At 65.6% G+C, this 114,337-nt stretch carries 102 protein-coding genes, 1 tRNA gene, 1 other RNA gene and 1 riboswitch (2 of these 105 cut by a window edge); of the genes, 62 read left to right on the top strand and 42 right to left on the bottom strand.

Annotation, left to right across the window (positions count from 1 at the left end; all coding sequences use genetic code 11):
* From MJ606_RS03125 to MJ606_RS03115, 3 genes are all read right to left on the bottom strand, one after another.
* A protein-coding gene (locus tag MJ606_RS03125; protein WP_243047948.1) for a M20/M25/M40 family metallo-hydrolase crosses the window boundary here: on the bottom strand, positions 1–742 show its 5' portion. 698 nt of this gene lie to the left of the window's left edge; the window shows 742 of its 1,440 coding nt (coding positions 1–742); it begins with the start codon at positions 740–742; its stop codon lies off the left edge, out of view.
* Between the two features lie 120 nt (positions 743–862).
* On the bottom strand, positions 863–1,273 hold the full coding sequence (gene mscL / locus MJ606_RS03120) for a large-conductance mechanosensitive channel protein MscL (RefSeq protein ID WP_243047947.1): 411 nt from the start codon (positions 1,271–1,273) through the stop codon (positions 863–865).
* Between the two features lie 91 nt (positions 1,274–1,364).
* Positions 1,365–2,051: a fumarylacetoacetate hydrolase family protein gene (locus tag MJ606_RS03115; protein ID WP_243047946.1), complete on the bottom strand. Its 687-nt coding sequence runs from the start codon at positions 2,049–2,051 to the stop codon at positions 1,365–1,367.
* 225 nt (positions 2,052–2,276) lie between these two features.
* Between MJ606_RS03115 and MJ606_RS03110 the strand changes: the two genes are divergently transcribed.
* The 4 genes from MJ606_RS03110 to MJ606_RS03095 all read left to right on the top strand — a co-directional run bounded on the left by MJ606_RS03110 (position 2,277) and on the right by MJ606_RS03095 (position 6,793).
* On the top strand, positions 2,277–3,524 hold the full coding sequence (locus MJ606_RS03110) for an efflux RND transporter periplasmic adaptor subunit (protein WP_243047945.1): 1,248 nt from the start codon (positions 2,277–2,279) through the stop codon (positions 3,522–3,524).
* Between the two features lie 78 nt (positions 3,525–3,602).
* Positions 3,603–4,289 (top strand): ABC transporter ATP-binding protein, encoded by a 687-nt coding sequence (locus tag MJ606_RS03105; RefSeq protein WP_243047944.1) that lies wholly within the window; start codon positions 3,603–3,605, stop codon positions 4,287–4,289.
* Positions 4,290–4,299: 10 nt separating this feature from the next.
* Entirely contained in the window at positions 4,300–5,466 is a 1,167-nt protein-coding gene (locus MJ606_RS03100) for an FtsX-like permease family protein (RefSeq protein WP_243047943.1), read from the top strand.
* 10 nt (positions 5,467–5,476) lie between these two features.
* Positions 5,477–6,793: an ABC transporter permease gene (locus MJ606_RS03095; RefSeq protein ID WP_243047942.1), complete on the top strand. Its 1,317-nt coding sequence runs from the start codon at positions 5,477–5,479 to the stop codon at positions 6,791–6,793.
* 25 nt (positions 6,794–6,818) lie between these two features.
* Here the strand turns inward: MJ606_RS03095 and yedA are convergent, their stop codons facing one another.
* The 3 genes from yedA to MJ606_RS03080 form a co-directional block, all read right to left on the bottom strand.
* Positions 6,819–7,751 (bottom strand): drug/metabolite exporter YedA, encoded by a 933-nt coding sequence (yedA, locus tag MJ606_RS03090; protein ID WP_243047941.1) that lies wholly within the window; start codon positions 7,749–7,751, stop codon positions 6,819–6,821.
* 137 nt (positions 7,752–7,888) lie between these two features.
* Positions 7,889–8,770, bottom strand: a complete 882-nt coding sequence (locus MJ606_RS03085; RefSeq protein ID WP_243047940.1) for a methylated-DNA--[protein]-cysteine S-methyltransferase — start codon at positions 8,768–8,770, stop codon at positions 7,889–7,891.
* A 93-nt stretch (positions 8,771–8,863) separates the two neighbouring features.
* Positions 8,864–9,136 carry a hypothetical protein gene (locus MJ606_RS03080; RefSeq protein WP_243047939.1) on the bottom strand — a complete coding sequence of 91 codons (273 nt, stop codon included), beginning with the start codon at positions 9,134–9,136 and terminating at the stop codon, positions 8,864–8,866.
* A gap of 78 nt (positions 9,137–9,214) precedes the next feature.
* On the opposite strand from MJ606_RS03080, the gene MJ606_RS03075 reads away from it, so the two are divergent.
* Positions 9,215–9,577 (top strand): Rieske (2Fe-2S) protein, encoded by a 363-nt coding sequence (locus MJ606_RS03075; RefSeq protein ID WP_243047938.1) that lies wholly within the window; start codon positions 9,215–9,217, stop codon positions 9,575–9,577.
* Here the strand turns inward: MJ606_RS03075 and MJ606_RS03070 are convergent.
* The 5 genes from MJ606_RS03070 to MJ606_RS03050 form a co-directional block, all read right to left on the bottom strand.
* Complete coding sequence (locus MJ606_RS03070; RefSeq protein ID WP_243047937.1) at positions 9,567–11,708, bottom strand: YjbH domain-containing protein; 2,142 nt, start codon at positions 11,706–11,708, stop codon at positions 9,567–9,569. The two genes, MJ606_RS03075 and MJ606_RS03070, sit on opposite strands and share 11 nt — an antisense overlap.
* A complete protein-coding gene (locus tag MJ606_RS03065) occupies positions 11,705–12,493 on the bottom strand; it encodes a capsule biosynthesis GfcC family protein (RefSeq protein WP_243047936.1) in 789 nt (262 codons plus the stop codon). Before MJ606_RS03065 ends, MJ606_RS03070 begins: the two co-directional genes overlap by 4 nt.
* The gene (locus MJ606_RS03060) at positions 12,490–13,164 is read right to left on the bottom strand and encodes a YjbF family lipoprotein (protein WP_243047935.1); all 675 of its coding nucleotides are present in this window, start codon (positions 13,162–13,164) and stop codon (positions 12,490–12,492) included. Before MJ606_RS03060 ends, MJ606_RS03065 begins: the two co-directional genes overlap by 4 nt.
* 52 nt (positions 13,165–13,216) lie before the next feature.
* The gene (locus tag MJ606_RS03055; RefSeq protein ID WP_243047934.1) at positions 13,217–14,317 is read right to left on the bottom strand and encodes a polysaccharide biosynthesis/export family protein; all 1,101 of its coding nucleotides are present in this window, start codon (positions 14,315–14,317) and stop codon (positions 13,217–13,219) included.
* A gap of 83 nt (positions 14,318–14,400) precedes the next feature.
* Positions 14,401–14,700, bottom strand: coding sequence for a hypothetical protein (locus MJ606_RS03050; RefSeq protein ID WP_243047933.1), 300 nt, complete (start codon positions 14,698–14,700; stop codon positions 14,401–14,403).
* Positions 14,701–14,936: 236 nt separating this feature from the next.
* Between MJ606_RS03050 and MJ606_RS03045 the strand changes: the two genes are divergently transcribed.
* From MJ606_RS03045 to MJ606_RS03005, 9 genes are all read left to right on the top strand, one after another.
* The gene (locus tag MJ606_RS03045) at positions 14,937–15,440 is read left to right on the top strand and encodes a low molecular weight protein-tyrosine-phosphatase (protein ID WP_243047932.1); all 504 of its coding nucleotides are present in this window, start codon (positions 14,937–14,939) and stop codon (positions 15,438–15,440) included.
* 101 nt (positions 15,441–15,541) lie between these two features.
* Positions 15,542–17,743: a polysaccharide biosynthesis tyrosine autokinase gene (locus MJ606_RS03040; protein ID WP_243047931.1), complete on the top strand. Its 2,202-nt coding sequence runs from the start codon at positions 15,542–15,544 to the stop codon at positions 17,741–17,743.
* A 77-nt stretch (positions 17,744–17,820) separates the two neighbouring features.
* The gene (locus tag MJ606_RS03035; protein WP_243047930.1) at positions 17,821–19,305 is read left to right on the top strand and encodes an undecaprenyl-phosphate glucose phosphotransferase; all 1,485 of its coding nucleotides are present in this window, start codon (positions 17,821–17,823) and stop codon (positions 19,303–19,305) included.
* Positions 19,230–19,799 (top strand): adenylyltransferase/cytidyltransferase family protein, encoded by a 570-nt coding sequence (locus MJ606_RS03030; RefSeq protein ID WP_343214787.1) that lies wholly within the window; start codon positions 19,230–19,232, stop codon positions 19,797–19,799. Before MJ606_RS03035 ends, MJ606_RS03030 begins: the two co-directional genes overlap by 76 nt.
* A 43-nt stretch (positions 19,800–19,842) precedes the next feature.
* Positions 19,843–21,081: a hypothetical protein gene (locus MJ606_RS03025; RefSeq protein ID WP_243047928.1), complete on the top strand. Its 1,239-nt coding sequence runs from the start codon at positions 19,843–19,845 to the stop codon at positions 21,079–21,081.
* Entirely contained in the window at positions 21,056–22,297 is a 1,242-nt protein-coding gene (locus MJ606_RS03020; protein WP_243047927.1) for a CDP-glycerol glycerophosphotransferase family protein, read from the top strand. Before MJ606_RS03025 ends, MJ606_RS03020 begins: the two co-directional genes overlap by 26 nt.
* An 82-nt stretch (positions 22,298–22,379) precedes the next feature.
* Positions 22,380–23,522 (top strand): glycosyltransferase family 4 protein, encoded by a 1,143-nt coding sequence (locus MJ606_RS03015; RefSeq protein WP_243047926.1) that lies wholly within the window; start codon positions 22,380–22,382, stop codon positions 23,520–23,522.
* A gap of 5 nt (positions 23,523–23,527) precedes the next feature.
* Positions 23,528–24,655 (top strand): hypothetical protein, encoded by a 1,128-nt coding sequence (locus tag MJ606_RS03010; RefSeq protein ID WP_243047925.1) that lies wholly within the window; start codon positions 23,528–23,530, stop codon positions 24,653–24,655.
* Positions 24,652–25,278, top strand: coding sequence for a phosphatase PAP2 family protein (locus MJ606_RS03005; RefSeq protein ID WP_243047924.1), 627 nt, complete (start codon positions 24,652–24,654; stop codon positions 25,276–25,278). Before MJ606_RS03010 ends, MJ606_RS03005 begins: the two co-directional genes overlap by 4 nt.
* 22 nt (positions 25,279–25,300) lie before the next feature.
* Here the strand turns inward: MJ606_RS03005 and MJ606_RS03000 are convergent, their stop codons facing one another.
* From MJ606_RS03000 to MJ606_RS02980, 5 genes are all read right to left on the bottom strand, one after another.
* Positions 25,301–27,118 carry an SLC13 family permease gene (locus MJ606_RS03000; protein ID WP_243048573.1) on the bottom strand — a complete coding sequence of 606 codons (1,818 nt, stop codon included), beginning with the start codon at positions 27,116–27,118 and terminating at the stop codon, positions 25,301–25,303.
* 216 nt (positions 27,119–27,334) lie between these two features.
* Positions 27,335–28,039 (bottom strand): tRNA (guanosine(46)-N7)-methyltransferase TrmB, encoded by a 705-nt coding sequence (trmB, locus tag MJ606_RS02995; protein WP_243047923.1) that lies wholly within the window; start codon positions 28,037–28,039, stop codon positions 27,335–27,337.
* A 145-nt stretch (positions 28,040–28,184) separates the two neighbouring features.
* On the bottom strand, positions 28,185–28,991 hold the full coding sequence (locus MJ606_RS02990) for a thiazole synthase (protein ID WP_243047922.1): 807 nt from the start codon (positions 28,989–28,991) through the stop codon (positions 28,185–28,187).
* A gap of 57 nt (positions 28,992–29,048) precedes the next feature.
* Positions 29,049–29,249 (bottom strand): sulfur carrier protein ThiS, encoded by a 201-nt coding sequence (gene thiS, locus MJ606_RS02985; RefSeq protein ID WP_243047921.1) that lies wholly within the window; start codon positions 29,247–29,249, stop codon positions 29,049–29,051.
* 97 nt (positions 29,250–29,346) lie between these two features.
* On the bottom strand, positions 29,347–31,455 hold the full coding sequence (locus MJ606_RS02980; protein ID WP_243047920.1) for a DUF6600 domain-containing protein: 2,109 nt from the start codon (positions 31,453–31,455) through the stop codon (positions 29,347–29,349).
* 242 nt (positions 31,456–31,697) lie between these two features.
* On the opposite strand from MJ606_RS02980, the gene MJ606_RS02975 reads away from it, so the two are divergent.
* The 6 genes from MJ606_RS02975 (at position 31,698) to MJ606_RS02950 (ending at position 36,038) form a co-directional block, all read left to right on the top strand.
* Positions 31,698–31,771, top strand: a tRNA-Gly gene (locus tag MJ606_RS02975).
* 58 nt (positions 31,772–31,829) lie between these two features.
* On the top strand, positions 31,830–32,285 hold the full coding sequence (locus MJ606_RS02970; RefSeq protein ID WP_243047919.1) for a RimK/LysX family protein: 456 nt from the start codon (positions 31,830–31,832) through the stop codon (positions 32,283–32,285).
* A complete protein-coding gene (gene rimK, locus MJ606_RS02965; RefSeq protein ID WP_243047918.1) occupies positions 32,282–33,202 on the top strand; it encodes a 30S ribosomal protein S6--L-glutamate ligase in 921 nt (306 codons plus the stop codon). Before MJ606_RS02970 ends, rimK begins: the two co-directional genes overlap by 4 nt.
* A 101-nt stretch (positions 33,203–33,303) precedes the next feature.
* Positions 33,304–33,792, top strand: a complete 489-nt coding sequence (locus tag MJ606_RS02960) for a hypothetical protein (RefSeq protein ID WP_243047917.1) — start codon at positions 33,304–33,306, stop codon at positions 33,790–33,792.
* Between the two features lie 292 nt (positions 33,793–34,084).
* Positions 34,085–34,771, top strand: a complete 687-nt coding sequence (locus MJ606_RS02955; protein ID WP_114238871.1) for a response regulator transcription factor — start codon at positions 34,085–34,087, stop codon at positions 34,769–34,771.
* Positions 34,755–36,038, top strand: coding sequence for a HAMP domain-containing sensor histidine kinase (locus MJ606_RS02950; protein WP_243047916.1), 1,284 nt, complete (start codon positions 34,755–34,757; stop codon positions 36,036–36,038). Before MJ606_RS02955 ends, MJ606_RS02950 begins: the two co-directional genes overlap by 17 nt.
* A gap of 49 nt (positions 36,039–36,087) precedes the next feature.
* Here the strand turns inward: MJ606_RS02950 and MJ606_RS02945 are convergent, their stop codons facing one another.
* The 3 genes from MJ606_RS02945 to metF form a co-directional block, all read right to left on the bottom strand.
* The gene (locus MJ606_RS02945) at positions 36,088–37,005 is read right to left on the bottom strand and encodes a branched-chain amino acid transaminase (protein ID WP_243047915.1); all 918 of its coding nucleotides are present in this window, start codon (positions 37,003–37,005) and stop codon (positions 36,088–36,090) included.
* Between the two features lie 94 nt (positions 37,006–37,099).
* Entirely contained in the window at positions 37,100–37,696 is a 597-nt protein-coding gene (locus MJ606_RS02940) for a DUF4124 domain-containing protein (protein ID WP_243047914.1), read from the bottom strand.
* Between the two features lie 28 nt (positions 37,697–37,724).
* A complete protein-coding gene (gene metF / locus MJ606_RS02935) occupies positions 37,725–38,552 on the bottom strand; it encodes a methylenetetrahydrofolate reductase [NAD(P)H] (RefSeq protein ID WP_243047913.1) in 828 nt (275 codons plus the stop codon).
* A 215-nt stretch (positions 38,553–38,767) separates the two neighbouring features.
* On the opposite strand from metF, the gene ccoN reads away from it, so the two are divergent.
* From ccoN to MJ606_RS02885, 10 genes are read left to right on the top strand one after another with little or no spacing between them, the layout of a single operon-like run.
* On the top strand, positions 38,768–40,213 hold the full coding sequence (gene ccoN, locus MJ606_RS02930) for a cytochrome-c oxidase, cbb3-type subunit I (protein ID WP_243047912.1): 1,446 nt from the start codon (positions 38,768–38,770) through the stop codon (positions 40,211–40,213).
* A gap of 10 nt (positions 40,214–40,223) precedes the next feature.
* Entirely contained in the window at positions 40,224–40,865 is a 642-nt protein-coding gene (gene ccoO / locus MJ606_RS02925; protein WP_243047911.1) for a cytochrome-c oxidase, cbb3-type subunit II, read from the top strand.
* A 1-nt stretch (position 40,866) separates the two neighbouring features.
* Positions 40,867–41,007: a cbb3-type cytochrome c oxidase subunit 3 gene (locus tag MJ606_RS02920; protein ID WP_243047910.1), complete on the top strand. Its 141-nt coding sequence runs from the start codon at positions 40,867–40,869 to the stop codon at positions 41,005–41,007.
* Positions 41,004–41,939 (top strand): cytochrome-c oxidase, cbb3-type subunit III, encoded by a 936-nt coding sequence (ccoP, locus tag MJ606_RS02915; RefSeq protein ID WP_243047909.1) that lies wholly within the window; start codon positions 41,004–41,006, stop codon positions 41,937–41,939. The genes MJ606_RS02920 and ccoP overlap by 4 nt, the downstream gene beginning before the upstream one ends.
* Complete coding sequence (locus MJ606_RS02910; RefSeq protein ID WP_243047908.1) at positions 41,939–42,247, top strand: hypothetical protein; 309 nt, start codon at positions 41,939–41,941, stop codon at positions 42,245–42,247. Before ccoP ends, MJ606_RS02910 begins: the two co-directional genes overlap by 1 nt.
* Positions 42,244–43,797: a 4Fe-4S dicluster domain-containing protein gene (locus MJ606_RS02905; RefSeq protein WP_243047907.1), complete on the top strand. Its 1,554-nt coding sequence runs from the start codon at positions 42,244–42,246 to the stop codon at positions 43,795–43,797. The genes MJ606_RS02910 and MJ606_RS02905 overlap by 4 nt, the downstream gene beginning before the upstream one ends.
* Entirely contained in the window at positions 43,794–44,279 is a 486-nt protein-coding gene (locus MJ606_RS02900; RefSeq protein WP_243047906.1) for a hypothetical protein, read from the top strand. Before MJ606_RS02905 ends, MJ606_RS02900 begins: the two co-directional genes overlap by 4 nt.
* The gene (locus MJ606_RS02895) at positions 44,280–46,685 is read left to right on the top strand and encodes a heavy metal translocating P-type ATPase (RefSeq protein ID WP_243047905.1); all 2,406 of its coding nucleotides are present in this window, start codon (positions 44,280–44,282) and stop codon (positions 46,683–46,685) included.
* Entirely contained in the window at positions 46,682–46,879 is a 198-nt protein-coding gene (gene ccoS, locus MJ606_RS02890; RefSeq protein ID WP_243047904.1) for a cbb3-type cytochrome oxidase assembly protein CcoS, read from the top strand. The genes MJ606_RS02895 and ccoS overlap by 4 nt, the downstream gene beginning before the upstream one ends.
* Positions 46,869–47,594 (top strand): sulfite exporter TauE/SafE family protein, encoded by a 726-nt coding sequence (locus MJ606_RS02885; protein ID WP_243047903.1) that lies wholly within the window; start codon positions 46,869–46,871, stop codon positions 47,592–47,594. The genes ccoS and MJ606_RS02885 overlap by 11 nt, the downstream gene beginning before the upstream one ends.
* A gap of 96 nt (positions 47,595–47,690) precedes the next feature.
* Here the strand turns inward: MJ606_RS02885 and ahcY are convergent, their stop codons facing one another.
* Positions 47,691–49,124, bottom strand: coding sequence for an adenosylhomocysteinase (gene ahcY, locus MJ606_RS02880; protein ID WP_243047902.1), 1,434 nt, complete (start codon positions 49,122–49,124; stop codon positions 47,691–47,693).
* Positions 49,125–49,161: 37 nt separating this feature from the next.
* Positions 49,162–49,265: riboswitch (S-adenosyl-L-homocysteine riboswitch) on the bottom strand.
* Between the two features lie 259 nt (positions 49,266–49,524).
* Here ahcY and ppc point away from each other — a divergent pair.
* From ppc to MJ606_RS02850, 6 genes are all read left to right on the top strand, one after another.
* Positions 49,525–52,230: a phosphoenolpyruvate carboxylase gene (gene ppc, locus MJ606_RS02875; protein WP_243047901.1), complete on the top strand. Its 2,706-nt coding sequence runs from the start codon at positions 49,525–49,527 to the stop codon at positions 52,228–52,230.
* 130 nt (positions 52,231–52,360) lie between these two features.
* Complete coding sequence (locus MJ606_RS02870; RefSeq protein ID WP_243047900.1) at positions 52,361–53,614, top strand: HlyD family efflux transporter periplasmic adaptor subunit; 1,254 nt, start codon at positions 52,361–52,363, stop codon at positions 53,612–53,614.
* A gap of 20 nt (positions 53,615–53,634) precedes the next feature.
* Positions 53,635–54,399 (top strand): ABC transporter ATP-binding protein, encoded by a 765-nt coding sequence (locus MJ606_RS02865; protein WP_243047899.1) that lies wholly within the window; start codon positions 53,635–53,637, stop codon positions 54,397–54,399.
* Between the two features lie 79 nt (positions 54,400–54,478).
* Positions 54,479–56,902 (top strand): ADOP family duplicated permease, encoded by a 2,424-nt coding sequence (locus tag MJ606_RS02860; RefSeq protein ID WP_243047898.1) that lies wholly within the window; start codon positions 54,479–54,481, stop codon positions 56,900–56,902.
* Between the two features lie 28 nt (positions 56,903–56,930).
* Positions 56,931–58,325 (top strand): sigma-54 dependent transcriptional regulator, encoded by a 1,395-nt coding sequence (locus MJ606_RS02855; RefSeq protein ID WP_243047897.1) that lies wholly within the window; start codon positions 56,931–56,933, stop codon positions 58,323–58,325.
* The gene (locus MJ606_RS02850; protein WP_243047896.1) at positions 58,285–59,676 is read left to right on the top strand and encodes an ATP-binding protein; all 1,392 of its coding nucleotides are present in this window, start codon (positions 58,285–58,287) and stop codon (positions 59,674–59,676) included. Before MJ606_RS02855 ends, MJ606_RS02850 begins: the two co-directional genes overlap by 41 nt.
* Here MJ606_RS02850 and MJ606_RS02845 read toward each other — a convergent pair.
* On the bottom strand, positions 59,646–61,508 hold the full coding sequence (locus MJ606_RS02845; protein WP_243047895.1) for an ATP-binding cassette domain-containing protein: 1,863 nt from the start codon (positions 61,506–61,508) through the stop codon (positions 59,646–59,648). The two genes, MJ606_RS02850 and MJ606_RS02845, sit on opposite strands and share 31 nt — an antisense overlap.
* Positions 61,509–61,934: 426 nt before the next feature.
* On the opposite strand from MJ606_RS02845, the gene MJ606_RS02840 reads away from it, so the two are divergent.
* Positions 61,935–62,993, top strand: a complete 1,059-nt coding sequence (locus MJ606_RS02840) for a D-alanyl-D-alanine carboxypeptidase family protein (protein WP_243047894.1) — start codon at positions 61,935–61,937, stop codon at positions 62,991–62,993.
* A 129-nt stretch (positions 62,994–63,122) separates the two neighbouring features.
* Here the strand turns inward: MJ606_RS02840 and metK are convergent, their stop codons facing one another.
* Together metK and MJ606_RS02830 are read right to left on the bottom strand one after the other, a co-directional pair.
* Positions 63,123–64,322: a methionine adenosyltransferase gene (gene metK / locus MJ606_RS02835; protein WP_243047893.1), complete on the bottom strand. Its 1,200-nt coding sequence runs from the start codon at positions 64,320–64,322 to the stop codon at positions 63,123–63,125.
* 259 nt (positions 64,323–64,581) lie between these two features.
* A complete protein-coding gene (locus MJ606_RS02830; RefSeq protein WP_243047892.1) occupies positions 64,582–66,405 on the bottom strand; it encodes an FAD-binding oxidoreductase in 1,824 nt (607 codons plus the stop codon).
* A 189-nt stretch (positions 66,406–66,594) separates the two neighbouring features.
* On the opposite strand from MJ606_RS02830, the gene MJ606_RS02825 reads away from it, so the two are divergent.
* Together MJ606_RS02825 and MJ606_RS02820 are read left to right on the top strand one after the other, a co-directional pair.
* Positions 66,595–67,293: an SGNH/GDSL hydrolase family protein gene (locus MJ606_RS02825; protein ID WP_243047891.1), complete on the top strand. Its 699-nt coding sequence runs from the start codon at positions 66,595–66,597 to the stop codon at positions 67,291–67,293.
* 130 nt (positions 67,294–67,423) lie between these two features.
* A complete protein-coding gene (locus MJ606_RS02820) occupies positions 67,424–68,155 on the top strand; it encodes a hypothetical protein (RefSeq protein WP_243047890.1) in 732 nt (243 codons plus the stop codon).
* Positions 68,156–68,209: 54 nt separating this feature from the next.
* On the opposite strand, the gene MJ606_RS02815 is transcribed toward MJ606_RS02820, so the two are convergent.
* The 3 genes from MJ606_RS02815 to dusB form a co-directional block, all read right to left on the bottom strand.
* Positions 68,210–69,031, bottom strand: a complete 822-nt coding sequence (locus MJ606_RS02815) for a class I SAM-dependent methyltransferase (protein ID WP_243048572.1) — start codon at positions 69,029–69,031, stop codon at positions 68,210–68,212.
* Between the two features lie 47 nt (positions 69,032–69,078).
* A complete protein-coding gene (locus MJ606_RS02810) occupies positions 69,079–70,029 on the bottom strand; it encodes an alpha/beta hydrolase (protein WP_243047889.1) in 951 nt (316 codons plus the stop codon).
* Between the two features lie 100 nt (positions 70,030–70,129).
* On the bottom strand, positions 70,130–71,116 hold the full coding sequence (gene dusB / locus MJ606_RS02805) for a tRNA dihydrouridine synthase DusB (RefSeq protein ID WP_243047888.1): 987 nt from the start codon (positions 71,114–71,116) through the stop codon (positions 70,130–70,132).
* Between the two features lie 110 nt (positions 71,117–71,226).
* Between dusB and MJ606_RS02800 the strand changes: the two genes are divergently transcribed.
* A complete protein-coding gene (locus MJ606_RS02800) occupies positions 71,227–71,829 on the top strand; it encodes a flagellar basal body-associated protein FliL (protein ID WP_243047887.1) in 603 nt (200 codons plus the stop codon).
* Between the two features lie 6 nt (positions 71,830–71,835).
* Here the strand turns inward: MJ606_RS02800 and MJ606_RS02795 are convergent, their stop codons facing one another.
* Positions 71,836–73,107 (bottom strand): nucleoside permease, encoded by a 1,272-nt coding sequence (locus MJ606_RS02795; protein ID WP_243047886.1) that lies wholly within the window; start codon positions 73,105–73,107, stop codon positions 71,836–71,838.
* Between the two features lie 226 nt (positions 73,108–73,333).
* Between MJ606_RS02795 and rhtC the strand changes: the two genes are divergently transcribed.
* Complete coding sequence (rhtC, locus tag MJ606_RS02790) at positions 73,334–73,960, top strand: threonine export protein RhtC (protein ID WP_243047885.1); 627 nt, start codon at positions 73,334–73,336, stop codon at positions 73,958–73,960.
* 6 nt (positions 73,961–73,966) lie between these two features.
* Here rhtC and MJ606_RS02785 read toward each other — a convergent pair whose 3' ends face one another.
* From MJ606_RS02785 to MJ606_RS02765, 5 genes are all read right to left on the bottom strand, one after another.
* Entirely contained in the window at positions 73,967–74,800 is an 834-nt protein-coding gene (locus MJ606_RS02785) for a hypothetical protein (RefSeq protein WP_243047884.1), read from the bottom strand.
* Between the two features lie 93 nt (positions 74,801–74,893).
* Entirely contained in the window at positions 74,894–76,270 is a 1,377-nt protein-coding gene (locus tag MJ606_RS02780; RefSeq protein WP_243047883.1) for an FAD-linked oxidase C-terminal domain-containing protein, read from the bottom strand.
* Between the two features lie 51 nt (positions 76,271–76,321).
* Positions 76,322–77,797 carry an alpha/beta hydrolase gene (locus tag MJ606_RS02775; protein WP_243047882.1) on the bottom strand — a complete coding sequence of 492 codons (1,476 nt, stop codon included), beginning with the start codon at positions 77,795–77,797 and terminating at the stop codon, positions 76,322–76,324.
* 108 nt (positions 77,798–77,905) lie between these two features.
* The gene (locus MJ606_RS02770; RefSeq protein ID WP_243047881.1) at positions 77,906–78,262 is read right to left on the bottom strand and encodes a YraN family protein; all 357 of its coding nucleotides are present in this window, start codon (positions 78,260–78,262) and stop codon (positions 77,906–77,908) included.
* Positions 78,262–80,130 (bottom strand): penicillin-binding protein activator, encoded by a 1,869-nt coding sequence (locus MJ606_RS02765; RefSeq protein WP_243047880.1) that lies wholly within the window; start codon positions 80,128–80,130, stop codon positions 78,262–78,264. Before MJ606_RS02765 ends, MJ606_RS02770 begins: the two co-directional genes overlap by 1 nt.
* 93 nt (positions 80,131–80,223) lie before the next feature.
* Here MJ606_RS02765 and rsmI point away from each other — a divergent pair, with 93 nt between their 5' ends.
* From rsmI to lpxC, 17 genes are all read left to right on the top strand, one after another.
* Positions 80,224–81,051, top strand: coding sequence for a 16S rRNA (cytidine(1402)-2'-O)-methyltransferase (rsmI, locus tag MJ606_RS02760; protein ID WP_243047879.1), 828 nt, complete (start codon positions 80,224–80,226; stop codon positions 81,049–81,051).
* A gap of 167 nt (positions 81,052–81,218) precedes the next feature.
* An RNA gene (rnpB, locus tag MJ606_RS02755) (RNase P RNA component class A) lies at positions 81,219–81,585 on the top strand.
* Between the two features lie 311 nt (positions 81,586–81,896).
* Complete coding sequence (gene mraZ, locus MJ606_RS02750) at positions 81,897–82,343, top strand: division/cell wall cluster transcriptional repressor MraZ (RefSeq protein WP_243047878.1); 447 nt, start codon at positions 81,897–81,899, stop codon at positions 82,341–82,343.
* A gap of 53 nt (positions 82,344–82,396) precedes the next feature.
* On the top strand, positions 82,397–83,320 hold the full coding sequence (gene rsmH / locus MJ606_RS02745; protein ID WP_243047877.1) for a 16S rRNA (cytosine(1402)-N(4))-methyltransferase RsmH: 924 nt from the start codon (positions 82,397–82,399) through the stop codon (positions 83,318–83,320).
* Positions 83,321–83,325: 5 nt separating this feature from the next.
* Entirely contained in the window at positions 83,326–83,589 is a 264-nt protein-coding gene (gene ftsL, locus MJ606_RS02740) for a cell division protein FtsL (protein ID WP_243048571.1), read from the top strand.
* The gene (locus MJ606_RS02735) at positions 83,586–85,400 is read left to right on the top strand and encodes a penicillin-binding protein 2 (protein ID WP_243047876.1); all 1,815 of its coding nucleotides are present in this window, start codon (positions 83,586–83,588) and stop codon (positions 85,398–85,400) included. Before ftsL ends, MJ606_RS02735 begins: the two co-directional genes overlap by 4 nt.
* Positions 85,397–86,869 (top strand): UDP-N-acetylmuramoyl-L-alanyl-D-glutamate--2,6-diaminopimelate ligase, encoded by a 1,473-nt coding sequence (locus MJ606_RS02730; RefSeq protein WP_243047875.1) that lies wholly within the window; start codon positions 85,397–85,399, stop codon positions 86,867–86,869. The genes MJ606_RS02735 and MJ606_RS02730 overlap by 4 nt, the downstream gene beginning before the upstream one ends.
* Complete coding sequence (gene murF / locus MJ606_RS02725; protein WP_243047874.1) at positions 86,866–88,236, top strand: UDP-N-acetylmuramoyl-tripeptide--D-alanyl-D-alanine ligase; 1,371 nt, start codon at positions 86,866–86,868, stop codon at positions 88,234–88,236. The genes MJ606_RS02730 and murF overlap by 4 nt, the downstream gene beginning before the upstream one ends.
* Positions 88,226–89,326, top strand: coding sequence for a phospho-N-acetylmuramoyl-pentapeptide-transferase (gene mraY, locus MJ606_RS02720; RefSeq protein ID WP_243047873.1), 1,101 nt, complete (start codon positions 88,226–88,228; stop codon positions 89,324–89,326). Before murF ends, mraY begins: the two co-directional genes overlap by 11 nt.
* A 2-nt stretch (positions 89,327–89,328) precedes the next feature.
* Positions 89,329–90,570, top strand: a complete 1,242-nt coding sequence (gene ftsW / locus MJ606_RS02715; protein WP_243047872.1) for a putative lipid II flippase FtsW — start codon at positions 89,329–89,331, stop codon at positions 90,568–90,570.
* Positions 90,567–91,634 carry an undecaprenyldiphospho-muramoylpentapeptide beta-N-acetylglucosaminyltransferase gene (murG, locus tag MJ606_RS02710; protein WP_243047871.1) on the top strand — a complete coding sequence of 356 codons (1,068 nt, stop codon included), beginning with the start codon at positions 90,567–90,569 and terminating at the stop codon, positions 91,632–91,634. Before ftsW ends, murG begins: the two co-directional genes overlap by 4 nt.
* Complete coding sequence (gene murC / locus MJ606_RS02705) at positions 91,631–93,070, top strand: UDP-N-acetylmuramate--L-alanine ligase (protein ID WP_243047870.1); 1,440 nt, start codon at positions 91,631–91,633, stop codon at positions 93,068–93,070. The genes murG and murC overlap by 4 nt, the downstream gene beginning before the upstream one ends.
* The gene (locus MJ606_RS02700) at positions 93,067–94,002 is read left to right on the top strand and encodes a D-alanine--D-alanine ligase (protein WP_243047869.1); all 936 of its coding nucleotides are present in this window, start codon (positions 93,067–93,069) and stop codon (positions 94,000–94,002) included. The genes murC and MJ606_RS02700 overlap by 4 nt, the downstream gene beginning before the upstream one ends.
* Positions 93,999–94,736 carry a cell division protein FtsQ/DivIB gene (locus MJ606_RS02695; RefSeq protein ID WP_243047868.1) on the top strand — a complete coding sequence of 246 codons (738 nt, stop codon included), beginning with the start codon at positions 93,999–94,001 and terminating at the stop codon, positions 94,734–94,736. Before MJ606_RS02700 ends, MJ606_RS02695 begins: the two co-directional genes overlap by 4 nt.
* Positions 94,733–95,965, top strand: coding sequence for a cell division protein FtsA (ftsA, locus tag MJ606_RS02690; protein WP_243047867.1), 1,233 nt, complete (start codon positions 94,733–94,735; stop codon positions 95,963–95,965). The genes MJ606_RS02695 and ftsA overlap by 4 nt, the downstream gene beginning before the upstream one ends.
* Before the next feature lie 118 nt (positions 95,966–96,083).
* On the top strand, positions 96,084–97,265 hold the full coding sequence (gene ftsZ / locus MJ606_RS02685) for a cell division protein FtsZ (RefSeq protein WP_243047866.1): 1,182 nt from the start codon (positions 96,084–96,086) through the stop codon (positions 97,263–97,265).
* Between the two features lie 464 nt (positions 97,266–97,729).
* On the top strand, positions 97,730–98,644 hold the full coding sequence (lpxC, locus tag MJ606_RS02680) for a UDP-3-O-acyl-N-acetylglucosamine deacetylase (RefSeq protein WP_243047865.1): 915 nt from the start codon (positions 97,730–97,732) through the stop codon (positions 98,642–98,644).
* 232 nt (positions 98,645–98,876) lie between these two features.
* Here the strand turns inward: lpxC and MJ606_RS02675 are convergent, their stop codons facing one another.
* Positions 98,877–99,359 carry a DUF721 domain-containing protein gene (locus MJ606_RS02675; RefSeq protein WP_243047864.1) on the bottom strand — a complete coding sequence of 161 codons (483 nt, stop codon included), beginning with the start codon at positions 99,357–99,359 and terminating at the stop codon, positions 98,877–98,879.
* A 30-nt stretch (positions 99,360–99,389) separates the two neighbouring features.
* Here MJ606_RS02675 and MJ606_RS02670 point away from each other — a divergent pair, with 30 nt between their 5' ends.
* Both MJ606_RS02670 and secA read left to right on the top strand, forming a co-directional pair.
* Entirely contained in the window at positions 99,390–100,319 is a 930-nt protein-coding gene (locus MJ606_RS02670) for a M23 family metallopeptidase (protein WP_243047863.1), read from the top strand.
* A gap of 214 nt (positions 100,320–100,533) precedes the next feature.
* A complete protein-coding gene (gene secA / locus MJ606_RS02665; RefSeq protein WP_243047862.1) occupies positions 100,534–103,266 on the top strand; it encodes a preprotein translocase subunit SecA in 2,733 nt (910 codons plus the stop codon).
* Positions 103,267–103,314: 48 nt separating this feature from the next.
* Here the strand turns inward: secA and MJ606_RS02660 are convergent, their stop codons facing one another.
* The 9 genes from MJ606_RS02660 to MJ606_RS02620 form a co-directional block, all read right to left on the bottom strand.
* Positions 103,315–104,166: a symmetrical bis(5'-nucleosyl)-tetraphosphatase gene (locus tag MJ606_RS02660; RefSeq protein ID WP_243047861.1), complete on the bottom strand. Its 852-nt coding sequence runs from the start codon at positions 104,164–104,166 to the stop codon at positions 103,315–103,317.
* On the bottom strand, positions 104,166–104,549 hold the full coding sequence (apaG, locus tag MJ606_RS02655) for a Co2+/Mg2+ efflux protein ApaG (RefSeq protein WP_243048570.1): 384 nt from the start codon (positions 104,547–104,549) through the stop codon (positions 104,166–104,168). Before apaG ends, MJ606_RS02660 begins: the two co-directional genes overlap by 1 nt.
* Positions 104,550–104,641: 92 nt before the next feature.
* On the bottom strand, positions 104,642–105,427 hold the full coding sequence (gene rsmA / locus MJ606_RS02650) for a 16S rRNA (adenine(1518)-N(6)/adenine(1519)-N(6))-dimethyltransferase RsmA (RefSeq protein ID WP_243047860.1): 786 nt from the start codon (positions 105,425–105,427) through the stop codon (positions 104,642–104,644).
* Positions 105,424–106,476 (bottom strand): 4-hydroxythreonine-4-phosphate dehydrogenase PdxA, encoded by a 1,053-nt coding sequence (gene pdxA, locus MJ606_RS02645; protein WP_243047859.1) that lies wholly within the window; start codon positions 106,474–106,476, stop codon positions 105,424–105,426. The genes rsmA and pdxA overlap by 4 nt, the downstream gene beginning before the upstream one ends.
* Positions 106,477–106,483: 7 nt before the next feature.
* Positions 106,484–107,833, bottom strand: a complete 1,350-nt coding sequence (locus MJ606_RS02640) for a peptidylprolyl isomerase (protein ID WP_243047858.1) — start codon at positions 107,831–107,833, stop codon at positions 106,484–106,486.
* Positions 107,834–107,871: 38 nt separating this feature from the next.
* Positions 107,872–110,343, bottom strand: coding sequence for an LPS assembly protein LptD (gene lptD / locus MJ606_RS02635; RefSeq protein ID WP_243047857.1), 2,472 nt, complete (start codon positions 110,341–110,343; stop codon positions 107,872–107,874).
* A 129-nt stretch (positions 110,344–110,472) separates the two neighbouring features.
* Positions 110,473–111,390: a histone deacetylase family protein gene (locus tag MJ606_RS02630; protein ID WP_243048569.1), complete on the bottom strand. Its 918-nt coding sequence runs from the start codon at positions 111,388–111,390 to the stop codon at positions 110,473–110,475.
* A gap of 11 nt (positions 111,391–111,401) precedes the next feature.
* Positions 111,402–111,965 carry a cob(I)yrinic acid a,c-diamide adenosyltransferase gene (locus MJ606_RS02625; protein ID WP_243047856.1) on the bottom strand — a complete coding sequence of 188 codons (564 nt, stop codon included), beginning with the start codon at positions 111,963–111,965 and terminating at the stop codon, positions 111,402–111,404.
* Between the two features lie 8 nt (positions 111,966–111,973).
* Positions 111,974–112,579, bottom strand: a complete 606-nt coding sequence (locus MJ606_RS02620; protein WP_243047855.1) for a hypothetical protein — start codon at positions 112,577–112,579, stop codon at positions 111,974–111,976.
* A gap of 114 nt (positions 112,580–112,693) precedes the next feature.
* Between MJ606_RS02620 and ubiH the strand changes: the two genes are divergently transcribed.
* Together ubiH and MJ606_RS02610 are read left to right on the top strand one after the other, a co-directional pair.
* Positions 112,694–113,953 (top strand): 2-octaprenyl-6-methoxyphenyl hydroxylase, encoded by a 1,260-nt coding sequence (ubiH, locus tag MJ606_RS02615; protein ID WP_243047854.1) that lies wholly within the window; start codon positions 112,694–112,696, stop codon positions 113,951–113,953.
* A protein-coding gene (locus MJ606_RS02610) for an FAD-dependent oxidoreductase (protein ID WP_243047853.1) crosses the window boundary here: on the top strand, positions 113,950–114,337 show its 5' portion. Its footprint extends 836 nt past the window's final position; only the first 388 of its 1,224 coding nucleotides appear in the window; it begins with the start codon at positions 113,950–113,952; its stop codon lies beyond the right edge, outside the window. The genes ubiH and MJ606_RS02610 overlap by 4 nt, the downstream gene beginning before the upstream one ends.

Below are 114,337 nucleotides of genomic sequence, written 5' to 3'. Positions count from 1 at the left end.
TGCTCACCGGCTTGCCATAAGCCAGCACGCGCGACAGCTGGTCGGCATCCGGGTTGGACAGGGCAGCCGCCGGGATGGCCTCCTTCGGGTCCTTGAAGCCGGTGACACCGGTATGCGGCGTGCGGCTGTTGGCGTCGGTGCCGGCCGAGCGCAGCAGGAAGGCCGCCGCGCCCAGCTTGGCGGCGATCACCGGGCCGCCCATGCGAATGGCCGAGCCCATGCCGTAGTCATGGCCGTCCTTGTGGCGCTGCATGCGTGCGTCGATATAGACGATCTTGCCCTTGACGCTGGCCGGGTCAGCCTTCTTCAACGCCTCCAGGCTGTCGAACTTCACTACCTGGGCGGTGAGGCCGCCCTTGGGCGTACCGGCCGAGTAGCCCAGCGCGATCAGGTCCAGCGGCTGCGGGAACGGCGCGACGATCTCGGCGTGCTCGCTGCGGCGTTCCCACAGCGGATAACTCACCTGTTCGGTATAGACCTTGTCGAAGCCCAGTGCCTTGAACTTGGCGATGGCCCATTCGCGGCCGCGCTGGTCCGCCGGGCTGCCGGCCAGGCGCGGGCCCACTTCCGTCGTCAGCGATTCGACGATCTGGTAGCCGGTGTCGTCATTCATCGCCTTGTCGCGCAACTGTTCGGCCGTCTTTACGGCCGCCGCGGGAATGCTGGTCTGGCTGGTGGCTTGTGCGGTGCCGATGGCGAGCATCAGGCTCGCGGTGAGCAGGGAAAGCGGCAGGCGGCGCATGGAAGACTCCTTGGGCGGAAACCGCGATTATCGCGTGCCCAGGGGAATGCGCTTAGGTCAGAAGTCACGGGAGGGGAGATACGAGGGCGCCACGCGCGCGGCGCACTCGTGGATGGCGGATTACGGCTTGGACTTGAGCAGGTCGCGGATCTCGGTGAGCAGCACCACGTCAGCCGGCGGCGGTGCGGGCGCGGCCTCCTGGCGACGGGTGAGCTTGTTGATCGCCTTGACCACCAGGAAGATGGCGAACGCGATGATGAGGAACTGGATCAACGTGTTGATGAAGGTGCCATAGCCAATCGCCACCTCGGCCACCTTGTGCGCCGGGTCGCTGTTGTCGGCCGCCTTGAGCACCCACTTCTTCTGCGAGAAATCGATGCCGCCGGTGAGCAGGCCGATGGGCGGCATGATGATCTGGTCCACCAGCGAAGTGACGATCTTGCCGAATGCGCCGCCGATGACCACACCGACGGCCAGATCGATCACGTTGCCACGCATGGCAAATTCTTTGAACTCTTTGAGGATGCTCACGCTTCTCTCCCTTAGGCTGGATGGCGGTGGAACTCTAACGCAGCTTGGCCCGAACGCGACAGGCGGACGTGTCCGCAAGGTCTTCGCGGGATCAGGCGACGCGGCCGTCCAGCGTCGCCACCCCGGCCAGTTCGGCATGGAAGCGGTCGCCGCGGTGCAGCGCCGAAACACCTGCCGGCGTACCGGTGAAGATCAGGTCGCCCGCCTTCAGCTCGAACAGGGTGGAGAGGATCGCGATGACCTCGGCCACGCCATGCACCATGTCGCCCAGCCGGCCCTGCTGGCGCAGCTCGCCGTTGATGCTTAGCGTCAGGGCGGTGCCGGCATCGAGCTTGGCCTGGCTGGCGGGGCGCAGGGCGGACACCGGTGCGGAGTGGTCGAAGGCCTTGGCGACATCCCATGGGTGGCTCTTGGCCTTGGCCACCGCCTGCAGGTCGCGGCGGGTAAGGTCCAGGCCGACGCCGTAGCCCCAGATGAGCCCGGCCGCCTGCTCCACGCTTACATCGCGGCCACCGGAGCCCAGCGCCACCACCATTTCCACCTCGTGATGGAGATCGCTGGTGGCCTGCGGATAGGGCACGTCGGCACCATCGGTAACGACGGCATCGGCGGGCTTGCAGAAGAACAGCGGCGTGTCCTTGTCCACCGTGGCGCCCATTTCGCGGGCGTGTTCGGCGTAGTTGCGGCCGATGCAGAAGATGCGACGGACCGGAAAGCGCTGCTCGCTGCCGATGATCGGCAGGCTCGGGATAGTGGGGGGTGTGATGGCGTATGACATGGGGCGAAAGATTAGCACCCGGGGCCAAGCGCGCCAGTCACTTGCCGCGTCAGCTTTTTTCCGCCGGAGCGTGCGAGTACAACCGGCCGGGCTGCAGACCTGTGCTGGGGAGGCCAGGTGACAGCTGTCACTGCCAATGGCTGATGGGGCGCTCTGGCCGCAGGATGGCCCCGCCTTCATCGTGTGATGCATCGTGCAACCGGCTGGGGCCGGCAGGGAGTGAGTGTGGCGAATGCGGACCTACTGAAGGAACTGCGCATCGAGAAGCACCAGCGCGAAGATCATGGCCAGGGCACCGGCCGTTGGCCATGGATCGTCGGCGGCATCCTGGGGCTGCTGGTGCTGGCGGGCCTGGGCGGCTGGCTGCTGCTGGGCAAGCGCGCGGTCGAGGTGCAGACCGCGCAGGCGCAGTCGGCAGCATCGAGCGCGGCCGCGGGCGCGGTGTTGCAGGCCACCGGCTATGTGACCGCGCGGCGACAGGCCACGGTGTCGGCGCAGATCACCGGCACCCTGACCGAGGTGCTGATCGAGGAAGGCGACCACGTCAAGAAGGGCCAGATCGTGGCTCGTCTCGACGATGCGCAATACAAGGCCGCGCTGGATGCGGCGCGTACCCAGGCCGCTGCGGCGCACGCGCTGGTGGCGCAGTACCAGGCCCAGCTGGCGCAGAACCAGCGCGACGCCGTGCGCGAGGAAACGCTGGCTGCCAAGGGTCTGGTGCCGCAGCAGGATGCCGAACAGGCACGCACCCTGGTCGACACCACCCGCGCGCAGCTGGTCTCGCAGCAACGCACCGCGGCATCGGACGACGCCCAGGTGGTGGAGGCCCAGGTGAACTTCGACTACTGCGTGATCCGCGCGCCATTCGATGGCGTCATCACCACCAAGGACGCACAGATCGGCGAAATCATCTCGCCGTTCTCGGCCGGCGGCGGTTTCACCCGTACCGGCGTGGGCACCATCGTCGACATGGATTCGCTGGAAGTGGACGTGGACGTCAACGAGGCCTATATCGGTCGCGTGAAGCCGGACATGCCCGCCGAGGCGATCCTGGACGCTTACCCGGACTGGAAGATTCCCGCGCATGTCATCGCCATCGTGCCGGCGGCCGACCGTGGCAAGGCCACGGTGAAGGTACGCGTGGCGCTGGAGCACAAGGACGCACGCATCGTGCCGGACATGGGCGTGCGCGTGTCGTTCCTGGAGCAGAAGCAGGCGCAGCCGTCGGTGCAGGCACCGCAAGGCGTGCTGGTGCCGGCGTCCGCCATCGCGCAGCGCGATGGACATGCGGTGGTGTTCGTGCTGCGTGACGACACGGTGCAGCAACGCACGGTGGCGCCGGCCGGATCGGGCCAGGGCGAACTGCGCCTGCTGCCTGCGGGCGTGGAAGCGGGCGATACGGTGGTGGTGTCGCCACCGGCGGAACTGAAGGACGGCATGCGCGTGGCGCTGCCAGCCAAGCCAAAGGAATGAGCGGGTGGTCCAACCGCAGCGCGTGATCGGGCGCATCGCCATGGGCGATGCCAGGCCAAACAACTCGGGAGCACAAGCATGGGCACGTTGATCGAAACCCGCGACCTCTCCAAGGTGTACGAACGCGGCAAGCAGAAAGTGGAAGTGCTGCACCACATCAACCTGGACATCGCCGAGGGCGATTTCCTCGCTCTGATGGGCCCCTCGGGCTCGGGCAAGACCACCCTGCTCAACCTTATCGGCGGACTGGACACGCCCACCGGCGGCAGCATCACCGTGGCCGGCCAGCGGCTCGACCAGCTCAGCGGCGGCGCGCTGGCGAAATGGCGCGCGTCGCATGTGGGTTTCGTGTTCCAGTTCTACAACCTGATGCCGATGCTGTCGGCGCAGCGCAACGTCGAGTTGCCATTGCTGCTGACCAAGCTCTCGGCCGCGCAGCGGCGCAAGAATGCAGGCATCGCGCTGCAGCTGGTGGGACTGGCCGATCGCGCCTCGCACAAGCCGAGCGAGCTTTCCGGCGGGCAGCAGCAGCGTGTGGCGATTGCCCGCGCGATCGTTTCCGACCCGACCCTGCTGGTGTGCGACGAGCCCACCGGCGACCTGGATCGCCAGTCCGCCGAAGACGTGCTGGGCCTGTTGCGCGTGCTCAATCGCGAACACGGCAAGACCATCGTGATGGTCACGCACGATCCCAAGGCGGCCGAGTACGCCAACCACACCCTGCATCTGGACAAGGGCACCCTGGTCGAACAGGCGCTGGCGTGAGGATGCGACGATGAAATATCTCCATCTCATCTGGGCCGCGCTGTTCCGGCGCAAGGCCCGCACGATACTCACCCTGATATCGATCATCGCCGCGTTCCTGCTGTTTGGCATGCTCGATGCCGTGCGCACCTCGTTCAACCAGGCGGGGCAGAGCGCCAATGGTGCGCAACGCCTGCAGACCGGCTCCAGGCTCTCCTTCATCCAGACCCTGCCGCAATCGCTGGAAGCGCAGATCGCCCAGGTGCCGGGCGTGAAGATGGTGACGTATGCCAACTGGTTCGGCGGCGCCTATCAGGATCCGCACAACCAGGTCTTCAGCTTTGCGGTGGAGCCGAACTACATCGACCTGTATCCGGAGATCGAAGTGAGTGCCGCCGAGCGCAAGGCCTTCGACGACACGCGCACCGGCATCCTGGTCGGCGAGGCGTTGGCCAAGCGCTTCAACTGGAAAGTGGGCGACAAGATTCCCCTGCAGTCGACCATTTTCCCCAATCACCAGGGCAGCAAGAACTGGACCTTCGACGTCGTCGGCATCATGCATTCCAAGGACAAGAAGACCAGCGGCTTCTATGACCAGCTGTTGCTGCTGCACTGGAAGTATTTCGACGAAACCACGCCGTTCAACCGTGGCACCGTGGGCTGGTATGTAACGCGAGTGGCCGATGTGAACCAGGCCGACCGGGTGGCCAAGGCCATCGACGCCATCTCGGCCAACTCCGATCACGAGACACGCACGCAGACCGAGCAAGCCGCCACCGCCAACTGGATGAAGCAGCTGGCCGACATCGGCCTGATCGTGGGCTCGATCATGGGCGCGGTGTTCTTCACCCTGCTGCTGCTTTCGGGCAACACCATGATGCAGGCCGTGCGCGAGCGCACCAGCGAGCTGGCGGTGCTCAAGACCATCGGTTTCTCCAATCATGCCGTGCTGGCCATCGTGCTCGCCGAGTCCGTGTTGCTGCTGTTGATCGGTGGCGTGATCGGGCTGGGGCTGGCGACCTTGATCATTCCCGTCGTGAGCGCGGGCAGCGGCGGCATGCTGAACCTGCCCAGCGTGGGGGCCAACAGCTGGTTGCTGGGCGTGGTGCTGATGATCGCCATCGGTTTGCTGGTGGGCACCTTGCCGGCGCTGCGCGCGATGCGCCTGAACATCGTCGATGCATTGGCGGGACGCTGAGGAGAGCGACATGAAGGTACTGACCAATATCCTGCTGCTGCTCCTGATTGCCGCCGTGCTCGCGGTGTGGATCGTGCTGCCATGGTACGGAGTGGTGGCCTTGCTGGTGGTCTTTGCCGCCTGGATGGCGTTCACGCGTCGCGGTCGGCAGGCCGCTTCGGTGACCACTGTCGGCATCAGCACGCTGGGGCAACGCCTTGGCTCATCGGCGGTGATCGTGATCGGCATTGCCGGCGTGGTCGGCGTGCTGGTGGCGCTGCTGGCCATGGGCGACGGTTATGCCGAAACCCTGCGCAAGACCGGCAGCGCCGACACCGCCATCGTGATGCGCGGCTCATCGGCATCGGAGGTGATGTCCGTGCTCGATCACGACAGCGTCGTGCTGATTCCGCAGGCGCCGGGCGTTGCCCGTGATGCCAAGGACCAGCCGATCGCTTCGCCCGAAATCGTCGTCGCGGCCAATCTTCCGCTCAAGGGCGGCAGTGCGGACGATGAAGGCAGCGTGCAGTTGCGCGGCGTCAGCGAGCAGGCGTGGGCGGTGCGTCCCAACGTCAAGATCGTGGAAGGGCGCAACTTCCAGCCGGGCATGCGCGAGCTGATTGTCGGCAAGGGCGCGGCCAGGGAGTTCGCCGGGCTGGTGCCGGGCCATACGATAAGGCTGGGCAACCAGCAATGGACCGTAGTGGGCGTGTTCTCTTCGGGCGATGCGATGGATTCGGAAGTGTGGGGCGACGCCAGCGTCGTGGCCGATACGTATCGTCGCGGCAGCAGTCGCACGTCGGTGATGGTGCGACTCACCAATGCGCAGGCCTACGACGGTTTCAAGGCCGCACTGGAAGCCAATCCCCAGCTCAAGATCGACGTGAGCACCACGCTCGATTACTTCAGCAAGCAGTCCGAGGGCATGACCAAGGTGATCCGCGTCATCGGTATCACGGTGGGATTGATCATGGCCATCGGCGCGATGTTCGGCGCGCTCAACACCATGTTTGCCGCGGTGGCGGCGCGCGCCCGGGAAATCGCCACGCTGCGCGCGATCGGTTTCCCGGGGCTGCCGGTGGTCGTGGCGGTGATGCTGGAAACCATGCTGCTGGCGCTGATCGGCGGCGTGCTGGGCGGCGTGCTGGCCTGGTTGCTGTTCAACGGCTACAGCGCATCGACGCTGGCTGCGGGCACCGTCGGCAAGCTGAGTTTCGAACTGAAGGTGTCGCCCGAATTGATGTGGACGGGGCTGAAGTGGGCGCTGGCCATTGGCTTCATCGGCGGCCTGTTTCCCGCCATGCGCGCCGCGCGACTGCCAGTCACCACAGCACTGCGGGAGTTGTGATGCCGACTGCGCTCCCGCTTGCGACTCAACGGCCGCCGGCGGGCTGGCGCTTCATGCGGGCCAGGGTGATCGCTCCCACGCCGATCAGAATGATCGCCATGCCGGCGATGTCATACGGGCCGACGCTTTCGCCCGCCAGCATCACGCCGAACAGCACCGCCACCGGCGGGTTCACATAGGCATAGCTGGTCGCCAGTGCGGGGCGCGCGTGCTTGAGCACATACAGGTACGCGCTGAACGCGATGATCGAGCCGAACACCGCCAGATAGACCACGGCGGCGGTGGCGCGTGCCGTGGGATGCGCGGGCAGGTGCTCGCCGCTGCCATAGCCGATGAGCAGCAACGCCACGCTGGCGCACAGCATTTGCGCGGCGGTATTCATCGGGCCGGCCGGCATGTCCTGGCGGCGGCTCCAGGCCGAGCCGAAGGCCCAGCTCATCGCGGCCACCAGCAAGGCGATGGCGCCCAGGCGCGAGCCGGAAAGGCCGCTACCGAGGTTCAGCACGATCACGCCGACAAAGCCGATCACGAGGCCCACGGTTTCGCGACGCGTCGGCCATTCGCCATACATGCCCGAGAACAGCGCGGCAAACAGCGGCATGCTGGCCACTGCCACCGCGGCGATGCCCGAGCTGACATGTTGTTCGGCAAAACACACCAGCCCGTTGCCAAAGCCCAGCAGCAGCACGCCGGTGACTGCCGCGTTGCGCCACTGGCGCGCGGTCGGCAGCGCTACGCCGCGCAAACGCAGGAACGCAAACAGCGCAATGCCCGCGCCGAGAAAGCGGATACCTGCCAGCAGAAAGGGCGGGTAGCTTTCCAGCGCATAGCGGATGCCCAGATAGGTCGAGCCCCAGATGATGTACAGCGCGAACAGGGCCAATGGCACCATCACATGCGTGTTGGCAACAGGGGTTGGCGCCGCGGCAACGGCGGTTGGGCTGGTCGTGTCGGTCATGGACTGCGCGGGGGAAGACATCGCGGGGCGGATGCTCGGCATAGTTTACAGACAGCCTGACGATAATCCGGCCGTGCCGCAGGCAGAAGCGAGGCTTGTGCAAGGCAGTGTTGAGGCGCGCTCAAGTCGCCATGCGCTCAGGCGGCAGCGGTGCGCCTCGACTCCGCGATGTCGCCCGTGTGTTCGCTGGCCAGCAGTTCGCGCTTGCGTTCCACGCCCCAGCGCCAGCCGCCCAGCGAACCATCCTCGCGCACGATGCGATGACACGGCACGATCAGTGCCAGCCGGTTGCTGCCACAGGCGCGGCCCACCGCGCGCGCGGCCTTGGGCACACCCAGCTCGGCAGCCAGTTCGCCATAGCTCTTGGTAACGCCATGGGGTATGCGCGTGAGCGCTTCCCACACACGCCACTGGAAGGCCGTGGCCGCCACGTCGAGCGGGGGCAGTGCGGGCGCATCCGCATCACGCCAGCCCAGTTCGCTGGCAATGCGCGCGATCACGGCGTCGAGCCATTCCTCGCGGCCGGCATCCACACGTTGGCGGGTCGCCTTCGGAAACTCGTCCGCCAGGCGTGCCTCCAATTGCTTGTCCGTATCACCCAGCGTCACCGAGCAGATGCCGCGTGTGGTGGTGGCCACCAGCAGGCGGCCGAGTGGCGTGCCGGTGGTGGTGTAGCGAATATCCGCGCCCGCGCCGCCTGCGCGATAGCTGGCGGGGGTCATGCCGAGCAGGCGATCACTGTGCTCATAGACACGGCTGCCAGAGCCGAAGCCGGCGTCGTATACCGCATCGGTCACGGCGGCTCCCTGGCGCAATGCCGTCTTCAGCTGGCCGAAGCGCCGTGCACGGTGGTACTCGGCCGGACTCATGCCATAGCGACGCCGAAAGGCGCGTTGCAAATGACTGGGGCTCAGCTGGGCCGCTTCGGCCAATGCCTGCAGGGTAGGTGGCTCGTCAGCGCGCTCGACCAGCGAGCGGACGTGTTCCAGGGCGAGTTCGGTAGGCTGTCGGGTATGCATGGGACGACATCCGGAATGCGATGAGGCCAGCCTAGTACCGGCCCCAACTCACGACTATCCGGATATTGTGCTACGCGGCAGCGCAGGCGGCACTCAGCGAGCGGCGTGACGCGTCTGGTGTAGCACCACAAACTCGCCTTCGATCACTTCCGGCTGATGCGCGCGGCGACCGGCGGAAGACATCGTGGCGCGCTTACGCGACCATTGGCGCACGGCAAACACCAGGCCGCCACCGACCAGCAGTACGCTGGCCACCACCAGACCGAACACCATCAGCACGCCCACCAGGGCCAGCCCGATGACGAGCGACAGCGCACGGATGAGCGGATGGCGGGAACGACGCGGCATGGGTAGCGAAAAACGCATGTGTTAAAAATCCGTGTGGTAAAATCAAGGACTTACAAGCGTAACGATGGGGCCTTAGGGCCGAAGAGGCAAGTGCCGATGGATACAACTGCTCCCGACCAGGCGCTTTGCCGACTGGATGACATTCCCGAAGGCGGTGCGATCGCCGTCGATGCCGTGCTGCGCGATGGCGAGGAAAACCTGATCGTGCTTCGTCGCCTCGACGGCGTGCGGGCCTACATGAATATCTGCCCGCATGCCGGCCGCCGGCTCGACTGGGCGCCGGGCAAATTCCTGATCAAGGACAACCTGCTGGTGTGCGCCGCCCACGGCGCCTCGTTCAACGACGACGATGGCCTGTGCGTCGGCGGCCCTTGCCGCGGCGAGCACCTGCGCGCGGTGCCGTTGCGGCTGGATGGCGAGCACGTCTATCTGGCGCAGGGCGACGGCCTCACTGCATGATCTGGTCGAGATTGCCGCTGAAATTGTCGAAGTCGCGGTCGCTGGTGAGCGAATACAGGCTGTAGCGCCTGCTGAGGCGGGCGCCGCCATCGCGGATCAGCGGGTCCCACACGAAGGTGGCGCGACTGATGGTGGAGCGGGGCAGCATCAGGTCGAATGGAATCGACACATAGATGCCCTTGTCGAAACTGCCCTCACCAAACTGTTGCGCCGAGACGTTGGTGCGCGTGGCATAGGCGCCCATGCGCACGCCGTTGCGGAACTCGCGCGACACGTCGAGCGTGGCGCCCCAGTCGCCTGCGAGGAAGCGGCCCGCGCTCAGGGCGACCGTCACGTCCTTGTAGCCCAGGTCGAAATAGCCGGTGACGTGGCCGGTGACCACGTGATAGCCACGGAACGAGAAATCCTGGTCGTAGCCGCGCTGCCTGACCCAGTTGACGTCGGTACCGATGGCCCAGCGTTCGCCGAACGGGCGATACAGCACTTCGCCACCCATGCCGCCGAACATGCTTTCGAGCATGCCGGCATAGGCAAGGCCATACAGGTCGTTGCCCAGCTGGCGCGTGCCGGTGAGCTGGAAGATCGGCAGGGTGAGGTCGGAGCGGGTGATGTACCTGCGCACATCCGTGCGTACGCGCGGCAAGCGGCTGGGCGCGTCGTACTTGAACTTCTCGTAGTTGTCGATCAGATCCACGCTGGCCACGCCGCTCCACCACAGGTTAGGCGTGAAGTGATAGTCGATGTTGTAGGTGGCGGCGATCTGGTACAGCAGGAACGCATCAGGTCCGCCCACGTTTTGGCCATAGCTCAGGGCGAACGATTGGTCGACCCGTTCGATGGGGGCGCGATACAGCACGCTCTCATGGCGTGGCATCGGCGCGTTGTGTTCCACGCTGCGACTGAACTCGGCGAGATCGATGTCGTGATCGATTAGTTGCCCGAAGCGCTGGCGATGCACGCTGGTCTCAGCCGTCGACAAGCCCTCCTGCTGCGACACCACGGTAAACCAGTCGATGCCGGGACCAAGCTGGTTGTCGAGCACGCGCGCTGCCCGACCCATCGCCTTGGCCGAATAGTAGTAACGCTCTTGTTCGCCAGTGACGATCACCTCGCTGCCGCGGCGCGTGATGGTGGATACCTGGATGCCTGCGTTGTCGCGCAGGTTGCGTGCCACTTCGGCCCAGTCGACCTGTTCGGGAGCAGGCGCAGCGGCCTCGGTGTTGCGCGCGGGCCGGGGCGGATCGAGCAGCTTCACCGGGCCGGTGCCGGTGGCCGCGTTGGCATGCAGCGTGAACCCGAACATCACCGTATTGCCGCGCTCGAGCGCGAGACTGAGGTCGAGGTTGCGAGCCGGGCGGAGCACTGCGCCAAAGTTGATCGGCGAACTCTGTTTCTGGTTATTGCGTTGCGACTCGTGCTGGTAATTGTTGCCGTCGTACTCGGCCTTCAGCACCAGCCAGTTCCACGGCGTCTGGTAGGCGATGCCACCAAACAGCGCCACCGGGCCACGGAAATAATGGTTGCTGCTGAAGTCGCCCGTGCCGGAGCTGCCCGGACGATGGTCGAACCTGTCACTGAAGAGGGATAGCGGATTCCGGATATTGCCCCGTCCACCCACATAGCCCCAACCCATGCCGAGGCTCGCATCGATCGGTCCCAAGCGTTTGTTGGCGACCACGTACTCGCCGGAAAAAAGCCCGGTGCCGCCGATGTCGCGCGCGCCGATGCTGATGTCCGGCAGACAACGACTCTCGGTCCATATGCGCAGCTTCACGTCGATGGACTTGTCCTTGTAGCTCTGGTGGCCACTGAGCGCCTGGGGCCCATAGAGGCGGTTGCCAATCGCGGTATAACGAAAAATGCCTTCCAGCCAGGGTAGCGGCTGCAACGAGACGTTGTAGCGGTCATAGGGGTGCACATTGCTGACAGTGAACGCCAGCTCACCTTCCTCCGCCATGCGTGCGGTAGGTGTCTGCCATAGGCCCGCGCCGCCGAAGTCGCTTTGCGTCGGGGCGCTGTCCGCATGGGCCAACCCGATCAACAGGCAGCCGAGCAGCGGTGCCAGGCGAGGGTGCTGGTTGGGCGTTTGGGTCGACCTTGCGCCAGGACGTCCTGTCCGGTGATGCGTCATGGGTGCGCTTCCGGATCGGCGAGCGGCTGCGTTGCCAGGAAGGTGGCGATTTCGCGATTCAGGTCCGGGGCCACGTCACGCACGAGCCGGTCGCCCAGCGGCACGTAGACCACGGCGCCCGGTGCCAGCGGCAAGGGCGTGCTGCGGTTCCACAGGCCGATACCCTGCCGAAAGACTTGCCCGTCCGGCTGGATGACGAAGATCCAGTCGGCGTCGGCCAGCGGCAGGGCGGGGCAGGCATCGAGGTAGCGACGGGCATCCTGCAGCGCCACCTGCGGCAGTTCGCAGGTGCGCGATACCGCACCGACGATACGGATGGTGCTGGGGCGTGTCGGGTAATACAGGACGTCGCCCTGCGCTACCGGACGGTTCGCCGATGGCATGACATCGACCACGCGAGGATCGAGCGGAGCCGCCTGTCGCCCTGTACTTGGCATGGACCCCAACCACGCGCTCAGCGATGCGCAAAATTCGGCCAGTGCGATGCGATCGGACGCCAGCGCCTGCCGCCGCACGTGGTCCAGGTCGAACAGGATGCCGGCCTGCTGCCGTTGCTGCTCCATGCGCAGGCCCGGGCGCAGCCAGGCGGCGCCCAGTACGTAGGCATCCTCCCGCACGCCAGCGGCGAGCGCCGCGTCGCTCAACCGGGCAGGTCGAGCAAGCTCATGCACGCCGGCATGTTCCACCGCGCCGCTCGCGAAAAACTGCGTGGCCGCTGCGGCGGGCGGCCACAACACAAGCGATGGCAGCAAGGCGCCGGCAGCGAGCAGGAGCAGATGCCTCACGACGCTCCCCCGCGATAGGGGCGCAATTGCACGAGCTTCATCGTCAAACCCGGCATGACGTGCTGCTCGCTCATCCACACGAAGCCATCCGACGGGTCCACCCAGTAGCGATTGGTGACGTGGTAGCCGGCACTTGTGGCTGTTATTTCCTCGGTTATCAGCAACGTGTGGCGACTCGCTCCAAGAATGTCGATCTCGGCGCTGCCTGTCGGCCTCAGCACGGCATGTACGGGAACGCCATAGCGGTAACCGGGCGACCAGTCGTCGACACGTTCATAGGCGAGACGCGTGCCGAGCCGGTGCAGGCCGGTCGCGAAGGGGTCACCTGGAGACGACAGCCGGTTGCCGTCGAGATTGCGATCGAGTCCCGCCGTCATGACGACGCGGCCATGCTGTAGAACCACCAGCACGCCCTGGGTGCCGTACCAGAATTCGCGTGGCCCATCGACGTTGCCAAGGATCAGCACGGCATCGCCAGCCGCCGTGGTGGCGCGCATTTGGTAAAAGGGCCTGGCGGCCACTTGTTCCGCCGTGGGAGCCAGCGTCGGCTTTCCACGCCATAACAGGCGTACGGATTCGAGGCTGCCACGCGACACCTCGGTACAGCCGGCGATGCCCAACAGCGCACAACCGACCATGGCGCCGGCGATTCGTGCATGCAGGCGATTCATGCGCGGCATGCCATCGGCAGGACCCGAAACGGAAAAAGCTTGTACGGGCTCATCAGCGGTCGAAGTTGTACTGGGCACTCGCTGCGTTGCTGATGATGCTGGTCAGCGGCAGCAACTGGGACAGGAAGCGGTTCCAGCGTGTCACGCCTGCCGGGCCCACGAAAACCACGTCGCCAGGCTTCACCTTGAATTGCCCTGCGAGGATGAAGGCATCGGGCGAACGCGCATCCAGCCGATACACGGTGCCCTTGCTCTTTTCGAGATCCGCGATGCCACGTATCACATAGACGGCCTTGCCCTTGGAGGTGGTCTGGTTCAGGCCGCCGGCGCGGCCGAGCGCCTGGGAAAGGGTGATGTCGGTGGTCTTGAAGCTGAGTGCGAGCGGACGATTCACCTCACCCACCACATAGGCTTCCTGGCGGTCGTTGTACGGCAGGTACAGGCGGTCCCGAGGCTTCAGGTAGATGTCCTTCGCCATGGCCGCGCCGTTGCTCAGGGCATCGAGATCGATCGGGTAGTCACGGCCGTCGCGGGTCAGCACCAGGCCGGAGAGATTGGCCTGTTCCGTGTTGATGGTGGCGGCACCAAGTGCTTGGGCCAGCGTCACCGGCGTCGTGGTGACGGGCTGTGGATCGGTCTTGGTGAAGGCGCCCTGCACGGTGATGCGCTGGCTGCCGTAACCGATCACGTTCACATCGACCTGGGGCGACTCCACGTAACGGGCCAGCTTGTCGCTGATGGCCTTGCGCAGGTCTTCCACGGTCATGCTGGATACTTTCAGCTCGCCCACGTAGGGATAGAACAGCGTGCCGTCCGGGCGCACGAGGCGACCGTTGGCCAGCGACTGCTGTTGCGGCCCGGCGGGGGAGGTCAGCTCGGGGTGTTCCCAGACGGTGATGTACAGCGTGTCGCCCGCGCCAATGCGGTAAGACTCGGGCCGGTAGGAGAGTAGCTCCGGCGGGATCGCCGCGGTTGTAGCCGCTGCCTTGTCCATGGCGATCAGCTTGGGCGTGATGGGAACGAGCTCGACGCGGCTGCCTTGGTCTTCTTCATGCAGCAGGCGGCTGGTCGACATGTGTTGACCTGGCGACCAGATGCAGCCTTGCAGCAGCGAGATCGCCGCGACCAGGGCTAGGGTCTGGCGTACATTCATGAGATGGGCTTTGTGTGCTTCGGGCAAAAACCGTCCGTGCCGGATAAATCCAGCACGGATCAGGCAAACGCGTTGGGAGAAACTCAGTGCGTGCCGGTGGTGCCGGTGGTGCCACCGGTACCGCCGTTGCCGCCACCACCCGTGCCCGGGGACGTGTTCGAGTTGCCATGGTTGCTGCCGCCACCGGACACGCCCGCGCTGATGACCGCCGCGCCGACCAGGCTTGCGCCAATGTAGAGCGGGGTCAGGCTGCCCATGGAGGCCTCGGCGGCGGCGGTGGAGCCAGCGGCCTTCGGGGCGTTGGCATCCGTCATGGTGGAGGATTGGGCGAGGGCCGATCCAGCCAGGCCCGTCATCATGATTGCGGCGAGCAACTTCTTCATATGAGCTCCATTCAATGAGAATTCGTCCGTGTCGCGACGCTGCGTTGCCTGGCGTTGAGAAGGCGGGGTTCGCGGCTAGGCGCTGCGCCGTCGGCGACTCGTTGATCGGGCGATTGTAGGCTGGCGAGGCGAATTGCGACGCGTCAAATCGCTGGCGCGGCGAAGGACGACAGAAAAACGGGATAAGTGCGCAGACCGGATTTTCCTGATCCATCGCCGTAGCGGATATCGTTTGGATGGATCGCCAGCGCGCCTTGGCGAGTTTCTATGGCGAAAAAACATGGAGCGCCGTGTTCAAAAGGATTTTGACCGTCTGCATTGGAAACATTTGCCGCAGTCCGACGGCGGAGTATCTGTTTCATCATCACCTGGCCAGTCGCGGTATTTGCGTTCACAGCGCGGGCCTGGGTGCGCTCGTGGGCAAACCGATGGATGCCATGGCGCGAACGCTGCTCGCCGAGCATGGCATCGATGGCGGTGCGCATCGGGCGCGCCAACTGAGCGGTGCCATGCTCCGTGAAGCCGATCTGGTGTTGGCGATGGAACACGATCACGTCGCCTGCGTCAGGCGGCTGGCGCCGGAGGCCAGCGGCAAGGTGATGTTGCTCGATCACTGGGGGGCTGGCGCGGATATCGCTGATCCCTTTGGGCAAAGCCGGGAAGCGTTCGAGCATGTTTATGGCGTGATCGATCGAAGCGTAGCCAGCTGGTTGCCCTACTTAACGCGTTCCGCTTCCTGATTGCTTCATAAGGGAAGGCTTACGCGAGTGGGCAACGCTCGCCGATGCTGCATTAGAAGACATTTGGTCAACATGGCGGGCTTGCATTTGGCACTCCCGGCATGACCGCTACAAAAGACAACGCGCCACAGGACAAGGAAATCGACCTGCGGGAGCTGCTTGGTACCTTGGTCGACCACCGCTGGTTGATCGGTATCGTCACCGGCGTGTGCTTTGTGCTCGGGGTCGGCTACGCCGTGCTGGCAACGCCGGTCTATCGCGCTGACGCTGTCGTCCAGGTAGAGCAGAAAGTCCCCAATCTGCCTGGCCTGAGCGCCATCTCGCAAACCCTTGGCGCTTCCAGCTCCGAGGCGACGACGGAGATTGCGCTGATCACCTCGCGCGCTGTCATCGGCAAGGCGGTGGATGAGCTGAATTTGCAGGTCGAAGTGGAGCCGTTGCGCTTTCCCCTGTTCGGAGGTTTTGCAGCGCGTCGCTTCACGCCCGACGAGCCCACCGACGTGGCGACGCCGGTGCTGGGATTGGGCCGGTACGACTGGGGCGGCTCGCGCCTGGACATCTATAGGATGAGCGTGCCCGCCTCGCTGGAGGGGGAGCCGCTGACGCTCGTAGCCGGCGAACATGGCGCATTCACCTTGTACGACGGCAGCAATCGCCTGCTGGCGGGGGCGGTGGGTGAAGCGGTCGCCGGCAATGGCGTGACCCTGCAGGTGCGTGCTTTAAGGGCCAATCCGGGCACGCGATTCCGCGTGGTCCATCGCAGTGCACTTGCGGTCATCAGCGAGCTGCAGCGCGACATCAACGCGGCGGAACAGGGCAAGGATTCGGGCATCATCCAGCTCACCTACGACCACCGGGACGCCGAGCTGGCGACTCGGGTCCTCGATCAGGTCAGTGGAGCCTATGTTCGGCAAAACGTCGACCGCAATTCCGCGGAAGCGGCCAACAGCCTTGCCTTCGTCAAGGAACAGTTGCCCAAGGTACGCAAAGAGCTGGATGGCGCGCAGGGTGCGCTGAACGCCTTCCAGACCAAGGCGCATTCGGTCGACATCACCATGCAGACCAAGGGGCTGCTCGATCAGGTCGTGGCCATTGAGACAAGCATCCAGCAGTTGCGCCTGCAGCAGGCGGATATGGAGCGCCGTTATACGGTTGAGCATCCGGCGTACAAGGCATTGCTCAACCAGATCGGCGAGCTTCAGGCCCAGCGCAGCGGCATAGACAAGCAAGTGGGTGACTTGCCGGACACGCAGCAGGAGCTGCTTCGTCTTACCCGTGACGTCGAGGTCAGCAACGCCACCTACGTCAACCTCCTCAATCAGGCGCAGCAGCTGGACATAGCGCGTGCCGGCACCGTGGGCAATGTCCGCGTGATCGACGCCGCCGCCGTGGATACGTCGATGCCGGCCAAGCCAAAAAGGCTATTGGTCATCTTGGGTAGCACATGGCTCGGTGCACTGTTCGCGCTCGGCTTCGTCTTCCTGCGGCAAATGCTGCGCCGGGGGCTGGAGGATCCAGCCATGCTCGAAGAGCTTGGCCTGCCGGTCTACGCCTCCATTCCAAACAGCCTCACAGAGCAGAAGAGCTTCCTGCAAGGGCGCCGTGGACGCAATGACGAAAGCCAGCAGCTGCTCGCGGTGAACGCGCCGGCGGATCTCGCCGTCGAGGCGCTGCGCAGCTTGCGCACCAGTCTCCATTTCGCGCGAATGGAGGCCAAGACCAATATCCTCATGATTTCCGGCGCCAGCCCGGGCGCGGGCAAGACCTTCGTCTCGTCCAATCTGGCGGCGGTTATCGCCGGAAGCGGGCAGCGTGTATTGCTCGTCGACGGCGATATGCGAAAGGGCGCCTTGCACACCGTCATCGGTGGGCGACCCGAGGGCGGTTTGTCGGAGTTGATATCCGGTCAGCTGTCGATGGATGACGCCATTCGCGCCGTTCCCCAGGTCGAGAATCTTCATTTCATACCGCGCGGAAAGGTACCGCCGAATCCATCCGAGCTGCTGATGCACGACAGCTTCCCGATGTTGCTGGATCGCCTGCGGTCGAACTACGACCTCGTCATCATCGATACCCCGCCCATCCTGGCGGTAACCGACGCGGCGATTCTTGGACATCACGTCGGCACAAGTCTGATGGTGGTGCGCTTTGGCATGAATCAGCTGCGCGAGATCGCGCTCGCCAAACAGCGCTTCGAGCAGAACGGCGTGAAGATCAAGGGCGCCGTGTTCAATGCCGTGGAGCGCCGCAATGCCGGCTATTACTCCTACGGCTACTACGAATACGGGAGCCGCACCGCCTGACGCGACGGTCAAGGCATCGATAAAGGTCGTAATGGGACATCGGCGTCCTGGTAGGCGGCTATCGACGCTCCCTGCATATGACCTGGCGGATTGCCGGCACAACGGTCAAGGATGAGGTAAATCGTATGTTGACCATGTCATCTCTTTCCCGTCAGCGGCGGGTTGACTCGCACTTTCTGTCCAAGCATGGCGCCTTGCTTGATGTCGCGCTTCGACTCAGCGATGTCCTTGTTATCGTGGCCGTGGCCTTCGTTACCCATTGGCTGCAGGCCGGCGACTATGGTTTGCGAGATCCCTATCCGGCCGGCTTGGTCCGGACCGTGCTCCTCACCTTGCTGGTTTTTCCCGCGATAGGCCTGTATCGCAGCTGGCGCGGCGAAAGGCCGTGGGCCGAAATCGCCCGGCTGTGGGCCGCTTGGTTGGCTGTCATGCTGCTATTGCTTGCCTTGGAGTGGGCGTCCAGAACGACGGGCGAGTATTCGCGGCAGGGCGCCGCCGTCTGGTTCGTTGTCACCGGAGTCGTGTTGTCCATCGATCGCCTTGTCATGCGCTGGGCGTTGGGACGTTTTCGCACGCGCGGCATCGATGCGCGGCGCGTGCTTCTTGTGGGCGCCACCCAGGCAGGTCAACGCATCGTGACCGCGGCCCGGAAAAATCCCTGGATGGGTTTGACGGTGGTGGGCTATCTGCGCACGCCGTATGACCATCAGGACATCCAGGGCGCGCCGTGCCTGGGCGACTTTGACAGCCTGGGCGAAGGTTGCGAGTCGTGGTCGCTGGATCAGGTTTGGATCGCGCTGCCGCTGCGCGCGGAGACGATGATCCAGCGCGTGCTTCAGATGACCCTGGACAAGCCGACCATCGTCCGCCTGGTGCCGGACTTCTTTGGCTACGAAATGATCAATCATCACGCCGCACTGCTTGCCGGCGTTCCCGTCATCACGTTGCGGGGCAGCCGGGTCGATGGGCACGCCGGGCTGGTGAAGGCGCTGGAGGATCGACTGGTTGCTCTGATGCTTTTGCTTCTGCTCGGTCCGGTGATGGTCGCGATTGCCATCGGAGTGAAGTGGAGCTCGCCCGGCCCTGTGATCTACCGGCAAAAGCGCCATGGACTGGGCGGCAAGGAGTTCGACGTATGGAAATTCAGGTCCATGCGGGTGCATGCCGAGCAGGCCGGCGCGGTGACGCAGGCAACGCGGGGTGATTCACGTGTTACCCGCTTTGGCCGCTTCCTCCGGGCGACCAGCCTCGACGAACTTCCCCAGCTCATCAATGTGCTCAAGGGAAATATGTCAATCGTTGGGCCAAGGCCGCACGCCGTCGAGCACAACCATCATTTCAGCGAGTGCCTGCGGGGGTATATGCAGCGCCACGGAGTAAAGCCTGGGATGACCGGCCTGGCACAGATCAGAGGGTTTCGAGGCGAAACCGACACGCTCGAAAAGATGGCGCAACGTGTGGAATGCGACATCTCGTACATCAGGGAATGGTCGCTCTGGCTGGATTTGAAAATCATCCTGTTTACGCCATTCGTCTTGTTGAAGCGAACGAACGCGTACTGATTCATGCGTCGAGCGAAAGGATATCGGAGTCGATGACAAAAGTAGTTCTAACCTACGGCACGTTCGATCTGTTTCACGTGGGCCATTTGCGCCTTCTGAAGCGCCTGCGTGGCCTGGGTGACCGCCTGATCGTTGGCGTCTCAACGGATGAGTTCAACCGAAGCAAGGGCAAGCAGACCATCATCGGCTTTCCCGAGCGGATCGAGATTCTTCAGAACGTGGGTTGCGTTGACCTCGCTATCCCCGAGTCGTCGTGGGATCAGAAAGTCGAGGATATCCACACGCACGGTGTCTCCATCTTCGGCATGGGCGATGACTGGACGGGCAAGTTCGATCACTTGAGCGAGGATTGCGAGGTCGTTTACCTGCCGCGGACGGAAGGTGTATCGAGTACGGACCTGAAGCGCATGTTGAAGATTCTCGACCGGTCGCATGTGGCTGACCTGAAGAAAGCGCTGGACCTTATCGGTTCGATTGTTGAGCGCTTCGACTGAGGCCTTGGGCTTCATGTCCTCAGCCGATATCCAAAGACAAGACATGTCCATCCATTCTCGTGCGCTGTTGGGCGCCATCGATCAGGCGATCATGGCCGCCGCCCATTTCCTGCTTGGCGTGATGGTCGCGAGGTACGGCGGTATCGCGGCACTTGGCGGCTTTGCCTTTGCCTACACTCTCGTGGTGCTCGCCAACATGCTCCATGGTGCGATCCTTGGCGAGATCTACAGCGTGGACGATGCTGCTCGCTCGGGCGAACGGAAGGCCGGTTTCGGATTCCTGTTGGTTCCGACGTTGGCGATGGCGATCCTCATGATCGTGTTGTCGCAGTCCTTGCGCTTTTGGGGAAGCTATGGCGATGTCGTCAGCTCAATGCCGTTCATGCTGGCGCTCGGCTCGAGCATGTGCCTTTGGTCGGGCAAGATCTACTTCTACTGCAACGCCAGTGCTGGAAAGTCGGTCTCGGTCACCCTGGTGTATGCGGCATCGATGCTGTTCACCACCTTTGCCGACTACCACTACAGCGGCCAGATGGCGTCGCCGTTTTCCGGAATGGCGCTGGGTGCTTCGTTGTGCCTGCTATTTCTGCTTCCCGAGCTTCGGATCCAAGGATTATCGCGTGGCGAACTGAACGCATTTGGCAAGGCGGCATGGCGGTACGCGAAGTGGTCGGTTCCGGCTGCCGCGCTTATCTGGTTTGCAAACAACGGCTACTACCTCATGATGCCCGCTGGCAGCGATCTGCGGCAGACGGCGGGGTTGCGGGCCGTGCTCAACCTGCTGGCCCCCATCAATACGCTATTGGTCGGAGCCTCTGCAGCCTTGTTGCCCTTGCTGGCGGATACGTTCCGGGTTGGCGGACGTCACGATTTGCTGGTTTTCACTCATCGCCTCGCTCTGGTGGTCCTGGGTGGTACCGCGTTGTTCGCATTGATCATGGTGCCCATGAGCGCCAAGGTGCTTTCCTTTGTCTACGGGCCGGGCTTCGGCGAATTCGCCTTGGCCTTGCAACTGGCCTCGGTGCTTCCCGCGCTTTGGGGCGTTGCCGTGGTTTACCGGACGTCGATCCGCGCCATGGGTGAGTCCTTCGGGCTCTTCAAGGTCTACTTTTTCGCGCTATGTCCGGTCGGTGTCACCTTGATGGTGGTGTTGAGCCGCGCGGGAGCATCGCGTGCTGTCATCGGCGTGGCGATTACCCAGTTGATCGTCGTGCTGGGTTTTGTCCATCGGTTTGCTGCAATGACGAGGTCGAGTCATGAAGTTCAGCTTCGTCAAGGCTAACGCCATCAAGATCGCTTTGCTCCCGGCCTACGCGCTGGTGGGGTTGTTGGCCCGGGTGGCGCCGCGCAACAACAAGCTATGGGTGTTCGGCCGGCGAGCGGGTTTCGGCGAAGGGCCCCTGCGGGTGCTGGAGACGGCGCGGGCGCGGCGACCTGACCTTCGCCTTGTGTGGCTCGCCCAGGATGCCCATGACATGAGGCTTGCCAGCGACGCCGGCGTGACATGCGTGCCGCGTGCTTCGTGGCGCGGATTGCTGGTGACGATCCGCGCATCGGCGATCATCATCACGCATGGACTTGGTGACGTCTGCCGCCCCGCGGCGCCGGGGGCCAGGATCGTCCAGCTTTGGCACGGCACGCCGCTAAAGCTCATAAGCCTCGACTCGCCATCCACTTATCGTGTCTCCGGCGGCCTATTGGGTCGCCTGGCAGGCGCGTGCATGCGGAGGGTATACGAGGCTGCTTTTCGTATGCCGAGCTGGTACGTGGTGCCGTCCGACCTGTGCGCCAGCCGATTCCGAAGTGCCTTTGCTCTCTCTCGCCGAAAGATCCTCAAGATCGGCGATCCCCGATGCGACTGCCTGCAGGTGCCGGATCTATCACGAACGCGATGTCTGGCGAGGCGACGCCTGCGCGAGCTGTGGGCCGAGCCGGGATCACCCAGCCGTTTGCTGCTGTACGCACCGACCTGGCGTGACGGCGAGCCCGATCCAGCCGCGCCAGGTGGCGTGGAGCTGGCTGAACTTGCACGCGCCTGCGATCGATTGGACGCATGGGTCGTCATCCGCTCCCACCCATGGGGCTACGGACTCGACAGCGGGGGAGCCGAGCGATGGCCGGACTGCATCAAGTTCCTGCCGTCGAGCCTGGCGGGCGACATTACCCCGTTGCTGCATGCCTTCGACGGCCTGGTCACCGATTATTCGGCCATCGCGATTGACTACGCCTTGCTGGAACGACCGATCTACTTCCTGGCCGCGGATCTTGCCGACTACGCGAGTAGCAGGGGCCTCTACGAACCCTATGAACGATTTACGGAGGGCGACTGGTCCAGCGGCTGGCCGGAGGTGATCGCGGCCATCCTCGAGGACGCCACCCATGCGTCGTCCCATCAGCGGCGATGTGATCGAACGCGGCGGCTCAAGCAGCGGCATCACGATTTTTTCGACGGGGAAGCCGCTGTCCGGTTGGTGTCCTTGCTGGGAGCCGCACGATGACTATCGACGCGGTTGCGGTTGCCGTTCGTGGCATCTCCTGGCCACACACGCGCCTTCTTCCGGCTCCATCAATGGGTGAGTCGTGGTGGTAGATCGTTGCCGACCGATCGCGCAAGCGCCTGCTTCGCCGCTGCGCGTCCTTCATGTGGCGGAAACCATCAAGGGCGGCGTGGCGACCTATCTGGCCTCGTTGGATGCGGGTGCCGGGCGCATGGGCTGCCGGTTCTCTTATCTGATCCCCGCATCTCAGCAGGCGGAGTTCGAGGCGGAGCATCTCCATCTTCATTCGGCCCGGAGATCCTTGTGGGGCATCCTCGGTCTTGCCAGGCGAATGGTGGCCGTGCGCCGTGAGATACGAGCCGACGTGGTGTTCGCGCACAGCACGTTCGCCGGCTTCGCGTTGTGTCTTGCCACGCCGTTTCTCGGAACAGGCGTAAAGACCATTTATTGCCCCCATGGCTGGGCGGTATTTCGGGAGATGAAGGAGAGGTCGCGGCGCGTAGTGGCCATGATCGAGCGGGCGATGTCGCAGTTGCCATCCGCGGTGGTGAATATTTCGTCCTACGAACATCGGCAGGTATCGAGGATGGGCTATTCCCCTCGGTGCATCCTGATACCCAATGCGGTGCAGGATACGGGGCGATTTCGCCTGGAACCGCCGAGCGGCCGGCGGTCGATCAGGGTGCTCTACGTGGGGCGGTTCGATCGGCAGAAAGGGGTGGACATGCTCGCGAAAGCCATTCGAGAACTGGGTCCATGTCCCGGGATCGAGTTCGATCTTGTGGGCGAGAGCGTGGTGGAGCAGGCCGGGCTGGCGGATTTTCCGGATTGGTCCAACGTGAGGCGTCACGGGTGGCTCGCGCGGGAGGCCATCACCGCGCTCTATGCCGAGGCGGATCTGGTGGTGATGCCGTCGCGGTGGGAAGGCTTTGGCCTGTGCGCAGTAGAGGCCTTCCGCGCGGGCACGCCCGTGCTCGCGCGACGAGTGGGGGCGCTTGGCGAGATCGTTTCACACGGCCATGATGGCTATCTGTATGACGGTGAAGCGGAGGCGCTTTGCAGTGCGCTGAAGCGATTGCGTCTTGATGAACTCGTTCGCATGCGAGGCAATGCGCGTGCCACCTTCGAAACGCGGTTCCATATCGATCGCCTGTACCTGGCCTATCGCGAACTCTTCGAAACGCTTGTGCCGGGGCGGCAACATGGCCGCTTGCTGCGGGATTGACGTCGATGGGACAACTGACCGCCAGCGATCGCCTGATAACCACCTTCCTCGTGGCGTTCGTGGCAGTCCTGCTTTCCCTGGCTTTTTCCGCGATAGTGCCGCTGCTTTGGCACGAGAAGTTCTATGTCGACGGACTGACCATCATCCGCAGTCAACCAAGTTTTGATGCGTTCGGCAGTTCGTTCAATTCATCCGCCTTTTTGTTGCGTCCATGGATCGCGCTGGCCGACGCGCTCGGGGGACAGGTGTCTTCTTATGGCTCGAAGTACGAGGACGGCTTACTCATAACAAACGCCGTTTTCGGGCTGAGCTTTCTCCTGGTCCTGGTCTGGTTCATCGTTACCTATGCGCCGGTGCTTGGCTGGATCAACGTTTTTTCCCTGGTGGCGGCCACGGTATTGCTGGCCCCGTTCTATTTCTGCGTCACCAAAGAACTCATCACCTTCCTGGCCTCGGTGCTGCCACTGGCTATCTGGGCCAGGCGACCGGGCAGGGGATGGCTGGGTCTTGCCTGCTATGTGGCTTCCATGGTCTTCCTGGGTGTCTATTTTCGCGCCTATTACTTGCTGTTCGCCGTCGTCCTCAGCGTGAACCTGATGGCGTTGCGTCGCGCCTGGGTGGGCATCCTCGTGTATGGCTGCGCCTTGCTGTTGGTCTTGCTGTTGTTCAAGCGGCTGCCTTGGGAGCTGCTCAATAAGGGACGAGCCGATTACTTGGAGGGCGTGTCCGCGAGTCGTATCGAGTATTACCTTTCGGATGGCCATGTCGCCGGTTTCTTGGGGAATCGATTGCTGGCTTTCGTCACCATGATGTTTCCCCTCAATTTGCTCGCCCGCTCTCCCGCATACGCTCCGTTCGTGTTCCTGCAGGTATGGCTCAGTATCAGGCTGATCGCGAATCTGAGGGCCGGCGTTACCGGCGTGGTGGGTTTTTCCTGCCACACCGTGCTGGCGTTTACGCTGGTGCAGGCGTTGTTTGAGCCCGACTATGGATCGTATTTCCGTCATCGGGTGGGGTTGTTGCTGTTCATGCTGCTGGTGCTCTGCCGGTTTTCCCATGTGCCCCGGGGCGATGGGCTCGCGACGCGACGACGCAAGACCTCGCCCCTTGTCGCCAATGGATCGGCCGCGTGACAACGGGAGATCTATCTCCGATCTGGCAGCGCCTGACCGCGCTGGGTGATCTGGCGGTCCTCCTGCCATGCGTATTGATTACGGCGGCATGGCTGGCCGCCAAGACCGAAACACGCAGGCTTGCAGGGACGTGGCTGCTGTTCCAACTGTCTATCGTTGCTGTCGTGGTGGGTAGCAAGCTGCTCTACATGGCCTGGGGCATCGGAATCAGGGCATGGGACTTCACTGGCCTGAGCGGCCATTCGACCATGGCCGCCACCATCTGGCCCTGTTTGTTCAGCGCGTTGGTCCCCCGGACCCATCGGTGGCCCGGATTCGCCCTTGGTTGGGGGCTGGCTGCATGGGTCGCGTGGTCGAGGATCGAACTGGGCGTTCACTCGATGGCCGAGGTGCTGTCGGGCCTGGCTTTTGGCGGGTGTGCGGCCCTGGCCTACGTACGTCATATGGGGCCAGTCTGGCGGTTTCCGGCGCGTACTTATGGCGCCGTACTGGCGATGGTCGTCTTGATTCTGCTGGTCATCGGCGGCCGCTTTCCGTCCGAGCGATGGCTGAGGTCGATGGCTCAGTTCATGAGTCTTCACCACACGATCTACGCGAGACGCGATCTGAGGGGCGAGCCCTAGCCGTGCACTGTTGGTTTCCGCCTCAGTGGTACATCAAATTGATCGCCACCAACGTAATCACCAGCACCAGCCCGGTAAGCGGCAGGCCCACGCGCAGGAAATCCTTGCCGCGGTAGCCGCCGGGGCCGGCCACCATCATCAGGGCGGGATGGCCGGAGCTGAGCAGGAAGGTGTTGGAGGACGATACCGCGACGATCAGCGCGTAGGCGGATGGGTTGCCGCCGGTGGCGACGGCGACGCTGATGGCGATGGGCACCATCATCACGGTGGCGCCGACGTTGGACATGACCTGCGAGAACAGCAGCGTGAGGATCGCCAGCGACAGCTGCAGGACCCAATGCGAGGTATGGCCCAGGTGCTGCAGCACTTCCTGCGCCAGCCACGCGGCGGCGCCGGTGGCGTCCATCGACCAGCCCAGCGGAATCAGGCAGGCGGTGACGAAGATGGTCTTCCAGTTGATCGCCTTGTACGCCTCGTCCATGTTCAGCACGCCGGTGAGCAGCATGCCGACGGCGCCGGTCATCATGGCGACCGAAAGGTCGAGATGGGTGAACAGGGCCAGGCACTTGGCCAGCAGGAAGAAGCCCACCGCCTGCCAGATCTTGCCGGGGCGCTGCTCTTCCTTGGGGATGTCGGTGACGACGACGAGGTCCTTGTCCTCGCTGGCCAGCGCCAGGTCGCGCCAGCTCGAATGCAGTACCAGCGTGTCGCCGGCGCGCAGGCTCACCGAACGTACATCGTCGCGGTACACGTGGTCGCCACGGGTGACTGCTAGCACCGAAATGCCGTAGCGCTTGCGCAGGCGCAGGTCGCCCACGGTCTGCTTGAGGAAGCGCGAGCTCGGGGGAATCACCGCTTCGGAAATACCCGCGCGGGTGGGGTTGAACAGCTCGCCCAGCTGGCGCATGCGCGGCGACAGCTTGCACAGCTGGTTGTTGGCGAACTGGTTGAGCTGTTCGCGCGAGCCCAGCACGCCCAGCACGGAGCCCACCCAGATCACATGGTCGGCCGGTGGCGCCATGCGTGCGTCGTTGCCGCTCTTGATGGCGAGGATCAGCGGCGCCCCATAGAGCTGCTCCACCTCGCCGATGCTCATGCCCACCAGCGGGCTTTCCGCCGTCACCGTGAGCTCGGCGGTTTCGCCAGCGATGCCATAGGTGTCGGCGAAATAACTCTCGGTGCGTCCCGGCGTCACCTTGAGGCGCTCGTCCTCGCGCTCGGGCAACAGCTTCTTGCCGAAGAAATAGAAGAAGCCCACGCCCATCAGCGCCAGCACCAGGCCCACCGGGGTCACGCTGAACAGGCCGAACTTGGGAATGGTGTGCGCGCCGGCGGGCAGGTTGGCGTTGGCGCTGGCCACCAGGTCGTTGAGCACGATCAGCGGCGAGTTGGCGATCAGCGTGGTGTTGGTGGCGGTGAGAATGCAGAACGCCATCGGCAACAGCAGCCGCGAGATCGGCACGCCGGTGCGCGCGGCGAGGCGGCTGGTCACCGGGATCATCAAGGCGGCCAGAGCCTGGCTGGGAATGACCGCGCTGAACAGGCTGGTGACGAGGTTGATGACCAGGCCCAGTCGCGACTCCACGCCACGCGCCATGCGCATCACGAAGCTGGCGGTAAGCGTCAGTACGCCGGCGCGGTCGAGCCCGGCGCCCATGATCATGATCGCGATGATCGCGATGACCGCGTTACCGGCAAAGCCGTTGAACACGCGATCGGAGGGAATCAGGCCGGTGAGGCCGATCACCACCACCACCAGCAGCGCCACCATGTCGGCGCGGATCCACTCCAGCACCAGCATCAGCATGGTGAAGCCCACCAGCCCGAGCACCAGGATCATTTCGGGGGTGAGCGACAGACCCACTAGCGGACGTCCCTTGGCCGGGCGCCCTGGCGATGCATAGGAATGGGCAGTGGGAGCTTCACGCCTGCGATGACTCGTCCCTGTTTGAGCCGGAAGTATAAGCGGGTCACTACGACGACTGGTGAACCGCGTCGTCAGTATGAAGCGGCGTGTCTACTTCCTTTCCCCGTGGGTGAGGGAATGGAAGCAAGCTCAGGCTTTGCGGTACAGCAGGTCCCACACGCCATGCCCGAGCTTGAGCCCGCGCCGCTCGAAGTGGGTTTCGATGCGCCACTCGGGTTTTTCCGCGAAGTGGCCGGGTGCTATCGCATTGCGCCAGCCGGGGGCGGCCTCCATCACTTCGAGCATGTGCTCGGCATAGGCTTGCCAGTCGGTGGCCAGGTGCAGCAGGCCATCGGGGGCCATGCGCGAGGCCAGCAGGGCCACGAATTCGGGCTGGATGATGCGGCGCTTGTTATGGCGCTTCTTGTGCCACGGGTCGGGGAACCAGATGCGCGCCTCGGCCAGCGAGCCCGGTGGAATCTCCTGCTCAAGCACTTCCACGGCGTCGTGCTTGTACAGGCGCACATTGCCCGCAGCGCGTGCGGCCAGGGCGTTCATCAGGCGTCCGACGCCGGGGCCGTGCACTTCCACGCCGATGAAATCGCGCGCCAGGTCGTGCTCGCTGGCCCAGGCCAGCGCCTCGCCGTTGCCGAAGCCGATTTCCAGCACCAGCGGCGCCGTGCGGCCGAAGCGGGCCGCGTAGTCCTGCGGGGCGCCGGTGTAGTCGATGCCATAGCGGGCCCAGTGCTCGTCGAACGCGCGCTGCTGGGCCGGCGTCATGCGGCCTTCGCGCAGGACGAAGCTGCGGATCCGGCGCAGGTACTCGGGCTTGTGAGCGTCGTCGTGGTCAGTCATGGGAATTCCGAAAGCGTAATAGCTCCCTCCCCTGCAAAGCAGGGGAGGGTTGGGGAGGGGTGCTCTTCACTTTTAGAGCTTCACCCCCCTCCCAACCTCCCCCTGCGTTGCAGGGGGATGAGTAGCGGTTTTCTTGTCTCGGCGATCAGCCGATGGTGCCGTCGATCGGGCTCGACGCGGAGGCAAAGCGCTTGCGCGGAATGCGACCGGCCTTGAACGCTGCGCGACCGGCCTGGATCGCCAGCTTCATCGCATGCGCCATCAGCACCGGGTCCTTGGCCCCGGCGATGGCGGTATTCATCAGCACGCCGTCGCAGCCCAGCTCCATCGCGATGGCCGCATCGGAGGCGGTACCCACGCCGGCATCGACGATGATCGGCACCTTGGCGTTCTCGATGATTTCCAGCAGGTTGTAGCGATTCTGTATCCCCAGGCCCGAGCCGATCGGCGCGGCCAGCGGCATTACCGCCACGCAGCCGATTTCTTCCAGGCGCTTGGCCAGGATCGGGTCGTCGCTGGTGTACACCATCACGTCGAAGCCATCGGCCACCAGCGTTTCGGCGGCCTTGAGCGTTTCCACCACGTCCGGGAACAGCGTGCGCTGGTCGCCCAGCACCTCCAGCTTGACCAGCTTGCGGCCATCCAGCAGCTCGCGGGCGAGCTTGCAGGTGCGTACCGCATCCACCGCGTTGTAGCAGCCGGCGGTGTTGGGCAGCAGGGTGAATTCCTCGGGCGGCAGCGCATCCAGCAGGTTGGGCTGGCCGGCGTCCTGGCCGATGTTCACGCGGCGGATCGCCACCGTGACGATCTCGGCGCCGGCGGCCTGGGTGGCGCGGCGGGTTTCGTCGAAATCCCTGTATTTGCCGGTACCGGTCAGCAGGCGCGAGCCATAGCTCTGGCCGGCAATGACGAGCGGATCGGCGGAGTCGAACGTCTTGATATTCATCGTCATGTCTTGGTCTGCGGGCGACGCCTTGCCGGCGCCGCATGGAAACGGATAGCGCGGCGATCAACCGCCGCCGATGGCGTGAACGATCTCCACCTGGTCGCCCTCGGCCAGCACGTGGCTGGCGTGCTGGCTGCGCGGGACGATCTCGTGATTCACTTCCACAGCGACGCGGCGGATGCCGTAGCCGGCGTCCTGCAGCAATTGGGTCACCGTCGTGGCGGGGGCGCAGTCGCGCGGACTGCCATTGAGCGTGATATGCATTCGACCATTGTAGCGGCTATGACTGCGGATGCCGGCAGCCCATAAAAAAGGCCCGGCGCGGGCCGGGCCTTGCTGCTGCCGACGTGGCTCTGCTGCGTCAGTTGTGCTGATCGTCCCTGCGCGGCGGCGGAGCCCGGTGCTCGGACGATTCACGCGGTTTGTCGCCATTCTGGGCTGGGCGCGGCTCTGGCGCCTGGTTGCCACGCGGCGGTTCATAACCACGGGGCGGCTCGTAGCCCTGCTGTGGCTGGACATTGCGCGGCTGCTGGACTTCCGCCGGGCGCGGCGCGGCATTGTCGCGCTCGAATCGCTGCGGGTTGTCCTGCGGCTGCCGAGCCGGGGCGCGTTCGAAGCGCGGGGTCGGGGGCAGCGTGCCCGTCGAAGGCTGGCTCCGGGCGCGATCGGATTCGGCACTGGGGATGTAGCTCACCCCCGGGCGCGGCTGGTTGCCGGACGCCGGACGATTGCCCTCAGTGGCGTTGCCGGCCGGACGTGCGAAGTGGGAGGAGGGCAACTCACCCGGGCGCATCGCGGCGCGCTCATTGTCCTGGGCAGCTGGCTGGCGCATGGAGGGGGCTGGCGCCGGGTTCCGCTCGATCTGCGCGGCGCGCTCGGCCGTCGGCATGCCGGCTTGGCGGTTGCCCGGAGGCTGGGCATTCAACATGCGCACATTGCCCGGGCCCTGGGGGCCGCGCACCCCGCCTGCCGGCTGGCGGCCGGCGTAAGCGGCCGCCGGGGCATTGCGCGCCACCACCTCACGCTGGAAGCCACCCGCCGGCAAGGCGCGGGCCGTGGCCGGGCGCGGCGTGGCAAAGCTGGCACGCGCCGGCGGCACGCCGGCACCGCGCGGCATCACCGCCGCGGGCGAGAAACGGCGGGGATCCACCGCCACCATGTGGTTTTGCGCGTTGCGGGCAGCGGCAAAGTCCTGGCCGGACATCGCCGTAAAGGCATGCGGTGCGTTCTGGTTGAAGTAGCGCTCGTTGGGCACCGGGCGACCGCTCTGGAAATAGCTGTAGTGGTTGTTGATGTTGTTGATCACCACCTCGCGACCGCCGCGCGCGTAGATGTTGGCGATGTTGACGTTGGTGTAGTAACCACGGCTGGCGCGATACCACGGGTTGTAGATTTCACCTGGGCCCAGCGGGAACCAGCCCACCGGTGCGCCGCCCACGCCCACCGATACGCCGAAGCCGGCACCGCCCACAAAAGCGACCAGCGCGGGCGCATACACCGGACGCACTGATACCGGGCCCGGCACCCAGCCCCAGCGCCCGCGCATATAGGCCCAGCGGCCGTAGTGGTATGGCGCGAAGCCCCATGGCGACGCATCCACCCAGGTCCAGCCCCAGGGCGCGATATAGGTCCAGTTGCCGTCGCGATACGGCGCCCAGTCCGCGGCCACGTTGGAGGGGTACCAGACCTGCCCGTATTCGGGGTCCGCCTGCCAGTCGCCGTACTGGTCCAGATCCTGGTAACCGACCACGTCATCGGAAACGTACTGGCCCGACTGCGGGCGCTCGTAGCGCTGATCGCGGCTGTTGCACCAGGCATCGAAATCGTCGCCGCCGTCGATGTCGCTGATGGTCACGTTGTTGAGCGAGGAATCGGCAAACTCGTAGCTGCGACCGCCAGCGACGGTGCGCTGGGCGCCGCCTTCGCCATAGACCGATGCACGGCCATTGAACGCGATGACGCGGGTCGACTTGCCGTCGTCGCTGATGTCCACGCGATAGGTGCCGGGCTGGTCTACCACCAGGGCCACGGTCGGCGTATCGATCTCGTAGCTCTGGCCTTCGGCCAGTCCGCGCACGTTGAGGTTGAGCGTGCCCTGGGTCAGCTCGACCTGGGCCAACTGGTCGTTGAGCGTGAGGAAGCCAAAGTCCGAATCGTCGGCGATGCGCAACGTGCCGCCGCCCAGTTCCAGCTCGGCGCGCGCATTTTGTCCGGTGGAGAGTCGATCGCCGGTGGTCAGCGGTCGGTTGAGGCTGGCATCGCCCCAATCCTTCTGGCCGGCCGGCAGCAGGCCGACATCGCCCTCGCGATAGGACAGTCGCGCCACGCGGGAGGGCGGGTCACCCGCGCCGTTGTCGCCCGGTGCAGGCTGGTCCTGTGCCTGTACCAGGGAGCAGGCACCGACCAGCAGGGCCGCCGCCAGCCATCGCCAGCAACGTGGCGACGTCAGGGAAGCAGGAAACACACGCATCGAGTTCTCCGGGGCAGGGCGCGACGACGTCGCGCGGGCAAGTTTCGTCGTCCATTAAAACGCTTGGGCGCCATGGGGCGCCGACGGGCGCATTATGCGGACCGGCGATCCTCCCTGGGCAATAACCCGGGCGGCCGGTTGCCCCGGATGATTCAGCGGGCCGCCATGTCCGGTTCATCCGGTGTTGGGTTGCGCGGACGGTTTCAAAAGTCCGCAGTCCCGGGTTACCATCGCCGGGCGCTGCGGGTGTAGCTCAATGGTAGAGCTGTAGCTTCCCAAGCTACTGACGAGGGTTCGATTCCCTTCACCCGCTCCAACCCGGCTCCCCACCCCACCGAGCTCCCTTTCACGTAACCCTGCGGCGTGCGCTGATAATGGCGGATGTGATCACCCTCGGCTGGCGGGAGCGGCTGGCTTTGCCGACACTCGGCATCCCCCTGCTCAAGGTCAAGCTCGACACCGGTGCGCGCAGCAGCTCGCTGCATGTGGATACGCTGGAGACCTTTGAGCGTGACGGTGAAACGTGGTTGCGTTTTGATGTGAACGTGGGTGGACGTCACCGCGTCAACGTATCGTGCGAGTCGCCGGCGCTGGATCGACGCGCGGTGACCGATACCGGCGGCCGACGTACCTTGCGCTGGTTCATCCGTACCGAGGTGCTACTGGCGGGGCACCATTTCCCGGTGGACATCAATCTGACCGATCGGCGACATATGCTGTTTCCCATGTTGCTGGGCCGCACTGCGCTACATGGCCGTTTCGCCGTGGATCCTGCGCTTTCCTATACACAGCCGCGACCGTTGACGGTCGGGGCCCTGGGTGTTTCATGAAGATCGCCATCCTTTCCCGTAACGCCCGCCTTTATTCCACCCAGCGTCTCATCGATGTGGCACGCGAGCGTGGCCATGTGGTGCGCGTGCTCGATCCCCTGCGCTGCTACGTGCGCATTGCGCCGGGCAACATGTCCATCCGCTACAAGGGCAAGGCGCTCAAGGGCATCGACGCGGTGATTCCGCGCATTGGCGTCACCAGTACGTTCTATGGCACAGCCGTGTTGCGTCAGCTGGAAATGATGGGCGTGTACACCCCCAATTCGTCCGACGCGGTATTGCGTGCGCGCGATAAACTACGCTGCCTGCAAATCCTCTCGGCCCAGGGCCTGGATATGCCCGCGACCGTGTTTGGTGACAATCCCGACGACACTGCCGATGTGCTGGCCATGCTTGGCGATCCGCCGCATGTGATCAAGCTCAACGAGGGCAGCCAAGGCACCGGCGTGGTGCTGGCTGAGAAGAAGAGCGCCTCGCAGAGTGTCATCGAGGCATTCCGCGGGCTTTACGCCAATTTCCTCGTTCAGGAATTCATCGCCGAAGCCAAGGGCAGCGACCTGCGTTGTTTCGTGGTCGGCAAGAAAGTGGTTGCGGCCATGCAGCGCGAGGCCAGCCCCGGCGAGTTCCGCGCCAATTTGCATCGTGGCGGCACGGCCAGCGCGGCCACGCTGAGCGCGGAGGAGCGCCGTATCGCCGTTGAAGCCGCGGCCGCCCTGGGCCTGGGCGTGGCGGGTGTCGACATGCTGCGCTCCAAGCGTGGTCCTCTCATCCTTGAAGTCAACGCCTCGCCAGGCCTGGAAGGCATCGAGGCCGCTACCGGTGTAGATGTGGCCGGGTCGATCATTCAGCTTCTCGAGACCGAGGCAAGCGGCGTAACAGCCAGCAAAGTGCGCCGCCGGGCGAAGCGCGTCGACTAGAACCATCGGTACTTTCACCCTGCAATTCCTTGGGTTTAGTATCCAAGGCATCCTGCAGGATGTGCCCCGAGGGGGGGTACGAGCAGGTTGGGAGGAAAGGCATGAAGCGTAAACTTTGGCTGTCATTTATGACGGCGACGTTGGTTTTGTTGCAAGTGGCGACGGCGCAAGCGAAGGAAGCCAAGCCTGATGTAAAGGCTGAAACCAAGGACGAATTTGCCGCTGTAGCGGATCACGTTCGTCAGCAGATGGCACCGGGTGGGCGCTTTGAGTTCGTTGATAAGAGCGAGCAAGAGACGGTCAGTCGCGATCTGAGCAATATGCAATCGCTATACGACAAATTCGGCACGGTTGATGCCATGGATGCACCATCCAAAATCCAGCTTTACAACAACCAGTCCGAAGTCAACGCGATCCTGACCAAGAATGACGCTGATCGCGAGATTTGCGAGCAGGTCAAGCCAATGGGTTCCAATATTCCCAAGACGGTGTGCAGGACTAACCGTGAGGTCCAGCAAGAAAACGGCTCGGCACAGCGATATATGCAAGACATGCAGCAGGTACAGACTCCCAAGGGTGGCAGGAATTAGTTAACGTCGATGTCAGTACGGGTTAACTGCGGTCTAACCGTGACACCCCTATAAAGGTTTCACTGCAATTTGCTTGGCACTTCAACCGCAAGGTCTGGTGACAGCAGATTACGGTATCGGGGCAGTAGCTTGGGCCCAGGCGAACGACGACGAGTCGGCGCGCCTGGGCTTTTTTCTTGCCCAACGCCCGCGTCCGTTCATCTTTGGGGCTGGCGGGGCCCCTTTCCACCGCGCAAGCTTGTTAAGCTTGCCACCTCAGCCGGCCCCTATGCCGGCTGCGTATGGAGGACGCATGCGCGTACTGGTGATCGAAGACAACAGCGATATCGCGACCAACATCGGCGATTATCTGGAAGATCGAGGCCACGTGGTCGATTTCGCCGGCGACGGCGTCACCGGCCTGCACTTGGCTGTGGTGCATGACTTCGACGTGATCGTGCTCGATCTGACCCTGCCCGGCATGGATGGCCTGGACGTGGCGCGCAAGCTGCGTCATGAGGCGCACAAGCAGACCCCCATCCTGATGCTCACCGCGCGCGACGCGCTGGAGCAGAAGCTGACCGGGTTCGAGTCGGGCGCCGATGACTACATGACCAAGCCTTTTGCCTTGCAGGAGCTTTCCGCGCGCCTGGAAGTGCTGGCTCGTCGCGGCAAGGGGCCGCAGAGCCGCGTGCTGAAGGTGGGCGATCTCACCTACAACCTGGACACGCTTACGGTGACCCGCGAGGGCAAGTCGATCCAGCTCAACCCGATTGGCCTCAAGCTGCTGCAGGCCTTGATGGAGGCGAGCCCGTCGGTGGTGACCCGCCAGGACCTGGAGCAGCGCGTATGGGGCGAGGAGCTGCCCGACAGCGATTCGTTGCGCGTGCATATCCATGGCCTGCGCGCAGCCATCGACAAGCCGTTTGACAAGCCGCTGATCCACACGCGGCACGGTATTGGATATCGGATGGTCGAACCGGATGCGGTCCAGGCGTAAGCTCAGGTTTCGCCTGGTCGTCTCCTTCGCGCTGTTCGGCTTCGGCCTCAGCGCGTTGTTTGCGTTCGCGGCGCTCAACATCCGCGCGCGGGTGGAGGATCAGCTGGTCAACGCCAGCCTGATGGACGATGCGCACTGGGCCAACCAGCAGGCCCACGACCACCCGGGCGAGCCGGCCGGCTCGCGCCTGCTCACCGGCACCGTGCTCAGCGATCGCACCTTGTACAAGGCGCCGCTGTCCTGGCAGAACCTGTCCAACGGCGTGCACGACATCTACGAGACCGACCAGGATGGCCAGCGCCATCACTACAAGCTGGCGGTTTTCCACGAGAACGGCATCATCAGCTTCATCCGCTATGACGTTTCACGCGAGGAGCTGGGCAAGCAGCAACTTCTGGTCAGCGTGATCGGCGCGGTATTCCTGTTCGGCCTGCTGTCGCTCGCGCTGGGCTTGTGGCTATCGCGCAAGGTGCTCAAGCCAGTCAGCGACCTGGCGCGTCGTTTGCGCGATTTCCGCAAGAGCGGCAAGGCCGAGCCGCTGGCTCCCCATTTTGCCGACGACGAAGTCGGCGAGCTGGCGCTCGCGCTGGATGAGTATTCGCAGCGGCTCACCGCCATGGTCGAGCGCGACCGCGAATTCAACTCCGATGTAAGCCACGAACTGCGCACGCCGCTGGCGGTGATTTCCAGCACCACCGAATTGCTGCAGGGCTCGCCCGACCTCACCGACAAGTTGCGTGAGCGGCTCAAGCGCATCGAGCGCGCCTCGCGCCAGGCGACCGAGCTGATCGAGGCGCTGCTGCTGCTGTCGCGCGCGGAACGGCGCGGCCCCACGCGCGGCGAAAGCACGGATGTGGGCAAGGTGGCCGGCGATGTGATCGAGAGCCAACGCCCACAGATGCGCGACAAGCCGCTGGAAGTGGAACTGGTGGTCAAGCAGCCGGTCAACGTGAATGCGCCGGCCTCGGTGCTGTCGGTGGCGCTGACCAACCTGATTGGCAACGCCATCAAGTACACCCTCGAAGGCAAGGTCACCGTCGTCGTGGGCGACAAGCGTATCGAGATCATCGATACCGGCCCGGGCATCAAGCCGGAAGATGCGGAGCGCCTGTTCCAGCGCGGCGTGCGCGGCGAGGGCGCCGGTGGCAGCGGTGCCGGCCTGGGCCTGGCGATCGTGCGCCGCCTGTGCGAGCTCTATGGCTGGGATGTATCGATGCGGCCGCGCACCGACGCCAACGGCGCGATTGCCAGCATCGTGTTTGCCTGAGGCGGTCATCCTCCCGGCTTCCACCGGGAGGATGCGCGATGGCGCGGGCTTAGAGCGGTTCCAGCCAGCCCCACTGGTCGTTGGTCTTGCCGCTGAACAGGCCGAAGAACAGCTCCTGCAGGCGACGGGTGACGCGGCCGGCCTTGCCACTGCCGATCTGCTTGCCGTCCACCGAGCGGATCGGCGTGATTTCGGCCGCGGTGCCGCACATCAGCAGTTCGTCGGCCAGGTACAGGTACTCGCGCGGAATATCCCGCTCGACCACTTCGATGCCGTCTTCCTGCGCGAGCACCTTGAGCGTGTCACGCGTAATGCCGGCGAGGATCGATGCGCTGGCCGGCGTGGTATGCAGCACGCCATCGAACACCAGGAACAGGTTCTCGCCAGCGCCTTCGCTGAGCAGGCCGCTCGATGCCAGCGCGATGCCCTCGCCGAAGCCCAGGCGACGCGCTTCGCGCGCGATCAGCTGACCCGAAAGATAGTTGCCGCCGGCCTTGGCGCCCGCCGGGATGGTGTTGGGCGCAAAGCGCTGCCAGCTCGACACGCAGGCGTCGATGCCGTTCTCCAGCGCCTCGGGACCGAGATAAGGGCCCATCGGCCAGGCGGCCACGGCCACATCGATCGGCGTCTCGGCCGACAGGCCGAAACCGCCGAGGCCACGGTAGGCCACCGGGCGCAGATAGGCGGCGCTCAGGCCGTTCTTGCGCACCACTTCGCGGCAGGCGGCGGCCAGCTCGTCCTGCGAATAGGGCAGCGCCATGTCGTAGATCTTGGCCGACTGGTACAGGCGCTTGAGGTGGTCCGTCAGGCGGAAGATCGCCGCGCCATCGGGCGTGGCGTAGCTGCGGATGCCTTCGAACACCGACGAACCGTAGTGCAGCGCATGCGCCATCACATGGGTGGTCGCTTCCTGCCAGGGCTTGATGGCACCGTTCTGCCAGATCCAGTCGGGGTATTGCTGCGCCATGTCGATTCTCCGGGGACAAAATCGCGACATGATAACCCGGAGGCGCTGGCGACAGCTCACACGCCCGGACGTGAGAGCATAGCGACGGGCGATGTCAGCCTGAACCCCGCAGCCACAGGCAGCCAGACCGGCGTACCACGTCGAAGCGGGTCTCGCGCGAAGCACCACTGCCATCGTCGGTGGCGGTACGCACCACCAATTGCCCACTCCCGGCTGGCGTTGCAGATGGAACGGCCGGTGTGAGGCCCGGGCTGTCGATATCGTTGGCGTGAGCGGGCTCGCCCGACTCGTCCCCGGCCTCGCCAATGTCCAGCAATGGCCGTTGCATCAGGCTGCCCAAGGCGCGGATATCGGCCACCACGGCATCACGGCCGTACCCGTTCCACAGCATCAAGCCGGCCAGCCGGTTCGGGTTGCGGGCGGCGAATGCCTGCAGCATGCCCTGGCGCAGCTCGGCCACCGTGGTGGCGCATGACACCGGCGCGGGCGCGGTCATCGTGGGGGCGAGGTCTCCCTGCGGTGGCTGTGCACCTGCAGGGGGCGTCGTCACGGGCGTCGCCTGAAGTACCGCGCAGGGCTGATCCGTGAACAACGGATTGCCGTCGGGCCCGATGCAGCGGTGGATACCGTCCTGGGCCAGTGCGCCCAGCGGCAACACGAACAGCAATAGTGGCAGCCAGTGGCGAATCATCGGACGAGCTTACGCTCGCCCGTGTCGCTTAACCGTGCAGCCGGTCGAGGATCAAGCGCGTCGCGTGGGCGCGGTTCAAGGTATAGAAATGCAGCCCCGGCGCTCCGCCGTCGAGCAGGCGGCGACAAAGTTGCGCCACCACATCGGCGCCCAGTTCGCGGATCGAAGCGGCATCGTCACCATGAGCCTGCATGCGCTTGACGATCCAGCGCGGGATCTCGGCGCCGCACGTATCGGAGAAGCGCTTGAGCTGCGAGAAATTGGAGATCGGCATGATGCCCGGCACGATCGGCACCGTGACGCCCAGGCGACGGACATCGTCGACGAAGCGGAAATAGGCATCCGCGTTGAAAAAGTATTGGGTGATCGCCCCGTTCGCGCCGGCGTCGACCTTGGCCTTGAAGTGGCGCAGGTCGGCCAGGGCGTCGTCCGCCTGGGGGTGGGTTTCGGGGTAGGCCGCCACTTCGATGTGGAAGTGATCGCCGGAATGTTCGCGAATGAAACGCACCAGCTCAGCCGCATAGCGGAAGTCGCCCGGGGTGGCCATGCCCGACGGCAGGTCGCCGCGCAGCGCCACGATGCGCCGATAGCCGGCCGCCCGGTAACTGTCCAGCAGCTCGGCCAATTCGGCCTTGGTGCCACCCACGCAGGACAGGTGCGGCGCGACGTTCAAGCCATGCGTGCTATGCAGCCGGTGCACGGTCTCGCCGGTGTAACTCAAGGTCGATCCGCCGGCACCGAAGGTCACCGACACGTATTCCGGTGAAAGCGGTTTGAGGATGGTGGCGGCCTGATCGAGCTGCGCGCGTTGTTCGTCGGTCTTGGGTGGAAAGAATTCAAAGCTGATGGACGGCATCGCAACGGTCCCTGGGTGGCAGTGGTCCAATTATATATCTCTTTCTCGCGATATAGAGATATCTGGTGATTGGCAAAATCTCACCATGATGTGAGATACCGGCCTGCGACAAACCGCGACAGACGCCTACCCACCTCCAGATGATCTAGATCAAGCGGCTTTCCCGGGGGCCCCACCAGACTTCCTCCGTTCAGTCATGCCTAGGAGTGGGCCTCATGGTAGGCGTCGAGGGGAGTTACAACGATAAGGTCATACGGCAATTCGCCGTCATGACCGTGGTTTGGGGCGTGGTCGGCATGCTGGTAGGCGTGATCATCGCCGCCCAGCTGTACTGGCCAGGCCTCGATTTTGACTTGCCGTGGCTCAGCTACGGTCGCCTGCGGCCCTTGCACACCAACGCCGTGATTTTCGCGTTTGGTGGTTCGGCCCTGTTCGCCACCAGCCTCTATACGGTGCAGCGCACCTGCCATGTCCGGCTGCTATCCGACAAGCTGGCATCGTTCATATTCTGGGGTTGGCAACTGGTCATCGTGGCCGCCGCGATCACCCTGCCGCTGGGCCTCACTCAGGGCAAGGAGTACGCCGAGCTGGAATGGCCGATCGACATCCTCATCACCATTGTCTGGGTCGCCTACGCGGTGCTGTTCTTCGGCACCATCGCCAAGCGCAAGGTGAAGCACATCTACGTCGCCAACTGGTTCTACGGCGCGTACATCATCACCATTGCCTTGCTGCACGTGGTCAACAACCTCGCGATTCCCGCCGGCTGGTTCAAGTCGTACTCGATCTACTCGGGGTCGGTCGACGCCATGGTGCAGTGGTGGTACGGCCATAACGCGGTGGGCTTTTTCCTGACCACCGCGTTCCTCGGCATGATGTACTACTTCGTGCCTAAGCAGGCGGGCCGGCCGATCTATTCGTACCGCTTGTCCATCGTGCATTTCTGGGCGCTGATCGCGGTGTACATGTGGGCCGGTCCGCATCACCTGCAGTACACGGCGCTGCCCGACTGGGCGCAATCGCTGGGCATGGTGTTCTCGCTGGTGCTGCTGGCGCCATCGTGGGGCGGTGCCATCAACGGCATCCTTACCCTGTCCGGTGTCTGGTACAAGCTGCGCACCGATCCGATCCTGAAGTTCCTCATCGTCTCGCTCTCGTTCTACATGATGAGCACGTTCGAGGGGCCGATGATGTCGATCAAGACGGTCAACTCGCTCAGTCACTACACCGACTGGACCATCGGACATGTGCATTCCGGCGCGCTCGGCTGGGTCGCGATGATCTCGATCGGCTCGATCTACGCGATGCTTCCGCGCCTGCTGAATCTTCCCAAGATGTACTCGATCAAGTTGATCGACACGCACTTCTGGCTGCACACCATCGGCCTGGTCGTCTATATCGCCTCGATGTGGATCGCCGGCGTGACGCAGGGCCTGATGTGGCGTGCCACCGATCCGGAGAACGGCACGCTGGTCTATTCCTTCGTCGAAGCGCTCAACGCCACCAAGCCGTACTACCTGTTCCGCCTGGGCGGCGGGCTGATCGTTCTGTCCGGCATGCTGGTGATGGGCTGGAACGTATTCAAGACCTTCCGCCTCGCCGCTGCCAGCACCGCGCCACAGCCGCTGCTGCCGCCCGATGCTGCCGACGCGCGTGCCTGAGGGAACAGACATGAGCCATACACACGCAAAGATCGAAAAGAACATCGGCCTCATGGCCATCCTCGTCGCCGTGGCCGTGTCCTTTGGTGGCCTGGCGGAAATCGTGCCGCTGATGTTCCAGGCCGAAACCATCAAGCCGCTGCCGGGCATCAAGCCGTATCCCGCCCTGGAGTTGGCCGGACGCGACGTCTACATCCGCGAGGGCTGCTACAACTGCCATTCGCAGATGGTGCGCACCCTGCGTTTCGAGACCGAACGCTATGGCCACTACTCCCTGGCCGGGGAATCGGTCTATGACCATCCGTTCCAATGGGGCAGCAAGCGCACCGGGCCGGATCTCGCCCGCGTGGGCCTGCGCGGGTATTCGGACGACTGGCATCGCGCGCATCTGAACAACCCGCGCGATGTGGTGCCCGAATCGAACATGCCGGCGTATCCCTGGCTGGCTAAGGCCAAGCTCGACGGTGCGGAAGTCGCGCAACACATGCGTGCACTCAAGCGCATCGGCGATCCATACACCGATGCCGACATCGCCGCCGCACCGGCGGCCGTCGATGGCAAGACCGAACTCGACGCGGTGATCGCCTACCTCCAGGCCCTGGGCACGCATGTGTCGCAGGCGGACATGAAAGTAGCCGAGGGAGCCGAGTGACATGGTGCCTGGACTGATTACCGCTGCCTTGTTGCTGATCTTCGTCGTGGGCTGCATTTGGCTGTGGCTGCCTCGGCACAAGCCCGCGCTGGATGAGGCGGCACAGATGCCCCTGGACGACGATAGGGAGGAACAGGCATGACTTCCGCATGGACGTGGTACGTAGTTTCCTTGGCGGTGCTGAACCTGCTGGGCTGCGTCTGGTTGCTGCGGGCCAACACCCGCCGCAAACCCACCGATCCGAAACCGGACGAAACCGGGCACGTGTGGGACGGCGATCTCACGGAGTACAACAAGCCGCTGCCTCGTTGGTGGATCAACCTTTTCTACATCACCATCTTTTTTGCCGTCGGCTATCTGGTCTGGTACGGCGTGGGTAGCCTGAAGGGCTATGGTCATTGGAGTTCGAAGTCCGAGTGGGCGCTGGAAACGGCGGCCGAAGACGCACGCCTCGACGACACGCTCAAGCTCTATGCGGGCAAGCCGATCGACGTGCTGGCCAAGGATCCTGCGGCGGTATCGATCGGGCGTGCGATCTTCATCAATCGCTGTGCCGCGTGCCATGGTTCGACCGGCAAGGGTGCCATCGGTTTCCCCGATCTCACCGACGACATCTGGCACTGGGGCGGTACGCCCAATCGCATTCTCGACACCATCCAGAATGGTCGCCAGGCGGTGATGCCTGCCTGGGCTCCGACGCTTGTTGCGCAGGGTGGGCCAACCGCCGTGGATGACACCATTGCGTATGTGTTGTCGCTATCCAAACCCAAGCAGCCCTTGGATGCGGCGGCGGAGCGCGGCGAGAAGCTCTTCGCCACCATCTGCGTGGCCTGCCATGGCCCTCAGGGCAAGGGCAACCAGGTGGTGGGCGCGCCGGACCTGACTGACAGCTATTGGCTATATGGCAACAGCCTGGCCTCGTTGCACAAAACCCTCAACGAAGGGCGCCAGGGCGTGATGCCCGCGTGGAAGCCGGTGCTCGGCGATACCCGCACGCGACTGCTGGGTGCTTACGTATGGACCCTGTCGCCGCACAAGGAACCGCCCCCGGCAGGCGCGGTCATCGCCGAATAATGAGCCGGCGGACCACCCATCCTCCAGAACAGGAGCCGACGCCTGCATCCCTGCAGCGCGTCGGCGCCATCTTGTGGCCCAGCTTCTTCGTGGCGGGCGTGGTGACCATGGTGTTCTTTGCCTACGTCGATCCTGAAGCCCTGCAGCAAATGACCTTCCCCTCGTTGAAGCTCAGTCGTGAACTCGGCTATTCCCTGGGCTTCTTCCTTATCTGGTTGGCCACGGCCTCGGCCAGCCTGTTCACCTGGATCCTGTTGCGGCCTTCCCGGCAAGTGCGGCGAGGATTCCACCCCGGTAGCAAGTCATGAGTCGTCGCATCCCGCTGCACGTCGTCGACGACGAGAGCAGTTCCTACTACGTCAGCGAACGCAAGGTGTATCCCCGCGAAGTATCGGGGCGCTTCGATCGCCTTCGTGTGGCTGCGGTGGTGTGGCTGCTCGGCATGTTCTATCTGTTCCCCTGGCTGCGCTGGAACGGGCGGCAGGCAGTGTTGCTGGACTTGCCGGCGCGCCAATTCCATATCTTCGGGTTGATGTTCCTGCCACAGGACTTCCTGTTCCTGTCCACGCTGCTGATCATCGCGGCGCTGGCACTGTTCTTCTTTACCGCCTTGGCGGGGCGCCTGTTCTGTGGTTATGCCTGCCCGCAGACGGTATGGACCGAGGTGGCGATCTGGATCGAGCGCTGGTGCGAGGGGGATCGCAACAAGCGCATGAAGCTCGACGCTTCGCCGTGGAATCGCGAGAAGATCCTGCGCAAGGGGGCGCGCCATCTGCTTTGGGCGTTGTTCGCGTTATGGACCGGCTTTACCTTCGTCGGCTTCTTCAGCCCGATCACCGATCTGGCCCGGCGCACGCCGTTCGGCTGGGGCGGATGGGAGGCGTTCTGGATCCTGTTCTATGCGTTTGCCACCTGGGGCAATGCGGGTTTTCTGCGCCAGCAGGTATGCAAGTACATGTGTCCGTATGCGCGTTTCCAGAGCGCGATGTTCGATCGTAATACGCTGATCATCGCCTACGATCCGATGCGCGGCGAACCGCGCGGCCCGCGCAAGCGGGCGCTGGCGAGCGTACTGGCGAGGGCTCGCGGCCTGCTCGACAAGGTGACGGCCTACGATTATGTATTTCGCGCCAGCCAGCACCCATCGGCCGCGGACAATCGCGCGCAAGCCGGTGGCACGATCGTGCTTGCCGGCGCGGGCGTGTCCGCCGAGCCGTTGCCGAAATTCTCGCTGGAGCAAATGGGCGACTGCATCGACTGCACCATCTGCGTGCAGGTGTGTCCCACCGGCATCGATATCCGCAACGGCCTGCAATACGAGTGCATTGCCTGCGGTGCCTGTATCGATGCCTGCGATGCGGTGATGAACAAGGTGGGTTATCCCAAGGGGCTGATCCGCTATACCACGCAGAACCATATCGACGGCAAGCCCGCGCGGGTGCTTCGCCCGCGCATCCTGGTCTACGGCTGCCTGCTGCTGGCGTTCATCGGCGGCTGGATCTACGGCGTCACGCATCGCAGTCCGCTGATCGCCGAAGTGCTGCGTGACCGCAATGCCATGTACAGCCAGGCGAGCGACGGGGGCATTGAGAACAGCTACACCTTGAAGCTGGTGAACAAGGATCAGCAGCCGCATCACTTTGTGATCGAGGTCAGTTCGGCTGACATGCCAGGCATCAGTCTGCGTGATGGTTCCCGGGCCATCGAGGCGCAGGGCGGGGAGGTTGTATCGGTGCCTGTCACGGTGAGCGCCTCGTCCGAGGTGTCGGGCCGCCACGATGTGCAATTCAAGGTCCGGGGCGTCGACGTGGATGCCCAGGCCACCGTCAACAGCAGCTTCTTTGGACCAAGCCTATGAATCGGACAAGCAGTATCTGGCGTGAGCCCATGGTGTGGATGCTGGTGGGTTTGCCGCTGGCATCGGTGGTAATTGGCTTCGCCCTGTTGTTTGCGGCCGTCCGCCCCGGGCCGGAGGACATGGAGACCGTCGGCAAGACGACCCATGTGGGCAAGATGCTGGTATCGGCAGAGCCGCAGGGCGGCGCCACCGAAGTGGCCACGCAGGGCCTGGTGCTGCGGATCAAGGGCGACATGATCGAGGCGTTGCCGATGGATGGCGAATTCCCGCGGGGTGGCAAGCTCACGCTAACCCTCACCTCACCCGATGCGGCCGGCGGCAGCCGTACCTATCAGCTCGCTCCCAGTGAGCTTGGCTGGCGTGGCGTCGGGTCGCTGGATGGCGACCGCGGCTGGGTGGTGCAACTGGCACCCGATAACGCGGCGTGGCTGCTGCATGGACGCTGGATGCCACAGGCGCGCTCCATCCGCCTGAATCCGTAGATGGACTGCGCTGTGGATGCCGCCAACAGGCCCGAACTGCGGGCCTGTTATCACTGCGGCGAAGCCTTGCCTGCCACTCCGGTGCTGCAGGATATCGAAGGATGCCTGCAGGGATTTTGTTGTCATGGATGCGCGGCGGCGGCGCAATGGATCGGTCAGTCCGACCTGGGCGACTACTATCGCCTGCGCAGCGTCGCCGCCACGCGTGTGGGCGATGCGCCGGATCTTGAAGGCTGGGATCGCGATGATCTGTTGCGCGAACACGCTTTTCCGGTGGAAGGTGGCCTTGAGATCACCTTGCTCACCGATGGCATGCGCTGCGCCGCCTGTGCATGGCTGATCGATCGCGCGCTGCAGCGCGAGCCCGGCGTGTTCGATAGCAGCGCCAACGCGGTCACGGGGCGTATCCGCATCGGCTGGGACCCCTCACGGGTGCGCCTGTCGCAGCTGCTGCAGCGGCTGGCCATGCTGGGGTATCGGCCATACCTGGCCGGTGGCGCCGTGCGCGAGCGCGAGCGTGTCGCCGAGCGGCGACGCTGGCTGTTGCGGCTGGGCATCGCCGGGCTCGGCGCGATGCAGACGATGATGCTGTCCGAAGCGCTGTATCTGGATTTCGGCCACCACATGGCGATCTCCACCCGCGATTTTTTCCGCTGGGTCACCTTTCTGGTCTGCACGCCGGTGGTGTTCTACTCCGGCTGGCCGTTCCTGGCGGGTTGCTGGCGCGAGCTGCGCCAGCGCCACCTCGGCATGGATACCCTGATCGCCAGCTCCACCTTGCTGGCCTATCTGGCGAGCGCGGTCGAAACCGTACGGGGCGGCGCGCTGGTGTGGTACGACGCGGCGGCGATGTTCGTTTTCCTGTTGCTGGGCGCGCGCATGCTGGAACAGCGGGCGCGGCGCATCGCCAGTTCGCAGGTGGATACGCTGGCGCGGGCGCGGCCAACCCTGGCCGTGCGCGAGCGCAGCGATGGCAGCCGCGAATCGGTACCGCTGACCGCCTTGCAGGTGGGCGACATCGCCTGTGTCGCGGCGGGCGAGGCGGTGCCGGCGGACGGTCGCCTGTTGGACGCTGAGGCGCTGTTCGAGGAGGCCTTGCTTACCGGTGAGTCGCATCCGGTAAGCAAGCGACAGGGGGCCGCGATCTTTGCAGGTACGGTGTGTCGCGAGATGCCGGCGCGCCTCGAAGTGACCCAGGTGGGCAGCGCCACGCGGCTGTCGCAACTGGCGCGGCTGGTGGAGCAGGCCCAGGCGCACCGGCCGCCGATCGCGCGGGTGGCGGATCGGGTCGGCAGTTGGTTCGTGATGACCTTGCTGTTTGCCGCCGTGCTGGTCTACCTGGGCTGGCGTGTGCATGATCCGGCACGTGCCTTCGAGGTCACGTTGTCGCTGTTGGTGATCAGTTGTCCTTGCGCCTTGTCGCTGGCGGTGCCGGCCGCGCTCGCCGCCACGCATGGCGCGCTGGCGCGGCTTGGGGTGTTGTCCATTCGTGCGGACGGGCTCGACAGCCTGGCCAAGGCCACCGACGTGGTGTTCGACAAGACGGGCACGCTGACCCGGGTGCAGCCCGCTTTGCGTGAAGTGCAGTCGTTCGGTGACGTGACCACGGCCGACGCACAGGCGATTGCCGCAGCGTTGGAGCGCGATAGCGGCCATCCGATTGCCGCGGCGTTTGCCGGTGTGCACACATCGCTGCAAGCCAGCGAGGTGCGTGCCGTGAGCGGGCAAGGCGTGGTCGGTTGCGTGGACGGCAAGACGTGGAAGCTAGGCCGCGCCACTTTCGCGGCGAAACGCGAGGACGACGGCCAGCTGTGGCTGGGTGATGGCGAGCGCGCAGTCGCACGCTTCCGCGTGCAGGAAAGCTCGCGGCCCGATGCGCGGGATGCGATAGCGGAACTACGCCAGCTCGGGTTGCATATTCACCTGGCCAGCGGCGATGCGCCGGAGCCGGTGCAGCGACTGATGCGGGAGCTGGACATCGGCGAGGCGCATGCGCGGCAGAGTTCGGAAGACAAGCTCGCCCTGGTGCGCCGGTTGCAGGCGCAGGGGCGTGTCGTGGCCATGGTGGGCGACGGCCTCAATGACGCGCCGGTGCTGGCGGGTGCGGATGTTTCGCTGGCCATGGGCGAAGGCGCTTCGCTGGCGCAGCGCGCGGCCGACATGGTGCTGACCGCGCCCTCGCTGCTGCGCATTCCCGCCGCCATAGGGCTGGCCCGGCGCACGCAGCGGATCATCCGGCAGAACTTCGCCTGGGCCGTCGGCTACAACCTGCTGGCGTTGCCGCTGGCGATCGCGGGGCAGGTGACGCCGGCCGTGGCCGCGCTGGGCATGGCGGTGTCCTCCCTGATCGTCACCGCCAATGCCTTGCGGTTGATGCGCGTGGCCGTGCCGGAGTCCGCCGCATGATCATCCTGCTGATGCTTATCCCGTTGAGCCTGATGTTGCTTGTCGCTGCCATCGGTGCGTTTGTATGGGCCGTGCGCAAGGGGCAGTTCGACGACATGGAAACGCCGGCACTGGACATCCTTAGCGATGATCCGCCGGTACGCGAGTCGCCCGTGGCCCAGGGCGGTTCGGTGGAGGATGGCCATGGCGATTAATGCGCTGGCGCTTCCGGCTGTACTGCTCACCGGCCTGCTTGGCGGCGTGCATTGCGCGGCGATGTGCGGCGGCATCGCCACGGGCTTCTCGGTGTGGTCGCCGCGCGCCGGCTGGGGTCCGGCGTTGCAGCTCAATCTTGGGCGGGTAGGCGGCTATGTGCTGGCGGGCGCCATCGTGGGAGGCGTTGGCGATGGGCTGCTGCGTTTGTTCGAATTCAGCGCGTTGGCGACGGTCATGCGCATGGCGGTGGGAGCAGTGCTGGTGATCGCCGCGCTGCGCCTGCTCGATCGGCGTGGCCGGCTCGACGTGTTGGCGCGTCCCGGCGCGCGGGTATGGCGCTGGCTGCGGCCATTGCAGCAGCGATTGCTGCCGGCCAACACGGTAGGGCGCCGGCTGGCGGCAGGCATGTTGTGGGGTTGGTTGCCGTGCGGCTTGAGCACGACCGTGCTGGCGGCGGCCTGGCTGCAGGCGAGTGCGCGCAACGGCGCGCTGACCATGGCGGTGTTCGGACTCGGTACCTTGCCGGTGATGTTGCCGCTGACGTGGTCGGGCGCGCGGGTGGGACGTTGGTTGCAGCAGCCCGCGCCGCGACGTGTCGCGGCGATGTTTATTCTGCTGGCTGGCGTGCTGACGATGACCTCGCCGTGGTTGATGCACGTGCCGGCCTTGCATGGCTTGATGGGGGCCATGGGGTGCGGGCCGCTATCGCACTGATGCGTGGAGGCGGGTCGCGTGCTCACCATTTTGCATAAAAAAGGGCCGCCCTGAGGCGGCCCCTTTGCTTGTCGCGCAGACCGAACCGGCGCTTGCTCAGTAGCGGTAATGGTCCGGCTTGTACGGGCCATCCACCGGCACGCCGATGTAGGCGGCCTGTTCCGGGGTGAGGCGGGTCAGCTTCACGCCGATCTGCTCCAGGTGCAGGCGGGCCACTTCCTCGTCCAGCTTCTTGGGCAGGCGATAGACCTTCTTGTCGTAGAAGTCCTTGTTCGCCCACAGGTCGAGCTGGGCCAGCGTCTGGTTGGAGAAGCTGTTGGACATCACGAAGCTGGGGTGGCCATGGGCGCAGCCCAGGTTCACCAGGCGGCCTTCGGCCAGCATGTAGATGCTGCGGCCGGTGTTTTCGAAAGTGTAGCGATCCACCTGCGGCTTGATGTTCTCGCGCGTCACGCCCTTGGCGGCGTTCAAGCGATCCATCTGGATCTCGTTGTCGAAGTGGCCGATGTTGCACACCAGGGCGTTGTTCTTCATCGCCGCCATGTGCTCGAGCGTGATGATGTCCTTGTTGCCGGTGGTGGTGACGTAGATGTCGCCCAGCCCCAGGGTCTCTTCGATGGTGGTGACCTGGAAGCCTTCCATCGCGGCCTGCAGGGCGTTGATGGGGTCGATCTCGGTGACGATCACGCGCGCGCCGAAGCCCTTCAGCGAATGGGCGCAGCCCTTGCCCACGTCACCGTAGCCGCATACCACGGCCACCTTGCCGGCCACCATCAGGTCGGTGGCGCGCTTGATGCCGTCGGCCAGCGATTCGCGGCAGCCGTACAGGTTGTCGAACTTGCTCTTGGTCACCGAGTCGTTGACGTTGATGGCCGGCACCAGCAGCTTGCCGGCTTCGGCCAGCTGGTAGAGACGGTGCACGCCGGTGGTGGTTTCCTCCGACACGCCCTTCCATTCGGCGGCGACCTTCTTGAACCAGCCCGGACGCTCGGCGTGCACGCGCTTGATCAGGTCCTTGATGACCTGTTCCTCGTGGTTGCCGCTGGGGGTGTTGACCCAGTTGTCGCCGTTTTCCAGCTCCACGCCCTTGTGGATGAACAAGGTGGCGTCGCCGCCGTCGTCCACGATCAGCTGCGGGCCGAGCTCGCCGGGATGGCTCAGCATGTCCAGCGTGCATTCCCAATACTCTTCCAGCGACTCGCCCTTCCAGGCGAACACCGGCAGGCCACCGGCGGCCAGCGCGGCGGCCACGTCGTCCTGGGTGGAGAAGATGTTGCACGAGGCCCAGCGCACCGAGGCGCCCAGCTCGCGCAGGGTCTCGGCCAGCACGGCGGTTTCCTTGGTGACGTGCAGCGAGCCGGACAGGCGCACGCCCTTGAGCGGCTTGTCCTTGGAGTAGCGGGCGCGGATCTGCATCAGGCCCGGCATTTCCTCCTCGGCCATGCGGATGCGGCGGCGGCCCAGCTCGGCGAGGGAGATGTCGCGGACCTTGAAGTCCTGCGTGGCGGTGTCTTTCGTAACTGCGTTCATGGCGTAGCTCCGGGTGTTGCGACGGGGAAGCCGCATCGTTGACCGGGCGCCGTTACAGGAAGAATCCGCCGAGCCTGGCCGGGAAGATGAACGAAAACATCGGCGTTCACCGAACCCACGGTCGCAGCGCCCCTCGACGGGCCGTTGAGTATAACGGCAGGCGGCCCGTAGTTTCGCGGGGGAGCGTTCAGGTGGGTCTGGCGCCAGGGCCGGCCCGGCTGCAAACCGATCCCGCCGGACGGCCGGTCATGGACCCGATCGGGATCGGGCGCATCGATGCCGGGGCCAGATGGTGCACGTAAGCCCATGGCATCGGCTTGGCGCGTTCCGTTGCGGCGGCGCACAAATCGAACGGGCTTCGGTTAGTCTTGGACGTCCAGACATCTGCAACGTGGCATTGATGAACCAGCACCGCAGTCCTGAGTTCGCTCCGCACGACGCGCCCCTGCGCGAAGACGTCCGCCGCCTCGGCACCCTGGTCGGCAACATGCTCGCCGAGCAGGTGTCTCCCGCCTTCCTCGATGAGGTGGAGCGCATTCGCACCGCCGCCATCGAGCGTCGCCTGGAGCAGGCGCCGCTGGACGTGCTGTCAGGGTTGCTGACCGGCCTGGGAGCCGATCAAGCCGAAGCGCTGGCGCGGGCTTTTGCCACCTATTTCCAGGCGGTGAACATTGCCGAGCGTATCCATCGCATTCGCCGTCGCCGCGACTACCAGCGCGAAGGCGGTGCGCCGCAACCCGAATCCCTGCTCGATGCACTGCTGCGATTGAAGGAGCAGGGCGTGGAAGCGGGCGAGCTGATCGAGTGGCTGGAACGGTTGCAAGTGGAGCCGGTTTTTACCGCGCACCCTACCGAAGCCGTGCGGCGCTCGCTGCTGGAGAAGGAGCAATCCATCGTGCGCGCGCTGGTCGACAACTTCGACCCCACGCGCACGCCGCAGGAGCGCAAGGAAGACGACGATCGCATCTGCATGGCGCTCAACGCCGGCTGGCAGACGGCCGAGGCCTCGCCGATCAGTCCCAGCGTGCAGGACGAGCATCACCATGTCGGCTTCTACTTGGCCAACCCGATCTATCGCATCGTGCCGGCCCTGTACGAATCGCTGGCCAATGCCCTGCAGGCGGTGTACGGCGTGGCCGTGCCGCTGCCGCGACTGCTCAGTTTCGCCACCTGGGTCGGCGGCGACATGGACGGCAACCCCAATGTGGGCGCCGCCACTATTGCCGCCAGCCTGTCCGCGCAGCGGGCCCATGTGCTTGAGCACTACATGGAAGACATCGCGGGGCTGGCACGTCTGCTCAGCCAGACCGAGGACCGCGTGGAGGTCGACAGCGCGCTCGCGCGCCGGCTGTTCGACTACCGCGTGCGTTTTCCCGAGGCGGCGGCGAAAGTGCGGCCCCGCCATGCCGACATGCCCTACCGCAGCCTGCTCACCGTGATCGGCGCGCGACTGGAAGCGACGCACGAGGACGATCATCCGGAAGGCTATATTTCCGCCGCCGAGTTGCTGGACGACCTGCATCTGATTGCCGCCAGCCTGGTCGATCATCGTGGCCTGCATGCGGGCGCCTATGCGGTACAGCGCCTGATCTGGCGCGTGCGCACGTTCGGCTTTCATCTGGCGCGGCTCGATGTGCGGCAGGACTCGCGCATGCACGACGATGCGCTTGCCCTGCTGCTGGGCGATGGCGACTGGGCAGGACGCGATGCCGCCGCGCGCGCGCAGATCCTGCGGCCTTACGCCGGTGGCGAGCAATCGCTGGCGGCCCATGGCGAACCCGCAGTGGTCGCCTTGCACGACGTATTCGCCACACTGGGCGATGCCCGCACACGTTACGGCGCCGAGGCCATCGGTCTGTACATCATCAGCATGGCGCGCTCCGCCGCCGATGTGCTGGCCGTGCTGGCGCTGGCGCGCTACGGCGGACTCGAACACGCAGGGCGCGTGCCGCTGGATATCGCGCCGCTGTTCGAAACCGTCGATGACCTCGCCAACGCGCCGGATACCCTGCGCGCCTTGCTGGACGATCCGGTGTATCGCGATCACCTGGCCTCGCGCGGCGGTCGTCAGTGGGTGATGCTGGGCTATTCGGATAGCGGCAAGGACGGCGGCACGCTGGCTTCGCGCTGGGGTTTGCAGCGTGCGCAGGTGGAATTGCTGGAAGTGGCATCGGCCGCCGGCATCCAGCTGTCGTTCTTCCATGGCCGCGGTGGTTCGGCCAGCCGTGGCGGCGCACGCATCGCGCCCGCATTGATGTCCTCGCCACGCGGTTCGGTGGCGGGCGTGTTGCGCATCACCGAGCAGGGCGAGGTGATTCACCGCAAGTACGGCATCCGCGCGCTGGCCCTGCGCAATCTTGAGCAGACCGTGGGCGCGGTCTTGCGCGCATCATTGCGGCCACGTACGCAGGAGCCGCGGGAACCGCTGTGGCGTGAGCGCATGGGTCGACTGGCAGCGCGCAGCCGGCAGCACTATCGCGACTTCGTCGACCGCGAGCACTTCGTGGACTACTTCCGCGCGGCGACGCCCATCGACGTGATCGAACGCATGACGCTGGGCTCGCGCCCATCGCGTCGCCGCAGCATGCGCGGCGTGCAGGATCTGCGCGCGATCCCCTGGGTGTTCGCCTGGACACAGAGCCGCTCGATCCTGCCGGGCTGGTATGGCCTGGGCACGGCGCTGGAATTCGGCGCGGCGGAGTTTGGCGTCGACGACATGATCGAGATGGCCAGCGAGTGGCCGTTCTTCGCCAATATGCTCGATGACGTGTCGATGGTGCTGGCCAAGTGCGACTTGGGGATTGCCGAGGCGTTCTCGCGCCTGGCCGGCCCGCTGCACGAGCCGTTCTTCGCGCTGATACGCGAGGAATTCGAGCGCACGCATCACTGGCTGTTGCGCCTGCGACGCAGCGACAACCTGTTGCAGAACGAGCCGCGGCTGAAGGTATCGATCGACCTGCGCAACCCCTACATCGACCCGATGAGCCTGCTGCAGGTCGACCTGCTCAAGCGCTGGCGCGAGGGCGCCGAAAGCGACGATGCCTTGCTCAGTGCCTTGGTGGCCTGCGTCAACGGCGTGTCGCAGGGTTTGCAGAATACGGGCTGAGCCCGTACGCCAACGGACAGCGGCGTCCGCATCCGGATGGATCGCTGGCCTGCCGGCCCCCCATCGTGGCCCTAAGTAATTGATGCCCCTTGGGTGTCTCGATTGGCACGGGGATTGCGATGGCCAGCACATGGATATCGCCAACCCGCAACTCAAGCTTCGCCGCCGTCGCCGCCGCTGGTGGCTGACCGCAGGCGCGCTCGCCGCCACCTTGCTGGCGGCGCTGGCACTGGCGCGGCTGGGGCCGGCGCTACCCGAAGCGGAGCGTGGCAGCCTGTGGATCGATACCGTGCAGCGCGGGCCGATGCTGCGCGAGGTGCGCGCCACCGGCGTGCTGGTCCCCCGCGAGTTCCGCTGGCTGGCGGCGGGCACCGCCGCCCAGGTCGAGCACATCCTGGTCTGGCCGGGCGCACAGGTGCAGCCCGATACCGTGCTGATGGAACTGTCCAATCCCAGCGTGGAAGACGCGCTGCGCAACGCGCAGGCGCAGGTGACGGCCGCCGAGGCCGACGTGCAGGCCAAGCGCGCTGAACTGCAGTCGCAATGGCTGGACCAGAAGGTCCAGCTGGCGCAGGCGCAGTCCGAATACGCCGCCGCCGGGGTGAAGGCCGTGGCCGATGGCAAGGCCGATGCCCGGCACCTGATTCCGCACGTGCTGTACGAGCAGGGCCAGATTGCGCTGGGCCAGCTGAAGTACCGGGTGGAGATCAACCAGCAGCGCGTGGCGGCCTTCGAGGCGAGCATGCATGCGCAGCAGTCCGCGGTGGACGCACGCCTGCAGCAGCAGCGCAGCAACCTGGAACTGCGCCAACGCCAGATCGACAACCTCAAGGTGCGTGCGGGCGTGGCCGGCGTGCTGCAGGAAGTGGCGGTGCAGGAGGGCGCGCAGGTGGCCGAAGGCGCCAGTCTGGCCCGGGTGGCCAAGCCGGAGCGACTGCTGGCCCGCCTGCGCGTGCCGGAAGTGCAGGCCAAGGACGTGGCGATCGGCATGCCGGTGAACGTGGATACGCATAACGGCGTGGTGGACGGGCGGGTCGAGCGTATCGATCCCGCCGTGCGCGATGGCAGCGTGCAGGTGGATGTGGGTTTGCGGGGCGCGCTGCCTTCCGGCGCGCGGCCCGACCTGTCGGTCGATGGCCGCATCCTGCTGGCGCGGCTGGACGACGCCCTATCAGTGGGCCGGCCGGTGCAGGCGCAGGGCGACGGCGCGGTGTCGCTGTTTCGTCTCGACCCCGCCAGCGGCGTGGCCGTGCGCGTGCCGGTGCAGGTGGGCGTGGCCTCCGTCGATCGCATTCAGGTCTTGCGCGGACTGGCGCAGGGCGACCAGGTGATCCTGTCCGACACCTCGGCATGGGATAAATACGCCCGCATCCGGGTGCGGTGATCCTTACAAGGAGCTTCAACGTGGCAGCAGCGAACAACGTGATCACGCTCAACGGCATCCGCAAGGTGTTCCAGGCCGACGAGGTGGAGACCCATGCGCTCAGCGAGGTGCACTTGGCCGTCTCGCGTGGCGAGTACGTGTCGATCTCCGGCCCGTCCGGTTGCGGCAAGACCACCTTGCTGTCGATCCTCGGCCTGCTCGATAGCGCCAGCGCGGGCAGCTACGTGCTGAATGGGCACGACGTCGCCGGACTGGGCGCGGCGCAGCGCGCGCGCATCCGCAATGCGGAGATCGGCTTCATCTTCCAGGCGTTCAACCTGATCGGCGACCTCAGCGTGCAGGAGAACGTCGAGTTGCCGCTGACGTACCGTGGCGGCTTGGGCAAGGCAGAGCGCCAGCGGCGAGTGCAGGAGTCGCTGGAGCGCGTGGGTATGGCACATCGTATGCGGCACTACCCGGCGCAACTGTCCGGCGGCCAGCAGCAGCGTGTCGCGGTGGCGCGTGCCTTGGTGGGGCAGCCCGCGATCCTGCTGGCCGACGAGCCGACCGGCAACCTCGATTCGCGCAACGGCGAAGCGGTGATGGCGTTGCTGGACGAGCTGCATCGTGGCGGCGCCACCATCTGCATGGTGACGCATGACGCGCGCTACGCCGAGCTGGCCCAGCGCAAGGTGCGGCTGTTCGATGGCCGCGTGGTCGACGAGGAAACCTTCGATCGGCTGCGGCGCGAGGACGAGCGCCGCATGGACGCGCTGATCGGGCGTCGCGTCGGGGCCGGCGCATGAGCGCATGGCCGGATGGGATGTGGCTTGCGTTACAAGCTGCGCGGGCAACGACGATACAAGCCTCGAGGGGAGAGCGTGCATGAAGGGTTGGCAAATGCCGTGGAGGGAGGGCCGCGATGCGTGGCGCCGCCTGTCGCGGCGGCCGGGTTACACCGGCTTGTCGGTGATCGTGCTAGGCGTAGGCCTGGGCGTGGTGGTGTTCCTGTTCAGCCTGGTGCACACGCTGGTGCTGAAGCCGTTGCCGTATCCGCAGTCGGATCGGCTGGTGGCGATCGGCCGGATGGCGGACAACGGCATCGGCGATATCGACAGTGACCAGTACCTGCGCCTGCAGGGCGGACTACATCAGCTCGATGGACTGGGCGCGTACGCGTCCTCCGGCGTCAGCGTGCTGGGCGATGCCGGGGCCATCTATGTCGATGCGACCGAACTCAGCGCGAGCCTGCTGGACCTGTTTGCGGTAAAGCCATTGCTGGGCCGCTCGCTGGTCGCGGCAGACCAGGACGCCACCGCCTCGCGCGTGGCGTTGCTCGGCGAGAGCTTGTGGCGCCGCGCGTTCCAGGCCGATCCGCACATCGTCGGGCGTGTCGTGCGCGTCGATGGCGAATGGGTCACGGTGGTGGGGGTGATGCCGGCATCATTCGGTTTCCCCAATGACGGCGAATTGTGGATGCCGTTGCGTCTGTCGCCGGGTGCGCACCGTGCGCTATCGGGCGTGGGGAGGCTGCGTGCGCCGGAAGGATTGGCGCAGGCACGTGCCGAACTGGCAGCGCGCAACGACGAGCTGCAGCAGCTGTTGCCCACGGGGTGGCGCGTGCAGGCGTTGACGGTGAAGCCGCTGGCGCTGAGCTTCGTGCCCGAGGACATGCGCCGTTGGGTCTGGCTGATGTTTGGTGCAGGTAGCCTGGTGCTGTTGCTCGCCTGCCTCAACGTGGCCAACCTGCAACTGGTGCAGAGCCTGCAACGTGGTCGCGAGCTGGCCTTGCGCAGCGCGCTGGGTAGTACGCGTGGACGCCTGGTGCTGGGTGCGTTGATGGAGGCATGGCTGCTCAGCCTGGCGGCGCTCGCAGTGGCCTTGCCCATCGTGCATGCTGGACAGCGCTGGATCGTGTCGATGTATTTCGAGAATGCGCCGGAGACCTCGCACTTGCATCAGTTCGACATCGATGGCAGCGTGCTCGCGTTTGCGTTGGTCATGGCCTTGGCCAGCACGGCGCTGGCCGGTGGCGTGCCTGCCTGGCGTGCTTCGGGCCGCGACCTGCAGGACAACCTGCGCGAGGGTACACGTGGCAGTAGTGGCGGTTTCGCCCGCTTCGCACGCGTGATGGTGGTGGCCGAAGTGGCGCTGACCGTGGTGCTGCTGGTTGGCTCGGGTACTTTCGTGCGCGCGCTCAACGCCCTGCTGGTGCAGCCACCGGTCGGTGCGACCCATGCGACGCAAGTGTTGACCGCACAGGTGGCGCTACCCCCGGCCCTGTATACGCGCGACGAACAACGCATCCAATTCTTCGAGACCCTGGTCGAACGGCTGCGCGTGGAGGCGGGCGTTACCGAGGCGACCGCTTCCAACACCGTGCCCAGCGCGGTGCTCGGTAGTCACGAATACGTGGCCTTGCCCGGTCAGCCACGTCCGAACGCGGGCTGGCCGCAGGCACAGATGGGCATTGTGGACGCGCATTTCCTCGCCACCTATGGCGTGCACCTGTTGTCGGGGCGCTTCTTCGATACGCGCGACCGTGCCGACAGCACCGCGGTAGTGGTGGTCGACCGCAAGATGGCGCAGGCCTTCTGGCCAGGCACCGAGGCAGTGGGGCAGTCGCTGCTGCTGTATCCGGGTAATGCGTGGGCGCGCACGGTCACCGTGGTCGGCGTGATCGAGCCCTTGCAACTGGACGGCATGTTGGAACGGCCTTTGCCCGGCCTGCTGATGCCGTTGACGCAATCGGCGCGACAGTCGCCGCTGGCCAGCGTTGGCGTGGCGATACGTACGCCTGCCGATGCCCAGGTGTTCGTGCGGCGCCTGATCAACATGGTGCGCAGCATCGATCCGCAGGCCGCGGTATACGGCACCCTGAGCCAGGCACGCAGCATGGCGAAGAGTCGCGTGGGGCTGGCCGTGCTGACCCAAGTATTCGCCACGCTGGGATTGGTGGCGTTGCTGTTGGCAGCGGCCGGGTTGTACGGCGTGCTCGCGTTCTCCGTGGCGCAGCGGACGCGCGAGATCGGTATCCGCCGCGCCGTCGGTGCGGGCCATGCGGCGATCCTGCGCGAAGCGGGGCGCCAGCTTGCATGGCAGCTTGGCATCGGTTTATCGCTGGGCGTGCTGCTCGCGTTGCCGTGGTCGAGCGTGCTTGCCGATCCGGGGTTGCGCACGCGGGCCCATGATCCGGCCGTATTCGCGCCAGTGGCGCTATTGGTGATCGTGGTGGCGGCGCTGGCTGCGCTGCTGCCGCTGCATCGCGCGTTGCGGGTCGATCCGGCCATCGCCCTGCGCGATGAGTGACCGTTACACTCGCCGGATGGAACGCCCCATGGCACGCGAAACCGCTCCGATCATCCTGCTGGCCGACGACCAGGCCGACGTGCGCGAAGCCCTGCGCCTGCTGCTCAAGTCCGAAGGGCTGGCCAGCGTGGGCGTCGGCGATCCCGAGGCGGCGGTGGACGCCACGCGGCGCCAGGATTTCGCCTGTGCACTGATCGACTGCAATTACCGGCGTGACACCACCTCCGGCGAAGAGGGCCTGCTGTTGCTGGAGCGCCTGCGCCAGCAGACACCGGAGTTGCCGGTAGTGGTGATGACCGCCTGGGGCAATGTGCCGTTGACGGTAGAAGCCATGCGTCGCGGTGCCGCCGATTTCGTGGAGAAGCCATGGGACAACGCACGGTTGCTGGCGGTGCTGCGCGCGCAGGTCGCACTGCGCGCCGGCGCGCGCCGCCAACGCCGGCTGGAGGCGGAGAACGCCTTGCTGCGTGGCGACCAGGGCGACGGCTTCATTGCCGAGTCGACCGCCATGCGTCGCGTGGGGGCGCTGGTGGATCGCGTGGCACCCAGCGAGGCGAATGTGCTGGTGCTCGGTGAGAATGGCACCGGCAAGGGCGTGATCGCGCAACGCATCCATCGGTTGTCCGCGCGGGCGGAGCGTTCGCTGGTCAAGGTAAACATGGGCGGCATCGCCGAGAGCGTGTTCGAATCGGAGATGTTCGGTCACGTGCGCGGCGCCTATACCGACGCCAAGGGGGAGCGCATCGGGCGTTTCGAGCTGGCCGACGGCGGCACGCTGTTCCTCGACGAGGTAGGCAACGTGCCGCCCGCGCAGCAACCCAAATTGCTGCGCGTGCTGGAGGATGGCGAGTTCGAGCGACTGGGTTCCTCGCGGACACAGCGCGTGGACGTGCGGCTGGTCTCGGCCACCAATGCCGACTTGTCGGCCGAGGTTGCGGCCGGGCGCTTCCGCAAGGATCTGCTTTATCGCCTCAACACGCTGGAGATCCATCTGCCGCCGTTGCGCGAGCGCAACGAGGACATCCTGCCGCTGGCTCGCCAGTTCCTTGCGCGCAGCGGGCAGCGCTATGGACGCGCCACGCTGCGGTTGGCGCCATCGGCAGAGCGCGCGCTGCTGGCCTGGGCGTGGCCAGGCAATGTGCGCGAGTTGCAGCACCTGATGGAACGTGCCGCACTGCTGGCCGACAACGACCAGGTGAGTGCCGCTGCGCTGGCCTTCGGCACGCCGATGGCATCGGCGCCGGAGCTTGACGGCATGACCCTGGAGCAGGCCGAAGGCTGGCTGGTGAAGCGCGCACTGCAGCGCTACCAGGGCAACCTGCAGCGCGCCGCCGATGCGCTGGGCATCACCCGTCAGTCGCTGTACCGGCGGCTGGAGAAACATGAGCTGCGCGATGGGATCGATGAACCCGGGCTCGACTGATCCATCGTGCGGCGGGCGCTTACTGCGATTCGAGCGGCGCGTCGGCTGGGGCAGCCTGCTGGTGGCGCTGCCCGCATGGCTGGCGTTGGGCGTGATGCTGGGCATCCCGGTTGCTGGGACACAGCCGCGGCTGGCCTTGTGGAGCGCAGCGCTGGTACTGACCGTGCTGCTTTCGCGCTGGCAGGTGCGGCGCGTCAGCTATCCGCTGTATACGCTATCGGGCCTGCTGGAGGCGTTGCGCGAGGGTGACTACAGCCTGCGCGGCGTGCAGGGTGGCGTACTGGGTGATGTGATCTACGACATCAATGCGCTGGCCGAACGGCTGCAGCAGGAACGGCTCACCTTCGAGGAATCCTCCCACCTGCTGGGCAAGACCCTGGCGGCGCTGGACAGCGCTGTGTTCGCCTTCGACGGGACGGGCAAGTTGCGGTTGGTGAACCCGGCCGGCCAGCGGTTGCTGGGACGCGCACGCGACGATGTGTTCGGCCGCAGCGCCGACGCGCTCGGATTGGGCGAATGGCTGGCACCGCCCACCCTACGGATCGTCAACCACAGCTTTGCGGGAGGCGCGGGGCGCTACGAGGTTCGCCATGCGCCGCTGCGCAGCGGCGGTCGCGGCGGACAACTGTTGGTGATCAACGATGTGGGGCGCGTACTGCGCGAGGAAGAACGCCAGGCCTGGCAGCGCCTGCTGCGTGTGCTGGGCCACGAGTTGAACAACTCGCTGGCGCCGATTCGTTCCATGGCTGGCACTCTGGCCTCGCTGCTCGCGCGCGATCCCATGCCCGAGGATTGGCGTGGAGATTTCCGGGACGGCGTGGAGATCATCGCGCACCGCGCCGAATCGCTGGGCCGCTTCCTGGCCAGCTACAGCCGATTGGCGCGGCTGCCCGCGCCGCAGCAGCAGCCAGTCGAGCTGGGCGAGCTTGTGCGCAAGGCGGCGCGCCTGGAGCAGCGGCTTGTGTTGCAGGTGGAACAGGGCGATGTGCTGTGGGTGCAGGCCGATCCGGACCAGCTCGAACAGGCGCTGATCAACCTGATGCGCAATGCGGTGGAGGCGGCGCCCGCGGGCAAGGTAAGCGTGCGCTGGCGACGCGAGGGTGGCCAGGCGGTGATCGAAGTGGAGGACGATGGCCCGGGGCTACCGACCAGCGACAACCTGTTCGTGCCGTTCTTCACCACCAAGCCGGGCGGTTCCGGCATCGGACTGGCACTGACGCGACAGATTGCCGAAGCGCACGACGGCGGCGTGGTACTTGCCCCGCGTGCGGACGGCAGCGGCGCGCTGGCGCGCCTGTGGCTGCCGTGCACGGTGGACGATCAAGCGTCCAGCTCGGACCAGCGCGCATAAGCCGAATCCAGCTCCGACTGCAGCTTGGCCAACGCCTCGTTGGCTTTGAGGATGGCGGCGTTTTCCTGCTGGTAGAAGGCCGGGTCGTTCATGGCTTCGCTGTGCGCGGCGATGTCGGCTTCCAGCTTTTCGATGCGCAGCGGCAGTTGTTCGAGTTCGCGGGCATCCTTGTAGCTGAGCTTGCGTTTGGGTTCGGCCGGTGCAGCTGGTGTCGCACTGGCCTTGCCGGCGGCCTTGGTCGAAGCGGCGGCAGCGGGCGCGGCCTTCTGGCGTACCCAGTCGCTGTAGCCGCCCACGTATTCGCCGATCTTGCCGTCGCCTTCCAGCACCAGCGTGCTCGACACCACGTTGTCGAGGAAGGCGCGGTCATGCGACACCAGCAGTAGGGTGCCCTGGTACTCGGTGAGCAGTTCCTCCAGCAGCTCCAGCGTTTCCACGTCCAGGTCGTTGGTCGGTTCGTCCATCACCAGCAGGTTGGACGGCTGCGCGAACAGCTTGGCCAGCAGCAGGCGGTTGCGCTCGCCGCCGGAGAGGCGGGTGATCGGCGCGCGCGCGCGTTCGGGCGAAAACAGGAAATCCTGCAGGTAGCCGATGATGTGCTTGCGGCCGCCGTTGAGCTCGATGTACTCGCGGCCTTCGGCGACGTTGTCCAGCGCGTTGAGCTTGTCGTTGAGCTGCACGCGGTGCTGGTCGAAGTAGGCGATCTGGATACCGGTGCCGAGCGTGGCATGGCCGCGCTGCGGCTGCAGTTCGCCCAGCATGATCTTCAGCAGCGTGCTCTTGCCGGCGCCGTTGGGGCCGATGATGCCTACGCGGTCGCCGCGCATGATGGTGGTGCTGAGGTTTTCGATCAGCACGCGGCCGTCGTAGGCCTGGTGCACGTGTTCCAGGTCGATCACCTTCTTGCCGGACGACTGTGCGTTGGCTGCGGTCATCTTCACGTTGCCCGACAGCTCGCGGCGCTGCGCGCGCTCCACACGCAAGGCCTTCAGGGCGCGTACGCGGCCTTCGTTGCGGGTGCGCCGCGCCTTGATGCCCTGGCGGATCCACACTTCTTCCTGCGCCAGCTTCTTGTCGAACAGCGCGTTGGCCTGCGCCTCGGCGTGCAGGCGTTCCTCACGGCGGCGCAGGTAGTTGTCGTAATCGCCTGGCCAGTCGGTGAGCTGGCCGCGATCGATCTCGACGATGCGCGTGGCCAACGCACGGAGAAAGCTGCGGTCATGGGTGATGAAGATGATGCTGCCGTCGAACTGGCGCAGAAAACCTTCCAGCCAGTCGATGGCCTCGACGTCGAGATGGTTGGTGGGTTCGTCCAGCAGCAGCACGTCGGGCTTGCGCACCAGCGCCTGGGCAAGCAGCACGCGACGCTTCATGCCGCCGGACAGGGCGGCGAAGTCGGTTTCGGCGGGCAGTTCCAGCCGGGTCAGCACGTCGCTGACGCGACGGTCGAGATCCCAGCCGTTGCCGGCGTCGATCAGCGTCTGCACATCGCCCGCCGCGTCCATGTCGCCTTCGGCGAGCAGGTGGTGATAGCGGGCCAGCAGATGGCCGAGATCACCCAGGCCCTCGGCGACCACGTCGAACACGCTGCCGGCGGTGTCCTGCGGTACCTCCTGCGCCATGCGCGCGATCACCACGCCGCCTTGCACGCGTATTTCGCCGTCGTCCGGCTTGAGTTCGCCGGCGATGAGTTTCATCAGGGTGGATTTGCCTTCGCCATTGCGACCGACAATACAGACGCGCTCGTTCGCCTCGATGGAGAGGTCGACGTGTTCGAGCAGGAGGGGGCCGCCGATGCTGAAGTCGACGCGTTGCAGCTGGATAAGTGACATCTGGCTATTCTAGGTGATGCGTCCAGCGCGGTCGCCGCCTGGTCACTCGTATCGGGGCGACTCATCGGTTCGTTGCGGGGCTGGCGCGCCGGGGCGGTCATTCCCTGGGGCTGGGCGAACCATCTGGCTCGCCAAGGGAAAATGCCTTGACCGACAGCACAAAAGCCTTTCGCCGCACGCCATTTGAAGGCAAACTCGCTTGAAGCGTAGACAAAACCTTCACGGTGAACTCTAAGTTCGGACGGCGCCCTGGGCGCCGTTCCTATTTTATCGTCCATGGAAACATGGACTTATGCTGGTTAATTCAAGTATTGTCGATGCCCGTAGCGAGGGCGTTGCAGTTCAGGTTGTGCAACGTCGGGTTAGGCGATGTGCCGGAAGCGAGGAAACGGGGTGGCCATTCAGTCCATAACGCCGGCCAGGGGAGTGACCTGGCGTCAAAGCCTGCTTGCCCTGCTGCTGTGCGTTGCCAGCGGTTTCATGGGCGTGGCCCATGCCGGCTACGCGGCCATCGTGGTCAACGAGTCGAACGGACAGGTCATTACGGCGGTCAATCCCGATGAGCCGAATCATCCGGCCTCGCTGGCCAAGATGATGACGCTGTACCTCACCTTCAAAGCGCTGCAGGGCGGCACGCTGAAGCTGGAGCAGGAACTGCCGGTGTCCTCCTGGGCGGCGTCCAAGGCGCCCACCAAGCTCGACCTGCGCAACGGCCAGACCATCTCGGTGGAAGACTGCGTGCTGGGCATGATCACCAAGTCGGCCAACGACGCCGCCACCGTGATGGCCGAAGGTCTGGGTGGCAGCGAGGGCCACTTCGTCGAGTTGATGAATGCCGAGGCCGCGCGCCTGGGCATGAGCAATACCCATTTTGCCAATGCCTCGGGCCTGCCTGATCCCAGCGATACCACCACGGCGCGCGACATGAGCAAGTTGGCCATGGCGCTGTACAAGGATTTCCCACAGTACGCGCATTATTTTTCCACCGAGGAATTCATGTTCCGCGGCCGGCTGGTGCGTGGGCATAACAATCTGATGGACAAGTACCCGGGCATGGATGGGCTGAAAACCGGCTTCACCAACGCTTCGGGCTTCAACCTCGCCTCCACCGCCGTCAAGGACGGTCGCCGCCTCTTCAGCGTGGTGCTGGGCGGTCGTACCGCGGCGTCCCGCGACAGGCTGATGGCGCGCCTGCTGGACGACGGTTTCGACGACCGCGAAACGCCGGCCGCCCTGGTCGCCCAGGCCGCCGCCGTGCCCGCCACTGCGGTTGCCGTGGCCAAGGGGCGCCGCGCCAGTGGGGCTTCGGCCGGCAAGGCCACGGCGGTTGCCGACGCTACGCCTGGCTCGCGTCACCATCACCGTCGCGCCAAGACCGATGCGCTTGCCCGTAGCAGCTGCACGCGCAAGAAAGGCGTGACCTGTCCCGCCGCCGCGCCACGCACCCAGAAGGTGGCATCGGCAGGCGCGTCGCCGGACAAGTAGGCCGGCGGCGTCTTCTCGCGGTCCCCATGCTTTCCCGCCTTCGCCTTCCAGGGCATGCCCGGAAGGTTCGCAAGGCATAAAAAAAACGGGCCGCATCAGCGGCCCGTTTTCATGTGAAGCAAGCGTGGCTTACTTCAGCTTGGCATCGGCGCGCAGCGCCTCGGCCTTATCGGTCTTTTCCCACGAGAACGCGGTGTAGGTGCTGCCGTCGGCAGCCTTCACTTCGTACGGGGTGCGGCCGAAGTGGCCGTAGCTGGCGGTCTGCTGGTACATCGGGTGCACCAGGTCGAGCATCTTGATGATGCCGTACGGGCGCAGGTCGAAGTGCTTGCGGATCAGCTTCTCGATCTTCTCGTCGGCGATCTTGCCGGTGCCGAAGGTGGTGACCGAGATGGAGGTCGGCTCGGCCACGCCGATGGCGTAGCTCACCTGCACTTCGCAGCGATCGGCGATGCCGGCGGCCACGATGTTCTTGGCCACGTAGCGGGCGGCATAGGCGGCCGAACGGTCGACCTTGGACGGATCCTTGCCCGAGAACGCGCCACCGCCATGACGGGCCCAGCCGCCGTAGGTGTCGACGATGATCTTGCGGCCGGTCAGGCCGCAGTCGCCCACCGGGCCGCCGATGACGAACTTGCCGGTCGGGTTGATGTGGAACTTGGTGCCCTTGTGCAGCAGCTTGGCCGGCAGCACGGGCTTGAGGATGTGCTCGCGTACGGCCTCGATCAGGTCCTTCTGCTTCACGCTCGGATCGTGCTGGGTCGACAGCACCACGGCGTCGATGGCGGTAGCCACGCCGTTCTCATAGCGCAGGGTGACCTGGCTCTTGGCGTCTGGGCGCAGCCACGGCAGCGGCGAGTTCTTCTTCTTGCGGACCTTGGCCTGCTGCTCCACCAGACGGTGCGAGTAGTAGATGGCGGCCGGCATGAAGTCCTTGGTCTCGTTGGTGGCGTAGCCGAACATCAGGCCCTGGTCGCCAGCGCCCTGTTCTTCCGGCTTCTTGCGGTCCACGCCCTGGTTGATGTCCGGCGACTGCTTGCCGATCAGGTTCAGCACGCCGCAGGTCTCGCCGTCGAAGCCGACCTCGGAGGAGTCGTAGCCGATGTCGACGATGACCTTGCGGGTCAGCGCTTCCAGGTCGATCCAGGCGCTGGTGGTGATTTCGCCGGCGACGATCGCCACGCCCGTCTTCACCATGGTTTCGCAAGCCACGCGCGCACGCGGATCCTGCGCGATGATCGCATCGAGGACGGCATCGGAGATCTGGTCGGCGACTTTGTCCGGGTGGCCTTCGGAAACCGACTCGGAAGTGAAGAGGAAGTTGCTCATCGCGGGTTATATCCTTCCTTACGGATAGAAAGATGAAAGGGGTGGCGCATGATACACGGGGTGTCCCCGTTTTGCAGCCTCAGCATGCGGGCCGGACATGACGATTTCATGCCGATTCAGCCATTTGGACGGCTTTGCGGCCCTTCGGGATGGGCTCGCACGAACGCGCCAAAGCCGCCCGCAGGCCGCTGGCGCGGGCGCAGCATAACGCAGCCCGGTCGCAGGGCGCTCTGGTGCACGGGATCTAGTCAAGCGGCGCTTAGATCGTCGGCGTGTGGGTGAAGCCGTCGTCGCTCCAGTCCTCGCTGCCTACGCCGTGTCGCACGAAGAACAGGCCTTCGGGGTCGTACTTGCGCTTGGCCGCGGCCAGCCGGGGGTAGTTGCTGCCCCAGAACGAGGTTTGCCAGTCGCGCTCGAAGTAGTTGCTTTCCGAGACATAGGAGCCGGCGCGGGGCGCAACCTTGAGCAGGCTGTCCATGCAACGGTCGATGGCCGCCGCCTCGGTGCGGCCCTTGGCCAGGTCGGGTTCGGCGCCGGGCATGCCGGGGAAGGCCGGGTCGCCTTCGCTGCCGCTGATCGCCAGGGCGAAGGCATCCCATGCGTCGGGGTTGATCGCCGTATCGCGCGAGCGCGCCACCGCCTCGGGCGGTGCGCCGGCCAGGCCCTTGTTGAAGTGCAGCGAGAAACCCCAGTGGCGCGTCGCGCCAAACATGGCGTCGCCGAGGGCTTCCAGTTGCCGCGTATCGAGCAGCGATTGTGGCAGCCAGGCCGAGCGGTAGCCGTAGATGAACTGTCCCACCTGACCCTGGTCGCCGGCCCACAACACGTGGTCGCGCGGCGCGCCGGGCCGGCGGTCGGGCACGATGAAGTCTGGAGCGTGCTCGCGGAAGAAGTCGGCATCCCAGAAGTGGCGGGCGGGCAATGCGATGGTCTGGACGTCGTCGTGGATATGCCAGTCCGGGCGGGCGCGCACGGCGGCCAGGAACGGTGCCCACACCTGTTCGGCTTCCTGCTTGCTCAGGCCCTGGAACACCATCGATAGCCGCACGATATGGTCGCGGCGGAAGGTGATCTGCTCACCCCAGTGCGGATTGCACAGGGCGTCGCGGTAGAAGCGCATGATGTAGGCGATCAGGGCACGGTAGGCCTGATCCGAATCGGCCTTGATGGCGCCGAACACCGCGCCGAAGGTATCCGGTAGATCGTGCGTGCGCAGGGTGAGTCGGGTCACCACGCCCAGGCTGCCGCCGCCACCGCCCTTGATGCCCCAGAACAGCTCCGGATCCTGGCGCGGATTGACCACGCGGACCTTGCCGTCCGCCGTCACCACTTCGGCCTCGAGCAAGCCGCCCGAGGCGGTGCCGAATTGCTTGGAGAAGCTGCCGAAGCCGCCGCTCTGCACCAGGCCGGCCACGCCCACGGTGTTGCAGCCGCCGCCCTGCACATAGCGTCCGCCGCGGGTGGTGACTGCATTGTATGCGTCGATCCACATCGCGCCGGCCTGCACCGAGACGGCCGGCAACGGGGCCAGCCGGCCTTCGCAGCCCTGTGGAACGAAGGCGTCGTGCAGGGTCACTGCGTTCATATGGCGAGTCCAGACCAGCAAGGAGTCCGGCGCAGCCGACGTGCCCTGATAGCTGTGGCCGCCGCCCTTCACCACCAGCCTCAGCCGGTGCTGGCGGGCGAACTGCACGGCGGCCACCACGTCCTGGGTAGTCTCGGCAGCCACGGCGTAGGCGCTGGGCCGCGACATCCAGGCATCGACCCAGCCGCTGGTCTGGGTGAGCGCCGGCTGGTCGCCCAGGTAATAAGGGTTCTTGATCTGGGCCAGCGCCTCCTGGCATGCGGCGTTCTGGGCGCTGCAGTGGTCGAAGGGGGAACGCAGCGCTTGCAGCCGACCGCCCACGGCGTCCTTCAACTGGTCCCACTGGGTCGAGGTGGGCCAGCCCGGATCACCCGGTCGCACCCGGGAACGCAATCCGCTCGCAGGGAGCGCACGGCTGGCCGATGCCATGTCCGGCGACAGCGCCCAGGGCAGCAGCGGCAGGGCGAGGGCGGCCTTCAGAAGATCGCGACGATGCATGGCAGGTTCCAGGGAGTAGGGATGCCGACACTGTGCGCCGGTCGGCGACCCAGGCAACGGTGGAGTGACGAATCGCCGGCCCCACGGGACGAGTGGCGGGTCGTCGGGGACTGGCATCCACCGGTTTGGCGATACCTGCCGTGGTCGCCATAATCGAAAGACCCACCCACCGATCGTAGGAGCCAACGAATGAAGCGACTGACCTGGCTGGCGTTGTTCCTGGTTTCATTCCTGGCCTCGGCCCTGGTACATGCCGACAGTGCGCCGCCGTCGCACTGGACGCCCGACATCGAGGCGTTCCAGGTCGCCGACCGCGCGCATCCGGTGGCTCCGCATGGCGTGTTGTTCATCGGCAGCTCGTCGATCCAGTTCTGGCATTCGCTGGCCGCGGATTTCCCCGGCATCCCCGTGATCAATCGTGGCTTTGGCGGTTCGGCCATTCCCGATTCCACCTATTACGCCGACCGCATCGTGTGGCCTTACCAGCCCAGGCTGATCGTGTTGTACGCGGGCGACAACGACATCAATGACGGCGCCAGCCCGGACCAGGTGCTTGCCTCGTTCCAGGCCTTCGTTGCCCGCGCACGCGAAGGCGTGCCCGGCGTGCCGGTGGTCTACATCTCGATCAAGCCCAGCCTCGCGCGCCTCGCGCTGTGGCCGACGATGAAGGCGGCCAATGACAAGATCCGCGCCTGGGCGGCCACGCAGAAAGAGGTGCGCTTCGTCGACATCGCCCCGGCCATGCTCGATGCGCAGGGGCGTCCGCGCGCCGAGCTGTTTCGTCCGGACGGCCTGCATATGACGCCGGCCGGTTATGCGCTGTGGATTGCCGCACTCAAGCCCGTCCTCGCGGAGTATGGCTTCGTGGTGAGTCCGTCAGCCGGATAACTGGGCTGGGTCTACCCGTTGGGTACCTCCGTAATGCCATGTTCGGCGCAGAGTATTTTCCTGCGCTCGTGCCGCATGAACGTGTCGGGGCTATCGGTTAGCCTGCGCGTTCTTCACAAGGAGGGGTGTGATGTTCAGACGGTTATTCGCGGCTTCGGTCTTGGCGCTTGGCGGTTATGGCTCGGCGTATGCTCAGTCGGTGGATGCTCCGACATTCAGTGTTGGAGACAGCTGGGTCTATACCAACACCACCGAAACAGGGACCCAGGGCTGGGTGCGCAAGGATGAGACGATCACGGTTGAACGCGTCGGCAGCGACGGGTTGCTGATCGCCGCCAAGCAGGAGGGTTCGACGCAGCCGCCCGTCGAACGTCTGGTGGGGCTGGACTGGAGCCGCTCGCGCGACGTCAATGGCAAGCAGCAGGTTGTCAATCGTCCCTTGGTGTTTCCGCTTAGCCAGGGCAAGAAGTGGCGCGTGGAATACACCGAAGCCAATCCCAACCGGCAGCATACGAGTGAGAGCTTTCGCAGCGAATATGTCGTGGTTGGCTGGGAGGACGTGCAGGTTCCCGCCGGCACGTTCAAGGCGCTGAAGATCGAATCGCAGGGCGAATGGACCGCCCTGGTGGCACCATCGGTATCCACGGATACGCATGCGCAGGTTGCATCCGGCGCCATGGCGACCGTGTCGCAAAGCCAGATCACCACTCCACGGACGGTCAGCGGCAAGTTGTACAAGGCCTTTTGGTACGTCCCCTCCGAGAAGCGTTTTGTGAAGGCGGTGGAGGAGTACTACGACAGCAAGGGCGTGCGCTCGCAGCGCTACACCGAAGAATTGAACTCATCCAAGCTGTCGGGTTGACGGGTGCTTCACGGCGGCGTGGTGGACTCCAGCGTCACCACGTCGATGCGGTGCTCAATAAACCGTCGCTCGCGCCTGCACGAAGGCGAAGAAGAACACCGCGTTCGGATCGTTGCGCACGGCCTGCATCTCCCGTCGCATGCCCTCCACCGTGGGCATGTCGACCTGGCCGGTGGCCACCAGCTGGTCGGCCGCCGAAAGCAGCAGTTCCTCCCAGAACTCGATCATCTGCTTGCGCTTGCCGGGCTGGCGGTTGTCCAGGTGAAAACTTTTCACCTCGGTCTGCACGTCGCGATAGCCGCCGGCCAGCAGCAGGTTGCCCAGCTTGGCGCCGATGAACGGGTCGCCGCCGCTGTCGTACTGGTGGTCGTTGAAGGCCATCCAGTAGCGCAGCAGGTTGGGCGAATAGGGGTCGAGGAAGAACGAGGTATTGAGCACCTCGGTGACGTAGATCACCGAACCCGGGCTCAGCACGCGGCGCAGTTCGCTCAGCACGCGGGCGGGGCTGGGCATGTGTTCGAGCACCCAGCACAGGTAGGCGGCATCGAAGCTGCGATCGGCAAAGGGTAGGTCGGTGGCGTCGGCCAGTTGCAGGGTGTAGCGGGCGCTGCACCAGGCGGTTTCGGCGAGGTTGCGCTCGGCGGCCGCCAACTGCGCCGCGGAGCGGTCCACCCCGGTGACATGCAGGTTGGGAAAGCGCCGCAGCAGAATCTCCGTCTGAGCGCCCACGCCGCTACCTATCTCCAGCAGGCGTGTGGCCTCGCTGTAGTCGACGCTGCTGAACAGCTTGGTCTCGAACATGCGCGCCTGGCGCACCAACCGCGACTGCTCCTCGGAGGAGAAGCCGTGGATGTACGGAAACTCGCCAGTGACAATGCTGTTCACGGTAACGGCCGCGTGTTCGGCCCGATGGGCTGACCAGGCTACGGTACACCAGCCGGTGTCGAGGGAAGGTCGCTGCCGATGGCGGCGTGACGGTCACCGACGGGCCGTGCCCACGGATGGGCCTGGATAAACGACATCACGTCGTCCAGCGTCGGCGCATCGCCGTGCATGGGGCGCGATAGCGCGAACAACGGCGCCTCGTGGCCCAGCCCGGGATACAGCTTCAGCGTCACGTCGCCATGCCGGGCCTGCATGGCCCGGTCCAGGGAAATCGCATTGGCCGGATCCACCTCGTGGTCGGCCGTGCCCTGCAACAGCAACATCGGCGGTTCGGCACCGCGCAGGTGCGATATCGGTTCGGCGCGGCGTTGCTCGGCGGGCGTGGCGCCGAACGCATCGAGCATGTCCTGGTCTTTCGCGGTCACGGGTACGAAGGCGTAGCAACCGGCCAGGCCGATAAAACCGGCCAGGTCGCCAGGACGCATGCCATGCGCACCCAGCCATTGCGGATCGGTGGCGAGCAGCGCGGCAATCTGCCCGCCCGCGGAGTGGCCCATCACAAACACATCGTCGGGCGCGCCACCGAATTGGGCCGCATGCCCATGGGCCCAGGCCACGGCATTGGCCGCATCCTGCATAAAGCCATCCAGCCTCACCTGCGGCACCTTGCGGTAGTCGGGAATCACCACCACCACGCCGTGCGTCGCCAGCGTCGTGCCGACGAAGCGATACCACGCGCGCTCGCCATGCACCCAGCTGCCGCCATAGAAGAACACCACCACGGGCGCGTGCTCCGCGTGGTCAGGGGCATAGACGTCGAGTGCGAGCCGATGCGCGGCGTCGAAAACGATATCGCGCCGCTGCACCACCCCCTTGTGCGGGTCGGTGGCGTTGAGTCCCGCAAACAGCGTGGCTTCGCAGCCTCCCAGCAGGAAGGTGGCGCCAAGCAACAGCAAGCGGGCGGGCAGAAGCCAGCGAGGGTGGGCCATGATGCGAAAGCGGCGGACAGCGGACGCCGATCATGCAACAGACCGGCGCGCAAGGGTTTGCGATCAGGCGTGGCTTGCGGCAACGCGTGCTGCGCGAGCCTCAGGCCGCCAGTCGCGTTTCGGCGTCCAGCGCCGCGAAATAATCGCGCGTCAGCTGCAACTGCTCCGTCGCAGTCTCCGCGCGATTCACCACGTTACGGAATGCCGCATTCTCCGGGCGATCCTTCGCATACCAGCCCAGGTGCTTGCGCGCGATGCGTACGCCCTGCAGCTCACCATAGAACGCATACAGCTGTTCCAGATGATGGACCAGGATGGCGCAGACTTCATGCGGCGCAGGCTCGCGCAGCGTTTCGCCGGTGGCGAGGAAGTGCGAGATCTCACGGAAGATCCAGGGTCGGCCTTGCGCCCCCCGGCCCACCATCACCGCATCGGCGCCGGTGACGTCGAGCACATGCTTGGCCTGCTGCGGCGTGCGGATGTCGCCATTGGCCAGCACCGGCAGGCGCACCGAGGCCTTCACTGCGGCAATGGTCTCGTATTCGGCCTCGCCTTCGTACTTGTCGGCGCGGGTGCGGCCGTGGACGGCCAGGGCGGCAATGCCGGCATCCTCGGCGATCCGGGCGATGGTCAGCGCGTTCCTGTGCTCGCGATCCCAGCCGGTACGGATCTTCAGCGTCACCGGCACATCGACCGCATCGACGACTGCCTTGACGATACGCGCCACCAGCGGCTCGTCCTGCAACAGGGCTGAGCCGGACCAGACGTTGCACACCTTCTTGGCCGGACAACCCATGTTGATGTCGATGATCTGCGCGCCGTTGTCCGCGTTGTAGCGCGCCGCTTCGGCCAGCATGGCCGGGTCGTAGCCGGCGATCTGCACGCTGATGGGCTCGGGCTCGCCCGCATGGTCCATGCGGCGTAGCGACTTGCGCGTCTGCCACAGGCGCGGGTCGGCGGTGGTCATTTCGGAGACGGCCAAGCCCGCGCCCATGCGTTTGCACAGCAGGCGAAATGGTTTGTCGGTGACGCCGGCCATGGGCGCGAGCACCACGGGCGGGTCAATGCGGTAGGGGCCGATCTTCATCGCGCCATTGTAGCCGGGGGGCTGCGGGGCGGCCGCCATTCATCCCCCGCTTGCCTTCGCGAGGTGGACGCATGCTAGTGTCCGCGCTTGCCAAGACGGGGTGCATCTGCATGTTTATCCGAAAGTTTTTGCTGATTCTTGGCTGCTTGCCGGCATTGGCCTGGGCACACCATCCCGACAAGGTGGCCAAGCCCGATCACGGGCTGCGCGATGTCACCGTGCTGATCGTGCGCCACGCTGAAAAGCCGCCGCAGGGGAACGGCCTGAGCCCTCGCGGCGAGCAGCGCGCCGAGGCCTACGCCACGTATTTCGATCCCTGGCGGCTGGGCACCGAAAGCCTCACCCCGGACCGCCTGATTGCCACCAAGGACAGCACGGAAAGCTGGCGTCCGCAACTCACCCTGACGCCGCTGTCGCAGCGGTTGGGCGTGCCGATCGAGCAGCCGTTTGCGGATGACCAGGTCGATGCCCTGGCCAATGCGCTGCGTCAGGGCAACACCGCCGGCGTGGTGCTGATCGCCTGGCACCATGGCCATATCGACAAGCTGATCGATGCCCTGGGCGGCAAGTCCAGGCACATCATCGATCGCAAATCCTGGCCGGAGGATGTCTACGACTGGGTGGTGGTGCTGCACTTCGACCACCAGGGCGAGCTGGACGAAAGCCGCAGCCGGTTGGTGGTCGAGCATCTGCTGCCCGGCGACGGCGGCTAAGCCGTCTTAGTGAGCGATGCCGTTGGCCGTCGCGCCCGCCATGCCGGCGCGATCGTGCTTGTGCTTGAACAGCAGCATGAACAGCACGGCCACCACCAGCGAGTACAGCGCGAAGGTGATCCAGATGCCGTGCCAGTCCTTGCTCTGGTCGGCGCGGGTGAAGAACGCCTGGATGATCAGGCCGCTCAGCGAGCTGCCCAGCACCGCGCCGATGCCATTGGTCATCAGCATGAACAGGCCCTGCGCGCTGGCGCGGATCGACGGGTCGCTCTGGCCTTCCACGAACAGCGAGCCGGAGATGTTGAAGAAGTCGAAGGCCATGCCGTAGACGATGCACGACAGCACGATCATCCATAGGCCCGGGCCCGGGTCGCCGTAGGCAAACAGGCCAAAGCGCAGCGTCCAGGCGAACATGCTGATCAGCATCACCGTCTTGATGCCGAAGCGGCGCAGGAAGAACGGAATGGCCAGGATGAACAGCGTTTCCGAAATCTGCGAGATGGACATGATGATGGCCGGGTAGCGCACCGCCTCCAGGTCCTTGTACGCATCCATCCTGGCGAAGTCGTGCAGGAAGGTGTCGCCATAGGCGTTGGTCAGCTGCAGCGCCGCACCCAGCAACATGGCGAAGATGAAGAACACCGCCATGCGCGCGTCGCGGAACAGCGAGAACGAGGTGAGCCCCAGCGTATCGAGCAGCGACTGGTTCGGCTTGCGCTGGAAGCGCGGCGGGCAGGCCGGCAGGGTGAACGCATACAGGCCCAGCAGCAGCGCCGCGCCGGAGGCCACGTAGAACTGGCCCGACGAGGTTTCCAGGTGCAGCAGGCTCACCGTCCACAGCGCGGCGATAAAGCCCACCGTGCCCCACACGCGAATCGGCGGGTAATCCTTGATGATGTCCTTGCCGTCGCTCTTGAGCGCGTTGTACGCCACCGCGATGGAGAGCGAGATGGTGGGCATGTAGAACATCATGTTGATCAGCATCACCCAGAACATCAGCCCCGGCGACTTCACCATCGGCACCGCGAACAGGATGGCTGCGCCGCAGAGGTGGAAGATGCCGTAGAGCTTCTCGGCGTTGATGTACTTGTCGGCGACCACGCCCGCGATCGAGGGCATGAACAGCGAGGCGATGCCCATGGTCGAGAAAATGGCGCCGAACTGGGCGCCCGACCACTGCTTGGTCTGGAACCAGTAGGCCCCGATGGTAAGCAGCCACGACCCCCATACAAAGAATTGCAGGAAGTTCATCGCAATCAGGCGCAGTCGCAGGCTCATCAGCGTGTCGTTTGGTCGGAACGGTGGCAATCGGGTGGGGCCGGAACACGCGCTTGCTGGCAGGCCTGATGCTGACGTGGCCTGTCGCGGCGATCCGGTGATCCCCTGCAGAGGGCCAAGGGCGTCCCAAGGCCGTGCCAAAATACGGCAGCCTAGAGGAACCGGTGCGCTGGCGACAAGTCGCGCCGCCGCGAAAGCCCGTGGCCCCGTTTGTGAGGAGAGTGAAGTGAGCCTGTTCCTGACCATCGCCCTGGTGCACCTGGTCGCCCTGCTGAGCCCGGGGCCCGACTTCTTTTTCGTGTCGCAGACCGCCGTGAGCCGAACCCGTCGCCAGGCCATGTTCGGCGTACTGGGCATCACCCTAGGCGTGGTGGTGTGGTCGGCGCTGGCCCTGGCGGGCCTGCAACTGCTGTTGCAGAGGCTGGCCTGGCTGGAGCGGCTGATCGCCGTGGCCGGCGGCCTTTACCTGGCCTGGATGGGCGTGAAGATGCTGCGCGGCGCGCTGCGTGCGCCGGTCGCCGCCGGCGAGCCGCGCCAGGTGCTGCAGCAGAGCGACTGGGCCACCCTGCGCGCCGGCCTGCTGACCAACCTGTCCAACCCCAAGGTGGTGATCTACTTCGGCAGCGTGTTCTCCGCCTTCCTTGGCGATGGCGTAAACGCCGGCACGCGCTGGGGCCTGTGGACGATGGTGATCGCCGAAACCCTGCTGTGGTTCACCCTGGTGGCCGGCGTGTTTGCGTTGCCGGCCATGCGGCGGGGCTATCTCAAGCTCGCGCGCTGGATCGACGGTTTCGCTGGCGCTGTCTTCGTGTTGTTCGGGCTGCACCTGATCTTTGCCCGTCGCGCTGTCTGAGCATGCTCAATGCTCCATCTGACCGAGCGGTTTCGGATCGGCGGTATCAGGTAGGGGCGATGCAGCGATCAGGCTCTTGCGGCGCCAAAGGAACCAGATCGCGCCCAGTGGGAACGACACGCCGACGATCCACGGCGCATAGTTCTGGCTGCTGGCGGAGGCGCTGAACAGTTGCACCGAGAGCAACTGCACATCGAAGGCGCCGGTGTTCCAGTTGAAGCGCAGCGTCCCGATGCCAAACAAGGTGAAAATGGCCCATAGCCATTTGCGCCGAGCGATCGGTGTGCATAGACAGCGGACGAAGGCATAGAGACAGAACAGCGCCATCGCTCCGGCAAGCAGCACCATGATCCAATGGGCCGCGTCCTTGCCCGCAAGGGTGAACGTGTTCTGCTGCTCCAGCGATTGGCTCATGCGCTGCACATGAATTCCGTCGATGTGCAGCGCGTCGCCGATCTTGTACATGTGTACATTAGCGAGCGCCCAACCATCGGCAAACTCGTACTCGTAGGTGAGATCGAACGTGCGACGGCCGTCCGGGTTGTCGCTGCCAGCCCGGACCTGGACCAAGGAGCCGACGATCTTCACTGACTCCGGCTCGCCAGATGGGAAATAGCTGGCGGTCTGTTCAAGTTTGGCATCGATGTCGGGCAGCTGTTGCAGTGAGCCATCCAGGTTTGCCTTGACCTGGTCAAGATGATGGGCGCGCAAGTCGCCGAGCACTTGCTGGGCGTATTCGGATTCTTGATGCGGTGTGAGCTTGTCCAGCATTGCCTGCTGGCTGCATGCGGCCATGCCAAGACATGCGAGCCCGATGACCCAACGTGCGATCGAAGCCATGTTTCCCCCGGAAGATGCCGGCGCCCGCAGCGTGGGTTGCCGAAGCCGCAGATATAGCCGAATCGGCGCTCCCGCAACAGGCCCGGGTACGGATTAGCTAGGAGGGAGTAGTTTGCCCGGATTGAGAACCCCCTCCGGATCAAATGCCGCTTTCACGCTACGCATCAGGTGCAGTGTCGTCGGCTGCAGCGCCAGCGGCATGAACTCGCGCTTCACCAGCCCGATGCCGTGTTCGCCCGAAAGCGTGCCGTCCAGTGCGATCACCAGCGCGAACACTTCCGCCAGGCAGGCTTGCGCGCGTTCCCGCTCGGCGTCGTCGCGCGGCAGCAGGTTCACGTGCAGATTGCCGTTGCCGGCGTGGCCAAAGCTCACGATCAGCACGTCGTGCTTCTTCGACAGCCGCTTGATGCCGTCGACCAGCTCGGGCAGGCGGCTGACTGGCACCACCACGTCTTCGTTGATCTTGTTTGGCGAGATGGTGCGCTGCGCGGGCGACAAGGCCTTGCGGGCGGACCACAGCGCCTGGGTTTCTTCCGCCGTTTCGGCGATGCGCAGTGTTTCGAGGCCATCGCCGCGCGCCGCGCGCGACACGGCTTCCATGGCGCCGGCGAGGGTGTCCGGCTCGCCGTCCACTTCCACCATCAGCATGGCGCCGGCCAGCGGCACGATATCGCCGCCGTAATCGCGGGCCAGCTTCAGCGCCACGTCGTCGATGAACTCAAGCGCGCACGGCGTCACCGGCTGCGCCATGATCCGCGCTACCGCGCGTGCCGCGGCGCCCACATCGCGATAGGTGGCGCGCATGGTGCGCAGGCCCGACGGCTTGGGCGTGAGCTTGAGCGTGGCCTCGGTGATCAGCGCCAGCGTGCCTTCCGAGCCGATCAGCAGGCGCGTGAGGTCGTAACCGGTGGCGCCCTTGCTGGTATAGGTGCCGCAGCGAAAGCCCTCGCCGGTGCCGGCCACCGCGCGCAAGCCCAGGGTGTTCTCGCGCGGGCTGCCGTACTTCACCGTGCGCGGTCCCGCCGAGTTGCACGCGAGATTGCCGCCGATGCTGCACCAGGGCGACGAGGAAGGATCCGGCGGCCAGAAGAAGCCGTGTGGTTTGAGCGCCTGCTGCAGGTCGCCATTGAGTACGCCCGGCTCCACGATCGCCAGCCGGTTGTCCGGATCGATGCGCACGATGCGGTTCATGCGCTCGAAACTCACCACCACGCCGCCCTGCACCGGCACCGTGGCGCCGGTGGTGTTGGTGCCGCGCCCGCGTCCGATCACCGGCACCCGGTGCTCGCGGCAGGCCAGCACCAGGGCTTCTACCTGCGCGTGTTCGGTGGGAAACACCACCGCGTCGGGGAGGGCATTGCGGCGGGAGTTGTCGTAGGCGTAGGCGAGCCGCTCGGCCATGCCGGTGGCCAGTGCGGCACCGGGGAAATGCTGGCTGAGCGTCGCGAGCAGGGTGTCTGGAAGGTCCATCGCTGCAGTATCCCACCGCCGGCGATGAAAGGGCGTGGTCGTGCGGGGCGGTCAGTGGGCGGCTTGGACCGGCGTGCTGGCCGGAATGACCTGTTCGATGCGATCGCGCACATACGGATAGAACGGGTTGGCGGTGATGCGCAGCACCGCGTCGAGGTTGAGCACGAGTGCGCCGCGCTCGCCGCGCGGCGCCTGTGTGCCAAGGCGCACGCCATAGTTCTGGGACAGGTCGGGATCGGTGCCATACAGCGGATCGTTGGGTGGAAACGGCAGGGCGATGTGCGATAGCGAAAAGATGTTGGACGGGTAGGGAATGGACAGCGGCGTCACGGTGGCCTGGGTCTGGCCCGCATCGGTCGTGCGTATCACCGTGTGGCTGTCGTTGTCCGCGGCATTGGCAATCACCGTGGTGCGATAGCGCTGCGGGCCCGATGGCAGCAGGTGCTGCAGCGCCTGCAGCGAGCTGGTGCGCATCAGCGAATCGAAACGATGGCTGCGGTTCACGTCGAACAGCACGATCTCGCTGCCGTTCTCCGGCAGTCGTGCGTAGAGCGTGCGAATCACGGCCGGCGCGCTCACCGTATCGTCCACCACTGACTGGAAGGTGAGGATGGGCGGCAGCCCGGCCAGCCGATGTTCGCGATCCATGCGTTGCAACTGGCTTCGTATCGCGTCCGTCAGCAGATAGGATTGCCGCGCGGCATTCACCGGAAACGAGTTGTACTTGAACGGGTTGTACTCGGGAAGCAGGTCCAGCCATGCGGCCTTGGCGAACGTCGGCAGCACGGCGGGCAGGCCTGCCAGGCCGGCAAAACGCGCAAAACTCGTTACGCCGATCATCGGCGACAACAGGACCAGCCGCGTCGGCTTGGCCAGTTCAGGGTGCTCGCACGCATCCAGCGTGTACTTGACGGCCAGCGCGCCACCGTTCGAATAGCCCACCATCTGAATCGGCGCATGCGGCCCCACGCGCCTGCGCGCTTCGCGCATGGCCAGGCGCGTGGCGGCCAGCCAGTCCGCCCAGGTCACCTCGGTCAGCGCGGCGGGCACCGTTCCGTGGCCGGGCAGGCGCAGGCCGATCGCCACGAAACCGCGGTCGCGATAAAGCTCCGCGATATCGCGCAGGCTGTAAGGCGAGTCGGTAAGGCCATGCAGCAACACCACCGCGCCCACCGGCGGCCCCGCCGGTTCGAGCACGTACGAGCGGTTCCAGTCATGGGCAAAATGCCCGGGGTACATGGTGGCGCCTTCGAAGTAGCGATTGGTGGCCACGCGCTGTGACGCATCCAGCTTGTCACTGACCTGTGCGCGTACCTCGTCGAACGCACGTTGCTCGGCCGCGAGATAACCAGCCCAGTCGCCGGCATCCATCTGCGCGGCGGTAAGCTCGTGAGGCACAAAGGTCTGCCAGGGCGCCAGCGGATCGCCGCGTTGCGAGTCCCAGGCACGTATCGCCAGCAGGGAGAGCAGGAACACCAGGACCACGAAGGCCGTCCATTTGCCTGCCTTGATCAAGGCCCTAAGCATGGTGTCTCCCATGGCTTGCGTGGTTGCCGAATATCACTGCCTTGCAGTGTGCCCGGCGATGCATGTGCAAAGCGTCGACGCCTGCCGTTGGGCGCGGACGAAGCGCGGCTAGCCGACGTCGAAGGCGTTGCGCCACCAGGTCATGGTGGCGACGTCCGCCGGGCCGTCATAACTCACTACATCGAAACGACACGCCCGGCTTGCGTAGGACGGATGCTCGGCGAGCCAGAGTTCGGCCGTCCGAATGAGTTTGGCTTGCTTCGCGGCGGTGATCGAGGCAGCCGCATCGCCGCGACTGCTGGACAGGCGATGGCGGACTTCGACGAATACCACCGTATCGCGATCGAGCATGACCAGGTCCAGCTCGCCGTAGCGCGTGGTGTAGTTGCGAGCCAGCAACTTCAGGCCGGCGCGCCGCAGCTCGGTGCAGGCGCGCTCCTCGAAGATCGCGCCGGCGGCGCGCATCAGTGGCCCGTGGGTTGGCTGTCGGTCTGGCCTGCGGGCGGGGTGCTCGGGGCGGGCTGGTCGCCGTCGGTGGGCGGTGCCAGCGCCGGGGCGCTATCCATCTGCAGGCTGCCGTTGAGCGGGCGGGCGAGGCCGTCCTGGAACTTGGCCCACACCAGCACGCGGCGCACGCGGCCGAACTGGTCGGCGGTGAGCTGGCCGCTGGCGCCGGGCAGGTAGCTGCCGGGGTGGGCGCGCAGCCAGTCGACGTAGGGGGCGAGGTTCCAGGCGTCCATGCCGAAGGCGAACAGGCGCGCGGAGGTGCCACGGGCCGACGGCAGCTGCGCCGCGATATCGGCATGGTTGGGCAGGCCCGGCTGCACGTCGAACAGCCACGGCGCATCGCAGAACTCGACGCCTTCCAGGTCGCGGTTGGCGCCTGCGTCATCCACGCCGGCATAGATATGCGAGGTGCCGAACACCGGCAGGTTGACGCGGGCGAGCTTCAGCTGCGGCAGCAGCAGTCGCGCCTGTTGCGGACGCATGCTGATGAATACGCCGCTGTTGTTGCTGCCGGCGTCGCCGCTGTCGGTGGGCATGCCCAGTCCGCTGATGGTCGAGGCGTAGTTGACGCCGCTGCCGGCGAGGTTGGCCATGCCGGCCACCTTGCCGCCGCGCGCTTCCAGCTCGGCCTTGAAGGCCTTGGCGGCGCGCTGGGCGAAGTCATCGCTGCTGGCGATCACGTAGGCCGTGGTGATGCCGCCTTCCGTCATATGGTCGGCGGCTTGCGCACCTTCGGTCTCGGGCAGCAGGCCGAACTCGCTGACGCCGTTGGCGGGCAGGCTCTTGTCGTCGGGATGGTTGAGCGCAAGCAGCGCCACCGGCAACTGGGGCAGGCCGAACAGGGCGGAGACTTCGCCGCGCGTCAGCGGCCCGATGACCAGTTGGGCACCGTCGGTGACGGCCTGCTGGTACGCCTTGATGGCACCGGCCGGGGTGCCGCCACTGTCATAGGTGCGTATCTGCGGACGCGGCGCATGGTTGCGGGTAGCGTCGGCGTAGGCGGCAAAGAAGCCTTCGCTGATGGCGGTGCTGGCGGCGGCGAGATTGCCGGTGGCGGGCAGCAGCAAGGCCACGTGCGCGGGCATCTTGTAGCCCTCGCGCACGTTGGCGCCTTCGCCGGGGATCATGGTGCCGACTTCCTGTTCCAGCGCAGGGACCGTATGGGCCACGGCCACGCCGAGCTGGGTCAGCGCCTCGTTCACCCAGGGCAGCATGCGATCGCCCGGCTGCATGGCCGCCGCGCGCTGCTTCAGCGGGTCGACGCCCAGCTTGGCGAGCAGCGCGACGATCTCCTTGCGATTCTGCGTCTGGTCCAGGCCGTTGAGCTGGCTGTCCATTTCCACGCGCGAGCGTGCGGCGCCCCACAGGTCGCCGGTTTGCTGCATGGCCTGCGAGCGCAGTTCGAGCAGGCGCAGCTGCAAGGCAGGCGGCACGCTGGTATTGGGTTGCGTGGTGAGCTGCAGGGCGTGCGCGGCGTCATGTTGCTTCAGGGCCAGCTCGGCCTGCAGCAGGTCCAGGCGCGGTTGTTCGTCGCCGCTGAGGCGCTGGCGCCGGATGTCGCCCAGGAACGGCGCGGCGCGATCGAGCTGGCCCTCCTGGCGATACGCTTCGGCGGCAAGCAGCTGATAGTGATCGCGGTTGCCGGAGGTCTGCGCCAGGGCGAGATAGGCTTGCGCGGCGTCGTCGAACTTGCCTTGCTGCACCAGCGCATCGGCCTGCTGGCTTGCCGCGATTTCGGCGGGGGAGCGCTGTGTCGATGGCGGCACGCAGCCGCTCAGTGCCAGTGAAATCAGCAGGGCAACGCCTGCGGCGCGGGTCAAGCGCATGGCCAAATCCCTTCGAGCTTTTGACGACATGGTCGGCGGATGGGCGATGATAGCCCATTGGATTGCCGCCTCGCGGCGGAGGAAACCCGCAAGATGTCACAGATTCAGTCCGGCCTGCTATGGGTCGTCGCCACGCCGATTGGTCATCGCGACGACTTTTCCATGCGCGCCATCGAAACGCTGCGCTCGGTCGCGGTCATCGCGGCGGAGGACACCCGCCACAGCCGCCCGCTGCTGATGCACTACAACATCGGCACGCCGCTGGTGGCCCTGCATGAGCACAACGAGCGCGAGGTGGTCGATGCGATCGTGCGGCGCCTGCAAGGCGGCGAGTCGGTGGCGCTGATCTCCGATGCGGGCACGCCGTTGATCAGCGACCCTGGCTTTCGCCTGGTGCGCGCCGCGCGTGCCGCCGGCATCCGTTGCGTGCCCGTGCCCGGCGCCTGCGCGGCCATTGCGGCGCTTTCCGTGGCGGGCTTGCCCAGCGATCGTTTCGTGTTCGAGGGCTTCCTGCCGCCCAAGGCCGCCGCCCGCCGCGCCCGCTTGCAGGAACTTGCGGGCGATGCGCGCACGCTGATCTTCTACGAGTCGTCGCATCGCGTGGCCGAAAGTCTGGCCGACATGCGCGATGTCTTTGGCGCCGCGCGCGAGGGCGTACTGGCGCGCGAGCTGACCAAGCTGTTCGAGACCGTGCTGAGCGAGCCGCTGGGCGAGTTGGCGACACGGGTGGCGAACGATCCGGACCAGCAGCGCGGCGAATGCGTGATTCTCGTGGCGGGGCGTGGCGAGGAAACCGATGCGCGCGAAGCGGAAGGTCGTCGCGTGTTCGCCCTGTTGCGCGAGGAGTTGCCGCCAGCCAAGGCGGCCAAGCTGGCGGCGGCGATCACGGGTGCGCCGCGCAAGCTTCTTTATGAAGGCTAGTGGTGCAGGCGCCTATTTTGTAGGAGCGCACCCTGCGCGCGACAAGCCTGCGGAGCGGTAGCGGCAGGGCTCCGCGGCCGTGCACTAGGGTGTGCTCCTGTGGCGGAAATGGCGTCGCGTCCATTTCTCAGGCGTTTTGAGCCACGCATTCCACTACAATGCCCCGCGGAGTCGGCCGGACAGTCGCGTCGCGCGCAAGCGCATCGAGGAAAGTCCGGGCTCCATAGGGCAAGGTGCCAGGTAACGCCTGGGCAGCGCGAGCTGACGGCCAGTGCAACAGAGAGCAGACCGCCGAACGGCATCCTCGGATGCGCGTGGTAAGGGTGAAAGGGTGCGGTAAGAGCGCACCGCGTGCGGGGCTAACGCCGCATGGCACGGTAAACCCCACCTGGAGCAAGACCGAATAGGGGAACGATAACGCGGCCCGCGTTGTTCCCGGGTAGGTTGCTGGAGCCTGGCGGTGACGCCAGGCCGAGAGGAATGACTGTCGCGCCGCAAGGCGTACAGAACCCGGCTTACAGGCCGACTCCGCCTCTATCACTGCCGCCGTCATCGTCATATCGACCCCGATATGACGATGACGAGCGTGCTGTGGCGGGTGTGAACGGGTGGTTCATCCAGGGCCGGCCTTCAGGTCCTTGAGGTGCTTCAAAAGTGCGCTGGCGTTTTTAAAAAATCCCAGCCATTCAAACACCTTGAGGTGTTTCCTCACAAAGGGCTGGAAATACGGCCAGATCACCGCCTTTCTCATTGATTCACAAGCAAAATTCCCTTGACAGTCTCAGGGGGCGAGACTATCGTGGGTTCCTGTGTGAAATCGTGGGAATTCGTGGAGTCCATCGGCCGTGTTCCAGGGCGAAACCGCCATCACCGTTGACGACAAAGGCAGGCTGGCCATCCCGACCGCGTATCGGGAGCTGGTGGCGGAGGCCTGCGCCAATCGTCTGGTGATCACCTACAACCCCTTCGAGTCGGGCTGCCTGTGGCTGTTCCCGCATGCGGAGTGGGAACAGGTGCGCGACCAGGTCAACGCACTTCCCAAGGTCAAGGCGGCGCATCGCGACATGCAGATGAAGCTGGTGGGCGCCGCGGCCGAGGTCGAGCCGGACAGTGCCGCGCGCATCCTGCTGCCGGCCAGCCAGCGCGCCACCACGGGTATCGAGAAGAAGGCGGTTTTGCTGGGCATGGGCAACAAGTTCGAGCTTTGGAGCGAGCAGGCCCACCTGGCCAAGATCCGCCAGACCATCGGCGAAGACGAGATCACCAACGAGATGGCGGAGCTGCGCCTGTAACCGGCAACGGTGGCGGCGCGGCGGAGTTAACGGGACGGGAGCGGGAGTGCGGCATGGCCGAGCAGTTGCGGCACATCCCGGTGATGCTGGGTGAAGCAGTGGAGGGACTCGCCGTGCAGGCAGGCGGGCGTTATCTCGATGGCACCTTTGGACGCGGCGGTCACGCCCGCGCCGTGCTGTCGCGCCTGGGTCCCGATGGCCGCCTGCTGCTGATGGACCGCGACCCGCAAGCCATTGCGACGGCGCAGGCCGAATTTGCCAGCGATCCACGCGTGTCGATCCGTCACGCCAATTTCTCCAGCATGGCCGAGTGGAACGAAACCGCCGGTGGCCTGGATGGCATCCTGCTGGACCTGGGCGTGTCCTCGCCGCAGTTGGACGAAGCCGCGCGCGGCTTCAGTTTCATGGCCGATGCGCCGCTGGACATGCGCATGGACACCACCCAGGGCGAGAGCGCCGCCGATTTCCTGGCCCATGCCAGCGAGCGCGAGATCGCCGATGTGCTGTGGATCTACGGCGAGGAGCGCTTCAGCCGCAAGATCGCCCGCGCCATCGTGGAGGACCGTGCCGAAACCCCGATCACCCGTACCGGCCAGCTGGCCGCGCTGATCGAGCGCGTGGTGGGGCGTCGCGAGCCGGGCAAGCATCCGGCCACGCGCAGTTTCCAGGCGTTGCGCATCCGCGTGAATGGCGAGCTCGATGCCCTGCAGCAGGGTCTCGATGCCGCCTTGTCGCTGCTCAAGGTGGGCGGGCGCCTGTCGGTCATCAGCTTCCACTCGCTGGAAGACCGCGCGGTGAAATTGTTCATCCGCGACCACTCCGGTCGCGTGCAGGGCAGCCGTCGTGGTCCGCCGGTCGAGGCCGCGCCGGCGCGTTTGGTCGCGGTGGGCAAGGCCCGGTTTCCCTCGGACGCCGAGCTGGCCGTCAATCCGCGCGCCCGTTCCGCGGTGCTGCGCGTGGCGGAGAAGCTCGGATGAAGGCCATCGGCGGCATCTTCATGCTCATCCTGCTCGCGGCGACGCTATCCAGCGCCATTGCCGTGGTGTGGACGCGCCATGAGAGCCGCGTGTTGTTCGTCGAGCTGACCCGCCTGCAGAACCTGCGCGACGACCTCAACATCGAGTACGGCAAGCTGGAATTGGAACAGGCCACCTGGGCCGAGCCGCGTCGCGTGGACAACGAAGCACGCCAGCAACTGGGCATGGTCAATCCCAAGCCGCAAGACATCCAGCTGGTGCGTCGATGAAGCCGCGCCTGCGCACGACCTCTTCGCCCACCCGTCGCCGCCAGGCGGCCCCCAGCATCCGCCGCCGCGTGATGGTGGTGGCCGGCGTGCTGACGTTGGCGTCGCTGGGCCTGGTGGCGCGTGCATTCGACATGCAAGTCGTGCGCAAGGGCTTCTATCAGAACCAAGCCGACGCTCGCATCCTGCGCGAAGTGCCGATCGCGGTATCCCGCGGCACCATCTTCGATCGCAATGGCGAGCCGCTGGCGGTATCCACGCCCGTAGTCTCGATCTGGGCCAACCCGGCCGAGGTGCTGGATAACGAAGACAGGCTGCCCGCGCTGGCCAAGGCCATCGGTATGGACGCGGATGCGCTCAAGCAGTACCTGGCGCAGCGTTCGGAGCGCGAGTTCGTCTACTTACGCCGCCAGATGTCGCCGGACGCGGCCCAGGTGGTGCTCGACCTTGCGGTGCCCGGCGTCAACGGCCAGCGCGAATTTCGCCGCTTCTATCCGTCCGGCCCGGTGATGGCCCACGTGCTGGGTTTCACCAATATCGACGACCACGGCCAGGAAGGCCTGGAGCTGGCCTTCGACGACTGGCTGGCTGGCAAGCCGGGCGCCAAGCGGGTGATCCGCGACCGCATGGGCCACGTGGTGGAAGACTTGGATCTGGTGCGCGCGCCGCAACCGGGCCGCGACATCACGCTCAGTATCGACCGGCGGATCCAGTTCCTGGCCTACAACGAGCTGAAGAACACCATTGAGCAGTCGGATGCCGACTCCGGTTCGATGGTGATCATCGATGTGCGCAATGGCGAAATCCTCGCCATGGTGAACTGGCCGACCTACAATCCCAATGCCTTGCGCGGCAGCAATCCGTCCAGCCGCCGTAACCGCGCGATGACCGACGTGGTGGAACCGGGTTCCACCATCAAGCCGTTCTTGATGGCTGCAGCGTTGTCCAGCGGCAAGTACACGCCGACGGGGCCGCTGGTCGATACCGGCAACGGTCACTTTTTCTATATCCGCAAAGACATCCGCGATACGCACTCGAATGGCATGCTGTCGCCCACCGGCATCATTGCCAAGTCCAGCAACATCGGCGCCGCCAAGGTGTCCATGACGCTGGATACCGGCCTGATGTACGACACCTATCGAGCCTTCGGTTTCGGCAACAGTACCAATAGCGGCTTCCCGGGCGAGGCCTCCGGTTACCTCAAGCCAGGCAAGAGCTGGGGCATGCTGGAGAAGGCCATCCTGGCCTATGGCTACGGCCTCAACGTGACGCCACTGCAACTGGCGAACGGTTACGCCACCATCGCCGACAACGGCGTGATGCACCTGCCCACCTTCGTCATGGGCTCGGACAACGAGGCCAAGCAGATCATCGATCCCAAGATCGCCAAGGAGTTGGTGCAGATGATGGTGGCGGTGACGCAGCCGGGCGGTACAGGCGCACCGTACGCATGGATTGCCAACTACGGCGTGGCCGGCAAGTCTGGAACGGCGCACAAGGCGACAGTCGGCGGCTATTCCAACAGCAACTACAGTTCCGCCTTTGCCGGCGTCGTACCTGCATCCAACCCGCGTTTGGCGGCGGTGGTGATCGTCGACAACCCGAAAAAAGGCAGCTATTACGGCGCGCTGGTTTCCGGTCCTGTGTTCTCCAAAGTCCTGGACGGCGCGCTGCGGCTGTTGGACGTGCCGCCGGACAACATCGGGCGCTGGTATGTCGGTGGGCCTTTGCAGGGACAGAACGGCCTGACAGGAAACAAGCCGCCGACTGTCGAAACCGTGGATGACGCACCGGTCGATGAGGCTCCCCAATGACCGCTCGCCTCGACCAGTTGCTCAAGGGCATCGCCGACACCCCGGGGGTGGGCGATATCGTCGTTTCGGGGCTTACGCTCGATTCGCGCCAGGTGCGTCCGGGCGATGCGTTCTTCGCCTTGCGCGGCACGCGGGAGCACGGCATCAAATTTGCGCATGGCGCGGTGGCGCGTGGCGCACGCGTAGTGCTGGCCGAAGCGCCGCCGGCGGACGTGTCGGACCTCGACGTGCCCGTGCTGTGGGTGGACGGCCTGCACGGCAAGGTCGGTGAGATCGCCGCCCGCTTCTTCGACCGGCCTTCCGAGTCGCTGCACGTGATCGGCGTGACCGGCACCAATGGCAAGACCTCCACCGTGCAGCTGCTGGCGCAGGCACTGGAGCATCTAGGCCATCGCGCCGCCACCATCGGCACGCTGGGCGCCGGCCTGCATGGCCAGCTCAGTGAAGGCGAGCGCACCACGCCCGATGCCATCAACGTGCAGGGCCTGCTGGCCTCGTTCCGCGACCAGGGCGCGACGCACGTGGCCATGGAGGTGTCCTCTCATGCGCTGGAACAGGGCCGCGTGGGCGCCGTCGCGTTTGAAGTCGCCGCGTTCACCAACCTCACGCGCGACCATCTCGATTACCACGGCAGCATGGAAGCCTACGGCGAAGCCAAGGCGAAGCTGTTCACCTGGCCGTCGTTGCGGGCCGCCGCCATCAATGTCGATGATGCCTTTGGCCATTCACTTGCAGCTCGTCTGCCGGCCGGTGTGCGGGCCCTGCGCCTGAGCGCGGAAGGCGATGCCGCTGCGGACATCCGCGCTGTCGCCGTGGCCACCTCGGCGCAGGGCCTGGCCTTCGAACTGCAGACGCCGTGGGGCACGCATGCCATCCGCAGCCGCCTGCTGGGTCGCTTCAACGTGGCCAACCTGCTGGCCGTGGTGGCCTGCCTTGGCGCGCTGGGCGAGTCGTTCGAGCGCGTGGTCGACGCCGTCGAAGCGCTGGCGCCGATCAATGGCCGCATGAACCGCTTGGGCGGCATCGCCTCGTTGCCGCTGGTGGTGGTCGATTACGCGCATACGCCCGATGCACTGGAGCAAGCGCTCACCGCGCTGCGCGCGCATTGCGAAGGGCGCTTGATCTGCGTGTTCGGCTGCGGCGGCGAGCGCGATGCGGGCAAGCGCCCGCAGATGGGCGAGATCGCCGAGCGGCTGGCGGACACCATCATCATTACCGACGACAACCCGCGCGGCGAAGACGGCGACCTCATCGTGGCGCAGATCGTGGCGGGCCTCCGCCAGCCGGACAGCGCGACGGTGGAGCGTGATCGTGCCGCGGCCATCCATCGCGCGTTGGCCATGGCCAGCACGGGCGACGTGGTGCTGATTGCCGGCAAGGGTCACGAGACGTATCAGGAAGGCGCGACCGGCAAACGTCCCTTCGACGATCTGGCGGTGGCGCGGAAAGCCTTGGAGGCACGCGCATGATGCGCTTGAGCGCCATTGCCTTGTGGACGCGGGGGCGGCTGCTGGGCGCCGATGTGGAGGTGACCGGCGTGGCCATCGATACCCGCAAGCTGCGCCCGGGCGACCTGTTCGTCGCGATCAAGGGCGAGCGCGTCGACGGCCACGATTTCCTTGGCGAGGCGATGGCGCGTGGCGCCGTGGCGGCGCTGGTAACGCGCAAGGTGGATTCGGCCCTGCCGCAGGTATTGGTGAACGACACCGCGCTCGCCTTGGGCGACCTGGCCAGCGCGGTGCGCGCGCAGAGCGATGTGCGCGTGATCGGCATCACCGGCTCCAACGGCAAGACCACGGTGAAGACGCTGACCGCATCGATCCTGTCGCGCCATGGCCGTACCCACGTCAACGCCGGCAACTACAACAACGAGCTGGGCTTGCCGCTGACCCTGCTGGCCATGCCGCCGGACACCCAGTTCGCCGTGCTGGAAATGGGCGCGGGCAAGCCGGGCGACATCGCCTATCTCGCCGCCATCGCGCGGCCCGATATCGGCCTCGTCAACACCATCGCGCCCGCGCATCTTGAGCGGATGGGCAGCGTGGAAGGCGTAGCCGAGACCAAGGGCGCGCTGTACCAGGCACTGCCGGTCGACGGCGTGGCGATCATCAATGCGGACGACGCGTTCGCCAGCTTCTTCGCGGGGCTGGCCGGTTCGCGCCGCCAGTTGCGTTTCGGGCTGGACCACAAGGCCGATATCGGCGCGGACATTCTCGACCAGCGCGTGGACGGTTCGCACTTCGTGCTGAGCACGCCGCATGGCGACGCCGAGGTGCAGCTGCCGCTGGCGGGTCGCCACAACATCGCCAATGCGCTGGCCGCCGCCGCGATCGCGCTGGCGCTCGACGTGCCGCTGGACACCATCGTGGAAGGCCTGGAGCAGGTGCCCGGCGTGGCCGGCCGCTTGCAGTTCGAGCGCATGCCCGGTGGCTGGACGCTGATCGACGACAGCTACAACGCCAACCCGGGTTCGGTCGGCGCCGCCATCGATACCCTGGCGCTGGCCGAGGGCGAACGCTGGCTGGTGCTGGGCGACATGGCCGAACTGGGCGAGAACGCCGCGACGCTGCATGCCGGCATCGGCGAGCGCGCGCATCAGCGTGGCATCGACCGGTTGTTCGCCGTCGGCCCGTTGAGTGCGGCAGCGGTCAAGGCATTCGGCGAGCGTGGCGAGCACTTCGCCGACAAGGCGGCGCTGACCGCCGCACTGAAACAACACCTGCACGGCGGCGTCACCTGCCTGGTCAAGGGCTCGCGTTCGTCGGGCATGGACCAGGTAGTCGCCGCGCTTCGCGACAACAAGGGAAAAGGGGAGGGCGCATCCGATGCTGCTTGAACTCGCAGACTGGATGGCACGGCACTTCACCGCCCTGCACCTGTTCCAGTACATCACGTTCCGCACGATCATGGCCGCGCTCACCGCGTTGTCCATGTCGCTGCTGTTTGGTCCGGGCCTGATCCGCAAGCTGGCCGACCTGAAGGCCGGCCAGGTGGTGCGCAAGGACGGCCCGCAGACGCATCTGTCCAAGGCCGGCACGCCGACCATGGGCGGCGTGATGATCCTGCTGGCGGTGGCCATCTCCACCTTGCTGTGGACCGACCTGCACAACCGCTACGTATGGCTGGTGCTGGCGGTGCTGCTGGCCTTCGGTGTGATCGGCTTCTACGACGACTACAAGAAGCTGGTGCTGAAGGACAGCCGCGGCCTGGCCTCGCGCTGGAAGTATTTCTGGCAGTCGGTGTTCGGCCTGGCTGCCGCGCTGTTCCTCTACTACACCGCGCCGCAGGCGAACGGTGCGTTGCCGGTGGCCGAGACGGCGCTGTACGTGCCGCTGTTCAAGCAGGTGGCGTTGCCGCTGGGCGTGATGTTCATCGTGGTCGCCTACTTCATGATCGTGGGCTTCTCCAATGCGGTGAACCTCACGGACGGCCTGGATGGCCTCGCCATCATGCCGACCGTGCTGGTGTCGGGCGCGCTGGGCGTGTTCGCCTACCTGGCCGGCAACAAGGTGTTTTCCGAATACCTGGGTATCCCCTCGATTCCGGGCGCCGGTGAGCTGGCCATCTTCTGCGGCGCGCTGTCCGGCGCGGGCCTGGGTTTCCTGTGGTTCAACACCTATCCCGCGCAGGTGTTCATGGGTGACGTGGGCGCGCTGGCCATCGGCGCGGCGCTGGCCGCGATCGCGGTGATCGTGCGCCAGGAGATCGTGCTGCTGGTGATGGGCGGCGTGTTCGTGATGGAAACCGCCTCGGTGATGATCCAGGTGGCCAGCTTCAAGATGACCGGCAAGCGCGTGTTCCGCATGGCGCCGATCCACCATCACTTCGAGCTCAAGGGTTGGCCCGAGCCGCGCGTGATCGTGCGCTTCTGGATCATCAGCGTGGTGCTGGTGCTCATTGGCCTTGCCACCTTGAAGGTGCGCTGAGCATGATCTTCGATGCCACCCAGGCCAAGCGACGACAGGGACCCCGCGGCAGTTTCGACCTGCCGCTGCTGGTCGCGCTCGTCGGCCTGGCCTCCATTGGCGTCGTGATGGTGGCATCCAGTTCGATCGCGGTGGCCGAGAGCCAGCACATCGGCGCGTTCTATTTCCTCAAGCGCCATCTGCTGTTCCTCAGCATCGGCATGGTGCTGGCGGGCATCGCCATGCGCACCGAGCTGAAGCTGCTGGAAAAGAACGCGTACCTGCTGCTGGCCGGCGCCGTCGTGCTGCTGTTGCTGGTGTTCGTGCCCGGCATCGGCATGCGCATCAACGGTGCGCGGCGCTGGCTCAACTTCCTGATCACCAGCTTCCAGCCGGTCGAGGCGGTGAAGCTGATTCTGGTGGTGTATACGGCGAGCTACCTGGTGCGCCATCGCGAGAGCGTGGAAACCAGTTTCTGGGGCCTGTTCAAGCCGATCGTGGTGGCCGGCCTGTTCGTGCTGCTGCTGCTGGCGCAGCCGGACTTCGGTTCGGCCACGCTGATGATCGCGGTGACCATCGGCATGATCTGGCTGGGCGGCGCCAAGCCGGTGTACCTCGGCGGCATGGGCTTGCCGGTGGTGGCGCTGCTGTGGTTCGTGGCCAAGTTCGAGCCGTATCGCATGCGCCGCCTTACCTCGTTCATCGATCCGTGGGCCGATCCGTTCAATGACGGCTTCCAGCTCACCCAGTCGCTGATGGCGATCGGTCGTGGCGAATGGACCGGCGTGGGCCTGGGTTCGAGCGTGCTCAAGCTGTCGTACCTGCCCGAAGCGCACACCGACTTCATCTTCGCGGTGATCTCCGAGGAACTGGGGCTCGCCGGCATCCTGCTGGTGATGGGCCTGTTCGGGCTGGCGGTGGGGCGCGGCCTTTACATGGGCCTCAAGGGCATGGAGATGGGCCAGCGTTTCGCCGGCTTCGTGGCGTCCGGCATCTCGCTGATGCTGGCGGCGCAGACCATGGTGTCGATCGGCGTGAACCTGGGCGCGCTGCCGACCAAGGGCCTGACCCTGCCGCTGATCAGCTACGGCGGTTCGTCCATCGTGCTCACTTGCGCGATGGCCGGCGTGCTGTTGCGCACCACCTACGAGATCAACCGCGCCATCGATGCGCGCCAGATGGCGGCACGCCTGCCGGCCAACGCCGTGCCCGACGCCAACACCGCCGTCGCTGCCGCGCCCGCGCGCGAGGCGGTGACCGCATGAGCGCACCCGTGCTGATCATGGCCGGCGGCACCGGCGGCCACATCTTCCCCGGCCTGGCCGTGGCCGAGGCGCTGCGCGCGCAGGGCGTGCCGGTGGTATGGCTGGGCGCGGAAGGCGGCATGGAAACGAAAGTGGTGCCGGCGCATGGCATCGAGCTGATCACCGTGCCGGTGGGTGGCTTGCGCGGCAAAGGCCTCAAGACGCGCCTGCTGGCGCCGCTGATGCTGGCCCGTGCGCTGCTCGCCTCGCTGTCTGCGCTGCGCCGGGTCAAGCCGCGCAGCGTGCTGTCGATGGGCGGCTATGTGGCGGGCCCGGGCGGCGTGGCCGCGCGCATGATGCGGCGCCCATTGCTGGTGCACGAGCAGAACCGCGTGGCGGGTTTCACCAATCGCCAGTTGGCCGGCTTCGCCCAGCGCGTGCTGGCGGGTTTCAGCGATGCGCTGCCGGGCGCCGAGTGGGTGGGCAATCCGGTGCGCGATGCCATTGCCTCGCTGCCCGCACCGCGCGAACGCATGGCGAACCGCGATGGCCGTCCGCACTTGCTGGTGCTGGGCGGCAGCCTGGGCGCACGTGCGCTGAACCTCGCGCTGCCGCAGGCGCTGGCGTTGTTGTCGCCGGAGCAGCGGCCGGTGGTGCTGCACCAGTGCGGCAACCGCGGCATCGACGAAGCGCGCGCGGCCTATGCGAAGGCCGGCGTCGAAGCGCAGATCGTGCCGTTTATCGAAGACATGGCCGGCACCTATGCGTGGGCCGACCTGGCGGTGTGTCGCGCCGGTGCGCTCACCCTGGCCGAGCTTACGGCAGCGGGCCTTGGCGCCGTGCTGGTGCCGTTCCCTTATGCGGTGGATGACCACCAGACCCGCAACGCCGAGGCGTTGGTCGCGGCGGGTGCGGCCGAGTTGATGCAGGAGAAAGATCTGGACGTACAGCAGTTGGCGCAGCGACTGGAAACGCTGCTCGAAAACCGTGGCCGCCTGATCGCGATGGCCGAAGCCGCGCGCACGCTGGCCAAGCCCGACGCGGCTGCCGTGATTGCCCGCGCCTGCGTGGAGGTAGCCGCATGACGCCGCGTCGCCTGCTTGCCCACGAAGACTTGATGACCACCTTCCGCCGCGTGCACTTCATCGGCATCGGCGGCGTCGGCATGAGCGGCATCGCCGAAGTGCTGCACAACCTCGGCTATGCCGTGTCCGGTTCCGATCGTTCCAACTCGCCCACCGCGCAGCGCTTGGCGGGGCTGGGTATCGAAGTGCATGTCGGCCACGCCGCCGAGCACATCGGTGACGCCGACGTCGTGGTGACCTCCAGCGCGATCCATGCCGACAATCCGGAGCTGGTCGCCGCACGCGCCGCACGCATCCCGGTAGTGCCGCGCGCCGAGATGCTGGGCGAACTGATGCGCTTCCGTCGCGGCATCGCCATTGCCGGCACGCACGGCAAGACCACCACCACCAGCCTCGCCGCCAGCGTGCTGGCCGAGGCCAACTACGACCCGACCTTCGTGATCGGTGGCCAGCTCAACGCCGCCGGCGCCAACGCGCGGCTGGGCACCGGCCAGTACATCGTGGCCGAGGCGGACGAATCCGACGGTTCGTTCCTGATGCTGTCGCCGGTGATCGCCGCCGTCACCAATATCGACGCGGATCACCTGGAGAACTACAACGGCGACTTCGCCCTGGTGAAGAAGGCGTTCAGCGATTTCCTGCATCGCCTGCCGTTCTACGGCCTGGCCGTGCTGTGCGTGGACGACCCGGAAGTGGCCGAGCTGGCCAAGTCCACCACGCGTCGCGTGATGACCTACGGCATCGACACCCAGGATGCCGACGTGCGCGCGAGTCATCTCTCGCAGCACGGCTTCGAAATGCATTTCGACCTGTGGCTGCCGGGCCGCAACGAGGCGTTGCACGTCAAGCTCAACCTGCCGGGCCGCCACAACGTGCTCAACGCGCTGGCCGCCGCCACCATCGGCTGGCAGCTGGGCGTGGAAGCCGAGGCCATCGCGCATGCGCTGCAGAGCTTCCAGGGCGTGGGCCGCCGCTTCCATCGTCGCGGCGAGATTGCGCTGGATAAAGGCACCGCGTTGCTGGTCGACGATTACGGCCATCACCCGCGCGAGCTTGCCGCCGTATTTGCCGCCGCCCGTGGTGGCTGGCCGGATCGCCGCCTGGTGGTCGGCTTCCAGCCGCATCGCTACAGCCGCACCCGCGACCTGCTGGACGACTTCGCCAACGTGCTGGCCGAGGCCGACGTGCTGGTGCTGACGGACGTCTATCCGGCCGGCGAGGCGCCGATCGCCGGCGCGGACGGCCGTGCGCTGGCGCGTGCGGTGCGCGCGCGCGGCAAGGTCGATCCGGTGCTGATCGAGCATCCACGTGAACTGAAGGACACCCTGCCCGCGCTGTTGCGCGACGGCGACCTGTTGCTGCTGCTCGGCGCCGGCGATATCGGCGCGGCGGCGGTGGAGCTGGCGAACGCCGGCAATTTGAGGACCCACAAGTGAGCAAGACGATTACCGATCCCGCCCAGTTTGGCCGCGTCGCCGTGGTGATGGGCGGCAGCTCGGCCGAGCGCGAGGTATCGCTGGACTCGGGCCGCAATGTATTGGCCGCGCTGCAGGCACGGGGCGTGGACGCGCATGCCATCGACGGCATCCCGGCGCTGCTCGATGCGGTGCGCGCCGGCCACTTCGCGCGCGTGTTCAACATCCTGCACGGTGGCGGCGGCGAGAACGGCGAGCTGCAGGGCGCGCTGCAGTCGCTGCGCGTGCCGTTCACCGGTTCGGGCGTGCTCGGTTCCGCGCTGTCGCTGGACAAGATCCGCGCCAAGCTGGTGTGGCAGGCGCTGGGCCTGCCCACGCCGCGCTTCAAGGCGTTGCCGCGTGGTGCCGATGTGCATGCCGCCGCCCGCGAGATCGGCTTTCCGCTGATCGTGAAGCCCGCCTGGGAAGGTTCCAGCGTCGGCGTGACGCGCGTGTTCGACGAAAAAGATCTCGATGCCGCCGTCGAGCTCGCCCAGCAGTATCCCGGTGACCTGTTGATGGAAACCCTGATCGAGGGCGGCGAGTACACCGTCGGCATGCTCGGCCGCCAGGTGCTGGCCACCATCAACATCGTGCCCAGGGGCGATTACTACGACTACAACGCCAAGTACATCGCCGAAGACACCCAGTACCTGTGCCCGGGCCTGCAGGGCGACGCCGAGCGCGAGATGCAGCAGCTCGCCCTGCGTGCGTTCGATGCACTGGCCTGCTGGGGCTGGGGCCGCGTGGACGTGATGCGCGACCGCCAAGGCCGCAACTGGCTGCTGGAAGTGAACACCGCCCCGGGCATGACCTCGCACTCGCTGGTGCCGAAGGCCGCCGCCGTGGCGGGCATCGACTACCAGGCCTTGTGCTGGCGCATCCTCGAAACGAGCTTCCGGGAGGATGTGTGAGGGGAACCATCCGCCTCGTTGCCTGGTGTCTGGCCATCGCGCTCGTGGCGCTGCCGATTGTCGGCGTGCTGCGCGGATGGTTTGCGGCCAATCGTTGGCCGGTGACCCAGTTGACGGTGCAGGCCGAGTTCAAGCATGTGACGCCGGAGGAGCTGCGCCAGGTGGTCATGCCGCGACTGGGCAAGGGGTTCTTTGCGCTCGACCTGGACGGCGTGCAGAAGGCGGTTGCGGCGCTGCCGTGGGTGGAGTCGGTGGAGGCGCGCAAGCGCTGGCCCGACACGCTGGTGCTACGCATCTACGAGCGCCAGCCGTTTGCGCGCTGGAACGAGAAGCAGCTGATCAGTCGCCAGGGACTGGTGTTCGATGTGCCGGACGTATCGGCCAACGCCGACCTGCCGGACCTGCGCGGCCCCGATGCGCGCCTTGCCGAAGTGGTGAGCTTTTACGCCGAGACGCAGAAAGCCTTTGCCAACACGCACCTGAAAATCACCGGCGTCGCGCTCACCGATCGCGGCAGCTGGAGCCTCACCACCAACAGCGGCGCGCAGATCGTCCTGGGCGATCGCGACCAGGCTGGTCGTCGCCTGCGCCGCTTTCTCGATGTCTACCCACAGCTGATGGCCGGCCATAACGAAGGCTTTGCCTATGCCGATCTTCGCTACACCAATGGATTTGCCGTTCGATGGCCGCCGCAGGCGCCGGCTGTGAACGCTGGAGGCACGCCCCGCACATGAAGACCAAGAACGATAAACAGCTGGTGGTCGGCCTCGATATCGGCACCTCGAAAGTGGTGGCGATCGTGGGCGAGTACGAGCCGGGCGAGCCGATCGAGGTGATCGGCATCGGCACCCATGTGTCGCGCGGCATGAAGCGTGGCTCGGTGGTCGATATCGAATCGACCGTGCACTCCATCCAGCGCGCGGTGGAAGAGGCCGAGCTGATGGCCGGTTGCGACATCCGTTCGGTGTATGCCTCGATCTCCGGCAGCCACCTGGAAACCAAGAACTCGCACGGCACCGCGGCCATCCGTGACCGCGAAGTGACGCCGGGCGACCTGGACCAGGTGCTGGAGGCGGCCAGCGCGGTGGCGATCCCGGCCGATCGCAAGGTGCTCTACAAGGAGTCGCAGGAATACCGCATCGATGGCCAGGACGGCATCCGCTCGCCGGTGGGCATGAGCGGCGTGCGCCTGGAAGCGAGCGTGCACCTGGTCACCGGCGCGGCTGCCGCCGTGCAGAACATCAGCAAGTGCATCCAGCGCTGCGGACTTACCGTGGACGAACTGGTGCCATCGGCGGTCGCCAGTGCCAAGTCGGTACTGACGGATGACGAACGCGAGCTGGGCGTGTGCCTGGTCGACATCGGCGCCGGCACCACCGACATCGCCATCTATACGCAGGGTTCGATCCGCTACACCAAGTCGCTGCCGGTGGGCGGCGACCAGGTCACCAACGACATCGCCTACGGCGTGCACACGCCGACCGCGCATGCCGAGGAGATCAAGATCAAGTACGCCTGCGCGCTGGCCCAGCTGGCGCACGCCGAGGAAACCATCCAGGTGCCCAGCGTGGGCGATCGTCCGCCGCGCCGCCTGGCGCGCCAGTCGCTGGCGCAGTCGGTGCAGGCGCGCTACGAGGAAATCTTCGAGATGGTGCAGGACGAGCTGCGCCGCTCCGGCTACGAGAGCCTGGTGGCGGCCGGCGTGGTGCTCACCGGCGGCGCGTCCCGCATGGAAGGCGCGCTGGAGCTGGCCGAGGAGATCTTCCACAAGATGGTGCGCATCGGCGTGCCGCAGCACGTCAGCGGCCTGGGCGAGGTGGTGGCCAATCCGCTGCATTCCACCGGCGTGGGCTTGCTGCTGCACGGCGCCCGCTCCGGCGGCATGCGCATGAGCGGCCCGGCCGGCGGCGGCGTGGGCGGCCTGGTCGACAAGCTGCGCGCCTGGATTACCAAGAATTTCTGATTTCGGCGGGGCATGAGGCCCAGCCAAGGACGAATGGATGTTCGTCCGCCACCTCGGGGCGACAGGAACGTCAGCGCCCGCGGTTACAACGACAACGATGCTCTACGGAGGACGGGAAATGTTTGAACTCATCGAAAAACTCGCACCGAACGCAGTAATCAAGGTCATCGGCGTGGGCGGCGGCGGCGGTAACGCCGTGGCTCATATGCTCAATGCAAACATCGATGGCGTCGAATTCGTCGTCGCCAACACCGACTCGCAAGCCATGAAAAGCTGTGGCTCGCGTACGCACCTGCAGCTGGGTGCCAATGTCACCAAGGGCCTGGGTGCCGGCGCCAACCCGGAGGTGGGTCGTCAGGCCGCCCTGGAAGATCGCGAGCGCATCGAGGAAATGCTCGAAGGCGCCGACATGGTGTTCATCACCGCCGGTATGGGCGGCGGCACCGGTACCGGCGCAGCGCCGGTGGTGGCGCAGCTGGCCAAGGAGAAGGGCATCCTGACCGTGGCCGTGGTCACCAAGCCGTTCCCGTTCGAGGGCCGTCGCCGCATGCAGGTAGCCCTGAAGGGCATCGAGGACCTCTCGCAGCACGTGGATTCGCTGATCACCGTGCCCAACGAGAAGCTGCTCTCCGTGCTCGGCCGCGAAGTGACCCTGCTCAACGCCTTCAAGGCCGCCAATGACGTGCTGCAGGGCGCCGTGCAGGGCATCGCCGACCTGATCACCGCCCCGGGCCTGATCAACGTCGACTTCGCCGACGTGCGCACGGTGATGTCCGAAATGGGCATGGCCATGATGGGCTCGGGCACCGCCCGCGGCGACGACCGTGCCCAGGCGGCGGCCGAGGCGGCCATCAACAACCCGCTGCTGGAAGACGTCAACCTGAACGGCGCGTGCGGCATCCTGGTCAATGTCACGGCCGGCCCGAACCTGACCATGCGCGAATTTGACGAGATCGGTCGCATCATCCACGACTTCGCCAGCGAAGACGCCACCGTGGTCATGGGCACCTCGCTCGATCCGGAAATGCAGGACGACGTGCGCGTCACCGTGGTGGCCACCGGCCTCAACCGTGCCGCCGCCCGCCAGCCGGTCCGTCCGGTGGTCACCCAGCAGGTGGAAATGCGCCAGCGTCCGCGTCCGGTGGTGCTGCGTACCGGTACCGGCAATGAAGTGGTCGATTACGCCCAGCCCGAGCAGGTCACCAGCAGCCGGGTGGACGCCAGCGCGTCGGCCAAGAGCGCCGATCCGAGCTTCGACTACCTCGACATCCCGGCCTTCCTGCGCCGCCAGGCCGACTGATAAAGCTGACAGGGCAAATAATTTGAAGAAAAATTGAACAAAACGCCGATTTCACTTGTCAGTGACAAATCGCATACCAATCCACCCCGGTGGAAAGGTGCCTGCGAGGGCCTTCCGTCATGGGACGGATAGCCCGACAGACGCTGATCGGCGTTCGTTCTTGAGTGAGCAAGGCTTCAACAACCGTGCCTCAGGGATGACGCATGACCCGCCCGGAAGTGACTCCAGGCAGGTTCAGCGTCCCGCCACCGGATCCCGTCCCGGTGGCGGGACGCTGTGTTCGATGTAAGTTGTTGAAGATATTAGGAGAATTCCTGCGTACCCCATGAATGGATATCATTCATGAATGAAAGGAGCATGAAAGGGTATGCAGGGTGTGTGGTGCGGATTGGCTTTTCACAGGTTAAGACTGTGTTAGCATCCCTCCCCTAATTTGGCTGCTGCCCCTTACAGGTACCAAAAAAATGATCAAGCAGCGTACGCTCAAGAACATCATTCGCGCCACCGGCGTCGGTCTGCATACCGGCGACAAGGTGTATATGACGCTTCGCCCCGCTGCCCCGAATACGGGCATCGTGTTTCGTCGTACCGATCTGAATCCGCCGGTGGAAATTCCGGCGCGCCCCGACAACGTGGGTGACACACGTCTTTCCACCACGCTGGTCAACGGCGATGTGCGCGTCTCCACGGTGGAGCATCTGCTCTCCGCGATGGCAGGCCTGGGCATCGACAATGCCTACGTCGATCTTTCCGCGCCCGAAGTGCCGATCATGGACGGCAGTGCTGGTCCCTTCGTGTTCCTGCTGCAGTCGGCCGGCATCGAAGAGCAGAACGCCGCCAAGCGCTTCATCCGCATCAAGAAGCCGATCAAGGTGCAGGAAGGCGACAAGTGGGCCACCTTTGAACCGTTCGAAGGCTTCAAGGTGGGTTTCTCGATCGAGTTCAACCATCCGATCATCAGCAAGCGCACGTCCAAGGCGGAGATCGATTTCTCCACCACCTCGTTCGTGAAGGAAGTCAGCCGCGCGCGCACGTTTGGTTTCATGCGCGACATCGAGATGCTGCGCGAACATAACCTTGCGCTCGGCGGTTCGATGGACAATGCCGTGGTGCTGGACGACTACCGCGTGCTCAACGAAGACGGCCTTCGCTACGAAGACGAATTCGTCAAGCACAAGATCCTCGATGCCATCGGCGACCTCTACCTGCTCGGCCACAGCCTGGTGGGCGCGTACTACGCGCACAAGTCGGGTCACGAGCTCAACAACAAGCTGCTGCGCACCCTGATGGCTGACGCCACGGCATGGGAAGAGGTGAGCTTCGCGGACGATCCGGCCACCTCGCCGATCTCCTACGCGCACCCCGCGCAGGCCATCTGATGCGGTAAGTCCGCGTCAAGGCTGAACAAACTGAACGGCCGCGTCCCTGGGACGCGGCCGTTTGTTTTGTGATATATCTCCCGCCTTCCATTGGCAGCTGTTCACGTTCTGATGACATATCGGTCTATCAGGTCGGTGGGGGCATGGTATAAACCCGTATGCGCCGGCGCTCAGGCCGGTGCGGGGGAAGTACTGCAATGGTGTGGGTGGGAAGCGAGGGCGCCGTCAGTGGCTAGCTCTTTTCACCCGGACGGGAATCAGCATTTTCGGCGACGGACGCCAGCCCAAGGAACAGTTCCCGTAGTTCGGGGTCTGTGGTTGAGGCCGCGGCGGCTCTCAGGTGAGAGGCGGCGGCCTTGGAAAGCGGTTTTGACCAATCCGGCACGATTTCTGTCGGTGGTGGGGGGGCCACTTTCACGGTGACTGAACTGGCGTACGTGCCCACGGCGCGTGCGGTCGAGAGGATTTGTGCCTGGAGAAGGCGCAGCCTGGCGGCCAGAGCTGGTGACGGAGCCAGAAAAACGAGGCGGCCGTCTTGCAGGTTGGCGAAGCGAACCTGCTCGCGGAGTGGTGACGGTAACGTCTGGCGCAGTGCGCGATCCAATGCATCCAGCTCACGGGCCTTGCGGGCCAGTGAGGCAATAGGGCCGAACTCGATGACGGGCTTTAGTCCGGAACCGGTGCGGCGGGAAGGCGGTGGAGCGTCGCGCTGCATGGATGCCGACATCTTCGACGTAGTAAAAACATGCAGATCATACTTGTGTCACGCACCAAAAAGGTGCCGAAAACCCTGAATCTCGCCGACCGGCGCTTGCGCTATCGGCTGTTGGGCATGGCGGCAGCGGCGGTGCTGGGTTGTGCCGGCCTTGGGGCTGCGGTGGCGATGGTGGTGGCCAGTCCCCGCGACCGTGCGCTATCGGAGATCCGCCATCTGCGCCAGCAGGTGCAGCAGCAGAATCAGCAGCTGAGCGGGGTGCGCAAGGACGCCCAGCGCGATATCGATGCCCTGGCGGTCAAGCTGGGCCAGTTGCAGGCCCAGTCCACCCGGCTCAATGCCCTGGGCGAACGCCTGACCCAGGTGGGCAAGCTCGGCGACGGCGAGTTCAACTTCGACGAACCGCCCGCCGTCGGTGGTGTCGAGGACTCGGCCGACAGCAGCTACGCGCTGCCGCAGACGCTCAATGCCAGCATCGACCAGCTGGCCAGCCAGTTCGACAGCCAGCAGGCGCAGTTGTCCGCGCTGCAGAGCCTGCTGCTCGACGCCAGGATCGAATCCAATCTCAAGCCGACCGGGATGCCAGTCGAGGGCTACATCTCCTCCTACTTTGGTGGCCGGCCCGACCCGTTCAGTGGGCATAGCGCCTACCACACCGGCCTGGATATCTCCGCCCCCAAGGGCACGCCGGTCCATGCCGTGGCCGAGGGCATGGTCACCTATGCCGGCGATCGCAGCGGCTACGGCGAGGTCATCGAGATCGACCATGGCAATGGCTACATGACCCGTTATGCCCATAACAGCAAGCTCGAGGTACGGCCCGGACAGCGGGTGCACGTGGGCGACGTGGTTTCCGAGGCGGGCTCGACCGGCCGCTCCACCGGCTCGCACGTGCATTTCGAGGTCTGGTACAAGGGCCGCGTGGTCAATCCGCTGGCTTTCGTGAAAAACCATCGCTGAGCGGGTGCGGCGGGGCGGCGTGGCCGCCCTTGAAAGCCTTCGCGCCTGACGCCACTCCAATGCCTGGAACGATGAGCGGGGGAATGGCCCAGGCCGGATGCCATGCCGGTGGAGCGGCGTTTGGGATAGCCCGCCGACCCTAGTATCATCAATCCTTTCGTCCTGCCCGGGTTCGCCGGGGCGGGCGGCTCATGAATCCTGATCCGGAAGATCGATGCTCAATCGTGCCCTGACGAGCCTTTTCGGTAGCCGCAATGAACGTGTGCTGCGCCAGCTCTCCAAGAATGTCGCGCGTATCAACGCGCTGGAACCCGAGTTCGAGAAGCTGAGCGACGAGGCGCTGCGCGCCAAGACCGAGGAGTTCAAGCAGCGCGTCGCCGCGGGCGAGTCGCTGGACAAGCTGTTGCCGGAAGCCTTCGCCGTGGTTCGCGAAGGCGCCAAGCGTGTGCTCGGCATGCGCCACTACGACGTGCAGCTGATCGGCGGCATGGTGCTGCATTCCGGCCGCATCGCCGAAATGCGCACGGGCGAGGGCAAGACCCTGGTCGCCACGCTGCCGGTGTACCTCAATGCGCTGGAAGGCAAGGGCGTCCACGTGGTCACGGTGAACGACTACCTGGCACGCCGCGACTCCAGCCAGATGGGCAAGCTGTACGGCTTCCTGGGCCTGTCGACGGGCGTGGTGTGGCCGGGCATGGACCATGCCGACAAGCACCAGGCGTACGCGGCCGACATCACCTACGGCACCAACAACGAATTCGGTTTCGACTACCTGCGCGACAACATGGCGCTCAGCAAGGATCAGCGCTACCAGCGCGGCCTGCACTACGCCATCGTCGACGAGGTGGACTCCATCCTGATCGACGAGGCGCGTACGCCGCTGATCATCTCCGGCCCGGCCGAGGATTCCCCGCAGCTATACATCGCGGTGAACAAGATCGTGCCCAAGATGATCCGCCAGGAGAAGGAAGACGCCGCCGGCGACTACTTCGTCGACGAAAAGCAGAAGCAGGTGCACCTGTCCGAAGAGGGCATGTCGCATGCGGAGGAGCTGCTGCGCGAGGCCGGCGTCATTGCGCCCGACAGCGGCCTGTACGACTCCACCAACCTGGCCGTCGTGCATCACCTCAACGCCGCGTTGCGCGCCAACGCGATCTATCACCGCGACGTCGACTACATCGTGCGCGATGGCGAGGTGGTGATCGTCGATGAGTTCACCGGCCGCACGCTGCCGGGTCGCCGCTGGTCCGATGGCCTGCACCAGGCGGTGGAAGCGAAGGAGGGCGTGCCGATCCAGCGCGAGAACCAGACGCTGGCCACGGTGACGTTCCAGAACCTGTTCCGCATGTACAAGAAGCTGTCCGGCATGACCGGCACGGCCGACACCGAAGCCTACGAATTCCAGCAGATCTACGGCCTGGAAGTGGTAGTGATCCCCACCCACAAGCCGATGATCCGCAAGGACAACGCCGACATGGTTTTCCTGGCCCAGGAAGCCAAGTACAAGGCGGTGATCGAGGACATCAAGGATTGCCACAAGCGCGGCCAGCCCGTGCTTGTGGGCACCACGTCCATCGAAGTGTCCGAGCTGCTATCGAACCTGCTGCGCCAGGCCAAGATTCCGCACGAGGTGCTCAACGCCAAGCAGCACGAGCGCGAGGCGCACATCGTGGCGCAGGCCGGTGCGCCGGGCGCGGTCACCATCGCCACCAACATGGCCGGTCGCGGTACCGACATCGTGCTCGGCGGCAGCCTGGAAGCGGCGCTGGCCGCGTTGCCGGAAGACGCGACGGATGCCGATCGCGCCAAGGTCAAGGCCGACTGGAAGAAGCGCCACGAGCAGGTGCTCGCGGCCGGTGGCCTGCACATCGTGGGCACCGAGCGTCACGAGTCGCGTCGCATCGACAACCAGCTGCGTGGCCGTTCGGGCCGCCAGGGCGACCCGGGTTCCTCGCGCTTCTACCTGTCGCTGCAGGACAACCTGCTGCGCATCTTCGCCGGCGACTGGGTCGGTCGCTGGATGCGTATGTTCGGCATGAAGGAAGACGACGCGCTGGAAGACCGCATGGTCAGCCGCCAGATCGAAAAGGCCCAGCGCAAGGTCGAGCAGCACAACTTCGACATCCGCAAGCACTTGCTGGAGTTCGACGACGTCGCCAACGACCAGCGCAAGGTGATCTACCGCCAGCGCGATGAGCTGCTGGAAGTAGACGATGTCTCCGAGACCATCGCCGATGTGCGCGACGACGTGGTCACCGACTTGGTGCGTCGCCACGTGCCGGCGGACAGCATCGACGAGCAGTGGGACATCGCCGGTCTCGATCGCGAGCTGGAAAGCGAGTTCGGCCTGTCGCTGGACCTCAAGCACTGGATCGAGCAGCAGCACGAGATCGACGACAAGATGATACTCGAGCACGTACGCGAGGGCGTCGAGCAATTGTTCAAGGCCAAGGAGCAGCAGCTCGGTGCCGAGACGATGCGCCAGCTCGAGAAGCACATCATGCTCAGTGTGGTCGACAACGCCTGGAAGGAACACCTGGCGAGCATGGACTACCTGCGCCAGGGCATCTACCTACGCGGCTATGCGCAGAAGCAGCCCAAGCAGGAGTTCAAGCGCGAGTCGTTCGAGCTGTTCTCCAACATGCTCGACCGCATCAAGACCGAAGTGGTGCAGATGCTGGCCCGCGTGCGCGTGCGCAGCGAGGAAGAAGTGGCGGCAATGGAGGCCGAGCAGCAGCGGCTGGCCGAGCGCCTGCAGCGGCAGATGCTGGCCAGCGGTGGCGGCGCGCCGGTAGGTGCGCTGGGCGCCGATGCCGAAGCCGTGGCGGCGGGCAGCTTGACGGCACCGCCGGCAGCGCCGCATGACGGTCCGCGCGTCGGTCGCAATGACCCTTGTCCCTGCGGTTCGGGCAAGAAGTACAAGCATTGCCACGGTCAGCTGACCTGATGACGAGAAACCCCGCTACGGCGGGGTTTCTTTTTGACTTGGCTTTATTTAGTCGCCGCCGCCGGGTGGGCGCTTGCGATAGGGCTCGGCATCCACCGTGATGTATTGCGGCTCCTCGGTGTCCAGCCGCAGCGCGGTGAGCTGGCCGCCCCATACGCAGCCGGTATCGATGGCATAGATGCCCATGCCTGCGAGGCGTCCCAGCGCCGACCAGTGGCCGCACACGATGCGGGTATCGCGCCGGCGCATGCCGGGTACCTCGAACCAGGGATACATGCCCGGCTTCTGCGTGCCGGGGATGCCCTTGCTCTCGAAGTCGATGCGTCCCTGGACGTCGCAATAGCGCATGCGCGTCAGCGTGTTGATCGAGGCGCGCATGCGTTCGATGCCTTGCAGGCGGCTGTTCCAGGCGGCCGGGCGATTGCCGAACAAGTTCTTGAGCAGGCGCGGGTGGCGCGGGCTGCCCAGCTCGCGTTCGATTTCCTGCGCCGAACGCTGTGCCTGGCGTAGCGTCCAGGACGGGGCGAGCCCGGCATGCACCATGGTCCAGTTGAGCTGCTCGTCGTGATGCAGCAGCTTCTGCGAACGCAGCCACTCCATCAGCACCGGTGCATCGTCGGCAAACAGCACCTCGCGCAGTTCCGGGTTGACCTTGGACTGGGCCTCGGGGCGGCGCTGGGCGATCGCCAGCAGGCTCAGGTCGTGGTTGCCCAGGGTCACCACGGCCTGCTCGCGCAGGCTGTGGATCAGGCGCAGGGTTTCCAGCGACTGGCCGCCGCGGTTCACCAGGTCGCCACAGAACCACAGGCGGTCGGCGGAAGGATCGAAGCGGAGTTTGTCGAGCAGGCGTTGGAGTTCGGGATAGCAGCCCTGCACATCGCCGATTGCATACGTAGCCATCAGTGCAGCGTACGCGGAATGGATAGCGTGAACGGCGGTATCGGCGCCTCGAAGCGGGTGCCGTCGTCGGCCAGCATCTGGTAGCTACCCTGCATGATGCCCACGGCGGTTTCCAGGACGGCGCCGGAGGTGTACTCGTACTGGTCGCCCGGACGCATCCACGGCTGCTCGCCGACCACCCCTTCGCCGGTGACCTCTTCCACCTTGCCATTGGCATCGGTGATGACCCAGTGACGGGTCAGCAGGCGAGCGGGAATGTCGCCCGCGTTATGCAGGGTGATCGTGTAGGCGAATACGTAGCGGTTGTCGCCGGGACGGGATTGGTCGGGGACAAAGCGGGGTTCGACCTGCACGTCGATCGTGTAGGAAGATCTTTCGTTCATGTCGCGATTGTAAGGGTTGTCGTCGCGCATGGGTGAAGCATGCGTGCCTCGGGCTGAATCGGCGCCGGCCACTTGGCCGGCGCCACGGGCCATCAGTCGAGGGCGACCTTGGCCAGGCGTACATAATCATGCGGCGACAACGTCTCCGCGCGCGCCTTGGGGTCCACGTCCGCGGCCATGATGGCGCTGGCGTCCATCACGTGCTTGAGCGCATTGCCCAGCGTCTTGCGGCGTTGCGCAAACGCTGCCTTCACGATGGCGTGCAGGCGGTCCGGGTCCGCATCGGACAACTGGTCGGGCGCCAGCGGCACCAGCCGTACCACTGCCGAGTCCACCTTCGGCGGCGGGCGGAATGCGCCGGGCGGCACCGTGAACAGCGGCTCCACGCGGCAGACCAGCTGCAGCATCACCGACAGGCGACCGTAGACCTTGCTGCCGGGTTCGGCGGCCATGCGGTCGACCACTTCCTTCTGCAGCATGAAGTGCATGTCCTGGATGGCCGCAGCGTGCTCGACGCAGTGGAACAGGATCGGGCTGGAGATGTAGTAGGGCAGGTTGCCGGCCACGCGCAGGCGCTCCACCCCATGCCGGTGCGCGAGGGCGGTGAAGTCCACCTTGAGCACGTCCGAATGGATGATGCTCAGCTCACCCACGCCAGCGGCGCGGGCCTTGAGGTCGGGGATCAGGTCGGTGTCCAGCTCGATCGCGGTGAGCTTGCCGGCGGCGGCGAGCAGCGGCAGGGTCAGCGCGCCCTCGCCGGGGCCGATCTCCACCACGAAATCGTCCGCGCGGGGCGAGATCGCGCTGACGATGCGCTCGATATAGCGCTTCTCGTGCAGGAAGTGCTGGCCAAAGCTTTTCTTGGGGCGGGCGTTCATGGTGTTCCTTGGGGGATGGATCCCTCCTGCCGCCCGGGCGGGAGCGATGCGGGCGGCCGGGCGGCGCGGCGCGCCACCAGATCCAGCGCCATGCGGGCCGCCGCGATCAGGCTGGCCGGGTCGCCGCGGCCGGTGCCGGCCAGGTCCAGGGCGGTGCCATGGTCCACCGACGTGCGGATGAAGGGCAGGCCCAGGGTAAGGTTGACGGTGCGGTCGAAAGCCTCGCTCTTGAGCACGGGCAGGGCCTGGTCGTGATACATCGCCAGCACCGCGTCGTAGCGCTCGCGCTGGGCGGGCACGAAGGCCGTGTCGGCGGGCAGCGGGCCCAGCAGCTGCATGCCCTCGGCACGCAGGGTGTCCAGCAGGGGGATGATCGTATCGATCTCCTCGCGGCCCAGGTGGCCACCTTCGCCCGCGTGCGGGTTGAGGCCGAGCACGGCGATGCGCGGGGTGGCCAGGCCGAACTTCTCCCGCAGCTCGCCATGGACGATGCGCAGCACGCGCTCCAGCGCGTCGCGGGTGATCGCGCCGGGCACGGCCGACAGCGGCAGGTGGGTGGTGGCGAGGGCGACGCGCAGCTCCGGGCTGGCCAGCATCATGACCACGTCGGCGTGGACGCGCTCGGCGAAGAATTCGGTGTGGCCGCTGAAACGGATGCCGGCCTCGTTGATCGACGACTTCTGCAGCGGCGCGGTGACCACGGCGGCATAGCGCCCGGCCATGCAGCCACCGGCGGCCTCGGCGAGGGTGGCCAGCACGTGCCGTGCGTTGCGTGGATCGGGCTGGCCGGGAACCTCTTCGGTACCCAGCGGCACGTGATGGACACGCAGCGTGCCGGGGCGCCGCTCGAATACCGGGGCGCCATCGTCAGCCAGCAGCTCGATCGCTTGCCCGCAGCGTGCGGCGGCGCGCAGGAGCAGGCTCCGGTCGGTGATCGCAACGAAATTGGCCGCCAGCGGAGTGGCGGCCAATCGGATCAGCAGTTCCGCACCGATGCCCGCCGGCTCACCCGCGGTGACGGCAAGCCGGGGCAGGGCATGGCTGTTCAATGCGGCCTCAGGAGGACTTGTTGCCCTGCTGCGTCTCGTTGGGATCGCGCAGCTCGGGCACCAGGATGTTCACATAGGCACTGGAACGCATTTCGCGCAGGTAGTCGTCATAAGCCTGTTCGGCCTTGCGATTGCCGATGGCCTGACGGGCCTGGTTGCGCTCCATTTCGTCGGTGCGATCGGCCTGGCGGGTCCCCAGGCGCTGCAGGATGTGCCAGCCGGCTTCGCTCTGGAACGGCGGGGAGATCTGGTCATCCTTCAGCTCGCCCACGTGCTGGCCGATGATCGTGCCCCAGTCGCCCTGCATGAACCAGCCCATGTCGCCGCCATTGTTGGCGGTGGTGTCGTCCTTGGAGTTCTCCTTCGCCAGCTTGGCGAAGTCCTCATGCTTGTTGACGAGCTGGTTGTAGAGGTCCAGCGCCTTCTGGTGGGCCTGTTCCGGGGTCAGCAGTTCGCTGGGCTTGATCAGGATCTGGCGGGCGTGGAACTCCTGCACCACCTGGCGGCTGGGCGCGCGCTGCTCGATCAGCTTCAGGATGTGGAAGCCGGTGGGGCCGCGCATGGCCGGGCTGACATCGCCCGCCTTCATGTTGGCCACGGCATCGGCGAACGCCGGCGGGATCTCGTCCATGCGGCGCCAGCCCAGGTCACCGCCCTCCAGGGCGTCCTGGGCGTCGGAATAGCGGATGGCCGCCGCGTGGAAGTCCATGCCGCCATGGATGGCGGCGATGGCCTGGGCGGCTTTTTCCTGGGCCGCCTTGATGTCCGCGGCGCTGGCGCCGGTCGGCAGGCTGACCTGGATATGGGCCAGATGGATCTCGCCCGCCTTGTAGGACGGACTGGCCAGCATGTTGTTGATTTCGCTGTCGGTAATGCTTACCTGGTCACGCACGACGCTGTCGTGCAGGCGCTGCACCACCAACTGGTCGGAGAGCTGGTGGCGGAACGCGGCAAAGCTGGAGCCTTCCTGTTCCACCGCGGCCCGCAGCTGCTCCGGCGTCATGTGGTTCTGCTGGGCTACGGCGTTGACGGCCTGGTCGACGTCGGCGTCGGAGACGCGGATGCCCTGGTCATCGGCGCGCTGCACCTGCAGCTTCATCAGGATGAGGCGGTCCAGCACCTGGCGCTGCAGTACGTCCATGGGGGGCAGCTGGCCGGGATTGTTGGCGTACTGCTGCTGGACCGAGCGCACCGCCTCGTTCAGCTCGCTCTGCAGGATCACGCCGTCGTCCACCGCCGCCACGATACGGTCAAGCGGCTGCTTGCCGGTGGCGGCCTGGGGCAGCAACTGGGCATGGGTGGGCAGGGCGGTCGCGGTGGCGACCGCGAGCAGGAACAACGCGAGGGGCTGCTTCATCAGACGGGGGCCTTCGATCGCCCAAGGCGATAGGGAAGTTATTGATAACCAAGAATACCATTGCGCAGGGCGTTTTCCGACTGACCGGTGAACTGGCCCATGCCCTTGAACTCGATCTCGAACATGATGGCGGTGTTGCTCGCGCCCACCGCCGTGGTGTAGTCGTACGTGTTCACATAACGCCGCCCGACCAGGCGCAGCGCCACGCAGCAGCTGTCGTACTCCACGCCGGCCAGGGCCTCGATGGTCTTGTGGTCGAGCACCGAATAGGTCCAGTGCGTCAACAGTTTCCAGCGGTCGTTGAACGGATAGACCAGCGAAGCGTCGTATTGTTCCAGCAGCGGCAGGGTGCTGCCCGGCGTGCGGCGATAACGGTAGGAGAAGTTGAAGATGCCGCCGTTCCCGACGCGTTTCTGGACCGTGATGGCGCCCAGGTCGGTGAGGTCGGTGTTGGGGTTCCACTGGTACTGCGACGTTACCCGCCAGTCGTCGTTGAGCTGGGTGGTGAAGTCGACGGCATAGTCCGAGCCCGACCAGTTGGTGGGAACGGGTACTGTGGTGTTGCTGTTGGGGACCTGCACTTCCTGCTGCGTGAAGTAGCGGATCTGGCCGAAGCTGGCAGACAGGCGTTCCACGCCGTTGTCGTCCAGCAGTCGCGTGGTCAGCATGGCGCTGAGGTTGTTCGCATTGATCTGGCGGTCGGCGCCCGAATACGTATTGGGGGTGAACAGCTGCCAGGTGTCGAACGACATCAGGTTGGTGTCGAACAGCGGGATATTGTTCTGGTTGCGGTAGGGCACGTACAGGTAATACAGGCGCGGTTCGAGCGTTTGCGTGTACGGCGTGCCGAACAGCGAAGTGCTGCGGTCGAAGATCAGGCCGCTGTCCACGCTGACCACGGGCAGCGAGCGGCTGGGCGAACTGGTGTTGAAGGGCGAGCTCTGGCCCTGCGAAAGCATGCCGGAATAGCCGTACTGCTGGTAATTGCCGATGAGTTCATAGCCGGTGTAGCGATACGCCACCTTGGGCTTGACGAACCAAGCCGCGCCCTGGAAGTCCGCGCCAATATAGGGATAGAGGTCCAGGCGGTTGCCCTCGACCACGTTGTCCTTGCGGAACGCCACCGCCTCGGCATCGGCACCGGCTTCCAGCCAGTTGTTGAACGGCGTGGTCACTTGGAAATGGGCGCGCGGCCAGCGCTTGTACTGCACCACGGTGTCGGGCAGGTCCGGGTCGACGTTCTGGTAGTAGTCCGCGCCGAACTGGGCATTCCAGTAGGTCTTGCCCCACATGCCGCCGCCCACGACATAGGTGCTGGAGGTCAGCGTGCCGATCGAGGCGGTGTACAGGTCGTTGCCGAAGTCGCGCAGGTAGCCTGAGTCCGAGGCGCGATTGATGCTGGTGGTCAAGGACCACGGGCCGTACAGGTGCGTGTTGTCGTTGAGCTTGAACAGGTAACGGTTCGTGCCCTGGGTGTCATTCAAGGAGCCGGGGTCGGTCTCCCCATGGTCATTGGGCAGGAACTCGAAGTTCATCTGGCCGGTGCTGCCCGGCACCACGTAGCGGAATTCGCCCGCCATCATCACGCCGCGGTCGGTGTAGATGCGTGGGTCCAGCGTGGCGTCGTAGTTCGGCGCCAGGTTCAGGTAGTACGGGGCGCTGACCTCGAAGCCGCCGCGGCTGGTGTTGCCCACCGTGGGGGTGAGGAAGCCGCTCTTGCGCTCGTCATTGATCGGGAAGGTGAAGGTGGGTGCATAGAAGATGGGCACGCCACCGAAGTACATGACGGCGTCATGCGCCACGCCCTCGCCGGTCTCCTTGTCCATGCGGATGTCCTTGGCATGGATTTCCCAGACGTGATGGCCGACATCGCAGGTGGAGTAGGTCGCCTGCAGGTAGCGGCTGCGCTGGTCGTCCAGCATCTGGCCCTGCGTGGCGACGCCGTTGCCGCGATTGGTCAGCATCTGGTAGCTGACGTTGTCCGCGATGGCCGTGCTGGCGTCCTGGTTGCCGCGCATATGGTCGGACGACACCAACTGGCCGACCTCCTGGTAACGCACGTTGCCGCGCGCATCGAAGTCGGTAGTGTCGTCGTTGTAGTCGGTCACGTCCGACTGGATGCGCTGGTCGGCGCGGTCCACCTTGACGTTGCCTTCCAGGTGATAGACGGACTGGTTGGAGCTGTCGACACGCTCGGCGACGACATAGGTGTTGGAGGTGTCGCGGACCGAGCTGTCCTTGCTCATGGTCGGGTCGTAGAAATCCAGCATGGCATTGGGGCGGCACATGCTGAAGTTGACCGGCCGCGGCGAGCAGCGGAACGCGCCCAGCGGACAGTTGGGCAACGGTTTCTCTTTGACGGTTACCGTCTGCGGCGTCTGCTGCGATGGTTCCTGTGTCTGGTCAGGCGCCGACTGGGCCTCGACCGGGCCGCCGAACAGGGCGAGAGCGGCGGCAACCGCCAGCAGGCGGCGCGGGGGCAGGTGGCGCGAAGGCAGCTTGGGCGTCACGATAGCAGTCTGTCGGCTGGGAAGGCTCGTAAAGCTATCAGAAAGCCCTCATCGAAGGCAGTTGGATGGCACCGATGACGCAGGGAGATTCAGCGTGAGCGGGCGCGAGGGCGAGTGGCCAGCCAGGCCTCACCCTATCAGCGCAGATACATGCGCCGCCGCACAGGCCGCCAAAGCCTGCAGGTTGTAGCCGCCTTCGAGGGTGGAGACCAGGCGGCCGTTCGCATGGGCATGCGCCAGGTCGAGCAGGCGTTCGGTGATCCACGCATAGTCCTCGCTGCCCAGGCGCAGGTCGGCCAGCGGATCGAGGCGGTGCGCGTCGAAGCCCGCCGACACCAGCACCAGTTGCGGCTTGAATGCCTGCATGCGAGGCAGCAGCACGCCGTCCCATAGTTCGCGGAATTCGTAGGAACCCGCCCCGGGCGACAGGGGGGCATTGACGATGTTGCCGACACCGCGCTCATCCTCGCGCCCGCTGTCGGGATACAGCGGCATCTGGTGGCTGGAGATGAACAGCACGCGCGGCTCGCTGGCGAACATGGCCTGCGTGCCATTGCCGTGGTGCACGTCGAAGTCGGCGATGGCCACGCGCTTGAGGCCGTGCTCGGCGATGGCATGGGCAGCCGCCACGGCGATGTTGTTGAACAGGCAAAAGCCCATGGCCCGGTCGGGCATGGCGTGGTGGCCGGGCGGGCGCACGGCGCAGAAGGCCTGGCCGCCGCCGGCCATTACGGCATCCACCGCGGCCACCGTGGCGCCTGCCGCGTGCAGGGCCGCCTCGGCCGAGCCGGGCGACATCAGGGTGTCTTCGTCGAGGCGAACGGTGCCGCTTTGCGGCCTCGTCGCAAGGATGCGTTCCACGTGGCCGGCCGTGTGCACGCGCAGCAATTGTTCGCGCGTAGCCCGGGGGGCCTCGATGCGGTCAATGGCCGCGAAACGGTCCTGATCCAGCGCCTGCAGCACGGCGCGCAGGCGCGCCGGGGATTCGGGTTGGTCAGCGCCGGGGTCGTGCTGCAGGCAGTTGGTGTGGGTATAGAGCCGCAGCATGCCGTCCGTGCTCAGGAAGTCTTGCGGCGGCGCTCGTGCTGCCACAGCACCTCGCCGTGGCCGCTGGCGCGGGCCAGCACACGGGAGATCACGAACAGCAGGTCGGAAAGCCGGTTGAGGTAGCGCTGCGCCTGTGGCCGCACGTCCTCCACGCGGCCCAGCGCGATTACCTCGCGCTCGGCGCGGCGGCACACGGTACGCGCAAGATGGCAACAGGCCGCGGCCATGCCGCCGCCGGGCAGGATGAAATCCTTCAGGGGCGGCAGCGGATCGTTGAAGCTGTCGAGCACCTGCTCCAGCCGATCGATGTCCTGGTCCTGGACCATGGCCATGCCGGGAATGCACAGCTCGCCGCCCAGGTCGAACAGGTCGTGCTGCACCTGGGTAAGCACTTCGCGGACCGCCTCGTCCACGCCATCGGCGGCCAGCACCATGCCGATCGTGCTGTTGAGCTCATCGACAGTGCCATAGGCGCCGACGCGCAGCGAGTCCTTGGCGACACGCGAGCCGTCACCCAGTCCGGTGCTGCCGTCGTCACCCGTGCGGGTATAGATCTTCGAGAGGCGGTTGCCCACAGGCGACCTCAGGAACGCAGGTCGCGCGACGCGGCATGGCCGAGCATGCGTGCCAGCTGGATCACCAGTACGTGCAGCAAGGCGCCGATGGCGACATAAAACGCGGTGGTAGTGAGGAAGGGCAGGTACCAGTCGCCCATGTTCTCGAACCAGGCGCCGAGGCTGCGTGGCTGCGGCACGTTCGCGCTGATCCAGTAGAAGCTGCCGTTGGAGATCACATAGCAGGCCGCCTCGCTGGCCAGCAGGGCGACCACGGCCAGGCCGAGCGTGGACAGGTGCAGGCCGCGCTGATGGCGGGCCAGCCAGCTGCCGCCCAGCCACAGGCTGAAGTAGGCGGGAATCAGCGCCCAATAGGCCGGCGACACGCAGTAGTGGCTCCAGAAATCCAGGCCCTGGCCACGGATCACCAGGTAGTCGACCAGCACCGCCTCGGCCATCAGCAGCGGGAAGGCCCAGCGTACCGAACCGCGCAGCCAGAAACCGGCAAGGAAAAACACCGCCCACGACGCATCTCGCACATCGTGATTGAACAGCGAGAGATGAATGCGGGTAACAGCCATCACCAAGGCGAGTGCCAGGAAGATGACCCACCGCTGGGGTCGCGTCATAGCCATGAGTTGCTCCAAGTGTTACGCAAAGCGCAGGCGCCAAGTCTATCCCAATTGCCACGGGACCCGCTCCCGGGCGAGCTGGGGCGTGGACGTCCGCAGCGCGTATCATTCGGCGCCATGACTACACGACCGTCGCCAACCGCATCGTCCCCAACCGCATCCGCTCAGGCCGCCGGACGGCAGCCGGTCCTTATCATTGGCGGTGGCCTGGTCGGCGCCAGCCTCGCCATCGCCCTCGATGCGGCTGGCGTGGACGCCATCATGGTCGAGGCCGTCGCGCCCCGCGTCGGCGAGCAGCCCAGTTACGACGAGCGCAACCTGGCGCTGGCGCGTGCCACCGTCAATGGTCTGGCGGCCATTGGCGTGTGGCCGCACGCGGTGGCGCAGGCGACGCCGATCCGTCATATCCATGTCACCCGGGCCGGCGAGTTCGGCAGCGTACAGATGGATGCTGCGCGGCAGGGCGTCGATGCGCTGGGCTGGACCTTGCCCGCGCGCGAACTCGGCGCCGCCTTGCTGCGTCGGCTCGACGAGTGCACGCGACTCAGGCGATTGGCGCCGGCGCGGCTGGAGGCGCTGGAACCCTTGCCGACCGGTTGGCGGGCACGCATCCGCACGGCCGAGGGGACGGTTGAGGTCGATACCCCGTTGCTGGTGGGGGCCGACGGCACGGCGTCGTTCGTGCGCGAGCGCGTCGGCATCAGCGCCGAGCACTACGACTACCAGCAGACCTTGTTCGTCTGCACCGTGACGCCCGAGCGCGACCACGTCCATCGGGCCTATGAACGTTTCGCGGACAACGGTCCGGTCGCCCTGCTGCCGCTGGCTGGCCGTCGTTGCGGGCTGGTGCTCACCGTGCCCCGCGAAGAGGCCGATGCGGTGGCGGCGCTGGATGACGATGGCTTTATCGCATTGGCGCAAGAGCGTTTTGGTTGGCGACTGGGGCGGCTGAGCCGGCCGGGACGACGACATCCTTATGCGATCCAGCGCGTGGCGGCGCGCGAGCTGGTGGCGCCGAGGGCGGTGCTGGTCGGCAACGCGGCGCAGACGGTTCACCCCATCGGCGCCCAGGGCTTCAACCTTGGTTTGCGCGATGCGCTGACGCTGGCCGAGCTGATCGCCGGTGCGGCCGACCCGGGCGCGGAAGCGCTGCTGGCCACCTACGCCGCTCGCCGCGCTGCCGATCGCGACGGCACCATGGCGATGAGCCACGGCCTGGTCCGGCTCGCCTGCCTGCCGCAGCCCTTGCTGGGACCGTTGCGTTCGATCGCGATGCTGGCATGCGATCGCGTGCCGCCGTTGCAACGCCTGCTGGCGCGGCGCGGCATGGGTTTTCGCGGCGAGCCGCCACGGGCCGTGCTGGAGCGCCTGCCATGAGCACGGTGATGGGGATGCGTAGCGAATCCTCGCGCCGACGCGGGCCTGCATGGGACGTGGCGGTGGTGGGTGGCGGCATGGTGGGGGCGGCGACCGCGCTGGCGCTGGCGCGTGCCGGCTTTGCCACGGCGCTGCTGGAGGCGCGCGAGCCGGCCGCATGGTCGCCGCAGGACGAAGTGGATCTGCGCGTGGTGGGGTTGGCGCCATCGTCGGTCGCACTGCTGCACGACTTGGGCGTATGGACGTCCATACGCGATTCGCGTGCGAGCGCCTATGCCCGCATGCACGTATGGGATGCCGCCACCGGCGCCGCCATCGATTTCGATGCGGCGAGCGAGGGGCGCGACCTGCTTGGCTACATCGTCGAGAACTCGCTGGTGCAGT

The organism is Dyella sp. RRB7, assembly GCF_022761115.1.
Classification (GTDB): domain Bacteria; phylum Pseudomonadota; class Gammaproteobacteria; order Xanthomonadales; family Rhodanobacteraceae; genus Dyella.
Note: the sequence above shows the minus strand (reverse complement) of the source record. Positions and strands in the feature narration are given on the sequence as shown.

Bases quoted from the DNA above. Each gene is read 5' to 3' on its own strand.
- apaG (WP_243048570.1), bottom strand. From the start codon at position 104,549: ATGAACGAAAGATCTTCCTACACGATCGACGTGCAGGTCGAACCCCGC.
- mraY (WP_243047873.1), top strand. From the start codon at position 88,226: ATGCTGCTTGAACTCGCAGACTGGATGGCACGGCACTTCACCGCCCTG.
- metK (WP_243047893.1), bottom strand. From the start codon at position 64,322: ATGAGCAACTTCCTCTTCACTTCCGAGTCGGTTTCCGAAGGCCACCCG.
- MJ606_RS03055 (WP_243047934.1), bottom strand. From the start codon at position 14,317: ATGAATGTACGCCAGACCCTAGCCCTGGTCGCGGCGATCTCGCTGCTG.
- rsmI (WP_243047879.1), top strand. From the start codon at position 80,224: ATGTCACAGATTCAGTCCGGCCTGCTATGGGTCGTCGCCACGCCGATT.
- metF (WP_243047913.1), bottom strand. From the start codon at position 38,552: ATGCCGTCCATCAGCTTTGAATTCTTTCCACCCAAGACCGACGAACAA.
- MJ606_RS03070 (WP_243047937.1), bottom strand. From the start codon at position 11,708: ATGACGCATCACCGGACAGGACGTCCTGGCGCAAGGTCGACCCAAACG.
- MJ606_RS03020 (WP_243047927.1), top strand. From the start codon at position 21,056: ATGAAGTTCAGCTTCGTCAAGGCTAACGCCATCAAGATCGCTTTGCTC.
- ccoP (WP_243047909.1), top strand. From the start codon at position 41,004: ATGACTTCCGCATGGACGTGGTACGTAGTTTCCTTGGCGGTGCTGAAC.
- MJ606_RS03025 (WP_243047928.1), top strand. From the start codon at position 19,843: ATGTCCATCCATTCTCGTGCGCTGTTGGGCGCCATCGATCAGGCGATC.
- MJ606_RS02940 (WP_243047914.1), bottom strand. From the start codon at position 37,696: ATGATTCGCCACTGGCTGCCACTATTGCTGTTCGTGTTGCCGCTGGGC.
- MJ606_RS02855 (WP_243047897.1), top strand. From the start codon at position 56,931: ATGGCACGCGAAACCGCTCCGATCATCCTGCTGGCCGACGACCAGGCC.
- MJ606_RS03010 (WP_243047925.1), top strand. From the start codon at position 23,528: ATGGGACAACTGACCGCCAGCGATCGCCTGATAACCACCTTCCTCGTG.
- ubiH (WP_243047854.1), top strand. From the start codon at position 112,694: ATGACTACACGACCGTCGCCAACCGCATCGTCCCCAACCGCATCCGCT.
- thiS (WP_243047921.1), bottom strand. From the start codon at position 29,249: ATGCATATCACGCTCAATGGCAGTCCGCGCGACTGCGCCCCCGCCACG.
- MJ606_RS02735 (WP_243047876.1), top strand. From the start codon at position 83,586: ATGAAGCCGCGCCTGCGCACGACCTCTTCGCCCACCCGTCGCCGCCAG.
- yedA (WP_243047941.1), bottom strand. From the start codon at position 7,751: ATGACCGACACGACCAGCCCAACCGCCGTTGCCGCGGCGCCAACCCCT.
- MJ606_RS03115 (WP_243047946.1), bottom strand. From the start codon at position 2,051: ATGTCATACGCCATCACACCCCCCACTATCCCGAGCCTGCCGATCATC.
- MJ606_RS03060 (WP_243047935.1), bottom strand. From the start codon at position 13,164: ATGAATCGCCTGCATGCACGAATCGCCGGCGCCATGGTCGGTTGTGCG.
- MJ606_RS02830 (WP_243047892.1), bottom strand. From the start codon at position 66,405: ATGCATCGTCGCGATCTTCTGAAGGCCGCCCTCGCCCTGCCGCTGCTG.
- murC (WP_243047870.1), top strand. From the start codon at position 91,631: ATGACGCCGCGTCGCCTGCTTGCCCACGAAGACTTGATGACCACCTTC.
- MJ606_RS02870 (WP_243047900.1), top strand. From the start codon at position 52,361: ATGGATATCGCCAACCCGCAACTCAAGCTTCGCCGCCGTCGCCGCCGC.
- ccoN (WP_243047912.1), top strand. From the start codon at position 38,768: ATGGTAGGCGTCGAGGGGAGTTACAACGATAAGGTCATACGGCAATTC.
- MJ606_RS02910 (WP_243047908.1), top strand. From the start codon at position 41,939: ATGAGCCGGCGGACCACCCATCCTCCAGAACAGGAGCCGACGCCTGCA.
- MJ606_RS02850 (WP_243047896.1), top strand. From the start codon at position 58,285: ATGAGCTGCGCGATGGGATCGATGAACCCGGGCTCGACTGATCCATCG.
- MJ606_RS02905 (WP_243047907.1), top strand. From the start codon at position 42,244: ATGAGTCGTCGCATCCCGCTGCACGTCGTCGACGACGAGAGCAGTTCC.
- ahcY (WP_243047902.1), bottom strand. From the start codon at position 49,124: ATGAACGCAGTTACGAAAGACACCGCCACGCAGGACTTCAAGGTCCGC.
- rsmH (WP_243047877.1), top strand. From the start codon at position 82,397: ATGGCCGAGCAGTTGCGGCACATCCCGGTGATGCTGGGTGAAGCAGTG.
- MJ606_RS02770 (WP_243047881.1), bottom strand. From the start codon at position 78,262: ATGCGCGCCGCCGGCGCGATCTTCGAGGAGCGCGCCTGCACCGAGCTG.
- ppc (WP_243047901.1), top strand. From the start codon at position 49,525: ATGAACCAGCACCGCAGTCCTGAGTTCGCTCCGCACGACGCGCCCCTG.
- MJ606_RS03080 (WP_243047939.1), bottom strand. From the start codon at position 9,136: ATGCGTTTTTCGCTACCCATGCCGCGTCGTTCCCGCCATCCGCTCATC.
- MJ606_RS02640 (WP_243047858.1), bottom strand. From the start codon at position 107,833: ATGAAGCAGCCCCTCGCGTTGTTCCTGCTCGCGGTCGCCACCGCGACC.
- MJ606_RS02825 (WP_243047891.1), top strand. From the start codon at position 66,595: ATGAAGCGACTGACCTGGCTGGCGTTGTTCCTGGTTTCATTCCTGGCC.
- MJ606_RS02845 (WP_243047895.1), bottom strand. From the start codon at position 61,508: ATGTCACTTATCCAGCTGCAACGCGTCGACTTCAGCATCGGCGGCCCC.
- MJ606_RS02990 (WP_243047922.1), bottom strand. From the start codon at position 28,991: ATGACGATGAATATCAAGACGTTCGACTCCGCCGATCCGCTCGTCATT.
- MJ606_RS02670 (WP_243047863.1), top strand. From the start codon at position 99,390: ATGCAGATCATACTTGTGTCACGCACCAAAAAGGTGCCGAAAACCCTG.
- MJ606_RS02675 (WP_243047864.1), bottom strand. From the start codon at position 99,359: ATGCAGCGCGACGCTCCACCGCCTTCCCGCCGCACCGGTTCCGGACTA.
- MJ606_RS02970 (WP_243047919.1), top strand. From the start codon at position 31,830: ATGGCGGATGTGATCACCCTCGGCTGGCGGGAGCGGCTGGCTTTGCCG.
- MJ606_RS02955 (WP_114238871.1), top strand. From the start codon at position 34,085: ATGCGCGTACTGGTGATCGAAGACAACAGCGATATCGCGACCAACATC.
- MJ606_RS02780 (WP_243047883.1), bottom strand. From the start codon at position 76,270: ATGGACCTTCCAGACACCCTGCTCGCGACGCTCAGCCAGCATTTCCCC.
- murG (WP_243047871.1), top strand. From the start codon at position 90,567: ATGAGCGCACCCGTGCTGATCATGGCCGGCGGCACCGGCGGCCACATC.
- ccoS (WP_243047904.1), top strand. From the start codon at position 46,682: ATGATCATCCTGCTGATGCTTATCCCGTTGAGCCTGATGTTGCTTGTC.
- MJ606_RS02810 (WP_243047889.1), bottom strand. From the start codon at position 70,029: ATGGCCCACCCTCGCTGGCTTCTGCCCGCCCGCTTGCTGTTGCTTGGC.
- ftsZ (WP_243047866.1), top strand. From the start codon at position 96,084: ATGTTTGAACTCATCGAAAAACTCGCACCGAACGCAGTAATCAAGGTC.
- MJ606_RS02820 (WP_243047890.1), top strand. From the start codon at position 67,424: ATGTTCAGACGGTTATTCGCGGCTTCGGTCTTGGCGCTTGGCGGTTAT.
- MJ606_RS02730 (WP_243047875.1), top strand. From the start codon at position 85,397: ATGACCGCTCGCCTCGACCAGTTGCTCAAGGGCATCGCCGACACCCCG.
- MJ606_RS02765 (WP_243047880.1), bottom strand. From the start codon at position 80,130: ATGCGCTTGACCCGCGCCGCAGGCGTTGCCCTGCTGATTTCACTGGCA.
- ccoO (WP_243047911.1), top strand. From the start codon at position 40,224: ATGAGCCATACACACGCAAAGATCGAAAAGAACATCGGCCTCATGGCC.
- MJ606_RS02945 (WP_243047915.1), bottom strand. From the start codon at position 37,005: ATGGCGCAGCAATACCCCGACTGGATCTGGCAGAACGGTGCCATCAAG.
- MJ606_RS03050 (WP_243047933.1), bottom strand. From the start codon at position 14,700: ATGAAGAAGTTGCTCGCCGCAATCATGATGACGGGCCTGGCTGGATCG.
- MJ606_RS02960 (WP_243047917.1), top strand. From the start codon at position 33,304: ATGAAGCGTAAACTTTGGCTGTCATTTATGACGGCGACGTTGGTTTTG.
- MJ606_RS03030 (WP_343214787.1), top strand. From the start codon at position 19,230: ATGGTCGCTCTGGCTGGATTTGAAAATCATCCTGTTTACGCCATTCGT.
- MJ606_RS03045 (WP_243047932.1), top strand. From the start codon at position 14,937: ATGGATCGCCAGCGCGCCTTGGCGAGTTTCTATGGCGAAAAAACATGG.
- MJ606_RS03095 (WP_243047942.1), top strand. From the start codon at position 5,477: ATGAAGGTACTGACCAATATCCTGCTGCTGCTCCTGATTGCCGCCGTG.
- MJ606_RS02950 (WP_243047916.1), top strand. From the start codon at position 34,755: ATGCGGTCCAGGCGTAAGCTCAGGTTTCGCCTGGTCGTCTCCTTCGCG.
- MJ606_RS02860 (WP_243047898.1), top strand. From the start codon at position 54,479: ATGAAGGGTTGGCAAATGCCGTGGAGGGAGGGCCGCGATGCGTGGCGC.
- ftsA (WP_243047867.1), top strand. From the start codon at position 94,733: ATGAAGACCAAGAACGATAAACAGCTGGTGGTCGGCCTCGATATCGGC.
- MJ606_RS02785 (WP_243047884.1), bottom strand. From the start codon at position 74,800: ATGGCTTCGATCGCACGTTGGGTCATCGGGCTCGCATGTCTTGGCATG.
- MJ606_RS03000 (WP_243048573.1), bottom strand. From the start codon at position 27,118: ATGATCCTGGTGCTCGGGCTGGTGGGCTTCACCATGCTGATGCTGGTG.
- MJ606_RS02885 (WP_243047903.1), top strand. From the start codon at position 46,869: ATGGCGATTAATGCGCTGGCGCTTCCGGCTGTACTGCTCACCGGCCTG.
- lpxC (WP_243047865.1), top strand. From the start codon at position 97,730: ATGATCAAGCAGCGTACGCTCAAGAACATCATTCGCGCCACCGGCGTC.
- MJ606_RS02920 (WP_243047910.1), top strand. From the start codon at position 40,867: ATGGTGCCTGGACTGATTACCGCTGCCTTGTTGCTGATCTTCGTCGTG.
- MJ606_RS02620 (WP_243047855.1), bottom strand. From the start codon at position 112,579: ATGGCTATGACGCGACCCCAGCGGTGGGTCATCTTCCTGGCACTCGCC.
- ftsW (WP_243047872.1), top strand. From the start codon at position 89,329: ATGATCTTCGATGCCACCCAGGCCAAGCGACGACAGGGACCCCGCGGC.
- MJ606_RS03035 (WP_243047930.1), top strand. From the start codon at position 17,821: ATGACCTGGCGGATTGCCGGCACAACGGTCAAGGATGAGGTAAATCGT.
- MJ606_RS02895 (WP_243047905.1), top strand. From the start codon at position 44,280: ATGGACTGCGCTGTGGATGCCGCCAACAGGCCCGAACTGCGGGCCTGT.
- MJ606_RS03075 (WP_243047938.1), top strand. From the start codon at position 9,215: ATGGATACAACTGCTCCCGACCAGGCGCTTTGCCGACTGGATGACATT.
- murF (WP_243047874.1), top strand. From the start codon at position 86,866: ATGATGCGCTTGAGCGCCATTGCCTTGTGGACGCGGGGGCGGCTGCTG.
- MJ606_RS02660 (WP_243047861.1), bottom strand. From the start codon at position 104,166: ATGGCTACGTATGCAATCGGCGATGTGCAGGGCTGCTATCCCGAACTC.
- trmB (WP_243047923.1), bottom strand. From the start codon at position 28,039: ATGACTGACCACGACGACGCTCACAAGCCCGAGTACCTGCGCCGGATC.
- rimK (WP_243047918.1), top strand. From the start codon at position 32,282: ATGAAGATCGCCATCCTTTCCCGTAACGCCCGCCTTTATTCCACCCAG.
- MJ606_RS02800 (WP_243047887.1), top strand. From the start codon at position 71,227: ATGTTTATCCGAAAGTTTTTGCTGATTCTTGGCTGCTTGCCGGCATTG.
- MJ606_RS02795 (WP_243047886.1), bottom strand. From the start codon at position 73,107: ATGAGCCTGCGACTGCGCCTGATTGCGATGAACTTCCTGCAATTCTTT.
- MJ606_RS02900 (WP_243047906.1), top strand. From the start codon at position 43,794: ATGAATCGGACAAGCAGTATCTGGCGTGAGCCCATGGTGTGGATGCTG.
- MJ606_RS03040 (WP_243047931.1), top strand. From the start codon at position 15,542: ATGACCGCTACAAAAGACAACGCGCCACAGGACAAGGAAATCGACCTG.
- MJ606_RS02980 (WP_243047920.1), bottom strand. From the start codon at position 31,455: ATGCGTGTGTTTCCTGCTTCCCTGACGTCGCCACGTTGCTGGCGATGG.
- MJ606_RS03100 (WP_243047943.1), top strand. From the start codon at position 4,300: ATGAAATATCTCCATCTCATCTGGGCCGCGCTGTTCCGGCGCAAGGCC.
- MJ606_RS03105 (WP_243047944.1), top strand. From the start codon at position 3,603: ATGGGCACGTTGATCGAAACCCGCGACCTCTCCAAGGTGTACGAACGC.
- dusB (WP_243047888.1), bottom strand. From the start codon at position 71,116: ATGAAGATCGGCCCCTACCGCATTGACCCGCCCGTGGTGCTCGCGCCC.
- MJ606_RS03085 (WP_243047940.1), bottom strand. From the start codon at position 8,770: ATGCATACCCGACAGCCTACCGAACTCGCCCTGGAACACGTCCGCTCG.
- MJ606_RS02775 (WP_243047882.1), bottom strand. From the start codon at position 77,797: ATGCTTAGGGCCTTGATCAAGGCAGGCAAATGGACGGCCTTCGTGGTC.
- secA (WP_243047862.1), top strand. From the start codon at position 100,534: ATGCTCAATCGTGCCCTGACGAGCCTTTTCGGTAGCCGCAATGAACGT.
- rsmA (WP_243047860.1), bottom strand. From the start codon at position 105,427: ATGAACGCCCGCCCCAAGAAAAGCTTTGGCCAGCACTTCCTGCACGAG.
- MJ606_RS02630 (WP_243048569.1), bottom strand. From the start codon at position 111,390: ATGCTGCGGCTCTATACCCACACCAACTGCCTGCAGCACGACCCCGGC.